Genomic DNA, 114,371 nt, shown 5'->3' with positions numbered 1-114,371 from the left:
CGCGCCGCGCGCGGCCCCTCGTCGAGAACGCACCCGTTCGTCGAGGACGCACGCGTTCGGCGACCGGCGGATGCGGTCTCGACAAACGTGTGCGGTTTCGTCGGGCGGCGGCGGCGGCGGCGGCGGCGGCGGCGGCGGGCGAGTGTCAAGCCCGGACGCACGGATGCCGTGGCGGATAGCGTCGAACAATGGCAACGCCCTCGATCGTCTGGTTCCGCGACGACCTCCGGCTCACCGACAACCCGGCGCTACGTGCGGCCCTCGACCGCGAGGAACCGATCGTGGCGCTCTACGTGTTCGACGAGGAGTCCGACGGGGTCCGCGAGATCGGCGGGGCCGCCCGCTGGTGGCTGCACGGGTCGCTGACCTCGCTCGGTGAGCGCCTGGCGGAACGCGGCTCCCAGCTCGTGCTGCGCCGCGGCCGCGCGGCGGAGGTGGTCCCCGCCGTCGTCGACGAGGTGGGCGCCGGCGCGGTGTTCTGGAACCGCCGCTACGGCGGCGTCGAGCGCGAGATCGACGCGGGCATCAAAGAAGCCCTGCGCGACGGCGGGGTCACCGTCGCGTCATTCGCCGCGAACCTCCTCTACGAGCCCTGGACGGTGCGCACGCAGGCCGACAAGCCCTACGGCGTCTACACGCCCTTCGCCCGCGCCGTGCAGAAGCTGCCGGCCCCGCGCCCGCCGATGGCCGAGGCGCGCAAGGTCCCTGGCTTCGACGGGCGCGTCGACGGGGACGACCTCGGCGACTGGTCGCTGCTGCCGACCACGCCCGACTGGGCCGGCGGCCTGCGCGAGACGTGGGAACCGGGCGAACCCGCGGCGAAGGCGCGACTGAAGGAGTTCCTCGAAGACGACCTCGGCGGGTACTCGCAGTACAGAGACGAATTCGCGGGCGGGGCGACGTCGAACCTCTCACCGCGACTGCGCTGGGGCGAGCTGAGCCCGTACCAGGTGTGGCACGACACCGTTCAGCACCGGGGATCGGGCGAACACGCGAAGAGCGCGAGCGGATTCCTCTCGGAGGTCGTGTGGCGGGAGTTCGCCTGGCACGTGACCTTCTACGCCCCGGACATCGCGACCAAGAACTGGCGTCGCGAGTACGACGCCTTCCCGTGGCCCCCGCTCGATCGGTCGCACCTCGAGGCCTGGCAGCAGGGTCGCACCGGGGTCGCCGTCGTCGACGCGGGCATGCGCCAGCTGTGGAGAACCGGGGTCATGCACAACCGCGTGCGCATGGTCACGGCGTCGTTCCTCATCAAGAACCTGCTGATCGACTGGCGTGAGGGCGAGCAGTGGTTCTGGGATTGCCTGGTCGACGCGGATGCCGCGAGCAACCCGTTCAACTGGCAGTGGGTCGCGGGGTCCGGCGCCGACGCCGCACCGTACTTCCGCGTGTTCAATCCCGACACGCAGCGCAAGAAGTTCGACAAGCACGACCAGTACGTGCGCGAGTGGGCGCCGGAGTATCTCGGCGAGAATCCGCCGGAGCCCATGGTCGACCTCGGCGAGACCCGGCGTCGCGCGCTCGACGCCTACGCCGAGACCCGGCACGGGCACTGACGCGGGCGGGCCGGCCGTCCCCGGGCGTCGGCACCGTCGCGATGCGCCGGGTGTCGGCATCCGGGCACGCGAAAGGGGCGCCACCTCTCGGTGACGCCCCTTCGAAAGCGATCGTCAGTTGACGCGGGTGTCGTCGACCTGCTCCTCGTCGTCTTCGCCCGGGATGAAGACGTCGACCACGGTCACGTTGATCTCGGCGACCTTCATGCCGACGAGCTCCGTGATGGCCTGCGAGACGGCGGCACGCACGTTCGACGCGACGCGCTGGAGCTGCTCGGGGTAGTCCACCTGGATCGAGATGTCGGCGGCGACCTCGGTCTCGCCCACCTCGACGCTCACGCCCTGCGCGTGGTCCTTGGCACCGACGGCCTGGCGGATGTTGCCGATGACGCGAGCCGCGCCACCGCCGAGGGCGTGGACGCCCGGAACCTCGGCCGCGGCGATACCGGCGACCTTGGCGACGACGGCGTCGACGATGACCGTGGAGCCGCCGTCCTTCTTGGCAGTGGTGGGGGTGGCGGTGGTGATGGTGTCAGCCATGAGCGCTTCCTTCCGTCGTCTCCGGGACCGTCTGTCCCGCGATGTCATAGAGGAGACGCAGCGGGCGACCGATTCGTCACGACTTTCTTCCTGAGAGAAAGCTGAGCACCGCTCACACGTCGAAGAAGCCGCCGAACGGGTCTTCGGAATCACCGGTGTCGCGGGGGTCGTACTGCACGGTCTCGACGGCGAACAGAACGCGCGTATGGGCCGTGCAGAGCACGCTCATCCGGCGGTTGCCCACCACGACGAAGCTCTCGAATCGCCCTCCGCTGTGGACGGCGCTCTCGATGCGTTGCTGCAGATCCGCCAGATCCTGCCCCTGTGCGAGGGAGAAGGTCGCGTCGTCGACGACGATCTGAGCGCGCACCATCGTGTGCGCGTCGGTGTCCTGCACGTCATCCGTCTGCGGGCCGTCGAGCGGCGTCCCCGCGGAGTGCGATTCGCTCATAGCGGGACGCTAGGCACGATGAACGGGATCACGGACGGGGGTTGCGGCTCTTCTCGAGACGGAATAGCGGGCGGCCCACGGAGGTTGTCGTCGAGGTGACCGACGCGATCCCCTCCCTCTCTGTTCTCGACCTCGTGCCCGTGCGGCACGGGCAGACCAGCGCGCAGGCGGTGAGCGCCGCCCTCGACCTCGTCGAGCGCGCCGACCGCCTCGGGTACACCCGCTACTGGTTCGCCGAGCACCACAACATGCCCGCCGTGGCCTCGACCACTCCGCCCGTGCTGATCGCGGCCGCCGCGGCGCGCACGTCGCGCATCCGTGTGGGCTCGGGGGGCGTCATGCTGCCGAACCACTCCCCCCTCATCGTCGCCGAGCAGTTCGCCACCCTCGAGGCCCTCGCCCCGGGACGCATCGACCTGGGCATCGGCCGCGCCCCCGGCAGCGACCCCGTCATCACGCAGTTGCTGAACCGATCGGGCACCACGAGCGACGTTTCGCGCTTCCCCGACCACGTGACCGACATCATCGCGCTCACCTCCCCCGAGGGCGCCACCGTGCGGTTCACCTCGGGCACCGAGTACCAGGTGAAGGCGACACCCGCGGCATCCGGGATGCCGCAGGTGTGGCTGCTGGGCTCCAGCGACTACTCCGCGCAGCTCGCCGCCAGCTTCGGCCTGCCCTACGTGTTCGCGAACCACTTCTCGGGCGAAGGGCTCGAGCACGCGCTGCGGTTGTACCGCGACCAGTTCCGACCCAACGACTCGGGCGAAGGCCCGCGCACGTTCGTCACCGCCAACGTCGTCGCCGCCCCCACCGCCGAAGAGGCCGAGGAGCGCGCGCTGCCGCAGCTGCGCATGATGGCGCGACTGCGCACCAACCGTCCGCTCGTGCCGCTCGAGACCGTGGAGCAGGCCAAGGCCGATCCCTTCGACGCGATGGCGGAGTCGATCATGGCGTCCACCCGGCAGAAGTGGTTCGTCGGCACCGGCCCCGAGGTGCAGGGGCAGCTGGCTGCCTTCGCCGCGCAGTACGGGGTCGACGAGATCATGGTCTCGCCCGTCGCCGGCGCCTACGACAGCGAGGCGCTCGACTCGGTCGAGGGTCGCGCGCAGACCCTGGAGCTGATCGCCGAGAAGGCGGCCGTCGCGGCCTGACCCGGGGCGGGCTCCGGCGCGGCGACACGTCGCGGCGGGGCGGCAGCGATCTCGGCGGGTGGCGTACCGCGGGCGTCAGGCCTCGGGCTCGCCGCTCAGCAGGCCGCGCAGCCAGTCGCGCGCCTCGACGAACACGTCGTCGCTGTAGCGCTGCGGGTACCGCACGATGGCGCGGTCGGCGCGCGCGTACGAGCCGAGGAAGATGACCTTCGGGCTGAAGCGGCGAAGGCCCAGCAGCGCGTCGGCCATGCGCTCGTCGAGCACGTGCCCGTCGGCGTCGATGACGAAGCGATAGCGGCCGAGGGCGTCGCCGATGGGACGGGATGCCAGAAGGCTCAGGTTGATGCCCCGGGTGGCGAACTGCTCGAGCAGCTCGAGCAGGGCGCCGGGGTGGTCTTCGGGGAGCTCGACGATGAGTGACGTCTTGTCGGCGCCCGTCGGCGGAGCCGGGGCGACGGTGCGACTGACGAGCACGAAGCGGGTCACCGCGTTGGGGTTGTCGCCGATGTTCTCGGCCAGCACCGCGAGATCGTGGTGGGCGACGATGCCGGGGGCGGCGATCGCCGTGTCGGCGCCGCTCGTGCCGTCGAGCACGCCGAGGGCGCTGGCGACGTTGCTCTCGGCGGGCAGGTGCGCGTGGGCGGGGACGTTGTCGCTGAGCCAGCCGAGGCACTGCCCGTACGCGACGGGGTGCGCGGCGATGAGCGAGACGTCGGCGAGGGTCGCGCCCGGGCGGCCCACGAGCACGAAGTTCACCGGCACGAGGTATTCGCCGACGATGCGCAGGCCCGGCACGGTGGCCAGGGCGTCCTGCGCGGTGGACACGCCCCCGTCGACGGAGTTCTCGATGGCGATCATCGCGGCATCCGAGCGTCCCTCGACGACGTCGGCGAGCGCCTCGCCGACATTACGCACCGGCCGCCAGATCTGGTCGCGCGCCTCGGGCACCTGGGCGAGGGCTGCTTCGGTGAAGGTTCCCGCGGGACCCAGGTAGCTGTAGGTACGGCGGGCGGGCGGGTGTTCCGTGTCGGGCAGCACCGGCTCAGCCTAGTCCTCCGCGATCGGCACGCCGCCGCCCGCCCGACGAGGTCGGCGGTCCGTTTAGAACGCCTGCTCGATCCACGCGTCTCCCGAGACCCTCTCGCCGAGGAAGGTGCCCGTCGGTTCGGCGGTGCCCTCGTAGATCGGCGCGCCGCTGGCCGAGAACTCCTGATCCTGGAGCCGCGTCGAGATCAGCATGTCGGCGTCGAACGACGGGATCTGCACCCGGAACTGCTGCGCGTAGCTGTTGCCCGTCGAGGGGCTCGTCCACAGCTCGCCGACCGGGGTCATCGTGCTGGCGACGTAGTAGATCTCACCGTCCGGTTCCTGGATCGTGGCGAACGCGTCGACCGACACCCCGATCTCGGGCTTGTACCCCTCGCCGATGATGCCGGCGGTCGACAGCGTGTACCCGTTGTCGAGCTGGATGTCCTGCAGCAGCCAGCGCACGCGGGTGTCCGACGAGTTGCCGCCGAAGAACCCGTACTCGTGGTCCATCCAGGTGGTGCCGGTCACCTCGAAGGTCTCGCCCCCGAAGGTGATGGTGCCGGTCGCCTTCAGCCGGGTGAACGAGAAGTAGTAGTTGTCCTTCTTCAAGCTCTGGCTCGTCGCGCTGGGCTCCACTCCCGTTCCGAAGACGAACATCGGTCGGCCCTGCTGCGAGAACGTGAGGTCGAACTCGACCTCGTCCAGCGTCTTGGCGTCCTGGAGGACGGCCGTGACCGAGATGTCGCGCGTCGGGTCGGCCTGGGGCGCCGTCATGACGACGGAATGACGCACGGCCACCGCGGTGGCTCCCGAACCACCGCCGCCGACGAGGGTCACGGTCGGAGTGGTCGTGTACCCCGACCCGGGCTTCAGCAGGATGATCTGGGTCACTCCGCCCTTGTCGTCGAGGATCGCGACGGCGGAGGCCCCGGTGCCGTCACCCTCGAAGTGGACGGAGGGCGCCTCGGTGTAGCCGGAGCCCGTGTTCGTGACGCTGAACCCGCCGACCAGCCATGACGGGTCGCCCAGTCGCGCGTACCACGGCTTCGACGGGTCGCCCTCGGCCCAGGAGTTGACGTCGAACACCCCGATCGGCGAGGGTCCGTAGACCTGCGTGCGCTCGTAGTGGCGGCCCCCCTCGACGTCGCTGAGCGAGATCTGCGACATCCCGAAGTGCTGGCCGGTGAAGGAGGCGGCGTTGATGTCGAAGCCGAACACGCGATCGCCCGCCCGAAGGGTGCCGATGTGCCACCACCACTCGGTCGGAGCCCCCGCGTGCCGGTACATGTCCTTCGGCAGGCTGAGGACGACGTTCTCTTCGGGGACGGGAGCGGGCTTCGTCGTGCCCTTCCACAGCGGGTTCTCGGGAACGGGGACCGACGGCGCGGTCACTCCGCTCGGTTTCCCCTTCACGATCGCCACGATCGCCGCCACGACAAGTCCGATCCCGACGAAGCGGGCCCCCCACGACATACGTCTCATGGTCGGAGTGTAGTGACGACGGGTGTCGAGTGGGGTGTCGGTCTGTGGCGGCGCGATTCGGCCGCCCCCTCACCGTCGAACGGGCCCGGCGGCGAGCGTCGTGCGCACGATCGGAAGCGGTGCACCGAGCAAGGGATTCCCGCAGAATTGCGTCACGGCGTGTGCGCATGTCGGACGCAGCGGGCAGACTGGGCGCATGAGCAGTCGCGCAGGGCAGCCCGCAGAGGCATCCGATCTCATCGACATCGACGAACTGATCGCGGCGTATTACGACCGCAAACCGGATGCCGCGGTGCCCGAGCAGCGCGTCGCCTTCGGCACCAGTGGTCACCGGGGCTCGTCGCTGAGCACCAGCTTCAACGAAGACCACATCCTCGCCACCACCCAGGCGATCGTCGACTACCGCGCGGCGCAGGGCATCACGGGGCCCCTGTTCCTCGGCCGCGACACCCACGGACTGTCGCTGCCCGCCGAGCGCAGCGCCATCGAGGTGCTCGTCGCCAACGGCGTCGACGTGCGCGTCGATTCCCGTGACGCGTGGGTGCCGACGCCCGCTCTCAGCCACGCGATCCTCGCCTACAACACGGGCCGCGCGGCCGACGACCCGGGCCGCGCCGACGGCATCGTCGTGACCCCGTCGCACAATCCTCCGCGCGACGGCGGCTTCAAGTACAACCCGCCGCACGGCGGCCCCGCCGACACCGACGCCACGGGCTGGATCGCCGACCGTGCGAACGAACTGATCGCCGCGGGCCTGTCGGGCGTGCAGCGCACCCGCCACGCCGACATCGACCTCGAGAACCTCGGCCAGTACGACTTCCGCGACGCGTACGTGCGGGATCTGGCATCCATCATCGACATCGACGCCATCAAGAGCGCGGGCGTCCGCATGGGCGCCGACCCGCTGGGCGGGGCGTCGGTGGAGTACTGGGCGCTCATCGCCGAGGTGTACGGCCTCGACCTCACCGTGGTGAACCCCGAGGTCGACCCGACCTGGAAGTTCATGACGCTCGACTGGGACGAGAAGATCCGCATGGATCCCTCGTCGCCCTCGGCCATGGCCTCGCTCGTCGCCGCCCGCGCCGACTACGACATCCTCACGGGCAACGACGCCGATGCCGACCGCCACGGCATCGTGACGCCCGACGCGGGGCTGATGAACCCCAACCACTACCTGGCCGTCGCGATCGACTACCTGTTCTCGCACCGTCCGGGCTGGCCCGCCGACGCCGCGATCGGCAAGACGCTCGTGTCGTCGATGATCATCGACAAGGTCGCCGCCTCGCTCGGCAAGACGCTGCTCGAGGTGCCCGTGGGCTTCAAGTGGTTCGTGCCGGGGCTGCTCGACGGCTCCGTCGCCTTCGGCGGCGAGGAGTCGGCCGGGGCGTCGTTCCTGCGCACGGACGGCACGGTCTGGACCACCGACAAAGACGGCATCCTGCTGTGCCTGCTCGCCGCCGAGATCCTCGCCGTCACCGGCAAGACGCCGTCGCAGCGGTACGCCGAGCTCGAGGCCGAGTTCGGCGCCTCGGCCTACCAGCGCGTCGATGCTCCCGCGACGCCCGCGCAGAAGTCGACGCTGTCGAAGCTGTCACCCGATGCCGTGAGCGCCACCGAGCTGGCCGGCGAGCCGATCGTCGCCAAGCTCTCGCACGCTCCGGGCAACGGCGCGGCGATCGGCGGCCTCAAGGTGCAGACCGAGTCGGCCTGGTTCGCCGCGCGCCCCTCGGGCACCGAAGACGTCTACAAGCTGTACGCGGAGTCGCTGCGCGGCGAAGACCACCTGCGCGAGGTGCAGGAAGAGGCCCGCGCGGTCGTGTCCGCCGCTCTCGGCCAGGCCTGACGCGCGAGGAAGCGGCGTCGCCCTTCGGGGCGGCGCCGCTTTGGCTTGCTGCTCGCGGGCCGGGGCGCGTCGCAGGCCGGGGCGCGTCGCGGGCCGGGGTTACGGCATCCATAAACGCCGTTCCTGCGCATAAACACGACGCCTGCGCGTTTATGCGCAGGAAGAGCGTTTATGCGCGGGAGGGCGAGGCCCGCGCGCCGGTGGCCGGGGCCCGCGCGCCGGAGGGCGGGGCGAGCAAAGGCGTCTGCCGCACGCGCGTGCCCGAGACGGGATGCCGCGGCCCCGGCGCTCCGCGGAGCGTCGGGGCCGGGGCGATCGGGGTCAGGACGCGAAGGTCGCCGCGTCGATGACGAAGCGGTAGCGCACGTCGCTCTTCAGCACGCGCTCGTAGGCCTCGTTGATCTGGTCGGCCGAGATGACCTCGACCTCGGGGGCGATGCCGTTCTCGGCGCAGAAGTCGAGCATCTCCTGGGTCTCGCGGATGCCACCGATCGACGAACCGGCGAACGAGCGACGGTTCGTGAACAGCGTGAAGACCTGGATGGGCAGCGGCTCCGGCGGGGCGCCGACGTTGACCATCGTGCCGTTGAGCGTGAGCAGCCCGAGGTACTTCTTCAGCTCGAGGGGGGCGCTGACGGTGTTGACGATGAGGTCGAAGGTGTTCTTCAGCGTCGTGAAGGTCTCTTCGTCCTTGGTCGCGTAGTAGTGGTCGGCGCCCATCTTGAGGCCGTCGTCCTTCTTGCTCAGCGTCTGCGAGAGCACGGTGACCTCGGCGCCCATGGCGTGGGCGATCTTGACGGCCATGTGACCGAGACCGCCGAGGCCGACGATGGCCACCTTCTTGCCGGGGCCGGCGTTCCAGTGGTTCAGCGGCGAGTAGGTCGTGATGCCGGCGCACAGCAGCGGGGCGGCCTTGTCGTAGGGGATCGACTCGGGGACGCGCAGCACGAAGTGCTCGTCGACGACGATCTTCTCGCTGTAGCCGCCCTGCGTGATCGAGCCGTCGACGTCCTTACCGGCGTAGGTGCCGATGTTGCCCTTCTCGCAGTACTGCTCCTCGCCGGCGAGGCAGTTGTCGCACTCGCGGCACGAGTTGACCATGCAGCCGACGCCGACGCGGTCGCCGACCTTGTGCGAGGTGACCTCGGAGCCGATCTCGGCGACCGTTCCGACGATCTCGTGGCCCACCGTCAGGGGGTAGGGCACGTCGCCCCACTCGCCGCGGATGGTGTGGATGTCGGAGTGGCAGATGCCGGCGTAGGCGATGTCGATCAGGACGTCCTTCGGGCCGACGTCACGGCGCTCGATGGTCGTGGGCTCGAGGGGCGAAGTCGCGGACGACGCCGCGTAGGCGTTGACGTGCATGGGTCTCCTCAGGAGGGGTCGATGCGGATGCATCCATCCTCCCCCGGGCACGCCGAGGTCGGCGCGGGCTTGCACGGATGTGCGCGAGGTGCCACGACTCACGCGCGGGGGTGGGGGCGGGGGCTAGGACGGGCGGGTGAGCAGGGTGGCGAGGCGCGGGAGCTGCGCGGGGTCTTCGAGCGCTGATCCGACCGCGGCGACGCGCACCCCGGCATCCAGGAACTCGGCCGCGTTGCCGGCGTCGAGTCCCCCGGTGGCCACGAACCGCACGTCGGGGAACGGCCCGCGGATGACGCGGAACCACGCCGGACCCAGCCACGAGGCGGGGAACGCCTTGAGCCAGCGAAGCCCCAGCGACACCGCGAGCTGCACCTCGCTGGGCGTCGCCACCCCCGGCAGGATCGGGATGCCATGAGCCCGCGCCGCGGCCACCACCGCCGGGTCGAGGCCCGGGGAGACGAGGTACGCCGCGCCCGCGGCCCGGGCGACGGGCACCTGCGCCGGGTCGACGATCGTGCCGGCGCACACGCGCAGCCCGCGCTCGGCCGCGGCGGCGCACACAGCCCGCAGCGCCTCTTCGTCGGCGGGGGTCTGCAGGGGCACCTCGACGGCGTCGATGCCGAGGTCCCACGCGGTGGCCGCCACCGCGAGCGACCGCTCGCGGCCCATGCCGCGCAGGATCGCCATGAGCGGGGCTCCGGCGAACCGGGCGTCGAAGAAGGCGGTGGTGTCGTCAGCGGAAAGCATGGTCGCTCCGATCGAGAGGGCGAAGGGTGGATGCCGGCAGGGCGGCCGTGTCGTGCAGGGAGTCGCCGAGAGTGCGCAGGGTCAGCGCCGCGCGTTCGTGCCCCGCGGCGAGCCGGTCGGCGACCCCGAGCCCGCGGGAGCGGGCGGCGAGGTACCCGCCGGCGAAGGCGTCTCCGGCCCCCACCGCGTCGAGCACCTCGATCCGCAGCGCCGGGACGAACGTGCGCGCCTCGCCGTGGAAGGCCGTGGCGCCGACGTCACCGTCTTTCACGACGAGTTCCGCGACGCCGTCGAGAAGCGCCCGCACGTCGCTGTCGCGCGGGGTCGCCCACAGCGTCTCGGCCTCGTCGCGGCCGACGAAGACGACGTCGGCGGCCGTTGCGAGGTCGGCGAGGACGGGGCCCGCGTCCGCCGCCGACCACAGCGCCGCGCGGTGGTTCACGTCGAAGCTCACCGTGACCCCGAGCGCACGCGCCCGCGCCATCGCCGCGACGAGGAACGCCCGGGCGGACGACGACAGGGCGGCGGTGATCCCCGAGACGTGCAGCACGTCGACCCCGGCGAGGGCCAGGTCGTCGGCGTCGTCCTCGGCGAGGGCCGAGGCCGCCGACCCGCGGCGGTAGTACCGCACGCCCCGGCCCGGGTCCTTCACGTACAGACCGGTGGGGCGGTCGGGGTCGCGGACGACCGACGCCGCATCGACGCCCCGGGCGGCGACCTGCCGCAGCACGCGATCGCCGAGGGCGTCGGCGCCGAGGCGACTGTGCCAGCGCGCCGTCATCCCGAGCGCGGCGGCGTGGGCGGCGACGTTCGATTCCGCCCCGCCCGCGTCGACGAGGAAGGCCGCGGCATCGACGACCCCTCCCCCGTCGGAGGGCGCGAGCATCGCCATCGTCTCGCCGACGGCGAGCAGCACCCCCGTCATCAGCGCAGGTCGGTGATGGGCGCGGCATCCATGTCGTCGAAGGCCTGGTTCTCGCCCGCCATCGCCCACACGAACGAGTACGCCGCCGTGCCGACCCCCGAGTGCAGCGACCAGCTCGGCGAGATGACGGCCTGGCGGTCGCCCACGATGAGGTGACGCGTCTCTTCGCGCTCGCCCATCAGGTGCACGACGCGGGCGTCGGCGGGCACGTCGAAGTAGAGGTAGCACTCGGTGCGCCGGTCGTGCGTGTGGGCCGGCATCGTGTTCCACATCGAGCCCGGGTGCAGCTGGGTCACGCCCATGACGATCTGGCAGCTCTGCACGCCGTTCTCGTGGATGTACTGGTTCAGCGTGCGGCGATTGCTCGTGACCTGGTCGCCGAGCTCGCGCACCGTTCCCTCACCGGGCGACACCAGCGCCGCGGGGTAGCTCGTGTGCGCGGGCGCCGAGAAGAGATAGAACTGCGCCCCGTCGGCGTCGGTGCCCGCGTCGGCGAACACGACGTCGCGGATGCCGCGTCCCAGGTACAGGCACGCGCCGGTGACGAGCTCGTACACCTCGCCGTCGGCGGTGACGGTGCCGGCCCCGCCGACGTTGACGATGCCCACCTCGCGGTGCTCGAGGAAGTACTCGCTGCGGATCTCGGGATAGCCGGTGAGGGGCAGCGGAGCGCCCGCCGGCACGGCACCGCCCAGCACGATGCGGTCGTGGTGCGTGTAGGTCAACCGCACCTCGCCGGCGACGAAGAGGTCGTCGATGAGGAAACGCTCGCGCAGGTCGGCGGTGTCCATGCCGGGGATCTGCGCGGGGTGGGTCGCGTAGCGCTGGGGGATGGAGGCGGTCATGCGATTCTCCTGGGGTTCGGGGTCGGGAAGGCGAGGGGCGGAGCGGGCGGTGTCAGCGCACGAGCCAGCCGCCGTCGACGGGGATCACCGTGCCGGTGACGTAGGCGGCGGCGTCGGAGGCGAGGAACACGAACGCGCCCTGCAGGTCGCCCGGGGTCCCCCAGCGTCCGGCGGGGATGCGCGCGAGGATCGAGGCCTCGCGGTCGGCGTCGGCGCGGATGGGGGCGGTGTTGTCGGTCGCCATGTATCCCGGGGCGATCGCGTTGACGGTGACCCCCGAGGCCGCCCACTCGTTGGCGAGGGCTTTGGTGAGTCCCGCGACGGCGTGCTTGGAGGCCGCGTAGCCGGGCACGAGGATGCCGCCCTGGAACGACAGCATCGAGGCGACGTTGACGATGCGCCCCCAGCCCTGCGCGATCATGCGACGGCCGGCGGCCTGCGAGAGGTGGAACACGGCGTCGAGGTTGACGGCGAGCACGTCGTCCCAGTCGGCGGCGCCGTGCTCGGCGGCGGGGGCGCGGCGGATGGTGCCGGCGTTGTTGACGAGGATGTCGACGCGGCCGAGGACGTCGGCCGCCTCGTCGATCGCCGCGGCGAGCTCGTCGCGGGTGGCCGAGACGAAGTCGCGGTGCACGGTGTGCACGCGCCGCCCGAGCCCGCGAGCGAGTTCGGCGGTGTGCTCGGCGTCGCCGCGGTCGATGAGCACGAGGTCGGCGCCCGCCTCGGCGAGAGCGAGGGCCGCACCCTGGCCGAGGCCGCGGCTCGAGCCGGTGACGACGGCGACGCGGCCGTCGAGGCGGAAGGTGTCGAGGATCATGCGGGTGCTCCCGAGGGTGAGGTGAAGACGGTGGTCAGCTCGCCGATCCCCGCGACGCGCACGGTCACGGCGTCGCCGGGGGCGAGCGGTCGGTGCGCGGCTTGCGCGGCGGCCAGCTTCTGCGGCGTGCCGGTCGAGACGACGTCGCCGGGCTCGAGGGTCAGCACCTGGCTGAGGTAGTGCACGACGAAGGCGACCGAGAAGATCGTCGTCGCCGTCGACTGCGACACGGTGACCCGGCCGTCGCGCACGACCTCGACGACGAGGTCCTGCGGATCGATCTCGTCGGCGGTGACCATCCAGGGCCCCAGCGGCGCGAACCCGTCGAAGCACTTGCCCAGCGCCCACTGGCTCTGTCGGCGCTGCCACGACCGGTCGGACACGTCGTTGAGCAGGGTGTAGCCCGCGACGTACGACAGGGCGTCGTCGAGCGATACCCCGTGCGCCCGTCGGCCGATGACGACGGCGATCTCCCCCTCGTAGTCGACGTCGTCGGCCACGGCGGGGATCACGACGGGATCGGCCGGACCGCCCAGCGTGTTCGCCGTCTTCACGAACACGTCCGGCGTGGCCGGGTCGTCGGCGGTGGGGTCGACCCCGTCGGGCACGTGCCCGCGGTAGTTGTACCCCAGGCACAGCAGCGAGCGCGGCACGACCGGCGCGCGCAGCGCCGAGGGGTCGAGCGGCGGCAGGGTCTCGGCATCCGCGGTGGCGACGAGATCCCGGATGCCGTCGAGCTCGGCGAACAGCTCGGGCAGCGGCCGGGGGCCGAGGTCGAGCAGGCGGTCGCCGGAGCTCGCCGACAGCACGGCGACCGAACGCTCACCGCCGTCGGCGGCGACCCGCGCGAGCCTCACCACACCGGCCGCCAGTCGGGACGGGCGGCGCGGGCGAGCGCCTCGAAGTAGAAGTAGTCGCCCCAGAGGGTGCCCTCGTCGACTCCGACGTTCTTGGGCAGGTCGTAGACGCTGTGCAGCAGCACCGTGTCGGCGTCGGCGGCCTCGGCCGGGGTGTAGCGGGCGATGAGCGAGGCCAGGATGCGGTCGGCCGCCGCGCGCCACCGTTCGGCGTTCGCGGGATCGGCGGCGGCGAGCTCGTACAGACCGCACACCGCGATCGCTCCCGCGGAGCTGTCGCGGGGGGCCTCGGCGCCGTCGTTGTAGACGAGGTCCCAGTAGGGCACGTCGTCGGCGGGGAGGTGCGAGAGGAAGTACTCTGCGCACGTGCGCGACGCGGCCAGCAGCGAGTCGTCGCCGGTCGCACGGTGGTTCAGCGCGAAGCCGTAGATGCCCCACGCCTGCCCGCGCGCCCAGCACGAGTCGTCGAACGCCCCCTGCTCGGTCGCCCCGCGCAGGGGCTCGCCCGTCGCGGCATCCCAGTAGAAGGTGTGGAAGGTCGAACCGTCGGGCCGCAGGATGTGTCGACGCAGCTCGGTGGTGTGCCGGGCGACGACCTCGCCGAAGCGGGGATCGTCGGTCTGCTCGCCCGCCCAGGTGAGCAGCGGCATGTTCATGAGGCTGTCGATGATCGTGCGTCCGCGCTGAGCGGGGTCGGCGAGGTTGCCCCACGCCTGGATCACGCCGGCCGACGGCAGGTACCGCGACATGAGGTGCTCGGCCGCCGAGAGCGCGGCGGCACGGGCGTCCCCCGCACGCTCGTCGTCGGCGAGCAGGCGCGTCGGGGCCACGCACGACAGCGTGTATAGGAACCCCAGGTCGTGCGTGTCGAGGTCTTCCTCGTCGCGGACGCGGCGGCCGAAGTCGGCGGCGTGCGCGAGGGCCGCGTCGCGGAAGTCGGCGTCGCCGGTGAGGTCGAAGGCGATCCACTGCATGCCCGGCCAGAAGCTGGTGGTCCACCCGCGGTTGGCGCCCTCGTCGAATCCGGGCACCGCCGGTCGCAGGTCGTACCGGTTGTCCCGGGTGGTGTCGTCGGGGTAGCGCGTGCCAAACGCGGCGATGTTGGCCCGGATCGTGGCCAGCACCTGCGCGATGGCGCGGTCGGTGTCCACCCGCGCGGTGGGAGGGGAGGTCGTCATTCGGGGAATCCTTCTGATCAGACGGCGACGGTGGCGTCGGCCGGAAGCACGGGGCGGAGGGCGAAGCGGGCGTTGGCCCAGACGAGGTACAGCGCGGGCGCGGCGGTGAGGCCGAGCGCCAGCGCGGGCGAGGTGGTGAACAGCACGGCCTGCCCCGCGAGCACGAGCAGGCTCACCGCGCTGAGGTACCAGCGGCGCACCGCCAGCACCGCGGCGGTCGAGAGCAGCACGCGCAGCGGCGTCCCGGGGGCCTCGACGAGGGCGGTCAGCGCCACCGGCGTCGTCGCGAGGGCGAGCAGCGCCACCGTCGCGCAGAGGGGGACGACCACGACGGCCCAGGATGCCGCCGACACGGCGCGCACGTCGACCACGACGATCGCGAGCACCACCGCGACGAGCGCGCCGATGACCAAGGCCTTCGGGGCGCTGGCGCGCCACCCCGCCCCGAAGGTGCGGATCACCCGTCCGTCGCCGAGGCCGTGCGCGCGGAAGGCCGTCAGAGCCCCGGCGAGGGCGGGCGCGGCGAGGGGAGCGGCGATCGCCAGCAGGGGCCACGACATCACCGGGTCGGTGGTGAGCAGCAGGAACACCAGGGGGGCGCAGCCGATCAGCAGCAGCAGATTGACCATGAGCCCGAGGTAGACCGTCGAGAAGATGTTCGCGTAGGTGTCGTGAGAGATGCGGCGCATGGCTCAGCCCTTCATTCCGCTGGTCGCGATGCCCTCGACGAAGTACTTCTGCCCGAAGAGGAACACGATCGCGATCGGCACGACCGACATCGTCAGACCCGCGAACAGCAGGGCGTAGTTGGCGTCGTACAGCGTGCTGACGAAGCTCTGCAGCCCGAGCTGGATGGTCCAGAGGTCGGGGCTGCGCAGGTAGATCAGCGGCCCGAGGTAGTCGTTCCACGTGCCGACGAAGGTCAGCATGGTGAGGCTGGCGATGGCGGGGACCGACAGGGGCACCATGATGCGCGCCCAGATGCCGTACTCGCTGAGGCCGTCGAGACGCGCAGCCTCGGAGAGGTCCTCGGGGATGGTGTCGTAGTACTGCTTCATGAGGAACACCCCGAAGGCGCCGAACGCCTGGATGAGGATGATCGCCCAGAGGGTGTTCGAGACCTTGGCGTTGGAGAGCAGGATGAACTGCGGGATCATGTACGACTGCCACGGCACGGCGATCGTGCCGATGTACACGAGGAACAGCACGTCGCGTCCGGGGAACCGCATGCGGGAGAAGCCGTAGGCGGCGAACGAGCCCGTCAGCACCTGCAGGAAGGTCACGACGACCGCCAGCACGAGGGTGTTGCGGATCCACGTCAGCATGCCGGACTGCGTCCAGATGTCGATGTAGTTGCTCCACACCCACGTCTCGGGGAACCACTTCACGGGAGCGCTGAACACGTCGTTGGGCGTCTTCAGCGAGCTCATGATCATCCAGAAGAACGGCATGAGCAGCGCTGCCGCGGCGAGGATCATCACGGCGTAGCCGACGATGCGCCCCACCCGGCGGACGGGTCGCGCGGAGCCGGCGACCGGTCGGCGACGCGGCGGCTTGGCGCCGGCCGTCACGAGCGTGCGGGTCGCGTCGGGAACGAGGAGGTCGGTCATCAGGCGTCCCGCTTCTTGTTGAGGAAGAACTGCACCAGGGTCACCACGATGCACAGCAGGAAGAGCACGATCGAGGCCGCCGAGGCGTACCCGAACTGGTTCTCCTGGAAGCCCTTCTGGTAGATGAACTGCGAGAGCACGAGCGTGGACTGCCCGGGCCCGCCCTGGGTCATCACGAGGATCAGGTCGAAGATCTTGAACGAGTTGATGGTGAGCATCACGGTGACGAAGAACGTCGTCGGCCGCAGGCACGGGAGCGTGACGTTCACGAAGCGCTGCCAGACGTTGGCACCGTCGACGCGGGCCGCCTCCTGCAGCTCGCGCGGGATGGTCTGCAGCCCCGCGAGGAAGAGGATCATGTAGTACCCCATGTCGCGCCAGGTGCTGATGATGACGACGGCGGGCATGGCCCACTCCGACGAGGTGAGCCATCCGGGCGGGTTCTGCAGCCCGAAGAAGCGCAGGATCTCGTTGATGGGGCCATACTCGGGGCTGAACAGCAGGTTCCACACCACGGCGATCGCGACGATCGAGGTGATGTAGGGGAAGAACGCCGCCGTGCGGAAGAACGCGACCCCGCGCAGCTTGTTGTTCAGCAGCAGCGCGAGTCCCAGCGCGACGATCATCGTCAGCGGGATGTGCAGCGCCGCGTAGTAGAGCGTGTTGAACAGGGCGATGCGGAAGCTGCCGTCGCCCAGGAGTCGCTCGAAATTGGCCAGGCCCACGAACGCCGACGAGCCGAAGACGTTCCAGTTCGTCATCGACATGTAGAACAGCGTCACGACGGGCACGAGCGTCAGGGCGGCGAAGCCGAGGAAGTTGGGGAGGATGAAGCTCCACCCGATGAGGGTGCTGCGAAGCGTCAGACGCGAGCGGCGTCGCTCGCCGTGACGCCCGGTCTTCGGCGCCCGCGGGCGCGTGTCGGCGATGGTCGCCATGGTGTCTCCAGATCTCGAGGGGATCTCAGGGGTGGCCGGCCCGGACGTGGGCGCCGGGCCGGCCACCGGTGGTCGCGTCAGCCGACGCCGACCTCGCTCTTGACGCGGTTCTCGGCGGTCGAGATGGCGTCGTCGATCGACGTCGAACCCGACATCACGGCGGTGTGCAGATCGAGCAGGATGTTCTGCACGGCCGCGGTCTTCGCCGAGGTGGGGTTCTCGGGCTTGGTGTCGTGCGACGACCATGCGAACGACGACAGCTCGTCGGCGGGAGCGCCCTTCACGGCGAAGTACGTCTGGGCGACGGTGTCACTGGTGAAGGCCGGCGTGATGCCGAGGCCCGCGAGCACCTGCGCGCCCTCTTCACCGGCGGCGAAGGCGAGGAACTTCTTCGCGGCGGCGAGCTTGGTGGCATCCGCCGCCTTGTTCACCGCGAACCCGGTCGGGTCGCCGAAGGTCACCGGCGTCTTCGAGGTGCCGGCCGTCGACGAGTCGAACTGCGGGATGGGCGCGAAGCCCCACGAGAAGGCGTCGGCCTCGCCCTTGGCCTGCTGGGCGATGAGCGTGGCCGCGTACCAGGTGCCCATGGGCATCATGGCCGCCTGCTGCTTGCCGAACTCGGCCTGGTAGGTGAGCTTGTTCGCGGTGACGGTGTTGTACTCCACCTGCGCGCCCGCCTGCTGCAGGGCGAGCGAACGCTCGTAGTAGGGCTCGAGGTAGCCGAACTCGCCGTCGAGGATGTTCACGTCGGGGCTCTGCGCGTTGGCGAAGCCCTGCACCGTCGACTGCCAGTTGTGCTGGTAGGTGCCGAGGGCGGCGGAGCCGGCGGCGCCGAGCTGGGTGGTCAGCTCTTCGGCGGCCTTCTCGTAGTCGTCCCAGGTCCACGACCCGTCGGGCTCGGCGACGCCGGCCTGCGTGAAGAGGTCCTTGTTGTAGAAGAGCACCCAGGAGTCCTGGCGGTACGGCACGGCCCAGGTGGAGCCGTCGACGTCGTAGGCGTCGGCGCCGCCGATGCCGTCGGGCAGCGTCACGTCGGAGACGTCGGCGAGCTGACCGCCGGCCTGGTACGTGATGAAGGTCTTGAGGTTCTTCTGCGTCACGATGTCGGGGCCGGTGCCCGCGGCCAGGTCGGCCGTCATGAGGGTGTCGTAGTTGGTGGAGTCGTACTCCTTGACCTCGATCGTGACGTCGGGGTTGTCTTCGTGGAACTTGTCGGCGAGGGCCTGGAACTCCGGCGTGGTGCTGAGGCTCCATCCCGACATCGACAGCGTGACGGGGCCACCCTCGGCGGCGGCGTCCGAGGATCCCCCACTGCAGGCGGTCAGCGACAGGGCGGCGACGATGCCCATCCCGGTCGCGACGACGATCTTGCGCTTCATACGTGCTGCTCCTTTGCGATTGCGTACGGGGCTCCGGTGCGGGCCCGTGAATGCCGGTGCGCCCATCGAGAGGCTCCGGAGTCTGTGAGAGGGGTGCGCGTGCACCGGCCGTCGGGCCAGGTGACGACGGCGACGGGCTCGTCGCCCTCGATCTCGAACGCGGCGTCGCGGGTGTCGGCCGTGGTGTCGCCGCTCAGCGAGACGAGGGCGACGAAGGGCAGGCCGATCTGCGCGTCCCACGTCAGCACCGGCACCACGGCGACCTCGCCGAGCGGGCTGGCGTGGCGGCGCACGATCACGCGCGAGGTGGCGTCGGGGGTGAGGGCCCGGATGCCGGACACCCGGCCGTGCGAACGCACCTCGGCGGCACCCGTGTCGGTGGAGTGCGCGGGGTCGGCGCCCGCGATCGGCCACCCGCCGACGCGCACCCGCAGGGTGTCGACGTCGATGCCGGGGGCGAGGTCGTCGACCGAGGCGATGCGCACCTCCCAGGCGCCGCGCACGAGCGAGCGCACCGTCACCCGGCCGACGTGGTTCACCGAGCCCGTGAGACCGGCACCGTGGCGGTGCGCGGTGGGAACGGCATCCACCGTGTGCACGTCCGACGTCGACGCCGCGACTCCCACCCCGTCGACCACGTGCGCCCCCAGGGGCACGAGCGCCGTGCGGTGGGTCGCGCGGCCCGACGCGTCGACCAGGGCGACGGCCTGTTCGAGCGGGTCGGTCCAGGCGAGCTCGTCGAGCAGCGGCGCGGTGGCCGTGGAGTAGCCGATGCGGGCGTACAGCGGAGAGTCGGCGCTGCGAGCCCCGGGGCGCGCCTTGTCGGTGCCGTGGTTGATCACGCGCACGATCCCGTCGGCCCGCGTTCCCGAGACGATCCAGCCGGCGGCGGCCACGGCCCGCAGGTCGTCGACCTCGACGACGGGGAGGGGCTCTTCGGGCGCCGCCCACACCGGGTGGTCGGCGGGCAGGGCGATGCCCATCAGACCCTTGACGGCCCAGTACGGCGAGCCGGGACCCGAGTACGACTGGGCGAGGGCGCGCCACTCGCCGTGCCATCCGAGGGTGAGCACGCCGTCGACGTCGGGGGCCCCGTGCGAGACGAAGTGGTCGACGATCGCGCCGGCCGCGTAACGCAGACGCCCCGCGCCGGTCGAGGGGACCTCGGCGATCACACCGGCCCAGAACGGGGCGGCGGCGGCGAAGCGGTAGATGAGGCTGCGTCCCTGCAGCAACGGCGAGCCGTCGGCGCCGACCAGGCGAACGGCGTCGACGAGGAAGCGGTCCAGGAGCGCCACGTCGGCCGCGGCGCGGTCGCCCGCGAGGGCGTCGGCGCCGGTCATGCGCGGCCACAGCACGGGGTACACGTGCAGCGCCCACCCCACGTAGTGGTCGTACGCGCGTTCTTCCCCGTCGGACATCCACCCGTCGGCGCGGGCGAACGAGTCGTGCCGGGCCAGGTCGGCGGCGATGTCGGACGCCGACCAGGGGCCGCCGACCGAGCGCAGGAAGGTCTCGACCACGATGCGGAACCACACCCAGTTGGTCTGCGGGTAGGTCTCGTCTCCGACGACGGGGGCGAGGTAGGCGATGACCCGCTCGCGGGTGCGCGCGTCGAGGGCGTCCCAGATCCAGTCGCGCGTGAGGTCGAGGGCGAGGGCGAGCGATGCCGCCTCGACCTTGGCCTGCGCGTGCTCGTCCATGCGCACCCAGCGGTCGGGGGCCTCGGGGTCGACGCCGGTGCGCACGCCGGCGGTGAAGAAGGCGATGAGGTCGTCGACGCCCTGGCCGCGCGCGCCGGCGATGCGGAACCCGGCGAGGAGGAAGACGCGGGCGAACCCCTCGAGGCCGTCGACGGCGGCGCCGTATCCGCCCTCTTCGCCGGGGAAGACGATGCGTCCGCGACCGGGGCTCGCGTGGCGCTGCGCGGCGGTGAGCAGCGCATCGGCGACGGCGAGCCAGTCGCTGCGCTGTCCGCCGGCGAGGCGGGGAAGGGCGGAAGTCGCCACGGGTTCTCCTTCGAAGACCGTCCGTTCACCGACACGGGAGTGGTGAACGTTGGCGAGCGTATCAATCAGAAAACAACACCACAACATCTTTTCTGAATCTTCATGATCGTTTATGATCGTTTGTAGCGGGACCATCCCGTTCGAAGGAGACCGATGCCGTTCCCCACCGCCACCTTCCGCGGGCCGCTCGCGACGCTCGTCGAGGGCATCACGCTCCGAGCGCCCGCCCAGGCCCTGCCCGTGCCCCCGGCATCCGACCGCGCCGTGTGGGACCCGCGGGCGGGATCGGCCGATCGCATCGGCATCGACGACCTCGTCGCCCGCGCCGGCGGCGAGCGCGCGACGCCCTGGCCGCAGCCCCGGGCGAGCGACGCGGCCCGGGTGCACCGAGACGGCGACCGCACCGCCTGGGAGGACGCGGCCTTCGAGAGGCAGCGTCGCCTCAGCCGCGCCGCGGTCGCCGCCGCCTCCACCCTCGACGAGACCTGGATCGACGAGGTCGTCGACGGCGTCGTGCTGCTGTGCGAGCAGAGCTCGTGGTGCTGGCCCGCCCACGACGACACCCGGAGCGTGCACGGCTCGGTGCTGGCCACCGTGACCGATCCCTTCGTCGACCTCGGCGCCGGTGAGGTGGTCGCGCAGCTCGCTTGGATCGACCACCTGCTCGGCGATCAGCTCGACGCCCGCGCCCCCGGGCTCCGCGCGCGCATCCGCCACGAAGCCCGCACGCGCGTGTTCGCGCCGTTCCAGCGACGCCGCGATTGGCATTGGATCGGCCTCGACGGCGACGTGCACAACTGGAACCCCTGGATCCACGGCAACGTCATCGTCGCAGCCCTGCGCCTGCTCGACCGGCCCGATGAGGCCGTCGAGCGCGACCGGATCGTCGCCCTGGCCGTCGAGGGTCTCGACCGCTACGTCGCCGTCCTCCCCGCCGACGGGGCCATCGACGAGGGGTACGCCTACTGGTGGAACGGGGCCGCGCGCGCCCTCGAGGCGCTCGACGTCCTCGCGCACGCCACCGACGGCGCGGTCGACACCACCGCGGTGACGGCCCTGCGCGAAACCGTCGCCTTCCCCCATCGCTCGCACCTCGGCGGCGACTGGTTCGTCAACCACGCCGACGGGCAGGCCCGACCCCCCGCCGACCAGCCGTGGCACGCGTTGCATCGCGCCGCTCGGCGCCACGGCGACACGGCGGCCGCAGACCTCGCCGCCTCGCACCGCCGTCCGGGCACCCCCGCCGCCACCGAGCGCGAGGGCCTGGGCCGGCTGCTGCGCGGGATGACCGATCCCGCCTGGGTGTCGGCATCCCCCGCCCCGCCCCCGCTCCCCCGCGACGTCTGGCTGCCCTCGACGCAGGTGTTCCTCGCCCGTGAGCGCGCCGGATCGAGCGACGGGTTGGCCCTGGTCGCGAAGGGCGGGCACAACGGCGAGCACCACAACCACAACGACGTGGGCGCCGTCGTCGTCGCCGTCGACGGGGTGCCCGTCCTGGTCGACGCCGGGCGCCCGACCTACACCGCCGCCACGTTCGGCCCCGACCGCTACGACATCTGGACGATGCAGAGCGCGTGGCACAACGTGCCCGTCGTGCGCGGCGTCGCCCAACCGGCGGGAGCGCATGCCGTCGCCCGCGACGCGCACGCGGAGGCGACCGACGACCTCGCCGTCTTCCACGTCGACCTCGCCGGCGCCTATCCCGAGGCGGGGCTCGCGTCGTGGCGGCGCCGCGCGGCGCTGGACCGCACCCGCGGACGCATCGAGATCGACGACGCCTGGCGCTTCGCCGACGACGCCCCCACCACCGACGACACGCGCGTGCATCTGCTCGTCGCGGGCGAGGTGACCCTCGAGCGCGGGGGCGCCCGCGTCGTCCCGATCGAGGGGGCTCGTGCGGTGCGTCTGCGCTGGCCGAGCGACATCGAGGCGACGGCGGAGGTGCGAGAGCTCGACGATCCGCTGCTCACCGAGGTGTGGGGCGAGCGGCTGACCCGCCTCGCCCTTCCCCTGGCGTCGCGCACCCACGTGCAGCTCACGGTAGAACTGGACACACCGACCGAGGATCTTCGATGACCGACACCACCCCGCACCAGCCGCTCGCCGCCGAGCGTCGCGCCCACATCCTGAGCGCCCTGCACAACGACGGTGCCGTGCGCATCTCGCAGCTCACCGACGACCTGGGCGTCGCCACGGTGACGCTGCGGCGCGACCTGGCCCAGCTCGAGAAAGAGGGGGTGCTGCGCCGGGTGCACGGCGGCGCGGTCGCCGGGGCGAACACCCCGGCACCCGCCACCCGGGCCGACGAGACGCAGACCGGATCGATCGCCGTGCTCGTTCCGTCGCTCGCCTACTACTGGCCGGGTGTCGTACGGGGCATGGAGACGGCCGGTCGGCGCCTGGGGTACAAGATGCTCCTGCGCGGCGCCTCGTACGAGCTGCAGGACGAGCGGCCCGTGCTGGAACGTCTCGTCGCCAACGGCGACGTGCGCGGACTCGTCGTCGCACCCAACACCGACACGGCGCACGCCGCCGACGTCATGAGCTGGCTCTCCGACTGCCCGGTGCCGAGCGTGCTGGTCGAACGCGATGCCGTTCCGGGAGCGGGCGGCATCCCGAGGGAGTCGGTGACGACCGACCACGCGCTCGGCGCCCTGCTCGCCGCCCGTCACCTCGCGACCCTCGGGCACCGCAAGGTGGGGCTGATCCTCTCGCGGCACTCGCCCACCTCGCGAAAGATCGCCGGCGGGTGGCAGACCGCCTGCGAGGAGCTCGCCCTCACCCCCGCCGACCACTTCGAGCAGACCCTGCCCGACCGCACGAGCCCCGACTTCTCCGACGTGGTCAACGCCACGCTGGACTCAGCCCTGGCCACCGGCGTGACGGCCCTGCTCGTGCACTCCGACCCCGAGGCGATGGCCTTCGTCGATCTGGCGCTGACGCGCGGCATCTCGGTGCCCGACGACCTGTCGATCATCGCGTACGACGACGAGGTCGCCCAGCTCTTCACCCCGGCGCTCACCGCCGTCAGTCCGCCGCGCGCGAGCGTCGGCGAGGCGGCGGTCGAGCTGCTGGCCCGGCGCATCGCCGAGCCCGATCGCCCCGTGCATCGCGTGCAGCTCAGCCCGCGCCTGAACGTGCGTGCCTCCACGGCGGCCCCGCGGTCATGACCGCGCCGTCGTCGTACGACTTCTCGCCGTGGACGTTCGACGGCGACGCCGCGCCCGAGGACCGGGATCGCCGGCGGGCGCACCTCGCGGCCCTGCGCGCGGCCCATCCCGACTGGCGGATCGGGGAGGACGTCTTCGTGTCGGAGCACGCCGGGGTCGACCCCGACGTCTTCTCGATCGGCGACCGCTCGTACGTCGCGCTCGGCGCCTACCTCACCGGCTCGGTCCGCATCGGCGCCGACTGCTCGATCAACCCGTACACGGTCGTGCGCGGTGACGTGCAGCTGGGCGACGCGGTCCGCGTGGGGGCGCACACGTCGATCATCGGCTTCAACCACTCGTTCGAACCGGGCACCGAGGTCTTCCGCCAGCCGCTGACCTCACGCGGCGTGCGGATCGGGTCGGACGTCTGGATCGGATCGCACGTGATCGTGCTCGACGGCGTGACGGTCGGCGACCACGCCGTGCTCGCGGCGGGGGCCGTGGTCACCAAAGACGTCGCCGCCGGAGCGATCGTCGGGGGCAACCCGGCCCGGGTGCTGCGCTGGCGAGTGGCTCCGACGGCGGTCGCCGATCCGCGCCGTGACGACCTCGCGCGCTTCGCGGACGTGGCGCGCGCCGAACTGTCGTCGGTGCTCGAGCGGGGAGCCGTCGACGGCGGGTTCCGCGATCGCCCCGACGCGCCCGCGTCGCTGCGGGCGACCTGCGACGCGATCGAGCTCTCGGCCCTGCTGCACGGCGGCCCGCCCGCGGGTGCCGACCGCGCCGACTGGATCGACGTGCTCGGGGCGCAGCAACGCGCCGACACCGGGCTGATGACCGACGCGGCGTCGCTGTGGGACGACCCCGACGCGGCGTACGGCGTGCTGAGCGCCGGCTACGCCCTCGACCTGCTGGGCGGTGGCTTCGCCCACCCCCTGGCCGACGTCGTCGCGGCCGACGCCGCCGGTCTCGTCGCGCGCCTCGATGCCCTGCCGTGGGGAGACGACCCCTGGCGCGCCGGTCATCACGTCGACGCGATCGGCACCGCGCTGCACTGGAGCCTGCGCCGGGCGGATGCCGTTCCCCCGGCGTTCGCCGAGACCCTGTTCGGGTGGCTGTCGCTACGCGCCGACGCCCGCACCGGAATGTGGGGCCGACCGGGCGCCGACGGCGACCTGCGCCTGCTGGTCAACGGCTTCTACCGCGCCGCGCGCGGCACCGTGGCGCAGTTCGGCGTCGACGTCGCCCACCCCGAAGCGGTCGTCGACACGGTGCTGCGTCACGCGCGCAACGACCGCTGGATGCGGCCCGAGCGCCGAGACGCGTGCACGGTGCTCGACATCGCCCATCCCCTGTGGCTCACGCGCTCGAGCGGATACCGCACCGACGAGGTGCGCACCCTGGCCGCCGACCTGCTGCGCCACGCGCTGAGCGGCTGGCGAGCGGGAGCCGGGATGGCCTTCCGCCTCGACGGCGACGATCCGGGAATGCAGGGCACCGAGATGTGGCTCGCCATCGTCTGGTACCTCGCCGACCTCCTGGAGTGCTCCGACGCCCTGGGCTACCGCCCGCGCGGCATCCACCGCCCCGAGCCCGCACCCCGCTGACCCGCGGGCCCGCGCTCCCGCGGGTTCGCGCTCCCGCGGGTTCGCGCTCCCGCGGGTTCGCGTGAGGTGCCGGAAATCGTCGCCCGGAACACTCCGGAAGCGACGATTCCCGGCGCCTCACGCGCCCGGGATCAGGCCCGGGACCGGCGGCGGGCCACCAGCACGCCCGCGCCGAGGGCGAGCAGCAGCAGCGCTGCGGCGGACAGGGCCGTCATCCCCGCGGTGTCCTGACCGGTGGATGCCAGATCCCCGCCGTCGGGGTTCTGCCCCTGACCCGCGTCGCCGCCGCCCGGCTGACCGGGAGCGCTCGGCTGACCCGGAGCGCTCGGCTGACCCGGAGCGCCGGGATTCCCGGGCGTCCCCGGCTCGCCCGGCGTCCCCGGCTCGCCCGGCGTCCCCGGCTCACCCGGCGTCCCCGGCTCACCGGGGGTGCCCGGCTCGGCCAGGGTCACGGTGACCGTGGTGGTGCGCACCGTGCCGTCGGGGGCGGTGACCCGCACGGTGCCGACGCCCGCGGCATCCCGGGGCTGCGTGATCTCGACGACCGCGTCCTCATCGATGGCGAGCGCGAACAGCGACGGCAGCGCGTCGCCCTCGACCGTCGAGGAGTACTCCGTGACCACGGGGTCGAAGCCGGGCACCGGCTCGTCGCCCACCGTCAGGCGCGCCAGGTCGGCGAGGCCGGCCGGCGCGGGGGCGTCGGCGAGGATCTCGACCTCCGACACGATCATGTGCTCGTTCTCGCGCGCCTCGAGCACGACCCGCACCTCATCGGCACGGGCACCCTCGACGGGCACCTCGACCCTCGGGGCACCGGCCTCGGGCACCGGCACGGCGACCGGCTCGCCCTCGACCCATGCGCCGCCGTCGATGCGGTGGTCGACGCGCACGGTGTCGGCCCAGCTCGGGCCACCGTCCCGATAGAACTGCACGGAGACTCCGCGCAGGGTCTCGTCGGCGGCGAGCGCGTAGCCGAGGGTGTCGCGGGGGTTCTTGGCATCCGATCGCCAGTTCGACCAGCCCTTGTCGGACGGGTCGCCGTTGATGGTGCGCTCGACCCCGTAGCCGGTCTCGGTGTACGTGGCCGAGGGCGTGCTGTCGGGTGCGACGTTGCGGTCGACGGCGGCCGTGACGATGACCGTCAGACGCGCGTCGAGCCCGTCGTCGGTCGCACCGGCGACGTCCATCGTGCCGGGCTCGGCGAAGGCGTCGTCGTCGAGGTCGCCCCAGGCCCATTCGACCGGAACCGGGTATCCCTCGCCCGAGGGGCGGATCTCGGCGAGCACGGTGTCGTCGGCCTGCGCCTGCACGGCGGCCGGGGCGCTGCCCGCGACGACCGTCACCGAGCGGGGGCGGGTGGCGGTGAACGCCCCCACCTCGACCTCGGCGCGGGCCTCGACGGTGGCGCCGAACACCTCGGTGGCCGTTCCGGGCACCGTCACGGTGCCGGCGGACCCGAAATCGAGCCCGTCGGTGTTCCAGGTGACGGCGGCCGTGCGCCCCACTCCCCCGGCGTAGCGGACCGTGACGGTCTCGGGCAGGACGGGAGCCGTGCCCACCGGGGTCGCCACCGAGACCGGGTCGCTCGCGACGGCGGTGGTGCTCACGAGACGCCAGGTCTGGTTGCCCGCGCCGTTCGAGGTCCACAGCCCCACGCCGGCGCCCGGCTCGCGGCTCTCGCCGCCCACGTCGAGCACGCGCTCGGCCGCGACATTGAGCACCGAGTACGTCGAGCCGTCGAGGGTCGAGCCCATCCACTGCGTCGCCGGGTCGGCCGCCGCGGTGGCGGGGTCGGTGTCGACGAGGGCGGTCGCCCCGTCGCGCGAACCGAGGAACAGCCCGTCGCCGTTCTCGAGGGTGAAGCGATGGCGGTTCGTCCCGGCGCCGTCGACGGTGCGCACGGTCCAGCCCTGCGCCCTCGCGGCCTCGGGGGTCGCGGCATCCTCGTCGATCGTGAGGGCCGACCCGCCCTGCAGGGCGAGTCCGCTCTGCACGCCGACGAGCTGCACGCGGTCCTGGTCGCGGAACGCCGGAGCGTCCGCGGCCACACCCGAGACGCCGTCGACCTCGAACGTGACGACCGACTTCGCCGGCACGGTGAGGGTCGCGATCCCGGATGCCGCGTCCACGGCCACGGCGTCGCCGGCGCGGAGCGCGTTGACGGTGGGCTCGTCAGCGGTCGACTGGGTCGTGACGATCGGGGTGACCGTCGCGCCCGCGGCGATCTCGCCGAAGCCGCGGAGGTCGAGTTCGACGACCTGCTCGGCATCGTCGGCGTTGACATGCACGATCGACGCGCCCTGTCCGTCGGCGTCGATGGCCGCGGTCGAGTTCGTGTCGTCGGTGGCCATGAGCCGGTCGCCGGGCTGGATGTAGTGCGTGAAGTTGCGCACGGTGTTGAACTTCTCGTTCGTGAGCACCTGGCAGCTGGGGTCGGCGTCACCGTCGGCGATGCGCCGCTCCGAGAGTCCCTGGGCGTTGCAGTCGAAGTCGATGAAGACGCTGCCCCAGTTGAGCTTCTCGACCTTCTCCATGTTGTACAGGTCCTCGACGGGCTGCCAGAACACCCACGCCTCAGGCTCGAGCTCGCGCAGGTCGCCCACGATGTGCGAGGCCATGCCGAGTCCGTTCTCGATGTCGTCGGTGACGAAGCCGCGGTCGGTGTCGGTCCAGTTGCCCTCGACCTCGCTCATCCACAGCGGCTTGTCGGAGGCCTTGGCGATGTCGCGGACGACGGGTCGCCCGCCCGTGCCGTAGGTGTGCACGTTCAGCTGGTCGACGGCATCCTTCGACGCCTCGGACCAGGTGTTCCAGTTCGTGGCGAAGATGCCCGGGTTGGTCTCGTCCATCGCCGAGATCACGGCATCCGTGGTGGTCGATCCGGCGGCGAGGCGCTCGGCGAGCGCGCCGATCATCTCGTCTTGACGCTCGGGGCCGATGTGCGCGCCCTCCTGGCGACCGCCCGTGGGCCAGGTCGCGCCCTCGGGGATCTGCGTCTGCCAGTAGTTCGTGTTCGGCTCGTTGAAGGGGTCGATGGTGTCGAAGCGGATGCCGTGGGCTCTCTCGAGCTCGTCGACGACGCTCACCATGTACCCGGCGAAGGCGTCCATGTCGGCGGGGGCGAGCTGCTCGCTCGTGGCGTCGTTGATCCCGCCCGAGACGAAGCCGCTGTCGGTGAGGAAGTACGGAGGCGAGTTGCTGAAGGCCTCCCAGTGGGTGACCTTGTCCTTCAGGGCGTCGAGCCACCAGCGCTGGGCCGAGTCGGCCGAGAAGTCGTAGTGGGTCGGGTCGTCGGAGTTCCACGCCTCGCGGTAGCGGTCGCGGTCGGCGTAGGTCGAGGTGATCTCGCCCTCGGCGTCGGTCGCGGGCAGCTCGGGGTTCCAGAAGCCGGGCACCGCACCACCCGGGCGCAGGTACGGCGGCACGTCGGAGGCGTTGCCGCCGCCGACGTTGTAGCGGGCGATGTTGAGGTTCAGCCCCTCGTCGCCGAAGACGGCGTCGAAGAGCTTCTGCCGCACGTCGGCGGGGTAGTTGCCGGTGGCGTTGGCGAACCACACCAGGCTGGTTCCCCACCCCTCGAAGGCCTCGGTGGCCGACGCGGGATTCGGGGTGATGCGCACGGCCGCGGGGTCGTCGGCCGCGCGCGCGGGGGGCGGCGCGGAGGCCGACCCGACGGTCAGGGCGCCGGCGACCAGGGCCGCGGCGCAGGTGAAGGACAGGACACGAGACGTCATCGTCGGTTCCGTTCCGGCCGCTCCGATGCGGCCTGTGGGGGGATGTTGACGTCAACATGTTGACGTCAACACCGAGCCTAGGCGAGCCCCGGCGACGAGCGCAACGACTTTCGACACCGAACGATCCTCATGTGAGTGATGAGGGGAGGCGCGACCGACGAGGACCTGGAGGGCTCGGGGTGCACCCGCGCCGCGATGCTCGTCCTACAGCGACTCGAGAGCGCCCCCATCCTGAGCACGTTCGCCAACGACGCGATCACGGAGAAAGTTGCTCGAGGAGAAGTCCGGCACAACGGCGGCGAGCCGTTCGAGCCAAGGGGAACCCGCGTGATGACGGACGGCTGAACCCGTTCTAAAGTGCCAAGGTGAGCTACCTCGTTGACGACGACCGAGACCGTGTCGACACGGACATGGTCTGGGGTGCGCTGCGCGAGGCTTACTGGGGGAAATGGCGCAGCCGAGAAGACGTCGCCACTCAGATTCGTGAGGCGTGGCGAGTGATCGGGGCCTACGACGCGCAAAGCGGCGAGCAGGTCGGCTCCGCTCGCGCCGTGTCCGACGGCCTCGGTTTTGCGTATCTTGCCGACGTCATCGTGCTGGAGGAGCATCGCGGAAACGGTCTGGGTAAGAGGATCGTCAAGGCCATGATCGACGACGGCCCCGGCGCTCATTTCCGCTGGACGCTTTTCACGAGCGACGCGCACGGCCTCTATGAGCAGTTCGGGTTCACCGACCCCGGGCCGACGGCCCTTGTTCGCCCAGCGGGAGAGCTCCCCATCCACGCCACCCAGGCGCGCGTGCACGACTGAGATCCCGACTGCCCTCACACCGCGGTCGCACGACGCCCTCAGGGGCCGTCGTGAGCGACGTCGCCCACCCCCACAGCTCGCTCGCCGGCTCGACGCGATAACGCGGCCCATCGTCGGTGAAACGCAGTTCGATCGTGTCGGCCGTCTCGTCACGAGCGTTCACCACGACACCGCTCTTCCCCCGTCCCCCGGCACGAGGAGGGCGCTCTCAGCCGCGGCGACCCGAGCTCGCGCGCACCACGAGCGACGTCGGCACGAGCGTGCGGGCGTGCTCTCCCCCGGTGCCCTCGATGTCGGCGATCAACGCGCTCATCGCCTCTTCACCGACGCGCTCGAAGCGCTGGCGCACGGTGGTGAGCGGAGGCCAGAAGTTGGCCGCCTCGGGCATGTCGTCGAAGCCGACGACACTGACGTCGCCCGGCACGTCGCGGCCGGCCTCGTGCAGGGCGCGGATCACGCCGAGCGCCATCTGATCGTTCGCGGCGAACACCGCCGTGACGGCGGTGTCGTGCGCGAGGGCGGCGCCGATGCGATGCCCCGAGTCGGCGGTCCAGTCACCGATCTGCACCGCGGGCACACGGCATCCGCGGTCCTCGAGGGCGGCGTGCCACGCGTGACGGCGACGCTCGGCGGCGAAGGACTCCGGCGGTCCCGAGACGTGCCAGACGGTCGCGTGACCGAGGTCGAGCAGGTGCTCGGTGGCCAGACGGGCGCCCTGCGCCTGGTCGTTGTCGACGACCGCGTACGGGTAGTCGGCGCTCGAGTCGACCACCACCACGGGCAGTCCGGTGGGCAGCGACAACTCGTTCTCGCCGAGGCGGTGGGTCTCGATCAGGATCACCACGCCGTCGACGGCGTGTTCGCGCAGACGCGAGAACGCCCCCGACACGTCGGACTGCGAGGCCGAGTGCACGGTGATGAGGGTGATGGAGTACCCGGATGCCGCGGCCATCGACGCGAGCGCATCGAGCGTGCGCGTGTTGCCGTAGGAGCTCAGCGAGAACATGATCACGCCGATGCTGCGGAACCGGCCCGATCGCAGCGCTCGCGCCGCACTGTTGGGGCGGTAGCCGAGCGACGCCATGGCGTCGAGGACGCGCTGACGCGTATCGGGATCGACGTTGGTGCGGCCGTTGGCCACGCGCGACACCGTCTGGCCCGACACCCCTGCGGCGGCGGCCACATCGGCCATCGACACCTCGCGCCGTCGCTCTCGCGCCGGTGTCGCGGTCGACGCCGTCGTCGTCTCGCTCATGCCTGCCCCCTCGGGATGTTGACGTTGACACCTTAGCGGGGGTCGAGTTATGTTTACGTCAACATTCCGGCCGCCCGGCTCGAATGCGCATCAAAGAAGAGGCACTGGACGATGACGACCACCGCGGCACCCCCGCCCGCGCTGCGCACCCCGCGGCGCAAACGGCGCACCCGAATCGACGACCGCGGCTGGCTGTTCGTCGCCCCCTTCGCCGTGGTGTTCGCGCTCGTGTTCCTCGCCCCCCTGGCGTACTCGATCTACCTCAGCCTGTTCCGCGACCAGCTGGTCGGCGGCAACGCGTTCGTCGGCTTCGAGAACTACGTCACCGCTTTCGGCGACGAGAAGTTCTGGGACGGCCTGGGCCGCGTCTCGATCTTCCTCGTCGTGCAGGTGCCGATCATGCTCGTGCTGGCCCTCGCGGCCGCCCTCGCGATCGACAGTGCGCGCCTGCACGCCGCCGGTTTCTACCGCATGGTGATCTTCCTGCCCTACGCGGTGCCCGCCGTCGTGGCCGTGCTCATGTGGGGATACATCTACGGCGACCAGTTCGGCCTGACCCGCAACCTGAACGACCTGCTCGGCGGGAACGTCGTCCAGCCGTTCCTCCCCGAGTGGATGCTGCTGTCGATCGGCAACATCGTGACCTGGCAGTTCGTGGGCTACAACATGCTCATCTTCTACTCGTCACTCAAGACCATTCCGGGCGAGCTGTACGAGGCGGCCTCGATCGACGGCGCGGGCGCCTGGCGCACGATCTTCTCGATCAAGATCCCGGCGGTCCGCGGTGCCGTGGTCATCGCCACGATCTTCTCGATCATCGGCAGCTTCCAGCTCTTCAACGAGCCGAACATCCTCAAGCCGCTGGCCCCGAACACGATCTCGACGTTCTTCACGCCGAACATGTACGCCTACAACCTCTCGTTCGCCGGCCAGCAGTACAACTACGCGGCCACGATCGCCATCATCATGGGCGTCATCACCGCCGTCATCGCCTACGTCGTGCAGCTGCGCGGCTCACGTCAGGAGGCGCGATGACCACCGCGACCGCACCCCGCACCGACACCGTCTCGGTGACCGCCCCGCGTGCCGGCGGCAGCCGCCGCCGCTTCGCCCGCACCTCGCCCACCCAGGGCAAGAAGTCGATCGTGCTGGGCATCGTCATGGGCCTGTACCTGCTGTACACGCTCGTGCCGCTGGCGTGGCTGGTCATCAACGCCACCAAGACCCAGCCCGACCTGTTCACCACCTTCGGGCTCGGTCCCGGGAACAGCTTCGCGCTCTTCGACAACATCGCGCAGACCCTCACCTACCGCGACGGCATCTTCCTGCGGTGGCTCGGCAACACGCTGCTGTACGTCGCGGTCGGTGCCGGCGGGGCGACGCTGCTGGCCACGCTCGCCGGCTACGGCCTGGCGAAGTACAACTTCCGGGGGCGCAAGGCCGTGTTCGCCGTCGTGCTCGGCGCGATCGCGGTGCCCGGCACGGCGCTGGCGGTGCCCACCTTCCTGCTGTTCAGCCAGCTGGGCATCACGAACACCCCGTGGGCGATCATCATCCCCTCGCTCATCAGCCCGTTCGGCCTGTACCTCATCTGGGTCTACGCGACCGACGCCATCCCCACCGAGCTGCTCGAGGCCGCCCGCATGGACGGCGCGGGCGAGTTCCGCACGTTCTTCACCATCTCGATCCGACTGCTCACCCCCGGCATCGTCACGGTGCTGCTGTTCGCGGTGGTGGCGACGTGGAACAACTACTTCCTGCCCCTGATCATGCTGAGCGACCCGCAGTGGTACCCGCTCACCGTCGGCCTGAACCAGTGGAACGCGCAGGCCACCGGCGTCGGCGCGCAGCCCATCTACAACCTCGTGATCACCGGAGCGCTGCTGTCGATCATCCCGATCGTGGCCGCCTTCCTGCTGCTGCAGCGCTTCTGGCAGTCGGGCCTGAGCGCCGGCAGCGTCAAGCAATGACCCCCTGACTCCCCCTGAACGCGCGCGCCCCTCTCGGGGCACCGCGTCTGCACCCGCACCACATCCACAACAACGAAGTAGAGGAATCCGATGACATTCATGCGTTCTGGCACCGCCCGGCGGGCCGTCTTCGCCGTCGCCGCCACCGCCCTGACGGTGGGCGCGCTCACCGCCTGCTCGGGTGGCAACGCCGGCGGCGGCGCCGCCGCCGGCACCGCCGACGACATCGAGAAGGCCCTCGAGGCCGGCGGCGAGCTCACGTACTGGTCGTGGACCCCCTCGGCCGAGGCGCAGGTCGCCGCCTTCGAGGCCAAGTACCCCAACGTGAAGGTGAACTACGTCAACGCGGGCACCAACACCGAGGAGTACACCAAGCTCCAGAACGCGATCAAGGCCGGCTCGGGCGCCCCCGACGTCGTGCAGATCGAGTACTACGCCTTCCCCCAGTTCGCGCTCTCGGACTCGCTCGTCGACCTGTCGTCGTACGGCTTCGCCGACCTGAAGGACGACTACAGCACCGGCACCTGGGGCTCCGTCGACTTCGACGGCAAGATCTACGGCCTCCCGCAGGACTCGGGCCCTATGGCCCTGTTCTACAACAAAGAGGTCTTCGATCAGTTCGGCATCGCCGTGCCCACCACCTGGGACGAGTACTACGCCGCAGCGCAGAAGCTGAACGCCGCCGACCCCACCAAGTTCATCACCGCCGACACCGGCGACTCGGGCTTCACCACGAGCATGATCTGGCAGGCCGGGGGCACTCCCTTCACGACCTCGGGCGACGCCGGCACCGACGTCGCGATCGACCTGCAGGACGACGGCTCGAAGAAGTTCGCCGACAACTGGAACCGCCTCATCGAGGGCGGCCTCATCTCGGACACCCCCAGCTGGAGCGACGAGTGGTTCAAGGGCCTCGGTGACGGCTCGATCGCCTCGCTCGTGATCGGCGCCTGGATGCCGGGTGTGCTGGAGTCCTCGGTCGCCGACGGCGCGGGCAAGTGGGCCGTGGCCCCGATCCCGACCTACGACGGCACGGCCGTGACGTCGGAGAACGGCGGCGGTGGCCAGGCCGTCACCAAGCAGAGCAAGAACCCCGCTCTGGCAGCCGGCTTCCTCAAGTGGCTGAACAACGACGAGGAGAGCCTGCAGATCTTCGCCGAGTCGGGCGGATTCCCCTCGACCACCGCGCAGCTGAGCGACCCCGCCTTCGTCGACAAGGAGTCGGAGTACTTCGGTGGGCAGCAGATCAACCAGGTGCTCACGCAGGCCTCGAGCGAGGTGCGCGAGGGCTGGAGCTACCTGCCGTTCCAGGTGTACGCCAACAGCATCTACGGCGACACCGTGGGCCAGGCCTACGCCAACAAGAGCGACCTGAACGCCGGCCTCACCGCCTGGCAGGACCAGCTCGTGCAGTACGGCAACGACCAGGGCTTCTCGGTCAACAAGTAAGCAGTTCCCGGGGGCGGGTCGCATCGTTCGCATGCGGCCCGCCCCACCCGTTCCCCCGCCTGGAGAACCCATGAGCACCCCCACCCGCATCGTCGTGGACCGCACCTCTGTCGGAGCCGTCGTCCCCCGCCGCCTGTTCGGCTCGTTCGTCGAGCACATGGGCCGCTGCGTGTACGACGGCATCCACTCCCCCGAGCATCCGACCGCCGACGCCGACGGCTTCCGCGCCGACGTGCTCGAGCTGGTGCGCGAGCTCGGCGCCACCGTCGTGCGCTACCCCGGCGGCAACTTCGTGTCGGGCTACCGGTGGGAAGACGGCGTCGGCCCCCGCGCCGACCGACCGGTGCGGCTGGATGCCGCGTGGCACAGCACCGAGACCAACCAGGTCGGTCTGCACGAATTCGCCACCTGGGCCGACGCGGCCGGTGTCGAGCTGATGGAGGCGGTAAATCTGGGCACGCGCGGGGTGGCCGACGCCGCCGACCTGCTCGAATACGCCAACCACCCCGCCGGCACCGCGCTCAGCGAACGACGCCGCGCGAACGGCCGCGACGAGCCCTTCGGCATCCGCCTGTGGTGCCTGGGCAACGAGATGGACGGCCCCTGGCAGATCGGCCACAAGACCGCCGACGAGTACGGCCGCCTCGCCGCCGAGACCGCCCGCATGATGCGCTTCCTCGACCCCACCGTCGAGCTGGTGGCCGCCGGCAGCTCGAACCACGAGATGCCCACGTTCGGCGCCTGGGAGCGCGGCGTGCTCACCCACACCGCCGGTCTCATCGACCACATCTCGGTGCACGCGTACTACGAGGAAGACCCGGCCGACCCGGCGAGCTTCCTCGCCAGCTCCGCCGCTCTCGACCGTTACATCGGCGACGTCGCCGACATCATCGACGAGGTCGGCGCCACGACCCCCGACGGGGGCACCGTCGGCATCAGCGTCGACGAATGGAACGTGTGGAACCAGACGCGGTGGAACGAGGTCGACAAGCCGCGCGTGTTCACCGGCGACTGGCCGATCGCCCCCCGCCTGATCGAAGACGACTACACCGTGACCGATGCCGTCGTCGTGGGCTCGCTGCTGATCACCCTCATCCGCCGGTCGGAGCGGGTGTCGATGGCCAACCTCGCCCAGCTCGTCAACGTCATCGGCCCGATCCGCACCGAGCCCGACGGCGGAGCGGTCTGGCGCCAGAGCACGTTCCACCCCTTCAAGCTCACCGCCGAAGCGGCATCGGGCCGAGTCGTGGTCCCCCTCGTCGAGGGCGCCACGATCGACACCGCCCGCCACGGCACCGTCGACGCCGTCGACGCGGTCGCCACGATCGACGGCGACCACGTGTCGGTGTTCCTCGCCCACCGCGACCTCGACACCCCCACCGAGGTCGCGCTCGATCTGGGCACCGTCGCCGACGTCGAGGCGGTCGTCGTCACGATCCCCGCGGGCGGCGACCGCCACACCACTAACTCCGCCGACGCCGAACCCGTCGCCCCCGCCGAGCTCCCCGTGAGCGTCGGCGACGACGGCATCCTGCGCCTGACCCTCCCCGCCCTGGCCTGGGCGCGCATCCGCGCGCGGCTGGTCGACTGACACCCGAAAGACACCGTGACGACCTTCACCATCGGCGAGACCGACTTCCTGCTCGACGGGCGACCGCACCAGGTCATCTCGGGGACGCTGCACTATTTCCGCATCCACCCCGAGCACTGGGCGGATCGCATCCGCACGGCCAAGGCCATGGGCCTCAACACCATCGAGACCTACGTGGCGTGGAACGCCCACGAGCCCGTGCAGGGGGAATGGGATGCCACCGGGGCCAACGACCTCGGACGCTTCCTCGACCTCATCGCCGACGCGGGCCTGCACGCCATCGTGCGCCCCGGGCCCTACATCTGCGCCGAGTGGCACAACGGCGGGCTGCCGGTGTGGCTCACCTCGACGCCGGGGATCGGCATCCGTCGCTCCGAACCGCAGTTCGTCGCGGCGGTGACGGAGTACCTGCGCCGCGTGTACGAGATCGTCGCTCCCCGCCAGATCGACCGCGGCGGCAACGTGGTGCTCGTGCAGATCGAGAACGAGTATGGCGCGTACGGCTCCGACAAGGAGTACCTGCGCGAGCTCGTGCGGGTGACGAAGGACGCCGGCATCACCGTGCCGCTGACCACCGTCGACCAGCCGATGCCCTGGATGCTCGAGGCCGGGAGCCTGCCCGAGCTGCACCTCACCGGCTCGTTCGGCTCGCGCTCCGAGGAGCGTCTGACGACGCTGCGCGAACACCAGCCCACCGGCCCGCTCATGTGCAGCGAGTTCTGGGACGGGTGGTTCGACTGGTGGGGCAGCATCCACCACACCACCGACCCCGCGGCATCCGCCCACGACCTCGACGTGCTGCTGGCGGCGGGCGCCTCGGTGAACATCTACATGGTGCACGGCGGGACGAACTTCGGCACCACGAACGGCGCGAACGACAAGGGCCGCTTCGATCCCATCGTCACCTCATACGACTACGACGCGCCCATCGACGAGTCGGGCCACCCGACGGCGAAGTTCCATGCCTTCCGCGAGGTCATCGCCCGGTACGCCCCCGTCGAGGGCGAGGTGCCCGCCGAGCGTGCGGCGGCCCCCGCGCTCGAGGTCGCCCTGACCGGCGAGGGCGAGTGGATGCCGGAGGCCGGCGAGGCCGCGATCACCGACGCCCCCGCCAGCTTCGAGCAGCTCGGCCACCTCGGCGCACTCGTGCGCTACGACGTCGACCTGCCCGCGTTCGATGACGCAGCGGGGGTCCTCGTCTTCGGCGAGGTGCGCGACCTCGCGTGGGTCGAGGTCGACGGCGTGCCGGTCGGGCGACTGTCGCGGTCGTTGCACGAGCGTGCCCTCACGATCCCCGCGGGCGCGCACCTCACGGTGCTCGTCGAAGACCAGGGACGCGTGAACTACGCCGATCGTCTCGGCGAGGCCAAGGGGCTCATCGGCGACGTGACCATCGACGGGCAGCCGCTCACCGGGTGGACCTCGACCCCGATCGAGGTGACGGCCATCGCGGCCGCCCGCTCGGGCTCGGACTCGGGCGTCGTGGGCCGCTCGGCCCTGCGCGGGTCCTTCTCGCTCGACGCTCCGGCCGACCTCTTCCTCGACACCGCGGCCTGGGGAAAGGGCTACGCCTTCGTCAACGGGTTCTTCCTCGGCCGGTACTGGCGCACCGTCCCGCAGAACACGATGTACGTGCCCGCCCCCGTCACCCGGGCCGGCGCGAACGAGATCGTCGTGCTCGAGCTCGAGCAGGTGCTCGAGCCCGTGGCACGGTTCGTGACGGCACCGTCGCTCGGGCCGCTCGAGGAGTAGGTCGCGCGGCCGACGTCCGCGCGACGCGACGGACCGGTCGACACGACAGGTCCACTTCCCCGCGCTCCCGGTGAAGTACGGTCAGAGAAGGCCTCTCTCGTCGAGCGGAAGTGGGGAAACGACGGTGCCGCTGTTCGAGATGGAAGTCAGCCCGCGGGGGCGGTTCCGCGTCTTCCTCCGGGCTCAGCTCCCCTTCACGCTCGGGGTGGCGTTCCTCGTCGGCGTCGCCGGTCTCGCGGTCCCGTCGATCGCCACCACCGGGGTCGTCGTCGCCGGCCTCGCCGTCACCCTCGTCGCGACCCTGGCGGCGCTCGTCGTGCCGTGGGAGCGCCTCCCCCTGGCGTGGATGATGGCGGTCGCGGGTCTCGACCTGCTCGCCGTCGCCCTGCTGCGCGCCGAGTTGCTCGCGCTCTTTCCCAGCGTCACGATCCTCGCGATCTTCCCCGTGCTGTGGCTCGCCTACGGCTTCCCCTGGTACGGCATGGCGGTCGCCGTATTCGGGGCCGGGTTCATCACCTCGTTCCGCTTCGCCTACGTGGGCGCGTGGCCCGCGAACGCCGTCGAATGGGTCACCGTCGTCACCCTGCCGACCTTCATCGTCGGCGTCGCGGTCATCGTGTTCGTGGCCGCGCGGCACCTCCGCCGCAACTCCCGGCGCCTCGCCGATTCGTATCGCGCACAGGCCGCCGCCCTCGAGGAGGCACGGGATGCCGAGACCGTCGCCAGCGCCATCGTCGACACCGTCAGCGCGGGGGTGGCGTTCTACGGACCGACCGATCAGCTCGAGGTCGCCAATACCCGCGCGCACCGCTTCGCCGAGCTGGGCGGGTTCGACCTCGACACCCGCCCGTTCGCGGGACCCCACGTGCTCGCCGCCGATCGCGCGACGCCGATCCCCCCTCGGGCGCAGGTCCTCCCCCGCGCCCTGTCGGGCGAGGCCGTCGTCGACGAGCTGCAGTGGTGGGGAGCGGCCGGGTCGCAGGCCGCCGTGCTCGTCTCGTCAAGCCGACTGCGGCGACCCGACGGGCGCATCCTCGGAACGGTCGTCGTGATTCACGACGTCACCGAGCTCGCCGAGGCGATCGAGGTGCGCGAGGAGTTCCTGCACACCGTCTCGCACGAGCTGCGCACCCCGCTCACGAGCATCACCGGGTTCCTCGACCTCATCGATGAGGCGATCGACCCCGAGCATGTCACCCTGCGCCGCTACGTCGACGTCGCGACGCGGCGCACCGCCGACCTGACGCAGCGGGTGGGCGAGCTGTTCGCCGCGGGCGAGAGCGAGAAGACCCTGCGTCCCGCCTCCGTCGACCTGGTCGATGTTGTGGCCGCGGCGGTGCGCGGTGTCACCTCGCTCGCCGAGACGCACGCGCACACGATCGAGACGACCTCGACGGGCCCCTCGCTCGCCCATGCCGACCGCGCCCAGCTCGTGGTCGCGATTCGCGAGCTGCTCACGAACGCCGTGAAGTTCGGCATCCCTTCCCGCCCCATCACCGTCGCCCACGGGGTCTGCGAGGGACGGGTGCGTATCGCCGTGACCAACACCGGGCCCGGCATCGGGCGCGCCGAGCAGCGCCGTGCGTTCGACCGCTTCTACCGCACCCCGCTCGCACGCTCGCGCGAGATCCAGGGCTTCGGGCTCGGTCTCACGAACGTGCGGTCCATCGCCCTCGCCCACGGCGGCACGGTGCACATCGACAGCGTGCCCGGCGAGTTCACCACCGTCACCCTCGACCTGCCCGCGACGGCCCCGGCCGCCTGAGCGCCCCCGCCCGGCGGGCGGGCCGGCGCGGCAGGCGCGGCAGGCGCGGCAGGCAGGCGGGGCGGGCGGGGCGGGCGGGCGGGGCGGGTTTGGGGCGCATTCCGTGCACCGGGGCGCACGGCGACCGCCCCGCTGCACCGATCGCGCCCCACACGCGGCCCGGCACCGGCTACAGCGCGGCAGGCGCGGCGCGCGGGCGGGGCGCCGCGGGCGGGGCGGGCGCGGGCGGGGCGGGCAGGCGCAGCGGGCAGTCGCGGCGGGTTCAGCAGGTTTGGGGCGCATTCCGTGCACCGGGGCGCACGGTGACCGCCCCGCCGCACCGATCGCGCCCCACACGCGACCCGGCCCCGGCCGCTGCCCGGCAGCCGGGGCGCGACGGGCGCGACGGTCTCAGCCCGCGACGCTGCTCTCGCGCACCACCAGCGAGGTCGGCACCGACTCCGCCACCGGCTCGCCGCCCTCGATCGCCGCGATCAGCGCGACGACGACACGCACGCCGAGGGCGTCGAAGTCCTGGCGCACGGTGCTCAACGGGGGCCGGTATTCGCTGGCATCCACGATGTCGTCGAAACCGATCACGGCGACGTCGTCGGGCACGCGCCGTCCCGCCTCGGCGAAGGCCCGCAGCGCCCCGAGGGCCATCTGGTCGTTCGCGACGAAGACGGCGGAGGCCTCGACGAGCGCGCGCGCGGCGCGGTGGCCCGAGGCCGAGGTCCAATCGCCGCGGACCGGTTCGGGCACGGTGGCGCCGACCTCGACGAGGGCCGCGCGCCACCCGCGCTCGCGCTCGGCGGCAGCGAAGGAGCGCACCGGACCGGCCAGGTGGTGCACGGTGTCGTGGCCGAGCGACAGCAGGTGCTCTGTTGCGGCGCGCGCCCCGGCGGCGTGGTCGGTCTGCACGATCGAGAAGCGCGGGTCGGGCGGGGAGTCGACGACGACGAGGTGCAGGTCGGCCGGGGGCTCGACGTCGCGCGCCAACTCGGTCGCCTCGTTCAGCACGACGGCGCCGTCGACGCCCTGCGAGCGCAGCCGGGCGAAGGCGTCGCGGATGCCGCGTTCTTTGACCGTCACGACGGCGAGGGCGTAGTCGCGGGCCGCGGCCGCCTCGGAGATCGCCTGCAGCATGCGGGAGTTGCCGACCGAGGCGAGGGTCGACACGACGAGGCCGATGGTCGAGGTCTGGCCGGTGCGCAGGGCGCGGGCGGCGCGGTGCATGCGGTAGCCGAGATCGGCCATGGCCTTCTCGACGCGGGCGCGGGTGGCCGGATCGACCCGGGGGCTGCCGTTGGCCACGCGCGACACCGTCTGCGCCGAGACCCCGGCCCGGACGGCCACGTCGGCCATGGATACGCGCATGATTCTCCCTCGATGTTGACGATAGCATGGCCGCGTTGTAGCGTGTTATCGTGAACATGCACACCCCCTCCGCGGTGCCTCTCGGCGCCGGAGTCGTCAAGCGCCCGACGCTGCTCGCCGACGGCCGCGAGCTCATCTACTTCGACGATCCCGGCACCACGCTCGGCGCCGAGCGCTCGGTCGACGCCCGCACGCTCGACCCGCGGCCGACCACCGCCACCATGCGCCAGGACGTGCTGACCGGCGACTGGATCACCGTGGCATCCAACCGCCAGAACCGCGCGTTCCTGCCCCCCGCGCACCTCGACCCGCTGTCGCCGCAGACGCCGACGAACCCATCGGAGATCCCGTCGCTCTACGACGTCGCGGTGTTCGAGAACAAGTCCCCGTCGTTCGGTCCCGCGCTCGACGTCGCGCTCGGCGACGTTCCCGCCGCCGTCGACCCGCCGCGCGGCGACGACGACCTCGAGCACCTCGGACTCGGTCGCACCCGCACCTCGGTCGGTCGCTGCGAGGTCGTCTGCTTCAGCCCCGCGCACGAGGGCTCGTTCGGTTCGCTCTCGCGCACCCGCGCCCGCACCGTGATCGAAGCGTGGGCCGACCGCACGGCGGCGTTGTCGGCTCTGCCCGGCATCCGCCAGGTGTTCCCGTTCGAGAACCGGGGGCAGGAGATCGGGGTCACCCTCGCCCACCCGCACGGGCAGATCTACGCCTACCCGTACGTCACCCCGCGCACGCACCGCCTGCTCGACACGATCTCGCGGAGCTCGAACGATCTGTTCCAGCGCATCCTCGAGTTCGAGTCGGCCGGCGACCGCGTCGTGCTGCGGGGCGAGCACTGGACGGCGTTCGTGCCCTTCGCCGCGCGCTGGCCCGTCGAGGTGCACGTGCTGCCGCACCGCCACGTCGCCGACCTGGCCGAGACTACCGACGCCGAGCGCGACGAGCTCGCCCCGTTCTACCTGCGGCTGCTGCGCGGCATCGATGCGCTGTACGACACCCCCACGCCCTACATCGCCGCGTGGCACCAGGCCCCGGTCGGGCGCGGACGCGAAGCCGTACGCCTCAACCTGCAGATCACCTCGCCCCGCCGCGCCGCCGACAAGCTGAAGTACCTCGCCGGATCCGAGGCCGCCATGGGCGCCTGGATCGGCGACGTGACCCCCGAGTCGCAGGCCGAGCGTCTGCGCGCCGCCCTCGACACCGTTCCGGAGGTGACGGCATGACCGCCGTCGACGACGCCCGCATCCTTCTCGCCACGCTGACCGATCGCCCCCTAGCGGGAGTGTGGTCGGCCCCCGGTCGCGCCAACCTCATCGGCGAGCACACCGACTACAACGAGGGCTTCGTCTTCCCCTTCGCGATCGCCCAGCGCACCGCCGCCGCCGTGGCCCTGCGCGACGACGACCTGATCCGCGTGCGTTCGACCTTCTCCGACGACACCGTGGAGGTGTCGCTCGCCGACCTCGACGCGCGCATCGCCGCCGGCGGCCTCGACTGGGCGGGCTACCCGCTGGGCGTCGCGTGGGCGCTGCGGCGGGCGGCCCCGGATGCCGTGACCCGCGGCGTCGACCTCGCCCTGGCGTCGGAGGTCCCCGTCGGAGCCGGACTGTCGTCGTCGGCCGCGATCGAGGGAGCCGTGGCCTCCGCCCTCGACGACGTGTGGGGCGCCGGGCTCGACAAGGTCGCCCTCGCCCGGGTCGGCCGCGTGGCCGAGAACGACGCGGTCGGCGCCCCGACGGGGATCATGGACCAGATGGCCTCGATGCTGGGCGTCGCGGACGCGGCGACCTTCCTCGACTGCCGCACGCTCGAGACCCGCCCCGTGGCGCTCGGGTTCGCCGAGGCGGGGTTGTCGATCCTCGTCGTCGACACGCTGGTCGAGCACGCGCACTCCTCGGGCGGCTATCGCGAACGCCGCGCCTCGTGCGAGAAGGGCGCCGCGGCCTTCGGCGTGCCGGCACTGCGCGACCTCACCGTCGACGACCTGCCCCGCGCCGCAGAGATCCTGGATGACGTGACCTTCCGCCGCGTGCGGCACATCGTCACCGAGAACCAGCGCGTGCTCGACACCGTCGCCGCCCTCGACGCCGACGGTCCCTCCGCCATCGGCGACCTGCTCACCGCCTCGCACGTCTCGATGCGCGACGACTTCGAGATCTCGGTCCCCGAGCTCGACCTGGCCGTCGAGACGGCGCTGGCCTCGGGCGCCCTGGGCGCCCGCATGACCGGCGGAGGCTTCGGCGGAGCGGCGATCGCGCTGATCTCCACCGACCTCCTCCCGGCGGCGACCGAGGCCGTGCGCGCCGCGTTCGCGGCATCCGGGTTCCGCGCTCCGAACATCTTCACGGTGACCCCGTCGGAGGGCGCGCGCCGCGACGCGTGACGACCCTGCCGCGGGTGGTGGCAGGGGCCTGTACGCACCCCGGGCCGCGGGCGTACCCTGCCGACAACCGGGAGGGACCATGAACGACGACGACGTGCGCGCCTGGCTGGCCGACAGCGACCCGAGCCTGCGATGGAAGGTCGAGCGCGATCTGCTGGACGCACCCGAGGAGCGATGGCGGGCCACCCGCGCCCGCGTCGCCCACGAGGGGTTCGGCGCACGCCTGCTCGCCGCCCAGGGCGACGACGGGCTCTGGGCCGGTGGCGCGCACTTCCCGGCGGACTTCACCGGGCAGGAGCCGCAGCCGTGGACGGCCACGTCGTGGTCGCTCATGAGCCTGCGCGAATGGGGCGTGGATGCCACGGCCCTGCGCCCCGACACCGCCGGCCTCCTGGAGCGCAACGCCCGCTGGGAGTACGAGGGCCGTCCTTTCTGGCACGGCGAGGTCGATGCGTGCATCAACGCGTTCACGCTCGCGAGCGGAGCGTGGCTGGGAGCCGACGTCGACGGCATCCGGGCCTGGTTCGTCGCCCACCGGCTGCCCGACGGCGGGTGGAACTGCGAGTGGGTCGAGGGGTCGACCCGGTCGTCGTTCCACTCGACGATCAACTCCGTCATCGGCATCCTCGACGACGAGTGGCGCACCGGCGGAACGCCCGAGCTGCACGCCGCGCGCAAGGCGGCCGAGGAGTACCTGCTCGAACGGCGTCTGCTCCACCGCCTGTCCACCGGCGAGCGGCACGTCTGGGCGCATCACCTGGGCTATCCCTTCCGTTTCCGCTACAGCGCGCTGCGCGCGCTCGACCACTTCCGCGCCGCGGCGCTGCACGACGGCGACGAGCCCGACCCCCGTCTCGCCGATGCGATCGACCGGGTGCGGGCCTCGCGCGACCCCGACGGCACCTGGCATCAGGCGTATCCGCCCGAGGGCCGGGAGTGGTTCCCCGTCGACGTGCCCGCCGGCGAGCCGTCACGGTGGCTGACGTTCTTCGCGCTGCGCGTGCTGCGGTGGTGGGACGGGGCTTCGGGCACCTCGCGTGCGGGGGACGGGCGCGACGCGGCAGGATGAGGGGATGGATGCCGCTCCCCTCGCCGTGACCTCGAGAGGGGCGGTGCGCGGGTTCCGACGCGGGCCCACCGCCGTGTTCCTCGGCATCCCGTTCGCCCAGGCGCCCGTCGGGGACCTGCGCTTCGCCGCGCCGACCCCGGTCGAGCCCTGGGAAGGCGAACGCGACGCGACGGCGTACGGCCCCACCACCCAGCGCGGCGACGCGGGCATCACCCTCATCCCCGAGCCGAGCGTGCCCGGAGACGCGACGCTGAACGTCAACGTCTTCGCTCCGGTCGACGCGACCCCGGATGCCGCCCTCCCCGTGCTCGTGTGGATCCACGGCGGGGGCTACACCTCGGGGTCTCCCGCCAGCCGCTGGTACGACGGCGACGCGTTCGCGCGCGACGGGGTCGTCACGGTCGTGATCTCGTACCGCATCGGATTCGACGGATACGGACTCATCGACGGCGCTCCCGCGAACCGGGGCCTGCGCGATCAGATCGCCGCCCTCGAATGGGTGCGCGACGAGATCCGCGCGTTCGGGGGCGACCCCTCCCGCGTGACCGTGGCGGGGCAGTCGGCGGGCGGCGGGTCGGTGCTCGCGCTGATGACGAGCCCCGCGGCATCCGGACTCTTCCACGCCGCCCTGGCCCTCTCGCCCGCCATCGGCGCGGTGCACGCCGACCAGGCGCGACGCTTCGCCGACCGCGTCGCCGCGCTCGGCGGCGTCACGGCCGATCGGCGGGGGTTCGCGTCGCTGCCGGAAGAACGGCTCGTCGTCCTGCAGAAAGCGGCCGGCACCCCGGAGCGCGGGCATGTTCTGGCCTCGATCACCGCGCTGCTCGACGACGGGCTGCCGATCGGCCCGGTGATCGACGGCGACCTGGTGCCGCGGCATCCGCTCGACGCCCTCGCCGACGGGGTGGCCGCCGACGTGCCGCTCCTCATCGGATCGACCGACGACGAGTTCACCATGCTGACCGCGAGGTTCCGTCAAGTGCTGCGCCTCGTCCCGGTGCCGTTCGCCCTGGCCGTCCTGGGGCTCGGCCGTTCGAGACGTCGGGCGTATCTCGCGCGCGCACGGCGGCGCGGGGCCGCGGCGGTGCTCGGCGGCTACGCGTCGGATCGGGTGATCCGCGCGACGGTGCTCCGCGTCGCGCGAGCGCGGAGCAGTGCGGCCACGTGGGTGTACCGCTTCGCCTGGCGGTCGCCGTCGCCGAAGCTCGGGGTCGCCTGCCACTGCCTCGACGTCCCATTCTGGTTCGACCACCTCGACGCCGACGGGGTCACGACCATCGCCGGGATCGCACCGCCCTCCGACCTGGCCGCCCAGCTGCACGGTGCCGCGATCGCGTTGGTGCGCGACGGCGATCCCGGGTGGCCGGCCTGGGATGCCGCGTCCCGACGCGCACGCGTGTTCGACGCTCCGGCAGCCGTCCCACCCGTCGAGCTCGACGCCTACGCCGAGGTGACTCCGCTGGTCTGACGTTCCGCTCGCCCGCAGGTGCGGGGTCGCGACGCGTCGCCCTGGGCGATGCGGGGCCGCGCTCGACCCGCCCGGGGCCGGCCGCCGGCTCAGAGGTGCGGGATGACCGCGCGCTCGAACAGCGAGATGCCCGAGGTGTCGTACGCCGCCTCGGGGAAGTAGTGGATCGCGTAGCCGAGGCCGTGGGCGGCGCGTTCGCGCAACCGCTCGACGATCTGCTCGGGCGTGCCGAAGCCGTCGGAGGAGCGGTAGTCGGCCTCGATGGCATCGGCCCGCTCGTCTCCCACGTGCGGGCGCAGCCGCGCGACGACCGCCGCGAGACGGTCGTTCGCCTCGGCCTCGGTCGCGGCGACGATCGTGTTGAAGTTGGTCGAGCGGGTGATCTCGCCGGCATCGCGACCGAGCGCCTCGCAGTGCCCGCGCAGGACCTCGGACTTGTGGTCGAACTCGTCGAGCGAGCCGCCGAAATTCGTGTACGAGGCGTACTTCGCCGCGATCTTGAGCGTGACCTTCTCGCCACCGCCGGCGATCCACAGCGGAATGCCGCCCGGCTGCAGCGGACGCGGCTGCACGATCGCACCGTCGACCTCGTAGTACTTGCCCGACAGGGTGGCTTCACCGGTGGTCCACGCCTGGTGCATGATCTCGACGCCCTCGCGCAGGCGCCCGAGACGCTCGGCGATGGGCGGGAAGCCGTAGCCGTAGGCGCGCCACTCGTGCTCGTACCAGCCGCCGCCGATGCCCATCTCGGCGCGACCTCCCGAGATGATGTCGACGGTGGCGGCGACCTTGGCGAGGTACGCGGGATTGCGGTAGCCCATGCACGTGCACATCTGACCGAGGCGCACGCGGTCGGTCGCCGCGGCGAAGGCGGCCATGAGCGTCCAGGCCTCGTGCGTCGCCTCGGCGCTCGGCACCGGGGTGGTGTGGAAGTGGTCGTAGACCCACAGCGACGCCCAGGGCCCGTCGTCGGCGCTCTGCGCGAGCGAGTTCATCACCCGCCAGTGCTCGGCGGGGTCGATGCCCACCAGATCGAAGCGCCAGCCCTGCGGAACGAAGATGCCGAATTCCATGCGCTCACCCTAGGCGCGGCCGCCGACATCGCGCACCCCCCGGCCGGGTCCCGCCGCACCCCGATGCGAGGCGCCGCGGTGCCGCGGGCCGGAGCCCGCGGACCCGAGGCTCAGAGCCCGACCCGGCGCTGCTGCCAGGGGAGGCCGCCCATCATGCTCAGCACGGCGACGATCGCGATCCCCAGGGCCGCGGCGGCCCCCAGCAACGGCGCGACCACGGGCGGCAGGCCACCCCGTGCGGGCGGCACGAGACCGGCGGCCTGCGGCTGGGTGGTCACCGGGGCGTTCATCGCGAGGAACGAAGCCGCGGACGCGGCGGCGGGGATGCTCGCCGGTGCGCGGCGCAGCGGGTTCTCGGGCGCCGCCCCGGCGACCCCTCCGGCGCCCCCGCTCGAGGGGGGAGCCGCGACGGGCGCGGTGGCGTCGTAGCTCACCGTGACCGGCGACGCCGGCTTCGCGGCATCCCGGACTCCCCCGGTGGTGAGCCAGTACCCCTGCTGCCCCGTCTGCCGGTGGAAGTCGACGAACGACTGCGGGAACGATCCCCAGTAGGCCTCGTTGATCCCGGAGCGAGCCACCTGGCCGGCTCCGACGCTCACCACTCCCCGGAACTCGGGCGTGACCGAGAAGCCCCGGTCGGCGCCCACGTCGGCGGAGCGGATGTCGGCGAGCACCACCTCTTGCTCGGCGATCGGATTCCACACCGTGACATCGTCCATCGACGTGCCGTACCCGCTCGTCGTCGCGACCAACCGGCCCGCGCCCGAGGCGTCGAGCGTGAGCCGGGGGTCGGTCACACTCCAGTACGTCATGCCGCCGTAGAAGGCCACGGTGAACGACCCCGACCACCGGATGTCGAGCGCTCCGTCGCGGCGCTGTCCGGTCCCGCCCTCGATGACGATCTGATTGCCCGTCGTGCTCGAGGTCGACGACACCGTCACGGCGGCTCCCGTCGGGTCGAGGCACTTCGTCTCCCACGACGCGGTGGTGAACCCGCCGTCGGCGGTGGGCTTCTCGACGCGCACCGCCCCCTCCTGCGCGCGGTAGAGCCCGTCATCGCGCGTCCACACCCGGGATCCCCCCGCGTCGCCCGCGCGTCCGGCGCTGAGGAAGTTGCATCCGCCCGCGAAGGCTCCCCCGCCCGACTCGGCGTTCAGCCCCCACCGCAGTTGCGCGTTCGAGATCGCGCCGTCGCCCCCGCCCGATCCCGTCGGCCCCGGCACCGTGACGATCACGTCGCCCGGGCCCGCGGCCGCCGCCGACAGGGGGACGCCCGCCACGAGGGCCACCGCGACGGCGATCCCCGCCCGCAGCATCGTCATCGACCTCATCGGGGTGCTCCCGCCGAGAGAGGCAGGGGTTCGGTCGGCGACGCCGCGGGCGCACCCGAGCCCGCGGGCGGGGCCGACGCCCCCGTGGGCGCGACCCGAGCCGCGCGGCGGGCCCGACGGCGCGCGCGAGCGCGCACGAGGGCCGTGATGACGCTCGTGACCACCAGCGCCATCGACAGCACGATGCACGCCAGCAGCACCACGATCGCCCAGGTCGGAACGACCGGCGTCGTCTCGGCGACGGTCGCGCTCGTTCCCCCCGTCACGCTCACCTCCGCCTCGGCGACACCGCCGGAGCCCGCCCCGCGCAGCGTGATCAGGTGGGTCCCGTCGCGGATGTCGCGGGGAACCGGGAGGGCGGCGGCCACCTCGCCCTGCGTTCCGGCGGTCAACGGCCCCACGGCCGTGAGCCCGCCGTCGAGGGCGGCGACGATCTGCTCGCCGGGGGTGAACCCCTGCCCCGTGAAGACGATCGAGGAGCCGGCGACGACGCTCCCCGCCTCGACGCCGACGCGCACCGCTCCCGCCGCCACCGGCGCCGACCCGGCCGGCGCCGATTCCGCGGGGGTCGACCCGGCGGGGGCCGCCGCCTGGAAGGACAGCGGGGTGAAGGTCTCGTTGTTGGCGTTCTTCACGCCGTGCGCTCCGATGGTGATGATGCCGCACGTCACGCGCCGGCAGTCCACCTCGCTGACCCGCCCCTCGCGATCCTGACTCTCGAACACCGCCCCCGGGATGACCATGCCGATGGACCACGACCCGTCGGCGCCGAGCGTGCCGTTGGCGGAGCTCTCGGTCTGGCTGCCGGGGAAGGCGAGGAACCGCTGATACCCGTTGTTCTCGGCGGACTCCGCGTCGGGGACGTATCGGTAGTCCTCGCCGACGACACCGCCCGCGCTCGGTCGCCACGACCCGCCGCCGGCGTCGTCGACCCAGCCGAAGAGCACGTAGATGCCGCCGAAGCCGTTCGGGATCGACTGGAAGCCCGACCCCGACACCGTCACCTCGGTGGCGTAGTCCGCATCGACCGAGGCCGAGCCGGAGGGGCCGGTGACCGACACGGATCCGGCGGCCCACGCGGGGGCGTCGGTGACGGCGACGACGCTCGCCGCCACGACCAACGCGGTCGCGACGGCGACGAGGGAGCGGGTGAGGTTCTTCATGCGATGCGTTCTCCGGGCTCGGGGGGAGGGGCGAGGGAGGGGGCGACGACGACCAGCAGCGTGCCGCGAGGTCCGTCGATGACGTCGATCGGATGCCGATACACCCGCGTGAGCAGGGCCGGATCGAGCACCTCGCGCGGCGGCCCGGCGGCGACGACGCGACCGTCGTCGAGCAGGGCGATGCGATCGGCGTAGGCGGCGGCGAGTCCCAGATCGTGCAGCACCACGACGGCGGCGCCCCCGGCATCCACCCGCTCGCGTGTGCGCGCGAGCACCCGGTGCTGATGGCGGATGTCGAGGCTCGCGGTGGGCTCGTCGAGCAGCGCGATCGCGCACTCCTGGGCGAAGGAGCGGGCGAAGGCCGTGCGGGCGCGCTCGCCGCCCGAGAGCGCGGTGACGGGTCGTTCGGCGAACGCCTCGACCTCGCCGGCGGCCATCGCCTCGGCCACCGCGGCGTCATCCCGCGCCGCCTCGGGATGCCGACGCCAGGGCGCCCGCCCCATCCGCACCACGTCGTGGACGGCGAAGGGGAACGACACCTCGTTGCTCTGCGTGAGCACCGACCGTCGCCGCGCGCGCTCGGCGACCGGCCAGGCGTCGAGCGTCGCTCCGTCGAGCTCGACGGAGCCGTCCACCGGCGCCCGGTCTCCCGCCAGCACCGAGAGCAGCGTCGATTTGCCCGCGCCGTTCGGTCCGACCAGCGCGAGCAGCTCGCCCGCCGAGAGATCGAGGTCGACGCCGTCGAGGACCCGGCGTCCGCCCACCTCGACCGACACTCCGCGTGCGCGCAGCACCGGCGTCATCCCCATCCTCCCGATCGGCGACGCGCGCGCCGCAGCAGCCAGAAGAAGAAGGGGCCGCCGATGAGGGCGGTGAGCATGCCGATCGGCAGCTCGGACCCCGGTACGGCGGTGCGCGCGACGAGGTCGCCCGCCACGAGCAGGACCGACCCGCCGAGCGCGCTGGCGGGGAGCAGCAGCCGGTGCCCGGGGCCGAGCACCATGCGCATGAGGTGCGGCACGACGAGGCCGACGAAGCCGATGATCCCGCAGAAGGCGACGGCCGCGCACGTGAGCAGCGCGATCACGACGATGGCGACGACGCGCAGCCGCTCGACGCGCACGCCGAGATGCTCGGCCTGCCGCTCGCCGAGGGCGAGCAGATCGAGGCTGCCCGCCAGGAACAGGCACGCGGTGATCCCCACCGCGGCGATCGGCGCCACGATCGCCAGGTCGTCCCAGCGGGTGCCGTTCAGCGACCCGAGCTGCCAGAACACGATCTGCTCCCGCTGCTGCGTCGACCCGAGGTAGGTGAACAGGGCGATCGCGGCTCCCCCGACGGCGTTGACGGCGATGCCGGTGAGCACGAGCGTGACGACCTCGGTGCGCCCGTCTGCGCGGGCGGAGGCGTACACGATGACGATCGCGATCAGTCCGCCCGCGAAGGCGAGCACCGGAAGGGTGAGCGGTCCGAGGAACGTCAGCCCGAAGACGATGGATGCCGAGGCCCCCACCGCCGCTCCCGACGAGATGCCGATGACCCCGGGCTCCGCCAGGGGGTTTCGGAAGACGCCCTGCATGACCACACCGGCGGCGGCGAGCGTGGCCCCGACGAGCACCGCCATGATCAGGCGGGGCATGCGGATGAGCCACAGCGTCGCCTCGCCGTTGACGTGCGCGATCGCCGCCCCCGGGGCCACCGCGAGCGCATCCAGCCCGAGCGCGCGCACACCGTCGTTCCAGGCACGTGCGAAGGCGCCCAGCACCTGGTCGGGTGGGATCGAGAGCTGACCGCTGCCGGCCGAGACGACGACGAGGACCACCAGCGCCGCGGACAGCGCGCCGAAGACCGCGGGGATCCGCAGGCGGGACCGCGCCGCGGGCGCGGCGACCCGCACCCGCTGGCGCGGGACGACGCCCGCGCTCACCCCGCGGCCTCCGGCGCGTACACGGCCACGGCGAGCGCGTCGAGCACGTCGGCGGCGGCGGGGCCGAAGCTCAGCACGGTGGTGTCGGACATGTCGACGATGCGGCGGTGGCGCCCGGCGTCGGTCTGCGCGACGGCGGGCAGATGCTCGACGAGCCCGTCGACGCCGTCGACCGACTCGAGGCCCTTCGTCATCATGATGAGCAGGTCGGGATTGGCGTCGACGAGCGCCTCGTCGGTGATGGGCCGCATCCCCGTCCACCCGATCTCGCCGGCGACGTCGATGCCGCCGAGCGCCTCGATCAGGCTGTCGGCGCCGGACTCCTCGCCGAAGAGGTAGTAGACGCCCGACTGCCCGCGCACGTAGAGGAACATCATGCGGAGCTTGCGGGCGGGGTCGGCCGGTGCCACCGCCGCGATCTGGGCGATCTTGGCCTCGACGTCGGCGGTGCTGCGGGCGGCGAGGGCCGCCGCGCGCTCGGGGACGCCCAGCGCGGTTCCCACCTGCGCGATGAGCGAGCCGATCGAGTCGAGCGAGCGGTGGGAGTCCACGACCACGACGGGGATGCCGGCATCCCTCATCTGCAGGATCGTGTCCCACGGCCCGAGGCTCGAGTCGGTGAGGATGACGGTGGGGGCGGCGTCGAGAATCGCCTCGGCGTTGAGGTCGTGCCCGTTCTCGGTGACCACGGGCAGGTGCGCCGCCTCGGGGAAGGCGCTGGACACGTCGCGCGCGATGACGTGGTCGCCGAGACCGAGTTCGAACACGATGCGCGAGAGCGAGCCGTAGATGTCGAGCGTGAGGATGCGCGTGGCGTCGGTGACGGTGACGGCGGTGCCCTGCGCGTCGGTGACCGTCGCCGGCAGCGTCTGCGCACCGTCGGCGACGGGGTCGATGGGGGCGGAGGCGGCGACCGCGGTCGACGGGCCCTCCCACGCGAGCGGGTCGCCGAGCGGCGTCACCTCGGCCAGCGGCGGCGTCGCGGCGACCTCGCCGCCGTGCGCCGATCCGGCGGCGTCGCATGCCGTCACGGCGAGGGTGACCACCATCGCCAGGGCGAGCGTGGCGAGGGCGCGGGTCGTTCGACGAGTCATGAAAAGACCTCCAAGTAAGGTGAGCCTATCCTTAACATTGCCCCGCCGCCCGCCCTCTGCTTAGGTAAGGCTAACCTGTCCTCTCGCACCCACCCTCGGGTGCATCGACGCACGCCGTCGGGCCGCACCGGGGACAGAGAAGGGAATGACCGTGGACTCCTCCACGCGCAGGCACCGGTTCGCACGCCTCTCGGCAGCGACCCTCGCCACCACCGCACTCGCCCTGGGGGGCGCTCTCGTCGCGGCCCCCGCGCACGCCGCCGAGACGAGCATCGACGACGCCGTGTTCCGCTGGGGCATCAACGCCGAGTCGAACGCCGCCGCCTTCGCCCCCGGCACGGTGAACCTGCTCTCGGCCGGGATCGTGACGGCCACCTCGGCCGCTGACCGCGTGACCTCGTCGAACTGGAAGCAGAGCGACGGCAACACGTCGATCCTGAAGCGTCAGTCCGACGGAAGCTACGCCGCCGCCACCTTCGCGGGACTGCGGACGGATGCCGCCGGCACGACCATCACGACCGGCAACGGCCTGAACTCCGGACACGTCGCCGAGATCACCGGCGGAACCGGCACGGTCGACGTCGACGCCAACACGGCGGTCATCCAGTGGACCGGCTCGTTCACGTCGGCCTACTACTCGGGCATGACCCGTTCGTGGATCACCGACCCGAAGCTCACCGTCGCCTCCGACGGCACCGGCACCGTCACCGCCACGCTCGGCGGCTACGGCACCTCGATGGACGACCCCGACAAGTTCGAGACCCTGACCCCGGCGACGAACGTGGTCGTGGCCACCCTCACCGGTGTCGACGTGACCCCCACCGGCTTCACCGTCACCCCCGACTACCTCGGCCGCACGATCACCGTGCCCGAGGGCTCGGTCGCCCAGGTCACCGGTGGTGCGAACGCCGGTGCGTTCCCGCAGTCGTTCGTCGACTTCCAGGGCAAGACCGGCCAGGGACCGTACTGGTACTCCTCGGGAGGCGCCGCCGACGCGCGCAAGCCCGCCAGCGCCCTGTCGGTCGCCTACACCGCGGCCCCGGTCGCCGCGACCCCCACGGTCACCGTGTCGAAGACCTCCGGCCTCGCGCAGGGCGAGACCGTCACCGTCAGCGGGAGCGGGTTCCTGCCCTCGGGCACCGCCACCAACGGCACGCGCCCGCCGCTCGCCGGGCAGTTCAGCGGCACGTACGTCGTCTTCGGCAAGTTCGCCGACACGTGGAAGCCCTCGGCCGGAGCCGCCTCGTCGGCGCGCTCGGTGATCGCCCAGAAGTGGGCCGTGCCCGCCGCGAGCATGGCGACCATCGGCGGCGTGAACGGCGGCGCCGTCGAGCTGAACGCCGACGGCACCTTCTCGGTCGACCTGGCGCTCACGACCACCGAGGCGCAGAACCTCGCCGCGGGCACGTTCGGCATCTACACCTATGCCGGCAGCGGCGCCGTGTACGCGCCCTTCGAGACCGCCACCCCCGTCACCTTCGCCTCGTCGTCCGACGTCATCGTCGAGGTTCCGGCGTGGGTCGAGAGCCCCACCGGTTCCTTCGGCTGGGCGTTCGAGGGCACCTCGCCCGCCAACCTCGGCACCGCCGTGCAGGACGGCGCGAACTTCGTGGCATCCGGATCGCTCACCAACCTCGTCGTGACCGACACGCGCGCCGGGGGCTCCTCGCCCTACACCTGGAGCATCTCGGGCCAGGTCGGCGACTTCGCGTCGTCGTCGGGCGGGTCGTTCTCGGGCGGACTGCTGGGGTGGAAGCCCAAGGTGGTCTCCGCGGGCAGCAGCGTCGCCGGTGGCGCCGAGGTGACCTCGACGCGACTGGGCGGCACGGGCCTGGGCGCCTCGCGCGTGCTGGCCTCGTCGACCTCGGCCGTCAGCGCGACCGTGGGCGCCGACCTCTCGCTGGTCATCCCGGGCACCACCCCCGCGGGCGACTACACCAGCAAGCTCACCATCACCGCCCTGCAGTAAGACACTCCCCGGGGGTCCCGGCTTCGGCCGGGGCCCCCTTTCCCATCGACCCGGAAGACACCGTGACCGCCTCGCCCTCCCTTCGCGTCCTCGCCCTCGCCGGCACCCTCGTCCTCGGACTGTCGACCCTGCCGCTCCCCGCCGCGGCGGCCGACGGCGGTGTGGCGTGGAGCGTGCAGACCGCCGACAACGCCAACGGCACCGGACGCGCCAACTTCTCGTACGACGTCGAGCCCGGCGCGGTCGTGACCGACACCATGGTCGTCGTCAACACCGGCACCGAGCCGCTGCCCCTGGCCGTCTACGCGGCCGACGCGTTCACCGCGCCGAGCGGCGAGATCGACGTGCTCGTCGACGGGGCGCCCTCGCTCGGCGCCGGCACGTGGGTCGCCGTGCCCCCGACGGCCCTGCAGCTCGCACCGGGCGAGTCCGCCGACGTCGCGTTCACGATCAGCGTGCCCGCCGACGCACGCCCCGGCGACCACGCCGCCGGGATCGTCACGTCGCTGACGAGCCAGGACGCATCGAGCACGTTGTCGGTGGACCGCCGCCTCGGCACCCGCATCAACCTGCGCGTCGCCGGGGAGCTCACCCCCGCCGCGGCGGTGACGGGCGTGACCGCGAGCTACGAGGGCTCGTGGAACCCCTTCGATTCGGGCCGCCTGATCGTGCGGTACTCGCTCGAGAACACCGGGAACACCCGACTGACGGGCCTCGAGACGGTCACCACCTCGGGCCTGGCCGGGGTGCTGTCGACGACGACCCCGCCGACGCAGGTGACCGAGATCATCCCCGCCTCCACGATCGACATGGAGCGCGAGATGCCGGCCTTTTCGCTCGGCTGGATCACCGGCACGCTGACGATCGCCCCCGCGGGCGTCGGGCTCGGGGCCGGAGCCGTGAGCGAGGTGGTCACCGACTTCGCGATCCCGGCCGTGCCGTGGAGCCTGTACGGCCTGATCGCCCTCGTCGCGGGTGCGGCCGTCGCGATCGCCCTGGTCGTGCGACGGTCGATGCGCCGCCGCGACGCGGGTCGCCCCGCCGCGGACGCTCAGGCGGTCTGAGCGGCCTTGGCCCGCGCCAGGTCGACGAACAGCTCGGTGTTGAAGCGGTAGGCGACGAGCACCTCGGCGATGACGCGCTCCTTCTCGTCGTCGTCCCAGGGGGCGGCGTCGAGCTGCTCGCGGTAGACGCTCTTGAAGGCCTCCGGGTCGGCGATGTCGCCGAAGAGGTAGAACCCGATCCCGTTGGTGTCGAACCCGAAGCGACGCTGCATGAGACGACCGATGAACTGGCCCCCCGACAGGTCGCCGAGGTAGCGCGTGTAGTGGTGCGCGACGAAGCCGCCGGGCCAGGTCGCCGCGACCCGGCGGATGCGCGAGACGTAGGCCTGGGTGGTGGGCAGCGGCGTGATGCTCTCGCGCCAGTCGGCCCCGAGCAGGAACGCGAGGTCGGCCTCGAGGGCGGGGAGGCGCGTGAGCTTGTCGCTGAGGAACACGGATGCCACAGGGTCGCGGCGCATGCGATCGGTGGCCTCCTCGAGCGCCTCGTAGATGAACCAGTGCTGCACGACGAGGGCGACGTAGTCCTCCCGCGTGCCGGCACCGCTCATCAGGTCGTTCATGAACCCGGCGTGCTCACTCGTGGAGTGGGCGCTGCGCGAGCGCTCACGAAGAGCCGTGGAGAAGGAGACGAGGTCGCTCATGGGGCCATCATACGCAGGAAGTTAGGTTCACCTAACCTCCATTTTCCGATCAGTGGGGGCGTGGCGTCAGACCCAGTCGCGCGCAGGCCGCGTCGTACAGGGCCACCACCTCGCGGCGCACCTCCCGGCGCTCGGTGATCGACCCCGCCGGCCACGGAATCCGCACCGACGACGTCGCCCCCTCGTCGGAGGTGACGTCCCAGTCGCCGCCGTCGCCGTCGAATCCGGTCATGACCGCGGCCGACACCACCGGGTGCGGTCCGAACGCGCGGACGATCAACACGTTGTCGTCGAGGTGGTCGGCGTTCATGTGCGCGAGGACGGCGCGACGGGTGTCGGGGTCAAATTCGTGCGTCATTAGGCAAGCCTAACTTGGCACCCTCCCGCACGCAGAAGGTCGCGTCGTCCCCGCCCCCGGCGGGTCGACATTCCACGACTGCAGGTCTCGCTCCCAGACATCGGGGCGCAAAACGTGCGCCGGGGCGGTCACCAAACGCCCCAGTGCACGAAACACGCCCCGCTTCCCCAGCACACCCCACCACGAACGACAACCGAAGCGCGGTGCGGCCGGGGTGCCGCGACGCCGGGGCGCGGCGCGACCGGGGCGCGAAGTGTGCACCGGGGCGGTCGCGGAACGACCCAACGCACAGAATGCGCCCCGCTGCAGCTTGAACACCGTTCTCCGCCCAGCGAGCTCCGCCGAGCAGCCGCTCAGGACGATCAGGGCGAGAACGCTCCCCACGGGCGGCGCTGTCGGCGCCCTCGCGCCTCAGCCGCGCACGGAGGCGTGGGGCAGACGCTTTCGCATCACGGCCACCGCGTCGGCGTTGTCGTCGATGAGCACCGCGTCGCGCATGAGAGGCGCGGCGACGGCGCCGAGGGTGCCGCTGCCGGCGAACATGTCGAGCACGCGGTCGCCGGGGCGGCTCGACGCCTGCACCATGCGGCGCAGGACCCCCTCGGGCTTCTGCGTCGGGTAGCCGGTCTTCTCGCGTCCCGTCGTCGGCACGATCGTGTGCCACCAGACGTCGGTGGGCATCTTGCCGCGGGCGGCCTTCTCGGCCGTCACCAGCCCGGGGGCCATGTACGGCTCGCGGTCGACGGCGTCGGAGTCGAAGAAGTACCGCTGCGGGTTCTTCACGTAGACCAGGATCGTCTCGTGCTTCGTGGGCCAGCGGCGCTTGGTCTTCGCCCCGTAGTCGTAGGCCCAGATCAACTCGTTGAGGAACTTGTCGCGCCCGAACAGCGCGTCGCACATGACCTTGGCGTAGTGCACCTCGCGGTAGTCGAGGTGCAGGTACAGCGTGCCGTCGTCGGCCAGCAGGCGCCAGGCCTCCACCAACCGGGGTTCGAGGAAGCCCCAGTAGTCGTCGAACCGGTCGTCGTAGGTGCGCAGGTCACCGCGCAACCGCGCGTACTCGCGCCCGTGGAAGCCGCGCTGCACCACGGGGGGCGGCGGCGGCTCCTCTTCGGGGAACACGAGCATGTTCGGGTCGTCGACCGATGCCGCCGCCTCGGGCTTCTCGGCATCCGGGGTCTCGTCGACCGGGGCCTTGCGCGTCGCCGACTCGACCGCTTTGGAGCGCGTGCGCCCGGTGTTGAAGGGCGGGTCGAGGTAGACCAGGGCGAAGGAGCCGTCGGGGTAGCCCGGGGTGACGGCCAGGTTGTCGGCGTGGTGGATCTCGACGCCGCCCGGCTCGGGGGCGTCGGTGGGGATCGGGGCGCTCACGGGACGCGCTGCAGCCACGCGTCGGTGGCGAACTTGGACTGCACGAGCGCCTCGGCCTCGGCGTACTCCTCGTCGGTGATGTGACCGGGGGTCGCGCCGTAGAGGGTCGTGAACGTCTGGATGAAACGCTCGATGACCTCGTCGCGCAGCAGGCCCGTCTGGCTGCGCAGCGGATCGACGCGCTTGGCGGCCGAGACCGTGCCCTTGTCGCTGAGCTTCTCGCGGCCGATGCGCAGCACCTCGGTGAGCACCTGGCCGTCCATGTCGTAGCTCAGGGTCGCGTGGTGCAGCACCCCGCCGTTGGCGAGGCGCTTCTGCGCGGCCCCGCCGATCTTGCCGTGGGGGCCGGCGATGTCGTTGAGCGGCTGGTACACCGCGTCGATGCCCAGGGAGCGCAGCGCCTGCAGCACCCAGTCGTCGAGGAACGCGTACGAGTCGGCGAAGGTCATGCCCGCGACGAGGGAGGCCGGCACGTACAGCGAGTACGTCACGATCGAGTTCGCGGCCATCAGCATGGCGCCGCCGCCCGAGATGCGACGCACGACGTCGAAGCCGTGCTTCTCGGCGCCGGCGGGATCGACCTCGTTGCGCAGCGACTGGAACGAGCCGATGACGACGGCGCTCTCGTTCCACTCCCACAGGCGCAGCGTGGGCTTGCGCAGGCCCGCGCCCACCCGGGTGGTGAGCACCTCGTCGAGGGCGAGGTTCATGCGCGGCGAGACGGGGGCGTCGTGCACGACCTCCCACTCGAAGTCGGCCCAGCCGGGGGCGGTGACGAGGGCGCGGCGGATGGCCGTGGCGACCGACTCGGGGGTGAAGCCGAGCAGCTGCGCCCCCTCGGGCAGCGCGGCGCGAATGGCCGCCGCGATCGTGGGGACGTCGGACTCCACCGGCAGACCGGTGACGGCCGCGTCGATGTCGTCGAGGGCATCGTCGGGCTCGAGGAAGAAGTCGCCCGCGAGGTGAAAGCCGTGGATGCGGCCCTCGCGCTCCTCGAGGTCGACGACGACCAGCTTCCCGCCGGGGACCTTGTACTCGCCGTGCATGCTCTCAGCCTACGGCGACGGCGGCGCGACGAGCACGGGGCCGTCCATCGCCCGGGGCTCCCGCTCGGCGAGCGCACGGCGGTGTCGGCGCTCGATGGCCTGACCCGCGTACGACGCGGCGATCACCAGCGCGGCGCCCGCGAGGCCGGGGAACCCCACCGCCTCTCCCCCGATCGCCACCCCCACCGCCAGCGCCCACACCGGCTCGGTGCCCATGAGGATGCTCGCGCGCGTCGCCGAGGTGCGGCGCACGGCCCACAGCTGCACGACGAAGGCGAACACCGAGCACATCAGGCCGAGGAACAGCACGTGGGCCCATCCGGATGCCGTGAGCCGTCCGACCGCCGGCGGCAGGTCGGCGCCGGCCACCGCCGACGAGGTCGCGGCGCACACGACGAGTTGCACGAACACCACGGCGAGGGAGCTGTCGGAGCGTCCGCGGGTGAGGCGCGCGCTGGCGGTGACGTGCACCGCCCGCACGACGGCGGCCGCGATCACGAGGGCGTCGCCGATCGTCGGGGCGCGCAGGCCTCCCCCCGATACGAGCAGCGCCACCCCCACCACCGCGGCCACCGCCGCGACGAAGTACGACCGCGGCAGCCACGATCTCGCCGCGAGGCTCTCGAGCACGGGGGTGAAGACGAGGGCCAGGCTGATGAGCACGCCCGCGTTGGTCGCCGAGGTGAGGTGCACGCCCGCGGTCTCGAGGCCGATGACCGCCGCCTGCGAGCAGCCGAGCAGGGCGGCGACGGCGAGGCCCCGACCCCGCGGCATCCGCTCGCGCCGCACGAGGCAGATCGCCCCCAGCGCCACCGCGGCCACGACGAAGCGCAGCGCCACGGCGGGGGCGACGCCCACCTCGTCGGTGAGCGCTTTGGCCGAGAGGAAGCTGGCCCCCCACACCGCCGCCACGGCGAGCAGCAACACGTCGACGACGATCTCGGCGGGGCGGCGGGTCATGTCTCCAGCGTCGTCGTGCCCACTCGGAAGAACAACGGGCAGTGTCTTCACCGTCGCGTAAGTTGTGACTTATGGATGCTGCTCACCTCCGCCTGCTGCGCGAACTCCGCGATCGGGGCAGCGTGGCCGCGGTCGCCGCCGCCCTGCACATCTCGGCCTCGGCGGTGTCGCAGCAGCTCGCGACCCTGCAGGCCCACGCCCCGGTGCCGCTGACGGTGCGCCGGGGGCGCGTGCTCACCCTCACCCCCGCGGGCGAGGCCCTCGCCGCCGCGGGCACCCGGGTCGATGAGGCGCTCACGGCCGCGCGCGAGGCGGTCGGAGCGTTCCTCGACGCCGCGGATCGCCCGGTGCGGGTCTCGGCCTTCCACAGTGCGGGGCTGGCCCTGTTCGGTCCGCTGCTGCGCGAGCTCGACGGCACCCCGCCCCTGCAGCTCGCCGACGCCGACGTCGCGCACCGCGACTTCCCGGGCCTCACCGCCGACCACGACCTCGTCATCGCGCACCGCCTCGCCCACGATGCGCCCTGGCCGCGCGACCGCGTCATCGCCACGGCGCTGCTCGCCGAGCCCCTCGACATCGCACTGCCCGAGGCGCATCCCCTCGCCGCGCGCGATCGCCTGCGAGCGATCGACCTGGTCGAGGAGACGTGGGTGTCGGTGCACCCGGGGTTCCCGCTCGCCGGGGTGCTCGACCACCTCGCGGCGCACGTCGGTCGGCCGCTGCGCATCGCCCATCGCATCAACGAGTTCTCGGTGACGGCCGAGGTGGTGCGCACGGGCGCGGCGATCGCCGTGCTCCCCCGCACGACAGCGCTCCCCCTCGCCGTCGACGGACTCGTGCTGCGCCCCCTCGCCGACCTCGAGCTCGTGCGACACGTCGACGTCCTCGCCCGCCCGGACGCCCTGGCGTACGCCGCGGTGCGGCACGTGCTGCGTGCACTGCGCACGGTGGCGGAACGGGCGACGGCCGCCGCGGGCTGAGGCGCCGCGCGACGGTGGAAGCCCCTCGACGAGTTCGGCGGCACCCGTCGTCCGCTGTCGGACCCGCCTCAGGCGGGAAGGAACGCGGCGGTGAACGACTCGGGCGAGAGCGCGTGCTCGATGGCCAGCATGCTCGCCCCCCGCACACCGGCGTGCTCGGCGGCGACCGACTGCACGATCGAGAGGTACTCCGTCGCCAGCGGCGTCGAACGCGAGTAGACCACTTCGCGCACCCCCGCGATGAGGTGCTCGCCCACGCGCGCCATCGACCCGCCGACGGCGATGACCGACGGGTTCATCAGGCTGACGCAGGTCGTGAGCACCTCGCCGATGTCGCGGCCGGCTTGGCGCACCGCCTGGATCGCGTCGATGTTGCCGCGCTTGACGAGGTCGACCACGTCGGAGCCCGTGTGCGCCTCGATGCCCTGTGCGCGCAGAGCGCGGGCGATGGCGGGACCGGATGCCAGGGCCTCGAGGCATCCGCGATTGCCGCACTGGCACGGGATGTCGGCGCCGCGCGCGACCTGCACGTGCCCGATGTCGCCGGCGATGCCCTGCGCGCCGCGCTGCAGGCGGCCGTCGGAGATGATGCCGGTGCCGATACCGGTCGCGATCTTGACGAACATGAGGTGGTCGACCCCCGGCCAGGCGAGCCCGCGCTCGCCGAGCGCCATGATGTTCACGTCGTTGTCGACGAGCACGGGAACCGGCATGTGCTCGAAGATCCACGCGGGGATGTCGAAGTGGTCCCATCCGGGCATGATCGGCGGGTTCACCGGCTGACCGGTCGAGTGCTCGACGGGCCCGGGAACGCCGATGCCCATCGCGGCCACGTCGTCGACGGTGCGTTCCACCGAGGCGAGCAGTTCGCGCGCTCCGTCGACGAGCCACGTCAGCACGGGCTCGGGCCCGAGGGCGATGTCGAGCGACGCGCTCGTCTCGGCGAGCACGGTGCCGGCGAGATCGACGATCGCGACGGTCGCGTGCGAGGCGCCGAGGTCGGCGGCGACGACGACCTTGGCGGCCGGGTTGATCGCGAACTGCGACGGCGGGCGCCCGCCGGTCGACACGGCATCGGCCACGGGGGTGATCAGTCCCATGCGCATGAGCTCGTCGACGCGGACGGCGACGGTGGATCGCGCGAGACCCGTGGTCTTCGCCAACTCGGCCCGGGTGCGCGGGATCCCATCACGCAGCAACTGGAAGAGCTGACCGGCACCGTTGGCCGTCTGCACCGCATCTGTGCTCATCCGCTTCACGCCCTCAGTACACCATCACTTGCTATCGACACGATCCGCGAGCCGACGGCGACTGCACGGAAAGCGCAGTCACCGTCGGCAGGAGTCGCGCCTCAGCCCCGGCCCGGCGGGCGGGAGAAGCGCTGCTGCAGAAGGACCGCGACGACGATGATGACACCTTTCGCGACGGCCTGGACCGACGACGACAGGTTGTTCTGGATGAACACGTTGGTCAGCGTCGCGAAGATCAGCACCCCGAACACCGTGCCGGTGATCGTTCCACGACCGCCCACGAGCAGGGTGCCGCCGACCACGACCGCCGCGATGACGTCGAGTTCGAGCAGCTGCCCGTTGGTCGAGCTGCCCGCGGTCGTCCGGCCCAGGAACATGACGCCGGCGATGCCCGACGCGAGCCCGACGAGCACGTAGAGCCACATGACGTGACGCCGCACGTCGATGCCGGCCAGTCGCGCGGCCTCGCGGTTGCCGCCGATGGCGACGGTGCGACGCCCGAACGTCGTGCGGTTGAGCAGCACCCACCCGAGCACGGCGACGATCGCGAAGATCCAGATGAGCATGTTCACCCCGAGGATGTCGGCGTTCATGAAGGTGATGAACCCGCGGTCCTGCACCACGAGGGTGCGCCGCTCGGCGAGGATCTCGGCCAACCCGCGGGCGCCGACGAGCATGGCCAGGGTGGCCATGAAGGCGACCACGTTCCCGTAGGCGATGACGATGCCGTTGATGAGGCCCGCCACCGCGCCCACCGCGAGCGCGAAGAGCACGAAGACGATCCAGTGCATCGAGTCGGCGAGGTCCTGCACGACGGCGAGGGTGCCGACCACCGAGGCCAGCCCGGTCACCGAGCCGACCGAGAGGTCGATGCCCCCGGCGATGATCACGAGGGTCATCGCCACCGCGATCACCCCGGTGATCGAGGCCTGACGCAGGATCACGAAGACGTTGTCGACGGTGAGGAACGTGCCCGGCGCGGTGATCGCTCCGACGACGAACATCACCAGCAGCGCGATGACGAGTCCGATGTTGCGCCCGGCGGAACCGGACAGGACGCGCCGCCAGGCCGGGGTCGAGGTGGCCGACGGGGAGAGTCCCGCTTCGGCGGGGACCGTGCGTGCACGGGTCGGGGTGGTCGGCTCGCTCACGCGGCGGATCCTTTCATGACGAGGTCGAGCACGCCGTGCTCGTCGATCTGGTGGGAGGGGAGGGTGTCGAGGATCCGACCGTCGGCGACGACGAGCACGGTGTCGGCGAGGCCGAGCACCTCCTCGATCTCGCTCGAGACGATGACGACCGCGTTGCCGGCGGCGGCGAGATCGCGGATGAGGGTGTAGATCTCGGCGCGGGCACCGACGTCGACACCGCGCGTGGGCTCGTCGAGCAGCAGCACGGTCGTGCCGTGCACGAGCCACCGCGCGAGCAGGATCTTCTGCTGGTTGCCGCCCGACAGGGTGCGGGCGGGGCGATCGGGGTCGGCGGGACGCAGTTCGAAGGCGTCGATCTGCTCGCGTGCCACGCGGCGGGCGGAGCGGTCGTCGAGGAAGCCGCCCTTCGCGAACCGCTTCATCGACGCGAGCGCGATGTTGACGAAGATCGGCTCGTCGAGCACGAGCCCCTGGCTCTTGCGCTCCTCGGGGGACAGGCCCATGCCCGCACCGACCGCGGCGCGCACCGATCCACGGGGCAGTACCGCGTCGCGCACGGCCACGCGTCCGGCCGAGGACTTGCGCGCCCCGTAGACCGTCTCGAGGATCTCGGAGCGCCCCGAGCCCACGAGGCCGGCGAGGCCCACGACCTCGCCCGCGCGCACCGAGAACGACACGTCGGAGAAGACCCCGGCCAGAGCGAGCCCCTGGACGTCCAGCACGACGGGGGCGTCGGGTTCGATCGGCGCCCGCTCCGGGAAGACGTTGGCGATGTCGCGGCCCGTCATCAGGCGGATGAGTTCGGCGGTGGGGGTGTCGGCGGCCGCGAGACCCACGGCCGTCGTGCGTCCGTCCTTCAGGACCGTGATGCGGTCGCCGATCTCGCGGATCTCCTCGAGCCGGTGCGTGATGTAGACCACGGCGATGCCCTCCGCGGTGAGCTCGCGCACGACCGCGAACAGGTTCTTCACCTCTTCGGTGTCGAGGACGGCCGAGGGCTCGTCCATGATGATGAGCCGGATGTCGTGCGACAGCGCCCGCGCCATGCTCACGATCTGCTTGTTCGCGGCGCTGAGACTTCCCACCTCGGTGTGCGGCGACAGGTTCGCGTGCCCCAGGCGCCTCAGCAGTTCTGTGGTGCGCCGGGCGGCCTCGGAGCGATGGGTGAAACCGCCGCGCGAGAGCTCGTGCCCGAGGAAGACGTTCTCGGCGATGGTGAGCCCGTCGACGACGTCGAGTTCCTGGTACATCGTGGCGATGCCCAACTCGATGGCCGCGTCGGGGTCGGCGATCTCGACGGTCTCGCCTCGCCACACGAGTTCTCCCCCGTCGGGACGGTGCACGCCGGCGAGCGTCTTGATCAGCGTCGACTTGCCGGCGCCGTTCTGCCCCAGCACGCAGTGCACCTCGCCGGGGACGATGTCGAGATCGACGCCGCGCAGGGCCTGGACGCCCCCGAACGACTTGGTCACGCCCCGGGCGACGAGTAATGACTGTTCATGGTCAACTTTGATCACGCGGCGAACATAACACGGTCACGCGCCGGACGCGAGAGGCGTTCCATCCGCGCCGACGGCAGCGCATCCGCCGGGGTGATGAACCGTATGGCCCCGATATTGCGGCGCTTGGCCCTCGCATTTCGCTTTTGACGAGTCTCGAACAAAAGTTGACTATTGGAAGAACCATTCTGCTAGCGTGAGCCCCGTCAAAGTGGACTCCTCCTCGGATCGGGGCCGCATTGGCACCTGCCGCATCACATTCAAGGAGGAAAGACATGCGCTCACAGCTGACTTCGCGCTCCCGCCTCATCCTGACGGGAACCGCCTTCGTCGCGGCCATCGGGCTGCTGGCCGGCTGCACCGGTTCGAGCGGCGACAACCAGAACGTCGTCGACCAGGGCACCACCACCGAAGAGAACGCCGCCAGCGGCGACACCGTCACCATCGGCTTCTCGGGCCCCGCCGCCGACCACGGCTGGCTCGGCGCCATCAACTCCGGTGCGCTCGCCGCCGCCGAGAGCTTCCCCGACGTCGACCTGCAGGTCGCCGAGGGCACCAACGACGTGAACGCGCAGATCGCCGCGGTCGAGACCTTCATCAACAACAAGGTGGATGCCATCGTGCTGCTGCCGAGCGACGGAGCCGCCCTCACCGAGGTCGCCACCCGCGCGATGGAGGCCGGCATCCCTGTCGTCAACGTCGACCGGGAGTTCTCGAGCCCCTTCGCCGCCCGCTCGACCGTGCTCGGCGACAACTACGGCATGGGCGTCAGCGCCGGCACCTACATCTGCGAGCAGCTGAGCGGCCAGAGCGACGCCGTCGTCGCCGAGATCGCCGGCATCGACTCGCTGCCGCTCACGCAGGACCGCTCGGCCGGGTTCAAGGACGCCCTGGCGGACTGCGGTCTCGACGTCGGCCCGCGCGTCGCGGCCGACTTCACGGTGGCCGGTGGCGAGGCCTCGACCTCGCAGCTGCTGTCGGCCAACCCGAAGATCGACGCCATCTGGAACCACGACGACGACCAGGGCATCGGCGTCCTCGCCGCCATCACGGCGGCCGGTCGCGACGAGTTCTTCATGGTCGGCGGCGCGGGAAGCCGCAACGCCATGGAGGCCATCCAGGCCGGGGACACCCCGCTGCAGGCGACGGTGATCTACCCCTCGACCCAGGCGGCCGACGGCATCGCCCTGGCCCGCCTGATCGCGCAGGGCAAGACCGCCGGCGACCTGATCACGCCGAGCGTCCCCAACCGCATCGTGCTCGACGCACCGGTGGTGACGAAGGACAACGTGGACTCGTACATCGACCTGTCGTTCGAGTCCTGATCGATCGAACCACCACGGGGGCGTCTGCGACCGACGCGGGCGCCCCCTCCCCTTCCCCCATCGAAAGGCCGCGATCATGACCTCGCCCCTCCGCATCGCCATGATCGGCGCCGGATTCATGGGTGCCGCGCACTCCCAAGGGTGGCGCGTGGCCCCCCGCTTCTTCGACCTCCCCCTCGCCCCCGAGATGAGCGTGCTCGTCGGTCGCGACGCCGCACGCACCCGGGATGCCGCCGACACCTGGGGCTGGAACGAGAGCTCCACCGACTGGCGCGAGATCGTCGAACGCCCCGACATCGACATCGTCGACATCGTCACCCCGGGCGATTCCCACGCCGAGATCGCCCTCGCCGCCCTGGCTGCCGGAAAGCACGTCCTGTGCGAGAAGCCCCTCGCCAACACCGTCGACGAAGCCCGCCGCATGGCCGCGGCCGCCGACGACGCCGCCACCCGCGGCATCCGTTCGATGGTGGGGTTCACCTACCGACGCCTGCCGGCCACCACCTTCGCGCGCGACCTCGTCGCCGCGGGTCGCTTGGGCGCGATCCGCCAGGTGCGGGCCGAGTACCTGCAGGACTGGCTCAGCGACGCCGACGCGCCGCTCACCTGGCGCCTGCAGAAGGACCGGGCCGGCTCCGGCTCCCTGGGCGACATCGGCGCCCATGCCGTCGACCTCACCGAGTACATCACCGGTCAGCACCTCACCCGCGTGGCGGGAGTCCTCGAGACGATCGTCTCTGAGCGCCCGGTGCTCGCCGCGTCGTCAGGACTGTCGGGCACCGCGGGCGCGGACCGCGGACCTGTCACCGTCGACGACCTCGCCCTGTTCACCGGGCGTCTCGAGAACGGCGCCCTCGCCTCGTTCGAGGCGTCGCGCTTCCGCCTCGGCCGCAAGAACGCCCTGCGCGTCGAGATCTCGGGCAGCGACGGCGCGCTCTCGTTCGACCTCGAGAGCCCCAACGAGCTGCAGTTCTACGACGCCACCCTGCCGGCCTCCGAACAGGGCTTCCGCCGCATCCTCGTCACCGAACCCGAGCACCCCTATATGGGGGCGTGGTGGCCGACCGGTCACATGCTCGGGTACGAGCACGGGTTCACGCACCAGGCGAAGGACTTCGTCGAAGCCGTCGCCGCCGGCCGCGATCCCCGCCCCTCCTTCGCCGACGGCCTGCACGTGCAGCGGGTGCTCGACGCCGTCGCGCAGAGCTCCGGCGCCGACGGCGTCTGGACCGGCGTGGACCGGGCGAGCGCCCCCGCCTCCGACAGCCGCGCGTTCGCGGCATCCTGAATCGACGAGAGGACTGACGCGATGACGCGACCGATCACGCTCTTCACCGGCCAGTGGGCCGATCTGCCCTTCGAGGAGGTGGCCCGCCTCGCCGGCGAGTGGGGGTACGACGGCCTCGAGATCGCCTGCTGGGGCGATCACCTCGACCCGTGGCGCTGGGACGACGAAGAGTACGTCCAGGGCAAGCTCGACGTGCTCGAGCGCAACGGCCTGAAGGTGTGGACGATCTCGAACCACCTCAAGGGCCAGGTCGTGTGCGACGACCCCATCGACCAGCGCCACCGCGACATCGTGTCGGACCGCGTCTGGGGCGACGGCGACCCCGAGGGCGTGCGTCAGCGCGCCGCCGAGGAGCTGAAGAACACCGCGCGCCTGGCATCCAAGCTGGGGGTGAAGACCGTCACCGGCTTCACCGGGTCGAGCATCTGGAAGTACGTCGCGATGTTCCCGCCGGCCACCGAGGAGATGGTCGAGGCCGGGTACCGGGACTTCGCCGACCGGTGGAACCCCATCCTCGACGTGTTCGACGAGGTGGGCGTGCGCTTCGCCCACGAGGTGCACCCGTCCGAGATCGCCTACGACTACTGGACGACGAAGCGGGCGCTCGAGGCCATCGGCCACCGCGAGGCATTCGGGCTGAACTGGGACCCCTCGCACATGGTGTGGCAGGACATCGACCCGGTGGCGTTCCTGTGGGACTTCCAGGACAAGATCATCCACGTGCACTGCAAGGACACGAAGAAGCGTCTGACCAACGGCCGGAACGGCCGGCTGTCGTCGCACCTGCCGTGGGCCGATCCGCGGCGCGGGTGGGACTTCATCTCGACCGGTCACGGCGACGTGCCGTGGGAAGACGCGTTCCGCATGCTGAACGCGATCGGCTACGACGGACCACTGTCGGTCGAGTGGGAGGACGCCGGCATGGACCGGCTCGTCGGCGCACCCGAAGCGCTCGGATTCGTGCGACGACTGTCGTCGTACGAACCGTCGGGTGAGGCATTCGACGCGGCGTTCAGCCGGCGCTGAGACCCGAGGGGGCATTCGGGAGCAGGGGGGCGTGGGGCCGGGCGCGGGGGGCGTCCGGCCCCACCGTCGTTCCCGGGCCCCTTCCCGCCGCGCGAGATCACGCACCGTCGTCGAGACACCACGACACGACGGGTGATCTCGCCGACGCCGTGTGATCTCGGCATCCGATCACGCACGCCAGGTCAGGCGCGAGCGGGGAGGCGCGCGTCGAGCCAGGCGAGCAGATCGGCGCGCACGTGCGCCTGATCGATCTCGGCGAAGATCTCGTGGCGCGCGCCCGGGTAGACCAGCGTCGTGATGTCGGTGAGTCCCGATCGATCGCGGTAGGCGTCGGCCAGCAGGTGCACGCTCCGCGGGCCGCCGACGGTGTCGTCTCGACCCACCAGGAGCAGCAGCGCAAGGTCGACGCCGAGATCCCGACGCGGGCGGCCGAACAGCTTCGCGGCCTCGATCGGGCCGAAGAGCGCGAGCAGGGGCTTCGAGGTGGTCAGCGGGTCGGCGACGAAGTCGCGCCCCACCTGCTCGTCGCTCGAGAGCCACTCCATGCCCGACCCGCGCTGATGCTTCCATGGAGCGTTGAGGTCGCCGGCGTTCAGCGCCCCCGGCCACCGCAGGGCCGAGCCGCTCAGCACGACCGCGTCGTAGGCATCCGGATGCCGATCCACCAGCATCTGCGCAAGGAACGACCCCCACGAATGCCCGAGCAGCACCAGGGGCAGGTCGGGGTTCTCTTCGCGGATGCGCTGGCTCAGCGTCCACACCGCGTCGCGGGCGGCGCCGAGACCGCCGGGCCCCAGCCGGCCGAGCTTGCGGTGATCGCCGTCCCACTGGCGCAGTCCGGTGCGCCCGTGCCCGCGGTGGTCGTCGGCGTAGACGGTGTACCCGTCGGCGACGAGGGCCTCGATCAGGGCGCCGTACCGACCGGCGTGCTCTCCGACGCCGTGCAGCAGCTGCACGATCGCCCGCGGCGTCTCGGCGACGTGCACGTCGTAGACGATCGTGATCCCGTACGCGTCGACGAACTCCGGCATGGGGTGAGTCTAGGGGCGGGGTGAGGGTGATCGGCCGGCCGAGTCCGCCCGCCATCGGTGGGCCGGAGCACGCTCCCGGCGGGCCGGGTGACGCGACCGCCATACCGTTAGCAAGACTAATGAGCTAGACTAACGATCACGAACATGAATGACAGCGTCGACGAATCCCCCCTTCACGACCTGACTTCTGCCCGCGGCGCTGAGCCCTCGCACGATCTCAGCGCCGCGGCATCGCAACTGCGCATGGCGACGTTCCGGCTCGCCCGGCGCCTGCGGGCACAGCGGGCCGTCGACACCATGAGCGACGGGCAGTTCGCCGTGCTCGCCGCCCTCACCGTGCACGGCGCGCACACCCTCGGCCAACTCGCCGACCGCGAGCGCGTCACCGCCCCGTCGATGAATCGAACGGTGTCCCTGCTCGAAGAGGCCGGGTACGTGACCCGCACCCCCGACGAGGTCGACCGACGCAAGGTCACGATCGACCTCACCGACGACGGACGCACCGTCGTCGACGAGACCGTACGCCGCCGAGACGCCTGGCTCGAAGAAGCCCTGGCGGGGCTCTCGCCCGACGACCGTCGCACGCTGGCCCAGGCCGCGGAGATCATGAGAAAGGTGGCCGAGAGATGAGCACGTCGATGTTCCGGTCCCTGTCGATCTTCAACTACCGCGTCTGGTTCTTCGGCGCCCTCGTCTCCAACGTCGGCGCGTGGATGCAGGCGACGGCGCAGAACTGGGTCGTGCTCACGCAGCTGACCGACAACGACGCCGCCGCGATGGGCGTCACCATGGCGCTCCAGTTCGCCCCGCCCCTGCTGCTGGTGGGTGTGACCGGCTGGGTGGCTGACCGGTTCGACCGCCGCAAGCTCATCATGTGCACGCAGGCGTCGCTGCTGCTGCTCGCCCTCGCGCTGGGGACACTGCTGCTCACGGGCCTGATGACCCTGCCGATGATGTACGGCTTCGCCCTGGCGCTCGGCGTCGTCACCGCGTTCGACAACCCCGCGCGCCAGGCGTTCGTGTCCGACCTCGTCGCGCAGGAGAACGCCTCGAACGCGGTGGCCCTCAACGCCGCGTCGTTCAACACCGCACGCCTCATCGGCCCCGCGGTGGCCGGCGTGATGATCGTCGTCGTCGGCACGGGATGGGTGTTCCTCGTCAACGCGGTGACGTTCCTCGCGATGATCGCCGCGCTGCTGCTCATGCGCCCGCACGAGCTCGTGGTGCACCACCGCCGTGGCGGACCCGCGCGTCTGGCCGACGGCTTCCGCTACGTCGCGCGCCGCCCCGACCTGATCGTCACGTTCGTCATGGTCTTCCTGCTCGGTGCGTTCGGCATGAACTTCCCGATCTTCGCCTCGACCATGGCGCTGGAGTTCGGTCGCGGGGCCGACGGCTTCGGGTTGCTGAGCTCGTTCGTGGCCATCGGCTCCCTCGCCGGAGCGCTGCTGGCCGCCCGCCGCGACCGCGCGCGGATGCGCGTGGTGATCCTGGGCGCCGGCGGCTTCGCCGTGGCATCCACCCTCTCGGTCTTCGCCCCCAGCTACGGCGCGTACGCCGCCACGCTCGTGTTCACCGGCTTCGCCGTCGTGACCACCCTGACCACGGCCAACGGCTACGTGCAGACGACCACCGATCCGGCGCTGCGCGGACGCGTGCTGGCGCTGTACATGGCGATCCTGCTCGGCGGCACGCCGGTGGGCGCCCCGATCGTCGGTGCGATCGCGAGCGAGTACGGCCCGCGCGTGGCCATCGCCCTGGCCGCCGCCGTTGCGCTGATCGCGTGCGGCATCGGCGTCGTCTGGACGCTCGCCTCGGGGCGCGTGCACCGGCACGAAACCAAGCGCTTCCGCCTCACGCTGGACGAGACGCAGCCCCTGCACACCATCACGCCCGAGCCCGAGGACTTCAGCGACGAGGTGGCCGGCACGACGCCGCTGCCGCTTCCGCCGGCGGATCGCACGCCGCGCCTGACGTCGCGCCCGCGCCACGGCGGCTGAGTCACGGCGGCTGGGTTACGGCGGCTGGGTTACGGCGGCTGGGTTACGGCGGCCGAGTCATGCCGCGGGGTGACAACACCGGAGCCACGGCACCGGGCGGCACCCGGCGCGATGGGTCGTGCGCAAGAAACGGGCTAGATAGCTAGAAAAGCTAGCGATATACTCGTCGCATGGACACCGTCGGGAACCGCACCGGGCGCCGCTGGGCGGGGCTCGTCTTCATCAGCATCGCCGTCTCGCTGATCATCGTCGACTCGACGATCGTCAACGTCGCGGTGCCCTCGATCGTCGAGGACCTGGGGATCTCGTCGACCGAGGTGCAGTGGGTGCAAGAGGCCTACACCCTCGTGTTCGCCTCGCTCCTGCTCGTGTTCGGCAGCCTCGCCGACCGGTTCGGGCGACGCCGACTGATGCTCGTCGGCGTCGTCGTCTTCGCCGCGGCCTCGATCGCCGCCTCGTTCGCCCCCACGGGCGAGCTGCTCATCGCCGCGCGCCTCGTGCAGGGGATCGGCGGGGCGATGATCCTGCCCACCACCCTGTCGCTCATCAACGCCACCTTCCGCGGGCGGGAGCGCGGCATCGCCTTCGCCGTGTGGGGCTCGACCATCGGGGGAATGGCGGCCGTCGGCCCCCTGCTCGGCGGCTGGCTGACCACCGCGTTCTCGTGGCGGTGGGCGTTCGGCATCAACATCCCGCTCGGGGTGATCATCGTCATCGGCGTGCTGCTCACCGTCGCCGAATCGCGCAGCGATCGCGCCGAGCGCATCGACGGCGTCGGTGCCCTGCTGTCGGTGCTGACCATGGCTCCCCTGGTCTTCGGCCTGATCGAGGGGCGCACCTACGGCTGGTGGACGGTCGACGCCGTTCCGCAGGTCGGCGGGTGGACCTGGCCGTTCGCCCTGTCGCCCGTTCCCCTCGCCTTCGCCCTCGCGCTCGTCGCCCTCGCCGCCTTCATCGCCTGGGGCCTGCACCGACAGCGGCAGGGACGATCCACGCTGCTCGCGTTCGCCCTCTTCCGCATCTCGTCGTTCCGCAACGGCAACATCGCCGCCGCCGTGGTCTCGCTGGGCGAGTTCGGCATCATCCTGGCGCTCCCGCTCTGGCTGCAGTTCGTCGTCGGCTTCGACGCCCTGCAGACCGGCCTGCTGCTGCTGTCGCTGGCCGTGGGCTCGTTCGTCGCGAGCGGTGTCGCCGGAGCGCTCAGCGGCCGGGTCGCCCCGGTCTGGGTCGTGCGCGCCGGTCTGCTGGCCGAGATCGTCGGCGTCGCCGGCGTCGCCCTCACGATCGGTCCGGATGCCACGTGGGGACCGCTCATCCCGCTGCTGTTCGTCTACGGACTCGGGGTCGGCCTGGCCACCGCCCAGCTCACCGGGGTCGTCCTCGCCGAGGTCCCGCCCGCAGCCAGCGGACAGGCGTCGGGCACGCAGTCGACCTCGCGGCAGTTGGGTGCCGCTCTGGGCGTCGCGATCCTCGGCACGGTGCTGTTCTCGACGACGGCCGGGGTGCTCGCCTCGTCGCTCGATCAGCGGGGACTCCCCGCCGATCAGCGCGATCAGATCGTGGCGCAGGTGGTCGACAGCGCGGGCGCCGCGATCGCCGGTCTCGCCCAGTCGCCCCAGACCCAGGGCGCCGCCGCCGACGCGCGCGCCGCCTTCAGCGACGGCACCCGGGCGGCCGCGTTCACCGCCGCGGGCTTCCTCACCCTGGGCCTTGCGTCGACGCTCGCGCTCGGTGCCGGCGGCTCTCGTCGGCGTCCCAACGAGACTCGGGTCCACGAAGCAGGGAAAACCGACACGGCCTGAGACCACCCGGGCGGGATCGCTGGCCCGGTTCCGGTCACGGCGGCCCGTTCGTTTCCGGGCGGCCGGTCTGCCGCCGAGCGCCCCCGGCCGCCCGTCGGCGGCCGGGGTGCGACTCAGAGGGTGCGGGCGAACGGGTCGAAGTCGCGCGGCACCGCCGGCACGGGCCCGCTCAGCGAGCTCCGCACCGGCACGAAGCCCGCTCCCGCCACCGACTCCTCGGCCGAGAGCAGCACGTCGAGCACGTGGTGTCCGAGCTCGCCGGTCGCCACGTGGGGGCGCTCTTCGGCGATAGCCCGCACCATGTCGAGCACCCCGAGCCCGCGCCCGACGACGACGCCCTCCTGCGGCACCGCGATCCGCGGTTGCTCCGGCCTGTCGTCGTCGAGCAGCACCCCGAGCGGTTCGATGCGGGCGATCTCGCCCTCGAAGTGGTTCGGGTCGGGCAGCACCAGCGTGCCCTCGGTGCCGTGGATCTCGAGCACGCCCGCGCGCTCGAGCGCCGAGTCGAAGCTGAACTGCCCCTGCGCCTGCTGACCGCCCTCGAACGCGGCGATGAGCTGCACGGTGGTGGCGACCTCGACGTCGAACACGTCGCCGGCGGCGGGCCCGGTGTGGATGCGGCGCTGCCGCCGCGGGCGCGTGCCTACCGCGGCCACCCGGTCGACCGGTCCCAGCAGGCTGACCAGCGCGCTGACGTAGTACGGCCCCATGTCGAGCAGCGGTCCCGCGCCGCGCGCGAAGAGGAACTGCGGCCCCGGATGCCAGAGGTCGGGCCCCTGCGTCTGGAACGACGCCTGAGCGAACAGGGGTTCTCCGATCGCCCCCTCGAGGATGGCGCGCTTGGCCGACTGGAACCCCGGGCCCAGGAGGGTGTCGGGGGCGGAGCCGATGCGCAGCCCCGCAGCCTCGGCATCGCGGAGCAGCTGCGCGGTGCTCTCGCGGTCGAGCCCCAGCGGCTTCTCGGTCCACACGTGCTTGCCCGCGGCGATCGCGGCGGACGAGACCTCGACGTGAACGGCCGGGACGGTGAGGTTCACGACGAGCTGCACGTCGGGGTGGGCGAGCACGTCGTCGGCCGTGCCCCACGCGGGCACGCCGTACTGCTCGGCGCGCGACCGCGCGCGCTCCGGGTCCAGGTCGGCGACGATGAGCACCTCGACGTCGGGGAACGCCGTGAGGTTGCTCAGGTAGGTGTCGCTGATGACGCCGGCTCCGATGATGCCGACCCCCACGGGCCCGCTCATGCCGCGAGGCCGTTCTCGAGCAGGAACGCGTGGCTGGCGGCGATGTCGTCGAACACGTCGCCGGGCGACTGGTCGTACTCGATGACGGCCCACCGCACGGCATCCGTCGCCCGCATCGCCTCGACGAGCGGAACCTCGCCCTCGCCCGGACGGCGCTGGTCGAGGTGACGGGTGACGGCACGGTCGACGTCGGGGGCGAAGGGGTTCTCGGCCGGGACGAAGCCGTCCTTGACGTGCACGGCGAGCAGACGCGAACCGAGACGCTGCACGAGGGCGGGCACGTCCTGGCCGCCGGTGAGCGCCCAGAACAGGTCGAGCTCCACGGCGACGCGCTCGTCGGTGTGGGCCACGACGTACTCGAGCGCGCTCGCGCCGTCGATGTCGATGAGGAACTCCTGCGCGTGGTTGTGGTACCCCACGGTGAGTCCGTAGCCGGCCGCCAGATCGGCGACGGCGTTGAGACGATCGGCGATCTCGGCGACGCCGTCGACGGTCGCCCAGCGCGCGGGCTCGACGAAGGGGTCGATCACGGTGCTCAGCCCCAGGGTCGCCGCCGCCGCCAGCACGGCCTCGGGCTCGGGCGTGGGGATGGAACCGTGGGGAGTCCACAGCTCGGTCGACAGCAGGGGCGCGTGCCCGGTCGGGGCGGTGAGCCCGCTGGCATCCAGAGCCGCGCGGATCTCGGCGGGGCGGCTCACGAAGTCGAAGGCCTCGACGTGGCGCAGGCCGATCGCGGCGAGGCGATCGAGCGAGCGAGCCGGATCGGCACGGAATTCGTCGACCAGCGTGTAGAGCTGGACGGAAGAGGTGGGGAGCGACATCGGGCCTTCCTTGTTCGTCGTCGAACGGCGCGGGTGTCCGGCGCCGGTGGGAACGCTACCATTAAACCATCCAGTGGTCACTTTTCAGCGGTCTACACTGACGGGATGCGGCGCGAAGACGAGACCCCCGACGTCGGCGACCCGGTCGACCCGGCGGGCGACGGCGCCGCCCACGCCGCCGACGATCGCCTCGGCCGCTCCGGCGCGTACTCGAAGGGTGTCGCACGGCGGCAGGAGATCCTCGACCGCGCCATCGGCGTCTTCGCCGAACGCGGCGCCGAGGGGGCGTCGCTGCGCAGCATCGCGCGCGCCCTGGGCGTCTCGCACGCGGCCCTGCTGCACTACTTCGACTCGCGCGAGCAACTGCTCGTCGCCGTGTACGACCACGCCAACCGCCAGACTCCCCCGGCACCCGACGCCACCGCGCTGTCATCGCTGACCGACGCCGCCGCCCACAACACCTCGGTGCCCGGCCTCGTCGAGCTGTACACCACGCTCGTCGCCGCCTCGCTGAAGGACGACAGCGCGACGGCCCGCGCCTACTTCACCGAGCGCTTCGCGCGCCTGCGCGGGGAGCTCGCCGCGCGCCTCCGCAGCGAACAGGCCGAGGGACTCGTGCGCGCCGACCTCGACCCCGACCAGGTCGCCGCCCTGCTCATCGCCGCCTCCGACGGCCTGCAGGTGCAGTGGCTGCTCGAGCCGTCGATGCCCCTGGCCGACGTGCTCGGGGCGCTGGGCGGCCTGTTGGCGCCCGCCCGCTGACCCGGGCCCACGGGTCGCACCCGCGGATCACACCCGCGCGTCGCTCCCCTGACCGGCGACGGGCACCAGGCGCGTGAGCTGCGTGACGTGGCGCGGCTCGAGCTCGTCGAGCGACGAGACGCCGAGCAGCGTCATCGTGCGCTCGATCTCGCTGCGCAGGATCTCGATCGTGCGATCGACGCCCTGGCGCCCCCCGGCCATGAGGCCGTACAGGTACGCGCGCCCGATGAGCGTGAACTTCGCGCCCAGGGCGATGGATGCCACGATGTCGGCGCCGTTCATGATGCCGGTGTCGACCATGACCGTGGCGTCCTTGCCCACCTCGCGCACCACCTGCGGCAGCAGGCGGAAGGGGATGGGCGCGCGGTCGAGCTGGCGTCCACCGTGGTTCGACAGCACGATGCCGTCGACGCCCAGGTCGACCAGGCGGGCGGCGTCGGTGACGTTCTGCACGCCCTTGACCACGAGCTTGCCCGGCCACATGGCGCGAATGATGTCGAGGTCGTCGTAGCTGATGGTCGGGTCCATGGCCGCGTTCAGCAGCTCGCCGACGGTGCCGCCGGTGGTGCTGAGCGAGGCGAACTCGAGCTTGGGCGTGGTGAGGAAGTCGACCCACCACCACGGCCGCGGAATGGCGTTGACGATCGTGCCCACCGTCAGCTGCGGGGGGATCGAGAACCCGTTGCGCTTGTCGCGCAGGCGGGCGCCGGCGATCGGGGTGTCGACGGTGAACTGCAGCGTGTCGAAGCCCGCCGCCGCGGCCCGCTCGACGAGGCCGTACGAGATGGCGCGGTCCTTCATCACGTACAGCTGGAACCAGTTGCGCCCGACGGGGTTGGCCGCTTTGACACCCTCGATCGAGGTCGTGCCGAGCGTCGACAGGGTGAAGGGGATGCCGGCCGCCGCCGCCGCGGACGCACCGGCCGTCTCGCCCTCGGTCTGCATGAGACGCGTGAAGCCGGTGGGGGCGATGCCGAACGGCAGAGCGGACGGGCCGCCGAGGATCTGGCACGAGGTGTCGACGTGCGCGGCCGGGCGCAGGATGTCGGGGTGGAACTCCACGTCTTCGAAGGCGCGGCGCGCGCGGTCGAGCGAGAGCTCGCCCTCGGCCGCCCCGTCGGTGTAGTCGAAGGCCGCCTTGGGCGTGCGCCGCTTCGCGATCGAGCGCAGGTCGTCGATCGTCAGCGCCGCGTCGAGACGCCGTTTGCGCGCATCGAGCTCGGGCTTCTTGAACTGCATGAGCTCGAGGAGCTCGCCGACCTTCGGCAGCTGTCGCTGAACCATGGGAATGCTCTCCTTCGTGTGGTCTGACCACATACTAGGGCCAACCGGACGTCGCCGGGAGGGGGGTCAGGAACGCGGATCGAAACGCCGCGGCGGGAACGCCTCGGCCACCCGCGCACGCAGGTCTTCGAGCGAGGCGCCACGGCCGAAGACACCGAGCGCGCGGGCCTGCACGAGCACGTTGCCGAGGGCGGTCGCCTCGACCGGCCCCGCCAGCACGACGCGTCCCGAGCGGTCGGCCGTGGCCTGGCAGAGCAGGGCGTTCATGGCCCCGCCCCCGACCAGGTGCACGACGTCGATGCGCCGATCGGCGAGCTCTCCCGCGGTGCGCAGGGCCGCCGCGAAGGCCTCGGCGATGCTCTCGACGATCGCCCGCGCGAAGGCCGGACGCCCGTCGATACCCGGGACCTCGTCCCCGAGCAGAGCCGCGATACGCGTCGGCATGTCGCCGGGGGCGGCCAACGACGGGTCGTTCGCGTCGAACAGGTGCGGGGGCTCCGGCGCCGCCGACGCGGCCTCCAGCAGCGACGGCAGATCGACGGGGGCACCGTCGGCCTCCGACCACGCGCGCACCGTCTCGCTCAGCAGCCAGAGTCCGGTGACGTTGTGCAGGAACCGCACGCGCCCGTCGACCCCGCCCTCGTTGGTGAAGTTCGCCGCGCGGGCGGCATCCGTCACGATCGGGGCGTCGAGCTCCAGGCCCACCAGGCCCCACGTGCCGCACGAGATGTAGGCCGCGTTCGGGCTCGACAGCGGCACCGCCACGATGGCCGAGGCCGTGTCGTGCGACCCGACGGCGATCACGGGCCGCGCGCCCAGGGCGTCGGAGGTCGTGCCGATCGTGTCGCCCGGATCGACGAGCGGCGGCAGCACGCGCACCGGGATGCCGAGAGCCTCGGCGAGCGCGGTGTCCCACTCCCCCGTGTGCACGTCGAGCAGTCCCGTGGTCGAGGCGTTCGTGCGCTCGGCGACGGCGTGCCCGGTCAGCCGGTGGGCGAGCAGGTCGGGGACGAGCAGGCTCGTCTCGGCCTCGGCGAGACGCGCGTCGGCGGCGTACTGGTACACGGTGTTGAAGGGCAGGAACTGCAGGCCGGCGCGGCGGTACAGCTCGTCGAACGGCACCGTGGCGTGCACGAGGTCGACGCCGCGCGCCGTGCGCTCGTCGCGGTAGTGGAACGGCTCGGCGAGCAGTTCGCCGTCGCGCAGCAGCCCGTAGTCGACCGCCCACGAATCGATGCCGATGCTCTCGATCGCGGGTTCGCGGCGCAGCGCCTCGGCGAGTCCCGCGCGCACGTGCTCCCAGAGCGCGTCGATGTCCCAGTGCCAGCCGTCGGCGCGTTGCACCGGGCCGTTGGCGAAGCGGGCGACCTGCTCGAGTGCGAGAGTGCCCTCGCCGACGCGGCCGATCATCACGCGGCCGCTGGTGGCGCCGAGGTCGACGGCCGCGACCGCGCGGGGGCGACTCATCGCAGGAACGCCGCGGCGACGCCGGAGTCGACCGGGACGTGCAGTCCGGTCGTGCGCGTGAGCTCGGGACCGGTGAGCACGTACACCGCGTCGGCGACGTTCTCGGGGACGACCTCGCGCTTGAGGATCGTGCGGTTGGCGTAGAACTGCCCGAGGTCCTTCTCGTCGACGCCGTAGGTCGCGGCGCGGTTGGCGCCCCAGCCCGCGGCGAAGATGCCGGAGCCGCGCACGACGCCGTCGGGGTTGATGCCGTTGACGCGCACGCCGTATTCGCCGAGCTCGACCGCGAGCAGGCGCACCTGGTGCGCCTGGTCGGCCTTCGTGGCCGAGTAGGCGATGTTGTTGGGGCCGGCGAACACGGAGTTCTTCGACGAGATGTAGATGACGTCGCCGCCCATCCCCTGCGCGATCAGGGCTCTCGCCGCCGCCTTCGACACGAGGAACGAGCCCTTCGCCATGACGTCGTGCTGCAGGTCCCAGTCCTTCTCGGTGGTCTCCAGCAGCGGCTTCGACAGCGACAGCCCGGCGTTGTTGACGACGAGGTCGACACCGCCGAAGGCGAGGACGGTGGCGTCGATCGCGGCCTGCACGCCCGCGGCATCCGCCACGTTCGCCGCTACGCCGATGGCGACGTCGCTCGATCCGAGTTCCGCGGCGACCGCTCGTGCCTTCTCGAGGTCGAGGTCGGCGACGACGACGCACGCGCCCTCGGCCGCCAGACGGGTCGCGATGGCCTTGCCGATCCCGGATGCCGCACCCGTGACGAACGCGACGCGACCCTGGTGGGTCTTGGGCTTCGGTGCGCGCAGCAGCTTGGCCTCTTCCAGCGCCCAGTACTCGATGCGGAACTTCTCGGCATCCGAGATCGGCGCGTACGTCGAGAGGGCCTCGGCCCCGCGCATGACGTTGATGGCGTTGACGTAGAACTCGCCCGCCACCCGCGCGGTCTGCTTGTTCGCACCGTACGAGAACATGCCCACGCCCGGCACGAGCACGATGAGCGGGTCGGCGCCGCGGATCGCGGGGCTGTCGGCGTCGGCGTGAGCGTCGTAGTACGCCTGGTAGTCGGCGCGATAGGCGGCGTGCAGCTCGCGCAGACGCGCGATCGAGTCCTCGACGGAGGCGTCGGCGGGCACGTCGAGGATCAGCGGCTTGACCTTGGTGCGCAGGAAGTGGTCGGGGCAGCTCGTGCCGAGCGCGGCCAGGGCGGGAGCCTTCTCGGATGCCAGGAACTCGAGCACGACGTCGGCATCGGTGAAGTGGCCGACCATCGGCTTGTCGGTCGAGGCCAGACCACGGATGGTCGGAGCCAGGGCTGCCGCCTTCGCGCGCCGTTCGGCCTCGGGGAGCGCCGAGAAGCCGTCACGCACGCCGCCGAACGGCTCGGCGACCCCGTGCTGGTCGATGTAGGCCTGGGCGGTGTCGATGATCCAGAGGCTGTTGCGCTCGGCCTCCTCCGACGTGTCGCCCCAGGCCGTGATGCCGTGCCCGCCGAGGATCGTGCCGATCGCCTGCGGGTTCTTCGCCTTGATGGCCGCGATGTCGAGTCCGAGCTGGAAGCCCGGGCGACGCCACGGCACCCACACGACCGCGTCGCCGAAGATCCGCGTGGTCAGTTCCTCGCCGTCGGCGGCGGTGGCGATCGCGATGCCGGCGTCGGGGTGCAGGTGGTCGACGTGCGCGGCATCCACGAGTCCGTGCATGGCGGTGTCGATCGAGGGCGCGGCCCCGCCCTTGCCGTGCAGGCAGTAGTCGAAGGCGGCGACCATCTCGTCTTCGCGCTCGACGCCGGGGTACACCTCGACGAGCGCACGCATGCGGTCGAGCCGCAGCACGGCCAGCCCCTTCTCGGTCAGGGTGCCGAGGTCGCCCCCCGAGCCCTTGACCCACAGCAGCTCCACCGGCTCACCCGTGACGGGGTCGATGTCGGTGCCCTTGGCGGAGGTGTTGCCGCCGGCGTAGTTGGTGACCTTCGGGTCGGAGCCGAGGCGGTTGCTGCGGGCGACGAGGTCGGCGGCGGTGGAGCGGGTCATGACGGTCCTCACGGGATTCGAAGGGGTGGACGGCGGCACGACGGGCCGCGCGAGAAGAAGCGCCGGGGCGATGCGGGCGTCGCCCCCGCGGGGCGGGTCAGGCGCCCCAGCCGGCCTGGGTGCCGCCCGCGCGCTCGTCGGCGAGGCGGGCGAGGTGGCCCGAGGCGGCGAAGGCCGCCATGGGGTCGGCGGGGAGGCCGCGCGATTCCCGCCACTCGGCGAGCGCCGGGCGCACGTCGGTGTAGAACGCGTCCATGAGCACGGCGTTGGCGCCGAGCACGTCGTTCGCCTGCTGCGCGGCGGCCAGAGCGTCACGGTCGACGAGCAGCGCGCGCGCCGTCATCTCCTGCACGTTGAGCACCGAGCGGATCTGGCCGGGGATCTTGTCCTCGATGTTGTGGCACTGATCGAGCATGAACGCCACGTCGGGGTTGTTCAGGCCCCCGCCGCGGACGACCTCGGTGAGGATGCGGAACAGCTGGAACGGGTCGGCCGATCCGACGATGAGGTCGTCGTCGGCGTAGAAGCGCGAGTTGAAGTCGAACGAGCCGAGCTTTCCGAGGCGCAGCAGCTGCATGACGATGAACTCGATGTTGGTGCCGGGCGCGTGATGCCCGGTGTCGAGGCAGACCATCGCCTTGTCTCCGAGCGACGCCACCTGCGCGTACGACGTTCCCCAGTCGGGGACGTCGGTGTGGTAGAACGACGGCTCGAAGAACTTGTACTCCAGCACCAGGCGCTGGTCGTCGCCGAGGCGGGCGTAAATCTGCTGCAGCGAGTCCTGCAGGCGGTCCTGGCGACCGCGCATGTCGTTCTGCCCGGGGTAGTTGGAGCCCTCGGCGAGCCAGATCTTCAGATCGCGCGAGCCCGTGGCATCCATCACGTCGATGCACGCGAGGTGGTGGTCGATGGCCTTCCGACGGATGGCGTCGTCGTGGTGCGTGAGGGCGCCGAACTTGTAGTCCTCGTCCTGGAAGGTGTTCGAGTTGATCGTGCCGAGGCGCACGCCCAGGTCGTCGGCGTGGCGGCGCAGCGCCCCGAAGTCGTCGACCAGGTCCCACGGGATGTGCAGGGCCACGCTCGGCGCGAGGGCGGTGAGGCGGTGGACCTCGGCGGCATCGGCGATCTTCTCGAACGCGTCGCGCGGGGTGCCCGGCGTCGGGAACACGCGGAAGCGGGTGCCGGAGTTGCCGAACGCCCAGGAGGGCAGCTCGATCGCCTGCTGTTCGAGGGCGGAGAGGATCTCGGGGCCGAGAGTGGTCATGACGGGTTCCTTCCCGCGTATGCGAGCTGGTCGGCGAGGTGGAAGACCTCGGTGAGGGCGGTGGCGGCCTGGTCGGGACGACCCTCGAGGCCGAGGAAGAACGGGGCCATCTCGGCCTCCCACGCGGCCGCGATCGGCGAGGCGGCCAGGTACGCCTGGGCGGCCGCGTCGTCGTCGGTCTCGTAGTAGCCGATGAGCCGCCCGTGCTCGCCGAGGAACAGCGAGTAGTTGCGTCGCCCGGCCGCGGCGATCTCGTCGAGCATCTCGGTCGGCACGGGCGTGTGCCGTGCGACGTACTCGTCGATCAGCTCGGGCCGGACGCGGAGTTCGAAGCAGACGCGCGTGGTCTGTGCGGACATGGGGCGGGTTCTCTTCCTCGAGAATGAATCGTTTCATCGCACGATAGCACAGCGGGTGTGCGCGTGCGATATCGTCGTCGGATCATGGCGGTCAAGATCACGGACGTCGCGGCGCGCGCGGGGGTCTCGGTGGGCACCGTGTCGAACGTCCTCAACGGTCGGGCCACGGTGTCGGCCGCCGCCGCCGAGCGCGTGCGCGCGGCCATCGACGCCCTCGGGTACGTGCGCAACGACGCCGCCCGCCAGCTACGCGCCGGTCGCAGCCGCAGCATCGCGCTCATCGTGCTCGACGCCGGCAACCCCTTCTTCGCCGCCGTCGCCCGCGGCGCCGAAGCCCGCGCCGCCGACGACGGCTACGTCGTGCTGCTCGGCTCCAGCGGCGCCGACCCCGACCACGAGCGTCTCTACCTCGACCAGTTCCGAGAGCAACGGGTGGCCGGGGTGCTGCTCACCCCCGCCGACGCCGACGGCGACGTCGTCGAACGCCTGGCGGCCGCCGGCATCCCCGTCGTGCTCGTCGACGAGCAGATGCACGGCTCCGACGTCTGCGCCGTCTCGGTCGACGACGTCGAGGGCGGCCACCTGGCCGTCGCGCATCTGCTCGCACGGGGACGCCGCCGGATCGCCTTCGTCGCCGGTCCCCTGACCACGCGCCAGGTCGCCGATCGCCTCGCCGGAGCCCGCCGCGCGGTCGCCGAGGTCGACGGCGCCGAGCTCGAGGTGATCGAGGCCGATGCCATGACCGTGCTCGCCGGCCGCGCCGCGGGTGAGCGCGTGCGCGAGCGCGCCGACCGCCCTGACGCCGTCTTCGCCGCCAACGACCTGCTCGCCGTCGGCGTGCTGCAGGCCCTCACGATGCTCGGCGACATCCGCGTGCCCGACGACATCGCTCTCGTCGGCTACGACGACATCGACTTCGCCGCCGCCACCGTCGTGCCGCTCACCTCGGTGCGTCAGCCCGCCGAGGCGCTGGGTTCCACGGCCGTCGACCTGCTGCTGCGTCAGCTCGACGGCGAGCTCGACCCCGCCGAGCGCCAGGTGAGGTTCCGTCCCGAGCTGATCGTGCGGGCGTCGAGCGGTTAGTCGCCGGATGCTGCGGCCTTCTCGACCGCCGGGCCGTCGCCGCCTCGACGCGTGCCCGCCCCTTCGCGGTGCCGCGGGCGAGGGAATCGCCGGTGAGGGGTGTACTGACGGGGCGTCCCTGTCGGCCAGGTTCGGGCGTAGCGTCGACCGCATGGACGACAGGGCCGACGGGCGCGGGGTCCGCGTCGCCGTACCGGAGTCGAGCAGTTCCGGGCGGATGCGGCTGAGCGCCGCCTGTCCGTCGACGACCGACGCCGAGTCCCGGGGTGGACTCGCACACGATGCCGCCGCGGCGGCGCGGGAGGAGTGACAGCATGCACACACGGACTCTGGGACAGGGCCTCGAGGTCTCGGCGGTCGGGCTCGGCTGCATGGGGATGTCGCAGTCGTACGGCCCGAACCCCGGCGACCGCGACGAGATGATCGCGGTGCTCCGGTCGGCTCTCGATGCGGGCGTCACCTTCTTCGACACGGCGGAGGTCTACGGCCCCTACGACAACGAAGAGCTGGTCGGCGAGGCACTGGAGCCGATCCGCGATCAGGTCGTCATCGCCACCAAGTTCGGGTGGGACATCCGCGAGGGGGCGATGGCCGGGCTCGACAGCCGCCCCGAGCAGATCCGACGGGTGGCGGACGCCTCGCTCACCCGCCTGCGCACCGACGTGATCGACCTCTTCTACCAGCACCGCGTCGACCCCGACGTCCCGATCGAAGACGTCGCGGGAACGGTCGGAGAACTCGTCGCCGCCGGCAAGGTCCGCCATTTCGGCTTGTCCGAAGCCTCGGCGGCCACCGTCCGCGCCGCCCACGAGACGTTCCCGGTGACGGCGCTGCAGAGCGAGTACTCGCTGTGGACGCGAGACCCCGAGGCCGAGATCCTCCCCACCCTCGCCGAGCTCGGCATCGGGTTCGTGCCCTTCAGCCCGCTGGGCAAGGGCTTCCTCACGGGCACCGTCGACACCTCGACGACGTTCAGCGACGGCGACATCCGTACGCGCGTCCCCCGCTTCGAGGCCGACAACCTCGCCGCGAACCAGGCGCTCGTCGCGCACGTGCGCGAGCTCGCCGCGCGGAAGGAGTGCACGCCCGGGCAGATCGCCCTCGCGTGGCTGCTCGCCCAGGGGGCGCACATCGCCCCCATCCCCGGAACGCGGCGCACCGAGCGGATCCACGAGAATGCCCGCTCGAGCGAGATCGCCCTCTCGGCGGACGACAGGGCCGACCTCGACGGCCTGGCCCGTCGCATCGGCGTGCACGGCGACCGCTACAACGCGCAGCACATGGGATTCGTGGGCCGCTGAGCGCCAGAGGCGGGCTCGTGCCCGCCGATCCCCGGTGCGACGGGCGCCGCGCTCGTCTCCCCCGGTGCCACGCGCGCCACGCCGCGAACGACCGAGGCCCCGACCGCCACGAGGGCGGCCGGGGCCGGTGCGGGGCTTCGGATCAGAAGTCGAAGTCCGCGATGTTCGCCGAATCGAACACGTACGGGTCGCCCAGCAGCACCGTCGCGTCGGCGCCGACGGTGAACTCGCCGAGCTTGCCGGCTTCGAACGTGTCGCCCTCGGCGCCGGTGATCTGCCCGTCGATCAGCGCCTTCGTCGCGAACGCCGAGAGGTAGCCGAGGTCGGCGGGGTTCCACAGCGCGAACGCGGTGATGGTGCCGTCCTGCACGTACTCGCGCAGCTGGTTGGGAGTGCCGAGGCCGGTGAGCGCGACCTTGCCCTTGTACTCCGAGGTCGACAGGTACCGGCCGGCCGCGGCGATGCCCACGGTGGTCGGCGAGACGATGCCCTTGAGGTTCGGGTAGGTCTGGAGCAGCGCTGCGGTGCGGTCGAACGAGGTCTGGTCGTCGTCGTCGCCGTAGACGACGTCGACGAGCTCGATGTTCGGGTGGTTGGCGGCGAGGTCGGTCTTCATCAGCTCGATCCAGGCGTTCTGGTTCGTGGCGTTCGCGGCCGCCGACAGCACGGCCACCTGACCGGAGTCACCGATCTGCTCGGCGATCAGGTCGACCTGCACCTTGGCGATGCCCTCGGCCGTGGCCTGGTTGATGAAGAGGTCGCGGCACTCGGCGTCGGTGTCGGAGTCGAAGGTGACGACCTTCACGCCGGCGCTGCGGGCCTCGTCGAGCGCATCGCAGATCGCCGAGGGGTCGTTGGCCGAGATGACCAGGCCCCCCACGCCCTGCTGGGCCGCGGTCTGGATGTACTGCACCTGCGAGGTCGGGGTCGCCTCGCTGGGGCCGACCTGTTCGAAGGTGCCGCCGAACTCGCCGATGGCTTCTTCGCCGCCCTTGTTCGAGGTCTCGAAGTACGGGTTGCCGAGGTTCTTCGGCAAGAAGGTGATGGCCAGGTTTCCGCCATCCCCTCCGCCGGTGGATCCTCCGCCGCTGCCGCCGGAGCAGCCGGTGGCGACGAGGGTGACCGCCAGGGCGAGGGCGGCGGCAGCGGTGCCGACGCGGGTCTTGCGAGTGAATGCGAACATCGTTGTTTCCTTCCGTTGTGCAGATGTGTGGCGCGGGTGGTGTGCGGGTCAGGCGGTCGACGCCGGAGCGGTCGAGCGTGACCCCTTCCTCTTGCCGAGCGCGGTTGCGCGTCGAGATTGCAGCCAGGCGAGAAAACTGGCGGACACCACCGAGAGCACGAGGAGGGCTCCGGTGATGACGTTGATGATGTCGCTGGTGACTCCGGCCAGGCGCAGGGCGCTGCCCAGGGTGCCGATGAGCAGCACGCCCGCGATCACGCCGTGCAGGGCTCCGCGACCGCCGAAGATCGACACGCCGCCCAGCAGCACCGCCGCGATGATCTGCAGCTCCATTCCCATGGCGTTCTCGCCGCGGGCGTTGCTGTAGAGCAGGGTGAAGTACACCCCGGCGAAGCCCGACACCGCGCCGCTCAGCACGAACAGCAGGAACTTGGTGCGGGCGACGTCGATGCCCGAGAACTGCGCCGCTTCCTTGTTCAGGCCGATCGCGTACAGCGAGCGGCCGAACGGGGTGAGGTGCAGCAGCACCGCGAACACGATGGCGAGCACCGCGAAGGGCACCATGATCAGCGGCAGCGGCGTGCCCGGGATGTTGGCTTTGGCGAGGTCGGTCCACGTCTCGGGGAACTCGGTGACGGCCTCGGTGCCCAAGAGCCCCACCGCGATGCCGCGGAACAGGGCCAGGGTTCCGATCGTCACCGCGAGCGAGGGGAGCCCCACGACGGTGACGAGGAAGCCGTTGATCGCCCCGGCGACGAGGCCCACCACGATCGCGGCGAGGGCGGCGATCTCGAACGGCCAACCGGCCTGGGTGAGCACCCCCACCGTGACGCTCGAGAGTCCGACGATGCTCGCGACCGACAGGTCGATCTCTTCGGTGATGATGATGAGCGTCATCGGCAGGGCGATGAGCAGGATCGGGGCGATGTCGCGCAGCAGATACGTGACCGTCAGTGGGCTGTCGAAGTTGCGCACGGTCGCGATCGACACGACGATGACCAGCAGCAGGATGCCGATGATGGCAGCCTCGCGGGTGAGCAGGGCCCGACGCCAGAACGGGCGGGCGTGCGCGCGGTAGGTGCGCGCGCGGTCGTCGACGGTGGTGGAGGTCATCGACCCGTCTCCCTCTGTGCGGTGAGCGTGCGGGACTGGCGGACCGCGAGCACACGGTCGAGCACGATGGCGCCGAGGATGAGCGCACCCACGACGGCCCGCTGCCAGAAGTCGTCGATGCCGAGGATCGGCAGCGCGCGGTTGATCGTGAGCAGCAGGTAGGCGCCGATCGCGGCGCCCCAGACCGTTCCCACGCCGCCCGAGATGGCGACGCCGCCGATCACGGCCGCGCCGATGGCCTGCAGTTCCCAGCCGAAGCCGGCGTTCGAGGCGACGGTGCCGTAGCGCGCGGCGTACAGCACCCCCGCGAGTCCCGCCAGGGCACCGCTCGTGACGAAGGCGCCGATGATGCGGCGGTTGACCTTGAGTCCGTAGAGGTGGGCGGCCGCCGGGTCGGACCCGAGGGCGTAGAGCTCGCGACCGCTGCGCAGGTTGCGCAGGTACCAGGCGGCGGCGATCAGCACGATCACGGCGAGGATCGTCAGCAGCGGGATGCCGAGGATCTGCCCGGTCCCGAGTCCCCGGAAGTCCGCGGGCAGGTCGCCGGCGTTGACGCGGTTGCTTCCCGCCCAGGCGACGTTGAGGCCGCGGTAGATGTACATCGTGCCGAGCGTGATGACCAGGGCGGGGACCTTGGCGTAGGCGACCAGCGCCCCGTTGACGAATCCGAGGATGCCGCCGACCACGATGCCCGCGAGGAACACCACGACGAGCGGGAGTCCCGGCACGTCGATGAAGAGCCGGCCGGTGAGGTACGCGGTGATGCCGACGACGGAGCCGACCGAGAGGTCGACGTTGCGCGTGATGATGACGATCGCCTGGCCGACGGCCACGAGCAGCAGCAGCGAGGGGGTCAGCAGCAGGTCGCGGAAGCCGTCGGGAGAGAAGAGGAAGGTGGGGTTGTTCACCGTCGCGACGACGACGATCAGCACGAGCGCGAGCACGATGCCGCTCTCGCGCGCCGTGGCGACGTGCGAGACGAGTCGTGCCGCGGGGCTCGTGCCCGGGCGGACGGGGGTGGCGGTGCTCACGAGGTGGCCTCCACATCGGCGGTCGCGGCGAACATGATGGTTTCGGGGGTGGCATCCGCTCGCGAGAACTCGCCCGTCAGACGCCCCTCGCGCATGACGAGCACGCGGTCGGCCATTCCGAGGACCTCGGGTAGCTCGCTGGAGATCATGAGGATCGCGAGCCCCTGCTGGGCGAGTTCGGAGAGCAACCTGTGCACCTCCGACTTGGTGCCCACGTCGATGCCGCGGGTCGGCTCGTCGACGATGAGCACGCGCGGCTGGGTGGCGAGCCACTTGCCGATGACGACCTTCTGCTGGTTGCCTCCGCTGAGCGTTCCCGCGGTGGCATCCAGAGCGGCGGTCTTCACCTCGAGCCGGCTCGCCCACTCGCGGGCGGCGCGATTCTCGTCGGTGGTGCGCAGCAGACCCCATCGCGAGAGCTTCGTCCGGATCGCGAGGGTGATGTTGCGCGAGACCCCCTCGTCGAGCACGAGGCCCTGCTTGCGGCGATCCTCGGGGACGAGGGCGAGGCCTCGCGCGGTGGCGAGGCGGACGCTTCCCTTCGGCAGCACTGCACCGCTCAGCCGCACGGTGCCCGATTCGTAGGTGTCGACGCCGAAGATCGCACGGGCGACCTCGCTGCGGCCCGCACCGACGAGTCCCGCGAGACCGACGATCTCACCGGCGCGCAGCGAGAACGACACGTCGCGGAACACTCCGCGGCGCGTCAGCCCCTCGACCTCGAGCACGACCTCGCCCGGGGTGGACGGCAGCTTGGGGAACAGCTCGGTGACGTCGCGTCCCACCATCTGGCGCACGAGGTCGTCGACCGTGGTGTCGGCCAACGACGTCGTGTGCACGTACGCGCCGTCGCGCATGACGGTGACGGTGTCGCAGAGGGCGAACACCTCGTCGAAGCGGTGCGAGATGAACAGCAGCGCGCGCCCCTCGTCGCGGAGGCTGCGGGCGACCGCGAACAGTCGCTCGACCTCGACGCCGCTGAGGGCGGCGGTGGGCTCGTCCATGATCAGCACGCGGGCGTCGAGCGAGATGGCCTTGGCGATCTCGATGATCTGCTGGTCGGCGATCGAGAGCCCCTCGGTCACCCGGTCGGGATCGAGCGAGACACCGAGACGCGCGAAGATGCGGGTCGCCTCGTCGCGCATCTTCCCCCGGTCGATGCGCCCCAGACGCCCGGTGGGCTGGCGTCCCATGAAGATGTTCTCGGTGACCGACAGGTCGGGGAAGAGCGTGGGCTCCTGGTAGATCACGGCGATGCCGGCGGCCTTGGACTGCGCCGTGCTGGCGAAGTCGACGCTCTCGCCGTCGAGCAGGAAGTCGCCGTCGTCGCGGCGGTACAGCCCCGCGATGATCTTCACGAGCGTGGACTTGCCCGCGCCGTTCTCACCGATCAGGGCGTGGATCGATCCGCGGTCGAGCGTGAGGCTCCCCGACCGCAGAGCAACCACGGGGCCGAACGATTTCATCACGCGCCGGAGCTCGAGGGCGTGGTGGGGCGTGGCGGGTGTCGCGTCCATCGCGTCAGCCATGCGGCCTCCTCATCGAGGGTGGAGCCGGTTGCCCGGCACAATCTGAATCGTTTCAGATTGGATGCCAGTCACTGTAGGGTGAGCCCGACGACGCGGTCAAGTCGGGATCGCGCCGAGACCGGATCGTGACGTGAGGAGGCGCCGTGTCGATCAGCATCCGCGACGTCGCCACCCTCGCCGGCGTCTCGGTGGGCACCGTCTCGAACGTGCTCAACAGACCCGACGCCGTCTCGGCCGCCTCGATCCAGCGGGTGAACCACGCCATCGAAGAGCTCGGGTACGTGCGCAACGACGCCGCCCGGCAACTGCGCGCGGGCGTCAGCACCACCGTCGGCTTCGTCGCCCTCGACGGGCGCAATCCCTTCTTCGCCGACGTCGTCGGCGGCGCCGAGAACGAGGCCACCGCGCGCGGCCTGGCGCTCCTGCACGGCAACAGCGACGAAGACGCCGCGCGCGAGACGCTGTACATCGACCTCTTCGAACAGCAGATGGTGCGGGGGTTGCTCATCGCCCCGTTCGGCGACGTCACCGCCCGACTCACCCGGCTGCGCTCGCGCGGCATCCCCTCGGTGCTCATCGACCGATTCTCGGGTGACGCGCGCTTCTCGTCGGTCTCGGTCGACAGCGTCGCCGGGGGCCGACTCGCGGCCGAGCACCTGCTCGCGACCGGGCGTCGCCACCTCGCGTTCGTCGGCGGATCCTTCGACATCCGGCAGGTGACCGACCGCCTGGCCGGCGCCCGCAGCGCCGTCGAGAACAGCGTGCATCGCGCGAGTCTCGAAGTCGTTCCCACGCACGCGCTCACCGTCGACGAGGGCGTCGCCGCCGGTCGACGCCTGCTCGCCCGCGACAGACCGGACCGACCCGATGCGGTGTTCGCCGCGAACGACCTGCTCGCCCTGGGACTCCTGCAGGGACTCGTCGTCGACGGCCGCATGCTCGTCCCCGACGAGATCGCCGTGGTGGGGTTCGACGACATCCCGTTCGCCGCCGCCGCGGCGGTGCCCCTCACCTCGGTCCGTCAGCCCAGCGCCCTCATCGGCGGCACCGCGATGCGCATCCTGCTCGACGAGGCCGACGACCCCGACCGCCCGACGCGGCAGACGGTGTTCGCGCCCGAGCTGGTGACGCGGGCGTCGACGGGGGTGCCGTAACGGGGGCGTCGGCGCGCCGCCCGAGCACGACGAAACGCCGCTCCCGCGCGCACCGTCGGACGGCCCGCGCGGGAGCGGCGTACAGACGTCAGTGCGCCGGCATCGCCTCGGCGTCGTCGACCTGGGCCGGCGTCCGCACGAACGCCGCCAGCACGATGACCGCCAGCGACAGGCACGCCGCGACGAAGAACGCGGTGTGGATGCCGGATGCCGTGGCATCCACGGCCGATGCGCCCCGGTCGGCCACGGCCGACGCCGCACCCACGGTCATGAGCGTGACGAACACCGCGGTGCCCGCCGCGCCGGCGAGCTGCTGCACGGTCGACACGATCGCGGAGCCGTGCGGGTAGAGCCGGCGCGGGAGCGATCCGAGCGCCGCGGTCATGAGCGGCGTGAACATGAACGCCAGGCCCAGGCTCAGCAGGCAGTGCACGGCGATGACGAAGCCGATGGGGGTCGAGGTCGAGAGGGTCGCGAAGCCCCAGAGCGCGACGCTGGCCACGATCGCGCCCGGCAGCACGAGCGGGCGCGCGCCGAACCGGTCGAACAGGTTGCCGACGAGCGGGGCCATGAGCCCCATCAGCAGACCGCCCGGCAGCAGCATGAGGCCGGTGGGCAGGGTCCCGAGGCCCAGCACGTTCTGCAGGTACAGCGGCAGCAGGATGAGCACGCCGAACAGCGTCGTCATCGCCACGACCACCAGCACCACGGCGACGCTGAAGGTCGAGTGCCGGAAGACGCCGAGGTTCAGCAGCACACGGTCGGTCGCGCCGAGGCGCAGCTGACGCACGATGAACGCCACGAGCGCGACGGCGCCCAGGACCAACGGCATCCAGACGGGGACGATCTCGTGACCGCTCGCCGCTTCGCCGATGCTCGACAGGCCGAAGATGATGCCGCCGAAAGCCAGGGCCGACAGCACGACCGAGAGCACGTCGAGGGTCACGCGGCGCGTGTCGGTGAGGTTCTGCACCCACCGGGCGCCGAGGGTGATCGCGACCAGCGCGATCGGGATCATGACGATGAACATCGCCCGCCACGGGAAGACCGACAGGATCAGACCCGAGACGGTGGGACCGACGGCCGGGGCCACCGAGATCACGATCGAGATGAGTCCCATCATGCGTCCGCGACGGTGGGCGGGAACGACGTTCAGAACGGTGGTGAACAGCAGCGGGATCATGATCGCGGTTCCCGACGCCTGGACGACGCGGCCCAGCAGCAGCACGCCGAAACCGGGGGCGATCGCGGCGATCACGGTGCCGAGGGTGAACAGCCCCATCGCGGTGAAGAACAGGGTGCGAAGCGGGAAGCGCTGGATGAGGAACCCGGTCGTGGGGATGACGACGGCCATCGTCAGCAGGAAGGCCGTGGTCAGCCACTGCGCGGAGGCGGCGGTGATGTCGAGCTCGCGCATGAGCTCGGGAAGGGCGACGCCCATGATCGTCTCGTTCAGGATGACGACGAAGGCGGCGACGACGAGCAGCGCGATGACGGCGCCGGGGCGCACGGCGGGCTTGACGCCGGCGCCGGGCGGGGCGGTGGGGACGGTTCCGGTGGAGACCATGGAGGACCAATCTGAGCAGGAAGAGACAACTTGGCAGCTACTGCCAATAAGACATCGACTACTGTATCGGACATGAGCCCCCTGTCAGCCCCCGCGGGTGGAGGTCTGCGCGACCGACGCCGCCGCGAGACGGCGGTCGAGATCTGCGCGGCCGCCCTCGACCTGTTCGAGCAGAAGGGCGTCACCGGCACCACGGTCGACGAGATCGCCGCGCGCGCGGGCGTCTCGCCCCGCACGTTCTTCCGCCTGGCCGGCACGAAAGAAGACGCCGTCTTCATCGACGACGGCCGCTTCGCCGAGGCGCTCGCCGGCGTCGGCGCGCCGGGCGACGACATCGCCGCACTCACGACCGCGCTGCGTGCCGTCTTCGCGCGCGAGCTGCGCGGTCTGGATGCCGATCCTCAGGCGCGCGAGAGGTTCCTCCGCGTGCGCCGACTCATCGGCCACGAGCCCGCGCTGCTGGGTGCGGCCGTGCGCCGCGAGGCCACGTCATCCGACCGCTTCATCCCCGAGATCGCCGAGCGCCTCGAACGCCCCGACCTCGACGTGCGCGCCGCGCTCGGTCTCGCCGGCCTCGAGATGCGCACGACCCTCGACGAGTGGGCACGCCGCCACGACCGCGGCCAGGCGAGCAGCCTGGTCGACCTGCACCGCGAGGTGCAGCAGCAGATGGGCCGAGCCGCCGGCGCCTGACCGCTCAGGTCTCGCGCGTGGGCGCCTCGGCTCCCCCGGCGGCGGATTCCAACGCCGCCTCGACGACAGCAACGGCCACGTCCGGCGTGACCCGCACGAGGCACTGATGGTCCGGACCCAGCTCGGCTATGGCCGCCAGCGCATGGGAGACGACATGATCTCGGGCCACCTGCTCTGCGGCGACGCCGAAGAGCCGTTGAACCGCGCGCCGCTCTTCCTCGTCGAGGACACCGACGGTCGGTCCACGATCACCGAACGTCGGGCGCGCCTCATTCATACTTCTCTCGCAGGCGTTCGAGTGCGGCACGAGCAGCGTTGCCCGGGCGAGCAGAGCGCGCGAGGACATCCGCGTAATCGGGGACCTCGACCCGAGCGATCAGAGTGTCGACTGCCCCATCGATCTCTTTCTCGAGGCCATCAGCGGGACGCCGCGAAAGCAGATCGAAAAGCGTCTGCGCCGGCGTCGTGACGAGCCCACGCCCAAGGCTCGTGCGCTCCAAGACGAGATCGAGCAGATCGAAATGCCGAGGGACGAAGAGGACGGTTCCTCCGTGATCCGGTTCCAAGGCCGAGTGCTTCCCCCGGTCGACCGCGACGGTTGCTACACCGATCGCTCGGGGAAGGACACCCCAGTAACGGGCCGCGCTTATTCCCATGAGGGCGGCCGACCGGCCACCCACCCGTGCCGCAGCGATAGCCAAGGCGGTGGACTCGAGCGACGGTCGCCAAGAACGCCCGTCTTCCCCATCGGGGGGAGCGGTATAGACACCATGAGACAGTCGCACCAGCGCGCCACGGTCCGTCAACCTCTCGACGGTTCGCCACGTGTTCCGAACGAGCGGAGGGAGGTCTTTCAGGCGGGCTGTACGCAACGGTGACGCAGCGATCGACCGTGCGATGTCGACGTCGGCGCCCATGAACCCTCCTATACCCCTGGAACTATACGCTGCGCGTATATTTCCGGGGAACCTGCGTCAGGTCTCGCGCGTGATCGTGACCTTCACCTTGAGGTTGCTCTTGCCGGGGCCGGCGTACACGCCGCGCAGCGGCGGCACGTCGTTGTAGTCGCGGCCGCGACCGACGAGCACGTGACGGTCGCCGATCTCGATGTTGTTGGTGGGGTCGAAGCCCTGCCAGTCGCCGGCGAACCACTCCACCCACGCGTGCGACTCCCCTGTCACGGCCTCGCCGACCTCGGCGGACGGCTTCGGGTGCAGGTAGCCCGAGACGTACCGGGCCGGGATGCCGACTTCGCGCAGCGCCCCGATCGCGATGTGGGCGATGTCCTGGCAGACGCCCTTGCGGGCCTCCCACGCGTCGACCGCGGTGGAGTGCACTCCCGTGACGCCCTGCATGTAGTCGATCGCGTCACCCACGGCCTCGACGATGGCGTGCGCGGCCGGACCCGGGCGGTCGTGCTGCGCGGCGATGGCACGGGCGAGCTCGGCCACCTCGGCGTGCGGGGTCGTGCGGCGGGTCTGCGTCAGCTGCTCGACCGTGGTGATCGAGCGCGCCGACTCGGACGCCAACTGCTCCCACGTGATGTCGGCGTGCTCGATCGGGCGCGGCCGCACCTCGACGAGCGAGCGCGCCGTGATCGTGAGCGCCTGGTGCGGCGACAGCACGTCGAACGCCGCGACGCGCGTGCCGAAGTAGTCGACGTACTGGTTCACCGAGGTCGAGGGCTCGATGTCGAGCGACGAACTCAGCACGAACTGACTGTCGGTGGAGTGCGGCAGCATGCGCGCCTCGTTGTACGAGGCCGAGACGTCGCCCGGGTAGGCGAAGCCGGTCTGGTGTTCGATGCGGAGGCGTTTCACGAGATCTCTCCGATCCAGCTGGGCTCGGCCTGCGTCGGGAAGAACCGCGAGCGGATGGCCTCCGACGCCTCGCGCGAGACCGTCTGCACGCGCTGCATGTGTTCGGGCAACTCCGCGAGGATGTCGCTGACCGGGCGGTACTCGAGGTCGTTGCGGATCTGCCCGAGGGCACGCAGCACCGTGTTGGAGTGGCCGACGCGGTCGGCGCGGGGGTCGATCGCGCTCATGCAGTCCTCTGCCCGCTGGATCGAGTAGATGATCGACCGCGGGAACAGACGGTCGAGCAGCAGGAACTCGGCGGCGTTGCGCGCACTGGGCATGCCGCGGTAGGTGCGCAGGTACGCCTCGTACGCCCCGCAGGAGCGCAGGATCGTCGTCCACGACGGACCCGACACCTCGGTGAGCGAGCGGGTGGCCAGCAGGCGAGCCGTCATGTCGGTGCGCTCGATGCTGCGCCCGAGGGTGAAGAACTGCCACGCCTCGTCGCGGTTCGTCGAGGAGTCGACGATGCCGATCGCGAGGGCGGCGCGCTCGCGCACCCACTGGAAGAACTCGTGCACCTTGTCGGTCTGCAGGCGGCGGGGCATGCGGGAGTTCGTGGTGTTGAGGATCTCCCACAGCTCCGTCGACACGATCTCGCGGGCCCGACGGGCGTTCTCGCGCGCCGCGGTGATCGAGTAGGCGATGCTCGACGGGTTCATGCGGTCGACGGCCAGACGCGCGAGCACGTCGTCACGACGCACGGTGTCGAGCTCTTCGGGCCAGGCCGACCCCATCACGCTGAGCAGCGACCGGCAGGCGGTGTCCTCGTCGATCCACGGATCCTCGAGCAGCAGTTGCAGGTGCACGTCGAGGATGCGCGCGGTCCCGTCGCTGCGCTCGATGTAGCGCCCGATCCAGAACAGGCTCTCGGCGATCCGACTCAGCATTCCGGCACCTCTCGCGCTTGCTGCTGCTGCTCGGCCTGGGGGCCGTGCTGCACACCGGCGTCCTGTTGCTGCTGCTCCTGCTGATCGCGGCCCGGGCGTTGGTCGCGGGGCGAGGTGGCGGGGGCGGGCTGGCCGTCGTAGATGATCGGGATCGACTCGGTGACCGCGGCCTGATCGGCCACGAGACCCGACACGCCCTGACCCTGGCCGTACTCGACGTGCGAGGGGGCCGCTCCGCCGACGATCCACGTGTCCTTCGACCCGCCGCCCTGGCTGGAGTTGACCACGAGCTGTCCCTCGGGAAGGGCGACGCGGGTCAGGCCGCCGGGCAGTACCCAGATGTCGTCGCCGTCGTTGACCGCGAAGGGACGCAGGTCGGCGTGCCGCGGGCGCATGCCGTCTTCGACCAGCGTGGGAATGGTCGACAGCATGACCACCGGCTGAGCGATCCACCCGCGCGGGTCGGCGAGCAGGCGCTTGCGCAACGTGTCGAGTTCGGCCGGCGAGGCGTCGGGGCCTACGACCAGGCCCTTGCCGCCCGAGCCGTCGACGGGCTTCACGACCAGTTCGGGCAGACGATCGAGCACCTCTTCGAGGGCGCCCGGGTCTTCGAGCCGCCACGTGTCGACGTTCTTGAGGATGGGCTCCTCGGCCAGGTAGTACCGGATGAGCTCGGGCACGTAGGTGTAGAGCAGCTTGTCGTCGGCGACGCCGTTGCCGACGGCGTTGGCGATCGTGACGTTGCCCAACCGCGCGGCGAGCATGATCCCGGGGGCGCCGAGCATGGAGTCGGCGCGGAACTGCAGCGGGTCGAGGAACTCGTCGTCGACGCGGCGGTAGATCACGTCGACGCGCTGGGGGCCGCGGGTGGTGCGCATGAAGACCTTGCCGCCGATGCACAGCAGGTCGCGCCCCTCGACCAGCTCCACGCCCATGAGGCGCGCGAGCAGCGTGTGCTCGAAGTAGGCGGAGTTGTAGACGCCCGGGGTGAGCACGACGATGTTCGGGTCGTCGATTCCGGGCGGGGCCGACGCGCGCAGCGCCGACAGCAGCTTGTTCGGGTAGTCGCCGACCGGGCGCACCCGCATCGAGACGAACAGCTCGGGCAGGGTCTGCGCCATCACGCGGCGGTTCGAGATGACGTACGAGACCCCCGAGGGAACGCGCACGTTGTCTTCGAGAACCCGCATCTCGCCGTGCTCGTCGCGGATCAGATCGATGCCCGACACCTGGATGCGCACGCCGTTGGCACTGCGGATGCCGGCGGCCTGGCGATAGAAGTACTGCGACGACGCGATGAGACCGGCGGGGAGGATGCCGTCGCGCACGCAGTGCTGGTTGCCGTACGCGTCGTCGAGGAAGGCCTCCAGCGCGCGGACGCGCTGTTTGACGCCGGCCTCGATGCGCGACCACTCGTCGTACGCGATGACCCGGGGCACGGCATCCAGGGGGAAGGGCCGTTCCTCACCCGCGAAGTCGAACGTGACGCCCTGCGCCAGATACGAACTCGCGAGGGACTCGGTGCGACCGCGCAGTTCTTGCTGCGTCATCTTCGCGAGCGTCTGGTACAGCTCCCGGTAAGCCTCGCGCGAGGGCACGGCGTCTCCGGGACCAGCCGGACCGCCGAACATCTCGTCGTACGCCGGAACGCCGGATGCGGTTTTGCGCGGCGCCAGCGTGGAGCCGTAACCGTCGAACAGGTCACCCATGCGATGACTCTACTCAGCGCCGTGTTGCCGACACGTTTCCTCCGCCGGTGACACGTGCGCGGACACGGGCGATCGATAGAGTGACGCCAACGTCCGCCGCCACGATAAGGGTGCCTCCATGCGCGTGCTCGTCACCAGTTCCCGCAACACGTTCGCTCTCGACCTGATCCGCAAGCTCGGCAGCGTCGGGCATACCGTCTTCGCCAGCGACACCTACGACGGGGCCGTGGGAAACCACTCGCGCTTCCTCGCCGGGCACCTCGCGACGCCCTCTCCGCGCTTCGAGACCGATGCGTTCATCGCCGCGGTCTCCGACTACGTCGAAAAGCACAGCATCGACCTGATCATCCCCACGTTCGAGGAGGTGTTCTACCTCGCCGCGCGCGTGGCCGACCTGCCCTCGAGCGTGCGCCTGTTCGCCGGGGACTTCGCCGACCTGGCCCGCCTGCACGACAAGGCCAGCTTCCAGCGCCTGGCCCAGGATGCCGGGGTGCCCATCCCCGAGACGGTCGTCGTCACCTCGCCCGACGAGCTGCGCGCCGCCATCGACAGCTTCCCCCGCTTCTTCGCCCGCGCGGCCTTCTCGCGCGGCGGCGTGGGCCTGCTGACCAACACGGGTCCGCTCGCGGGCAAGATCCCCGTCGAGGAGTGCGTGCCCACCCCCGAGCAGCCGTGGCTCGTGCAGCCCTTCGTCGACGGGCCCATGGTCTGCACGTACAGCGTCGTCGTCGACGGCAAGGTGCTCGCCCACACCACGTACAAGGCGGCCGAGCAGTGGGCCCACTCCACGGCCATCGCGTTCATCGCCGTCGACAGCACCGACACCCTGCGCTACACGCAGCAGCTCGTCGACGCGCTCGACCCCGGCTTCTCGGGCCAGATCTCGTTCGACTTCGTCGACCACGGCAGCGAGGCCGCGCCCGACTACAAGATCATCGAGTGCAACCCGCGTCCCACCAACGGCGTGATCCTGCTCGAGGCCGCCGACGTGTCGAAGGCGATCGAGGGCCGGCTCGACGAGCCCGTCGTCGCCATCGCCGGCACCGAGCGGCAGATCACCCTCGCGGTTCTCGCCGACGCCTTCACCGAGCCGCTGTCGCACCTGTCGAAGACGCTGCACGACCTGCTGCACGTGCGCGACGTGGGCGCCGGCTGGTGGGACGGCGCGGCGATGCTGTGGAGCCCCGCGACCATCGTGCACGGCGCGAAGATCTCGCACGGCGACCGTAAAGAGATCCTCGCCGCCCTCGGCGACGACATCGTGTGGAACGGCGAACCGATCGAGGGCATGTCCGACGCCGACGCCTCGGCCCTCGAGGCCGTGCACGCCGGCCGCGCCTGACGCGCGCGAGTCGCCGAGATTCGTCGCTTCCGGCATCCGCCGGGCGACGAACCTCGGGCGACTCGCGCCACGGGTGCGGGTCAGGAGCCGGGGCGCAGGACGACCTTGATGCAGCCGTCTTCCTTCTTCTGGAACGTCTCGTACAGGCCGGGGGCGTCTTCGAGCGGCGCGTGGTGCGTGACGAGGTCCATCACGCCGAGCGGGTCGGCGGAGTCCTCGACCAGGGGCAGCAGATCGTCGATCCACCGCTTGACGTTGCACTGGCCCATGCGGAAGCTGATCTGCTTGTCGAACATCGTCTTCATCGGCAGCACGTCGGCCTCACCGGCGTACACGCCGCTGAGCGAGACGGTGCCGCCGCGACGCACGAGGTCGATCGAGGCGTAGACCGCGGCGAGACGATCGAGACCCGCCTTGTCCATGAGCGTGCGCGCCAGGGGGTCCGGCAGCAGGCCGATGGCGCTCTGCGCCAGCTTGATGCCGCCGTTGCCATGGGCCTCCATGCCCACGGCATCCACGACACCGTCGACCCCGCGGCCCTCGGTGAGGTCGACGAGCTCGTCGACCACCGTGTCGGTGAGGTCGTAGGTGAGCACGCCGTGGCGCTCGGCCATGGCGCGGCGGTCGGCCTCGGGCTCGATCGCGAGCACGCGGTAGCCGAGGTGCACGCCGATGCGGGCGGCGAACTGTCCGACGGGGCCGAGACCCATCACCGCGAGCGTGCCCCCCTCGGGGACATCGGCGTACTTCACGCCCTGCCAGGCGGTGGGCACGATGTCGCTGAGGAAGAGGTAGCGGTCGTCGGGCAGGTCGTCGCCGACGCGGATGTGGTTGTAGTCGGCGAGCGGCACGCGCAGGTACTCGGCCTGTCCGCCCGGCACCTGGCCGTAGAGCTTGGTGTAGCCGAAGAGGGCGGCGCCGCTGCCGTACTCGCGCACCTGCGTGGTCTCGCACTGCGACTGCAGGCCGCGGCGGCACATGAAGCAGTGCCCGCACGAGATGTTGAACGGCACGACGATGCGGTCGCCGACGGCGAGGTTCGTCACGGCCGAGCCCACCTCGACCACGACGCCCATCGGCTCGTGTCCGAGGACGTCACCCTTGTCGATGAACGGTCCGAAGAGCTCGTACAGGTGCAGGTCGGAGCCGCAGATCGCCGTCGAGGTGATCTTCACGATCGCGTCGGTGGGTTCGAGGATCTGCGGGTCGGGGACCTCCTCGACGCTCACGCTGCGCTTGCCCTGCCAGGTCAGTGCCTTCATCGTTGTGCCTTCCGTCGATTCCGGGGGACGCCCAGTCTGCGGCCTCGTGTCTCGCGCGACCGAGGTGGTTGACGAACCCCGGCGGATGGGTCACGCGCCGGGTGCCGCCAGCGGTGGAGCGTCGACCCACGCGTGCACCCGCCGCAGGAACGCGGCGTATCCCGCGGGCGTGCGCCCGGTGAAGCGACCCGAGGTCTCGACCTCGTGGGCGTCGCTCACCCGCACGACCGCACCCACGGCCCGCGCCGCCTGCACGAACGCCACGTCTTCGTGCTCGACGAGATCCCGGATGCCGCCCGCCGCGGCGTACACGCTCGCCCGCACCCCGAGATTGGCCCCGTGGACGTTGCCCGCGGGCTCGCCCCGGCGATGGGTCGAGCGCCAGTACGCCGCGTGTCGGGCGCTGAGGTCGGCGAAGTCGGGGCGCACCGTTCCCAGCACCAGATCGGCGCCGTCGCGCATCAGATCGAGCTGGTGGGTGATCCATTCGCGCGGCACGACGGTGTCGGCATCGGTCATCGCGATCCAGGTGTCTTCGGCGCGCACGTCGACGGAGGCCACCGCGTGCGCCGCGCCCACCCGGCGCGCGGTGCCGACGCTGCGTGCGTCGATCGCGATCGTGTCGACCGCCCATCGCCGCACCTGCAGGGCGGTGGTGTCGCGGCACGCGTCGAGCACCACGACGACCCTCGCGACCAGGTCGGTCTCGCGATCCCGCGCGTGCGCCACCGCCCGGGCCACCGACGCGAGGCAGCGTCCGATCAGCGCCTCCTCGTCGTGCGCGGGGACGACCACCGTCACCGCTCTCACGGCACGAGTCCCGCCTCGGTCGCCACCGACGACGCCCCCGGGCGTCCGAACACCTCGAGCACGAAGTCCTCCTCCTCGTGCCGCACGAGACGGACGAGGTCGGACCGGACGGCGAGCGCGTCGTGCACGCTGTCTCCGCTGCGCGGGTACTCGGCGACCGGATGCCGCCAATGGCAGGCGACGAGGTGGCCGTCGGCGGTCAGCGACGCGACGCTCGCCGTGAGCCCGCGGTCGAGGTCGCCGGCACCCCAGTAGTACGCCACCTCCGACAGCACGACGAGGTCGAACCGACCCTCGGGCCATTCGGCGGGGAGCTTCGCCCGACCCAGTTCGACGTCGTCGCGCGGACCGAGCCGTTCTCGCGCCCGGTCGAGGGCGGCCGGGGCGAGGTCGACCGCGAGGACGTGGTCGCACCGGGCGGCGAGCGCGGCCGTCAGCGCGCCCGTGGAGCAGCCGGCCTCGAACGCCGAGCGGTACCGGCGGCGCGGCAGCGCGGCGAGCAGCACGGAGCGCTTTCGCTCCTCGTACCAGCGCGAGTCGAAGCCCCACGGGTCGTCGTGCCGGGCGTACATGTCGTCGAAGTATTCCTGGCCGACGGTGCTCGCGGTGGGGTCCGCGTCGAGCGTTCCCGCGTCCGGGGCGACGAACACCTCCACCTCTCGCGCGAAGTGCGCGCGCATGCGGTCGTGCACCATCGGCTCATCGCCGGGAGCGGCCGACAGCGGGAGCAGCTGACTGGCGTGAGCGTCGACGGCGCGGGTCTTGGCATCCTGAGCCGCGGCGTCGAGGTCCAGACGCTCCGCGCGCGGCCAGGGCACATCTCCCGGGTCACCCCAGTGCCAGAGCCAGATCGGAAAAGCGCGCGAGCGCACGCCCCGGGCAGCCGAGACCTGCTCGACGATCTCTCCGACGACGCGGTGGTCGCGGTGCCCGTCGCCGCGCCACGGGGACAGCACCAGCACGCGCTCATCGCCCGCGCGGTCGAGGGCGTCGTGCAGCGCGGCGGCGATGACCTCCCGGTGTTCGTCGGTGCCGCCGTCGGGAAGACCGAGGAAGAGCGGGTCGGTCGAGAGACCGACGATGTCCGACGCCTCGATCAGCTCCCGGCGGCGCCGCAGCGCGAGGGTGGCCGGGGTGTGCGTGGGCGATTCGGGATGGGAGCCCTCTCCGTCGGTCACGACGACGAGGTCGATCGCGATGCCGCGGGCGGCGGCCGTGGCGAGCAGGCCGGCGGCACCGAGGCTCTCGTCGTCGGGGTGCGCGGCCATCACGATCACCCGGTCCACGTCGAGGTCGAGCGGGGCGAGGCTGCGCTCGGCGAGGGCCGCGGTCCAGACGCTCTCGGCGGTGCCGGGGTCGCGGTGGTCGAAGCTCACCATCGCCCGCCCTCCGTCGCCGCGTCGCCGCCGATCCGGGCGAGGTCGCGTTCGGCGTGGTGCTGACGCACGTAGACCTGCAGGTCGGCGACGCGCCGCGCGTGGCTCTCGTCGGCGACGAGCGGCGACGGGCCCAGCGCGTGCGCGGCCTCGGTGAGGGTCACCTCGACCGCGTCGGCGACCACGGCTCGCGCGCGGGCGGCCCGCAGACCCTCGGATGCCGAACCCCCCGCGCCGAAGACCGTCGCCGTCTCCGCCAGCACGGCGCGCGCCGCCCACAGGGCCACGTCGGCCCGGCCGAGGTGCGCGCGGGCGAGCTGATCGGCACGCTCGCCGCGGGCGGCCGCGGCGAGCGCCGTGCGCAGCGGCATCGCCCCACCCCACCAGCAGGCGGCGACCCCGACGCCGCCGTGCGCGAAGCCGGGGCGACGCAGGTACCACCCGGGCTCGCCCACCGGCACGGCGACCGCGGCGTCGACGTCGATCGGGGCGCTGACCACCCGGTCGAGCCCGCGCGCGTGCCAGGGTCCCGGTCGCGCGGCCACGGCCGGGTCGCGCAGGTCGAGGGCGAACAGCTGGCGACGTTCGTCGTCGACCCAGGCCGTGACGAGCGCGTGGTCGAGGTCGGCGGCGAGCGAGCACCAGGGCTTGGTCCCGTGCAGCGTCCAGGTACCGGCGTCCTGCCGCGCCTCGAGCCGGACCCCCGGCCCCTCGGCGGCGAACACGCCCCACGAGCCGCTCGCGTCGAGATCGACGGCGATGCCGGCCGCGGCCGCTTCGTCGAGGATGCCGAGTGCATCGAGGTGCGGCTCCAGCACGCGCGCCGCGGCGATGTCGCGCGCGGCGACCGAGGCGAGAAGCTCCCACGACGCGGCGAGCGACCGCGGCCGCGGCACGGCGACGACCCAGGCGAGCGTTGCGGCGAGATCGGTGCCGAGGTCGTCCACGGCATCCGCGCCCCGCAGCGCGGAGCGCACGTCGTCGAGGTCGGTGGAGTCCTCGGGAACCAGCAGGGGGAAGGGGGGATGGTCGCCGTCGTCGGTCACCCTGACAGCATTCGCCCGGGAGCGACATTCGGGCAGATCCTTGACACCGCGGCTCGTCCCGGGCAGTGCACGGGGCGCCGCGGATCAGCGCTTCAGCACCCGCCGTCGCACCAGCGCATCGAAGCGGGCCAGGCCCACGAGCATCCCGGGGAACGACGCCGACAGCCCCTTTCGCGGCAGGCGATCCAGGGCCGCCTCGTCTCGGGGAAGGCGGTCCTGCTGCCCGCGCACCAGCCGACGCGTCGCGTTGAGCAGCGCCAGGGGGTGGGTGTCGAGGGCGCTGTGCCCGTTGTGGATGCGCACGAGCACGGCATCCGGAGCCGACGCGACCACGCGCTCGGCGATGGGCGCCGGGGTGCGCAGGTCGCGGTCGCCCGAGAGCACCACGAGGGGCCAGTCGAAGGTGCGCACCGCCTCGACCAGGTCGTAGGGCTCCCCCGCGAAGGCCGGGTAGCGGTGCGCGAGGGGCAGGTAGGTCAGAGCCGGGTCGAGCGGGTGCCCGTCGGGGGTGCCGGCGTAGTGCAGCTCCCGGAAGGCGATGGTGCCCACGAGGTCGAAGTCGTAGATGCCGGGGATCCGCGCGATCGAGCGACCGCGCGTGGCGTAGGCGCCCAGCGCCCGCCAGGCGAACCCCGGTTCGTGGCGCACGAGCGGGTGCACGAGATCGGTGCCGCCGAGTTCGTACGCCGCGCGCACGATGTCGAGCACGACCCGCTCGTCGACGCCGTCGGCCACGAGGCGTTTCACACCGCGGGCCATGTCGTCGTCGGCATCCCAGAACAGCTCTCGCAGGCGCGCGCGCTCGAGGCCGATGTCGTGTGTCGACTGCAGGGCCGAGTCGAGCAGCATCGAGGCCACGCGCTGCGGATGCCGCGCCCCGAACGCCATCGCCAGATAACTGCCGTACGAGGAGCCGACGATCGCGGCCCGGTCGATGCCCTCGGCGTCGAGGACCGCGGCGAGATCGTCGAGCACGGCGGTCACGCGCATCGCCTCGGGCGGAAGGGGGCGCCCGTCGAGATCGCTGCGCGAGCGGCCGATTCCGCGGTGCTCGACCATGATCAGATCGAGCCCGCCGCGGGCGGCCCAGCGCCGCAGCCCCGCGTACGGCAGCACCGACGCGAGGCCCGGTCCCCCCGGGATGACGACGACGGGCGTGGCACCGCGCGGACCGGAGCGGACGTAGGTCAGGTCGAACGCCGGCGCCTCGTCGGTGGCGGGGCGCCGGAGGGATCGCACACTCTCGCGCATGCCTGCACGCTACCCGCGCTCGCGACGGTGCGTGCCAGGCGGGACCGCGGGGCCGAGGCGGATGCCGGTTGGCTGTGAGTTCGGGCGACGACGGCGCCGCGGTCGTCCACGCTCCTTAGGCTCCGTTCGTGACCCCCACGCGCTCTCGAGCCCAGGATGTCCCGGCCGCCGTCGCCGGGATCTCGGCCGCCGTCCTCGGTGCCGGGCTCGGCGAGCTCGCTGCCGCCGTCATCGCCCCCGCGGCGAGCCCGTTCGCGGTGATCGGCGGCGGAATGATCGACATCGCACCCGCGTGGGCGAAAGACCTGGCCATCAGCCTGTTCGGCACGGGCGACAAGCTGGCGCTGCTCGTCGGCATCGCGGTGCTGCTGCTCGTGGTCGCCGGCGCCGCGGGGGTCGTGGAGCACCGCAAGGCGCCCTGGGGCCGGGTCGTGTTCGGGGCGCTGGGCGTCGTGGGCGCGATCGTGGCGATGACGCGCGCCGACGCGGGGATGCTCTCGCCGGTGCCGTCGCTCGTCGCCGGCGCGGCGGCCGCGGTGGTCGCCGCCCTGCTCGTCGCCCGCCTGCGCCGGCCCGCGGTGGCCGCCGCTCCGGCGACCGGGGAGGCCCCCGCCGCCTCGCCTGCGGAAGGCCCCACCCGCCGGGGCGTCCTCGCCCTCTCGGGCGTCGCCGTCCTGGCCGGCGCCCTCGCCGCCCTCGGCTCCGTCGCCCTGAGCGGCGGCGCACGGGCCGTGACCGCCGTGCGCAGCGCGCTGCGCCTTCCGACACCCGTGACCACCACCGCGGTGCCCGCCGCCGCGGAACTCGGTATCGACGGGCTCGCTCCCGTCCTCACGCCCTCGGCCGACTTCTACCGCATCGACACCGCGCTCGTCGTCCCCCAGGTCGATCCCGCGACCTGGTCGCTGCGCGTCCACGGTCTCGTCGAGCAAGAGGTCGTGCTGCGGTGGGACGACCTGGTCGCGCTCCCCCAGAAAGAGACCGTCGCCACCCTCGTCTGCGTGTCGAACGGAGTGGGCGGCTCGCTCATCGGCACGGCACGGTGGCTGGGTGTCCCGCTTCGCGACATCCTCGCGCGGGCTCGGCCCACCGCCGAGGCCGACATGGTGCTCTCGCGCTCCATCGACGGGTTCACGGCATCCTCTCCGATCGAAGCGCTGACCGACGAGCGCGACGCTCTGCTGGCCATCGGCATGAACGGCGAACCGTTGCCCATCGAGCACGGTTTCCCGGTGCGCATGGTGGTGCCCGGCCTGTACGGCTACGTGTCGGCGACGAAGTGGGTCACCGAGCTCGAGGTCACGCGATACGCCGACGACGAGGGGTACTGGACCTCGCGCGGCTGGTCGGCGCGCGGCCCGGTGAAGCTCGCGTCGCGCATCGACGTGCCGCGGGCCGGGGCGCGCGTCCCGGTGGGCGACACCGTCATCGCCGGTGTCGCCTGGCAGACGCACGTCGGCGTCGCGGGCGTCGAGGTGCAGATCGACGACGGCGCCTGGCAGCCGGCGACGCTGGCCACGGCCATCTCGTCCGACACCTGGGTGCAGTGGAGCCTGCCGTGGAACGCCACCGGCGGCGATCACACCGTGCGGTGCCGCGCCATCTCGGCCGAAGGGCAGACGCAGACCCCGAACGTCGCCGCCCCCGCCCCCGACGGCGCGACCGGCTGGGACGAGCTCACGGTCTCGGTCACCTGACCCCCTCTCGACCGCGTGAGTCGCCAGGATCTGTCGCTCCCGGGTGGGCCCGGGCGACGAATCCCGGCGACTCGCGCGTGTTACGAGAGAACGTGCCGGAGCTGTTCGACCGCCCAGTCGAGCTCGGTCGCGCGGATCGTCAGCGGCGGAGCGATGCGGATCGTCTGCCCGTGCGTGTCCTTCACGAGCACACCGCGGGCGAGCAGCTTCTCGGCGATCTCGCGCCCGGTGCCCGCGGCGGGATCGATGTCGACGCCTGCCCAGAGGCCCGCGATGCGGACGGCCGTCACGCCGTGGCCGACGAGCGTGTCGAGGCGACCGGCGAGGTGCTCGCCGAGCGCCGCCGCGCGCGTCTGGAACTCACCGGATGCCAGGATCTCGACGACACGCAGTCCCACGGCCGCGGCCAGCGGGTTGCCGCCGAACGTCGATCCGTGCTCGCCGGCGCGGATGACACCGAGCACGTCCTCGTTCGCGACGACCGCCGACAGGGGCAGGATGCCGCCGCCGAGCGCCTTGCCGAGCAGGTAGACGTCGGGTACGACGCCCTCGCGGTCGCACGCGAAGGTCGTCCCCACCCGGCCGAGACCCGACTGGATCTCGTCGGCGATGAAGAGCACATCGTTCGCGGTGCAGATCTCGCGCACCCGTCGCAGGAACCCCTCGGGCGGGATGACGACGCCGGCCTCGCCCTGGATGGGCTCGAGGAGCACCGCGGCCGTGTTCTCGTCGATCGCCGCCGCGATGGCCTCGGCGTCGCCGTACGGCACGTGCACGAAGCCCGGCGCGTACGGACCGAAGTCGTCGTGCGCCGTGGGGTCGTCGCTGAAGCCGACGATCGTGGTCGTGCGGCCGTGGAAGTTGCCGTTCGCGACGATGATCGTCGCGGCATCCGCAGCGATGCCCTTGGTGCGATAGCCCCAGGCGCGCGCGACCTTGATGCCGGTCTCGACGGCCTCGGCCCCGGTGTTCATCGGCAGCACGAGGTCTTTGCCGCAGAGCTGCGCGAGCGCCGTGGCGAAGGGACCCAGACGGTCGTTGTGGTACGCGCGGCTGGTCAGGGTGAGGCGTTCGAGCTGCTCGCGCGCCGCCGCGAGGATCGCGGGGTGACCGTGGCCGAAATTGAGAGCCGAGTAGGCCGAGAGCAGGTCGAGGTAGCGCTTGCCCTCGACGTCGGTGACCCACACGCCCTCGGCGCGCGAGACGACGACGGGGAGCGGGTGGTAGTTGTGCGCGAGGTGCGCGCCCTCTTCGGCGATCAGATGCGCGCCGAGGTCGTCGACGGCGGTGCTCATCGGGATCCGCCTCGCAGCTCCAGCGTGCAGCACTTGATGCCGCCACCGCCGAGCAGCAGCTCGGAGAGATCGACCTTCACGGGCGTGTAGCCGCGCTCCCGCAGCTGGGCCTCGAAGCCCACGGCGCGGGGCGAGATGATGACGTTCTTGCCGTCGCTGGCCGAGTTGAGGCCGAACACCGAGCCGTCGGCATCCGAGACCCGGATCGCGTCGGGGTAGCGCTCGCGCAGGATCGCCTGGCTCTTCTCGTCGAAGGCGTTCGGCAGGTAGGCGATGTTGGCCTTCTCGGCGCCCCCCGGTCCTTCCACGGGGTCGAGCACCGCGATCGCGGTGTCGAGGTGGTAGAACCGCGGGTCGGTGAGCGTCAGCGACACGACCTCGCGCGAGAAGACCTCGCCCACCTCGCGGTGGCTGTCGCCGGTCGAGCGGAAGCCCGTGCCGGCGAGGATGGTGTCGCCCACGAGCAGGAAGTCGCCCTCGCCCTCGTTGACCTCGACGGGCTCGGCGACCTCGAAGCCGGACGCTGCGAACCAGTCGATGAAGGCGGGCGCCTCGGCGGCGCGCTCGCGGAAGCGGAACTTGGGGCCGTAGGCGACGCCGTCGATGACGAAGCCGCCGTTGGCGGTGTAGACCATGTCGGGCAGTCCCTCGACGGGGTCGATCAGCTCGATCTCGTGCCCGAGCGACACGTAGGTGTCGTACAGCGCCTGCCACTGCGTCAGGGCCAGGTTCGTGTCGGTGGGCCGCGAGGGCTCCATCCACGGGTTGATGCTGTAGCTCACCGTGAAGTGCTCGGGCCGGCACATCAGATAGCGACGGCGCTGCTGCACGCGCTCGGTTCCGGCCGCGGAGGCGGCGGTCGAGTCGGTGGCGGCGGTGGGGGTAGCGGACATCTCTGCTCCTCGGAGAAAAGGTGCGGCGGACGCTGTCCTGGGGCCTGGTGGCCCTTCAACTCGACGACGCCGGGGCGCCGTGCGGGGAAAGGTCGATCCGAGCACGCCGCGGCCATTCTCGCACGCGGGCGCGCAAGGGCGCGAGCGGCGCTGCGCGGGGGCGTGGCCACACGCTCCGCGATGTGCAGAACCTCCGCGGCATCCGACGCCGGACGACGGAGGTTGCGCGCATCGCGGAGGATGCGCCCCCGCGAACACCCCGGATGCCGCCTACACGGCGCCGCGTACACCCTCGGCGCGAAGCCGGTCGACGTCGGCCGCACTGTGCAGGCCCGCGTCGGACCCGAGGCCCGTCGCCACGAGGCTGCCGCACGCCAGCCCGCGCTCGGCAGCCTCGACGACGTCGGCGCCGTCGACCAGCCCCCAGATGAATCCCGCGCTGAACGCATCGCCGCAGCCCGTCGTGTCGACCACGTCGACCGCGTATGCCGCGAGACGCATATCGCGCCGCTCACGCGTGCTGATGCTGACCCCCGCGGCCCCGCGCGTGATCACGACGGTGGTGACACCGGCATCCAGGTAGAACGCGATCGCCTCGTCGAGCGTCGCCGCTCCCGCGAACGACAGCGCGTCCTCTTCGCTGGGGAAGAGGTAGTCGACGAACGGCAGACACGGCAGCACGGCGTCACGATCGGCGGGAGCGCCGGTGGGGATGAAGTCCATCGTCGTCACGACACCGGCCGCACGCGCACGGCGGAGCAGATCGACGCTCGGCGCCCCATCGATGCCGGGCAGCAGGCACGTGCCGCCCAGGTGCAGCACGGCGACCTCGTCGAGGTCGACGGCCGCCAGGTCATCGGCGCGGATCGCGGCGTTCGACCCGATGACGTGCAGCGCCGGTCGGCTGCCGTCGCGGCGGATCGGCAGCATCGTCGCCGAGGTGGGGTGCGCGGACCGCACCGCCAGGGCGTCGACGTCGACACCCTCGGCGGCCATCGTCGAACGCAGGAACACACCCAGCGCGTCGTCGCCGACCGCTCCCACCGTGGCCACGGGCACGCCCAGGCGCGCGAGGTCGACGGCGGTCGCGGCGGCGGTGCCCGCCACGGTGAGGCGGATCTCGTCGAGCAGGGCGAGTCCCTGACCGGCAGGGATGGCGTCGACGTAGCGACCGAGCACGTCGGCGACGTGGAGGCCCACGGTCAGGACGCGACGGCCGCCGAGCGCACGGGTGGACTGCGACATGGGTCTCCTCGGTGTCGGGAACGGCCGAAGCCTACTGACGCGGTCACCGGTGACGACTTCATTTCACCGTGTGACGCCCGAGTCGAACGTTGTCTCGCCCCCTCCCTACGCTTCGAGAGTCCGCTCCCCGGCGGCACCCCACACAGCATCAGCGGCGACGCGCACCCCGACGCGAGCGCCCTCCGGCCCACAGGAGCCCCACCGTGAGAAAGTCCCTCCTCGCCCTTCCGGCGCTCGTCGTCGCGGCGGGCATCGCCCTCAGCGGCTGTTCGACCGTCTCGTCCGACGGCGCGGCCCCCAACGGCGAGGGCGTCGACGCCAGCCAGCCGCTCGCGGGCAAGACCATCGGCATCGCGGTCGTCGGAACGCAGCACTTCTGGGACCGCGAGGCCTTCCAGGGCGCGGTCGACGAGGTCACCAAGCTCGGCGGCACGCCGCTGACCACCGACGGCAACCGCGACAACACCCTGCACGCGCAGAACCACGACATCTTCCTCGCGCAGAACGTCGACGCGGTCATCACGATCCTCGGTGACGCCTCGGTCGACCCGAAGCTGCAGCAGCTGCACGACGCCGGCATCCCCGTCTTCGGGGTGGACCACGCCTCGGAGTACGCCGTCAACAACGCGCAGTCCGACAACCAGGTCGGCGGCGAGGCCCTCGGCAAGATCACCGGCGACGCCCTCGGCGGTCAGGGCAACGTCGCCGTGTTCAACGCGTTCGGCCAGAGCCTGTCGTTCTGCGGCGAGCGCTACGACGCGTGGAAGAACGAGCTCTCGACGGACTACCCCGGCGTCAAGCTCATCGAGCCCGAGCTCGCCGAGCAGTTCGCCAACGCGCCCGACGACGCGCGTCAGCAGACGCTCGCGCTGCTCGAGAAGTACCCGGTCGGAACGATCCAGGGCATCCACGTGGCGTGCTGGGACCAGCCCGCCATCGGCGTGGTGCAGGCCATCGAGGACTCCGGCCGCACCGACGTGAAGGTCACGGCCTTCGACGCCGGCCCCGACACCCTCGAGATCATGAGCGAGCCGAACAGCCCGTTCGTCGGCAACATCGCACAGCTTCCGCGCAAGATCGCCACGATCTCGGCCGACAACGTCGGCAAGTACTTCCTGGGCGAGACGGTCGACAAGGTCAGCTACGTCGACACGATCCCCGTCGCCGGTCCCGACGAGGCGAAGAAGGTCTCGAAGGAGCTGGGCTACACCCAGTGATCGAAAGCTCCTCCCCCCTCGTGACGCCGGTGCTCCGCATGACCGGCGTCACGAAGGCGTTCGCGGGCGTCCCGGCTCTCCGGGGCGCCTCGATCGACGTGCGCCCGGGCGAGGTGCACGGCCTCGTCGGCGAGAACGGCGCGGGCAAGTCCACGCTCATCAAGATCCTCGCGGGGCTGTACGAGCGCGACGGCGGCACCGTCGTCATCGACGGCACCGAGACCGAGCGGCTCACCCCCTCCGATGCGCACGCCGCCGGCATCCGGTTCGTGCACCAGGAGCTGCAGCTCGTGCCCGACATGACGGTGGCCGAGAACGTGTGGCTCGGCAACGAGCGGAGCGCGGGCGGGGTGCTGCGCGGCCGCGCGATGCGGGCGCGGGTGACCGAGGTGCTGCACGACGTGCTCGGCATCGACCTCTCTCCCACCCGGCTCGTGCGCGACCTCGGGCCCGCCGAACGCAAGCTCGTGCAGGTGGCCCGCGCGCTCGTCGACGACAACGCGCGCGTCATCGTCTTCGACGAGCCGACCGCCCCTCTCGCGAGCGCCGAGGCCGAGCAGCTGCTCGGCATCATCGGACGCCTGCGCGAACGCGGCATCTCGAGCCTGTACATCTCGCACTACCTCGGCGAGGTCACGCGCATCTGCGACCGCGTGACCGTGCTGCGCGGCGGCCTCGACGTGGGGCGCCTCGAGGCGGTCGGCCCCGACAGCGGCCGCGAGATGATCCGCCTCATGATCGGGCGCGAGATCGACGACCTCTACCCCGCCCGCCGTCCGCCGGTGACCGCGCCGGCCGTACTGAGCGCCCGCGGCCTCGGTGTCGGCACCGTGGTGCGCGGCGTCGACCTCGACGCGCGCCCGGGCGAGATCGTCGGGGTGACGGGGCTTCTCGGCTCCGGCGCCTCGGAGCTCGGCGAGGCGCTCGTGGGCCTTCACCGCCACACCGGCGAGCTGCGCCTCGGCGAGCGCCGCTTCCGCCCGTCGAGCCCGGCCGCCGCCCTCGAGGCCGGCGTCGTGCTCGTGCCCCGCGACCGCCGTCACGACGGTGTCGTGCTCGACTTCTCGGTGCAGCAGAACCTCACGCTCTCCACGCTCTCGACCGATGCCCGCGCGGGGCTCCTCGACGCCCCCGCCGCCCGCGCGCGCGCCGACGAGCTGTCGGAGCGCCTCGACATCCGCCCCCGCGACACGACCGCCCAGACGCGGCTGCTCAGCGGCGGCAACCAGCAGAAGGTCGTGCTGGGCCGCAGCCTCGCCGCCGGCGCGCGCGTCATCGTGCTCGACGAGCCCACCGTCGGCGTCGACATCGGCGCCAAGCAGGAGATCTACCGCCTGTTGGCCGAGCTCGCGGCATCCGGGACCGCGGTGGTGGTCGTCTCGACCGACCCCGCCGAGGTGCTCGGACTCGCCGACCGCATCGTGGTGCTCGAGCGCGGACGCGTCGCCCACGAGGTGTCGACCGACGGTCTCACCCTCGAACACCTCAGCGCCCTCGTCACCGGCAGCGGTGACGCACGATCGGAAGGGGATGCCGCGTGAGCGCCCTCGCCGTCGAGCGCCCCGCGCTCGCTCCCCGCATCCGCAGCCTGCTGGCCCGGCGCGGCCCCCTGCTCGTCGTCCTCGCGATGACGGTGTACCTCGCCGTGACGGCGAAGGGCTTCCTCGGCCTCGCCAACGTCACCGCGAGCCTCACCCAGGCGGCCCCGGTCGCGCTGGTCGCGATGGGGCTCGCGATCGTCGTCATCGGCGGCGGCGACGACGTCGTGGTGGGCGGCATCGACCTGTCGATCCCCGCCACCGCGGCGCTGGCGACCGCGATCGTCAGCGATCAGCTGACCTCGTACGGCACACCGTTCGCGGTCGCCTTCGCCCTCGGCATCCTGGTCACGAGCCTGTTCGGCGTGCTGAACGCGATCCTCGTCGGCTGGGTGGGACTGTCGTCGATCCTGGCGACGCTGGCCGTGTACGTCGCGGTCGTGGGCATCACGCGCGTGGTCAGCGGCAACCGCCGCATCGACGTCACCGACCCGCTCGTCGTCGCCGTGCGCGATACGCGGATCGCCGGCATCCCCCTCGCCGCCGTGCTCATGCTGATCGTGGCCGCGGTGCTCGTGTTCGTGCTGGCCCGCACGCCGTACGGCCTGCGCCTGCAGGCGGTCGGCGGCAACCGGGATGCCGCGACCTTCGCCGGCATCCCCGCTCAGCGCTACATCATGTCGACGTTCGTCATCGCGGGCGTCGTGGCGGGGCTCAGCTCGCTGCTGCTCGTCGCGCGCGGCTCGGGCAGCAGCCCGGGGATCGACGAGCGCCTCATGGTCGACATGGTGCTGGCGACCTTCCTGGGCGCCGCCTTCACCCGCCGCGGCACGGTCACCGTGTTCGGCTCGGTGCTGGGTGCCCTGTTCGTGGCGCTGCTGTCGAACGGTCTGATCCTCTCGCGGGTCGCCAACGCGTGGGTCGACGGGTTCAAGGGCGTGCTGATCCTGCTCGTCGTGGCCGCGGCCGCGGCGCGCAAGAACGAGGAGTCCCGCGCATGAGCACGACCGCCCCCCGCGCCCGGTGGTCGGGCGTCGCCGGCTCGGCCGCCGCGACCGTCACCCGCTACGGCTTCGTCGCCGCGTTCGCGGTGCTCATCGTGTTCTTCTCGTTCGCGAGCGACGCGTTCCTGCGCCCGAGCAACCTGCTCAACGTGCTCGACGGCGTCGCGATCCTGCTGCTGGTCGCCCTGGCCCTCACCGTCGTGGTGTCGTCGGGCGGAATCGACCTGTCGGCCGCGGTCGCCGTGGACTTCGGCGCGTGGTTCGCGATCGTGTCGATGATGTCGTTCGGGATGCCGTGGCCCGTGGCCGTGCTGCTCGGACTCCTCGGCGGCGCGCTCATCGGCGCGCTCAACGCCTTCCTCATCGTGGGGCTCGGGGTCACCCCCTTCCTCGCCACCCTCGGCACCTTCTTCATCGGCCGCAGCGCCCAGCAGATCGGCACCAACGGCGGGGCGAGCGTCAGCTTCCGCGCCGCCCCCGAGGGCTTCACCTTCCTCGGCTCGGGCGACGTGCTGGGCATCGGCATCCCGGTCATCATCGCCGCCGTCGCGGCGGTGGGTGTCGGCGTCCTGCTGCACCGCACCCCCGCGGGCGTGCGCATCCAGGCGA

Annotated in this window: 96 protein-coding genes (1 of these 96 cut by a window edge); 37 read left to right on the top strand and 59 right to left on the bottom strand. The window is 71.7% G+C overall.

Translation table 11 applies throughout. The features are described from left to right. The first annotated feature begins 188 nt into the window (after positions 1 to 188). On the top strand, positions 189 to 1,559 hold the full coding sequence (locus ASG45_RS03940) for a cryptochrome/photolyase family protein (RefSeq protein ID WP_055832942.1): 1,371 nt from the start codon (positions 189 to 191) through the stop codon (positions 1,557 to 1,559). Positions 1,560 to 1,673: 114 nt separating this feature from the next. On the opposite strand, the gene ASG45_RS03935 is transcribed toward ASG45_RS03940, so the two are convergent. Further along, on the bottom strand, positions 1,674 to 2,099 hold the full coding sequence (locus tag ASG45_RS03935) for an Asp23/Gls24 family envelope stress response protein (protein WP_055832939.1): 426 nt from the start codon (positions 2,097 to 2,099) through the stop codon (positions 1,674 to 1,676). A gap of 112 nt (positions 2,100 to 2,211) precedes the next feature. Then, on the bottom strand, positions 2,212 to 2,550 hold the full coding sequence (locus ASG45_RS03930) for a hypothetical protein (RefSeq protein WP_235560627.1): 339 nt from the start codon (positions 2,548 to 2,550) through the stop codon (positions 2,212 to 2,214). A 95-nt stretch (positions 2,551 to 2,645) separates the two neighbouring features. Here ASG45_RS03930 and ASG45_RS03925 point away from each other — a divergent pair, with 95 nt between their 5' ends. Further along, positions 2,646 to 3,704: an LLM class flavin-dependent oxidoreductase gene (locus ASG45_RS03925; RefSeq protein WP_055832937.1), complete on the top strand. Its 1,059-nt coding sequence runs from the start codon at positions 2,646 to 2,648 to the stop codon at positions 3,702 to 3,704. A 75-nt stretch (positions 3,705 to 3,779) separates the two neighbouring features. Here the strand turns inward: ASG45_RS03925 and pheA are convergent, their stop codons facing one another. Both pheA and ASG45_RS03915 read right to left on the bottom strand, forming a co-directional pair. Beyond that, entirely contained in the window at positions 3,780 to 4,742 is a 963-nt protein-coding gene (pheA, locus tag ASG45_RS03920; RefSeq protein ID WP_055832935.1) for a prephenate dehydratase, read from the bottom strand. A gap of 63 nt (positions 4,743 to 4,805) precedes the next feature. After that, a complete protein-coding gene (locus ASG45_RS03915; RefSeq protein WP_082516438.1) occupies positions 4,806 to 6,215 on the bottom strand; it encodes a lipocalin-like domain-containing protein in 1,410 nt (469 codons plus the stop codon). 196 nt (positions 6,216 to 6,411) lie between these two features. Here ASG45_RS03915 and pgm point away from each other — a divergent pair, with 196 nt between their 5' ends. Continuing rightward, complete coding sequence (gene pgm / locus ASG45_RS03910; RefSeq protein WP_055832931.1) at positions 6,412 to 8,058, top strand: phosphoglucomutase (alpha-D-glucose-1,6-bisphosphate-dependent); 1,647 nt, start codon at positions 6,412 to 6,414, stop codon at positions 8,056 to 8,058. 321 nt (positions 8,059 to 8,379) lie between these two features. Here the strand turns inward: pgm and ASG45_RS03905 are convergent, their stop codons facing one another. From ASG45_RS03905 to ASG45_RS03850, 12 genes are all read right to left on the bottom strand, one after another. Beyond that, the gene (locus tag ASG45_RS03905) at positions 8,380 to 9,423 is read right to left on the bottom strand and encodes an NAD(P)-dependent alcohol dehydrogenase (protein ID WP_055832929.1); all 1,044 of its coding nucleotides are present in this window, start codon (positions 9,421 to 9,423) and stop codon (positions 8,380 to 8,382) included. A 123-nt stretch (positions 9,424 to 9,546) separates the two neighbouring features. Beyond that, positions 9,547 to 10,170, bottom strand: coding sequence for a bifunctional 4-hydroxy-2-oxoglutarate aldolase/2-dehydro-3-deoxy-phosphogluconate aldolase (locus ASG45_RS03900; protein ID WP_055832927.1), 624 nt, complete (start codon positions 10,168 to 10,170; stop codon positions 9,547 to 9,549). Next, entirely contained in the window at positions 10,157 to 11,095 is a 939-nt protein-coding gene (locus ASG45_RS03895; RefSeq protein ID WP_055832925.1) for a sugar kinase, read from the bottom strand. Before ASG45_RS03895 ends, ASG45_RS03900 begins: the two co-directional genes overlap by 14 nt. Further along, positions 11,095 to 11,940: a 5-dehydro-4-deoxy-D-glucuronate isomerase gene (gene kduI, locus ASG45_RS03890; protein ID WP_055832924.1), complete on the bottom strand. Its 846-nt coding sequence runs from the start codon at positions 11,938 to 11,940 to the stop codon at positions 11,095 to 11,097. Before kduI ends, ASG45_RS03895 begins: the two co-directional genes overlap by 1 nt. Before the next feature lie 52 nt (positions 11,941 to 11,992). Further along, on the bottom strand, positions 11,993 to 12,757 hold the full coding sequence (kduD, locus tag ASG45_RS03885; RefSeq protein ID WP_055832921.1) for a 2-dehydro-3-deoxy-D-gluconate 5-dehydrogenase KduD: 765 nt from the start codon (positions 12,755 to 12,757) through the stop codon (positions 11,993 to 11,995). Beyond that, a complete protein-coding gene (locus ASG45_RS03880) occupies positions 12,754 to 13,617 on the bottom strand; it encodes a fumarylacetoacetate hydrolase family protein (RefSeq protein WP_055832920.1) in 864 nt (287 codons plus the stop codon). The genes kduD and ASG45_RS03880 overlap by 4 nt, the downstream gene beginning before the upstream one ends. Then, a complete protein-coding gene (locus ASG45_RS03875) occupies positions 13,611 to 14,792 on the bottom strand; it encodes a glycoside hydrolase family 88 protein (protein WP_055832917.1) in 1,182 nt (393 codons plus the stop codon). Before ASG45_RS03875 ends, ASG45_RS03880 begins: the two co-directional genes overlap by 7 nt. A 17-nt stretch (positions 14,793 to 14,809) precedes the next feature. Then, positions 14,810 to 15,481, bottom strand: a complete 672-nt coding sequence (locus tag ASG45_RS03870; protein ID WP_055832916.1) for a hypothetical protein — start codon at positions 15,479 to 15,481, stop codon at positions 14,810 to 14,812. A 3-nt stretch (positions 15,482 to 15,484) separates the two neighbouring features. Next, entirely contained in the window at positions 15,485 to 16,402 is a 918-nt protein-coding gene (locus ASG45_RS03865; RefSeq protein ID WP_055832913.1) for a carbohydrate ABC transporter permease, read from the bottom strand. After that, the gene (locus ASG45_RS03860) at positions 16,402 to 17,340 is read right to left on the bottom strand and encodes a carbohydrate ABC transporter permease (RefSeq protein WP_055832911.1); all 939 of its coding nucleotides are present in this window, start codon (positions 17,338 to 17,340) and stop codon (positions 16,402 to 16,404) included. Before ASG45_RS03860 ends, ASG45_RS03865 begins: the two co-directional genes overlap by 1 nt. A gap of 77 nt (positions 17,341 to 17,417) precedes the next feature. Beyond that, complete coding sequence (locus ASG45_RS03855) at positions 17,418 to 18,719, bottom strand: ABC transporter substrate-binding protein (protein ID WP_055832910.1); 1,302 nt, start codon at positions 18,717 to 18,719, stop codon at positions 17,418 to 17,420. Further along, positions 18,716 to 20,728 (bottom strand): DUF2264 domain-containing protein, encoded by a 2,013-nt coding sequence (locus tag ASG45_RS03850; protein ID WP_055832909.1) that lies wholly within the window; start codon positions 20,726 to 20,728, stop codon positions 18,716 to 18,718. Before ASG45_RS03850 ends, ASG45_RS03855 begins: the two co-directional genes overlap by 4 nt. Before the next feature lie 153 nt (positions 20,729 to 20,881). Between ASG45_RS03850 and ASG45_RS03845 the strand changes: the two genes are divergently transcribed. From ASG45_RS03845 to ASG45_RS16745, 3 genes are read left to right on the top strand one after another with little or no spacing between them, the layout of a single operon-like run. Further along, on the top strand, positions 20,882 to 22,804 hold the full coding sequence (locus ASG45_RS03845) for a heparinase II/III domain-containing protein (RefSeq protein WP_055832908.1): 1,923 nt from the start codon (positions 20,882 to 20,884) through the stop codon (positions 22,802 to 22,804). Further along, a complete protein-coding gene (locus ASG45_RS03840; protein WP_055832907.1) occupies positions 22,801 to 23,898 on the top strand; it encodes a substrate-binding domain-containing protein in 1,098 nt (365 codons plus the stop codon). The genes ASG45_RS03845 and ASG45_RS03840 overlap by 4 nt, the downstream gene beginning before the upstream one ends. After that, a complete protein-coding gene (locus tag ASG45_RS16745; RefSeq protein ID WP_055832906.1) occupies positions 23,895 to 25,487 on the top strand; it encodes an acyltransferase in 1,593 nt (530 codons plus the stop codon). Before ASG45_RS03840 ends, ASG45_RS16745 begins: the two co-directional genes overlap by 4 nt. A 131-nt stretch (positions 25,488 to 25,618) precedes the next feature. Here the strand turns inward: ASG45_RS16745 and ASG45_RS15820 are convergent, their stop codons facing one another. Beyond that, positions 25,619 to 29,221: a glycoside hydrolase gene (locus ASG45_RS15820; protein ID WP_082516436.1), complete on the bottom strand. Its 3,603-nt coding sequence runs from the start codon at positions 29,219 to 29,221 to the stop codon at positions 25,619 to 25,621. A gap of 365 nt (positions 29,222 to 29,586) precedes the next feature. Between ASG45_RS15820 and ASG45_RS03820 the strand changes: the two genes are divergently transcribed. Beyond that, complete coding sequence (locus ASG45_RS03820) at positions 29,587 to 30,030, top strand: GNAT family N-acetyltransferase (RefSeq protein ID WP_235561558.1); 444 nt, start codon at positions 29,587 to 29,589, stop codon at positions 30,028 to 30,030. A gap of 208 nt (positions 30,031 to 30,238) precedes the next feature. Here ASG45_RS03820 and ASG45_RS03815 read toward each other — a convergent pair whose 3' ends face one another. After that, positions 30,239 to 31,285: a LacI family DNA-binding transcriptional regulator gene (locus ASG45_RS03815; RefSeq protein ID WP_055832904.1), complete on the bottom strand. Its 1,047-nt coding sequence runs from the start codon at positions 31,283 to 31,285 to the stop codon at positions 30,239 to 30,241. A gap of 111 nt (positions 31,286 to 31,396) precedes the next feature. On the opposite strand from ASG45_RS03815, the gene ASG45_RS03810 reads away from it, so the two are divergent. From ASG45_RS03810 to ASG45_RS03785, 6 genes are all read left to right on the top strand, one after another. Beyond that, complete coding sequence (locus ASG45_RS03810) at positions 31,397 to 32,320, top strand: carbohydrate ABC transporter permease (RefSeq protein WP_055832903.1); 924 nt, start codon at positions 31,397 to 31,399, stop codon at positions 32,318 to 32,320. After that, positions 32,317 to 33,255 carry a carbohydrate ABC transporter permease gene (locus tag ASG45_RS03805; protein WP_055832902.1) on the top strand — a complete coding sequence of 313 codons (939 nt, stop codon included), beginning with the start codon at positions 32,317 to 32,319 and terminating at the stop codon, positions 33,253 to 33,255. The genes ASG45_RS03810 and ASG45_RS03805 overlap by 4 nt, the downstream gene beginning before the upstream one ends. Before the next feature lie 90 nt (positions 33,256 to 33,345). Beyond that, positions 33,346 to 34,704 carry an ABC transporter substrate-binding protein gene (locus ASG45_RS03800; protein ID WP_191925466.1) on the top strand — a complete coding sequence of 453 codons (1,359 nt, stop codon included), beginning with the start codon at positions 33,346 to 33,348 and terminating at the stop codon, positions 34,702 to 34,704. A 70-nt stretch (positions 34,705 to 34,774) separates the two neighbouring features. After that, positions 34,775 to 36,295, top strand: coding sequence for an alpha-N-arabinofuranosidase (locus ASG45_RS03795; RefSeq protein ID WP_055832901.1), 1,521 nt, complete (start codon positions 34,775 to 34,777; stop codon positions 36,293 to 36,295). Between the two features lie 15 nt (positions 36,296 to 36,310). Further along, positions 36,311 to 38,047 (top strand): glycoside hydrolase family 35 protein, encoded by a 1,737-nt coding sequence (locus ASG45_RS03790; protein WP_055832900.1) that lies wholly within the window; start codon positions 36,311 to 36,313, stop codon positions 38,045 to 38,047. 124 nt (positions 38,048 to 38,171) lie between these two features. Beyond that, a complete protein-coding gene (locus ASG45_RS03785) occupies positions 38,172 to 39,812 on the top strand; it encodes a sensor histidine kinase (protein WP_055832899.1) in 1,641 nt (546 codons plus the stop codon). A 390-nt stretch (positions 39,813 to 40,202) separates the two neighbouring features. Here ASG45_RS03785 and ASG45_RS03780 read toward each other — a convergent pair whose 3' ends face one another. Then, positions 40,203 to 41,168 (bottom strand): LacI family DNA-binding transcriptional regulator, encoded by a 966-nt coding sequence (locus tag ASG45_RS03780; protein WP_156459351.1) that lies wholly within the window; start codon positions 41,166 to 41,168, stop codon positions 40,203 to 40,205. A gap of 56 nt (positions 41,169 to 41,224) precedes the next feature. On the opposite strand from ASG45_RS03780, the gene galT reads away from it, so the two are divergent. The 4 genes from galT (at position 41,225) to ASG45_RS03760 (ending at position 46,091) form a co-directional block, all read left to right on the top strand. Then, positions 41,225 to 42,394 carry a galactose-1-phosphate uridylyltransferase gene (galT, locus tag ASG45_RS03775; RefSeq protein ID WP_055833271.1) on the top strand — a complete coding sequence of 390 codons (1,170 nt, stop codon included), beginning with the start codon at positions 41,225 to 41,227 and terminating at the stop codon, positions 42,392 to 42,394. Beyond that, complete coding sequence (gene galK / locus ASG45_RS03770) at positions 42,391 to 43,554, top strand: galactokinase (RefSeq protein ID WP_055832897.1); 1,164 nt, start codon at positions 42,391 to 42,393, stop codon at positions 43,552 to 43,554. The genes galT and galK overlap by 4 nt, the downstream gene beginning before the upstream one ends. A 79-nt stretch (positions 43,555 to 43,633) precedes the next feature. After that, entirely contained in the window at positions 43,634 to 44,623 is a 990-nt protein-coding gene (locus ASG45_RS03765; RefSeq protein ID WP_055832896.1) for a hypothetical protein, read from the top strand. Positions 44,624 to 44,627: 4 nt separating this feature from the next. Continuing rightward, the gene (locus ASG45_RS03760) at positions 44,628 to 46,091 is read left to right on the top strand and encodes a carboxylesterase/lipase family protein (protein WP_055832895.1); all 1,464 of its coding nucleotides are present in this window, start codon (positions 44,628 to 44,630) and stop codon (positions 46,089 to 46,091) included. Positions 46,092 to 46,180: 89 nt separating this feature from the next. On the opposite strand, the gene ASG45_RS03755 is transcribed toward ASG45_RS03760, so the two are convergent. From ASG45_RS03755 to ASG45_RS03730, 6 genes are all read right to left on the bottom strand, one after another. Next, entirely contained in the window at positions 46,181 to 47,164 is a 984-nt protein-coding gene (locus tag ASG45_RS03755) for an LLM class F420-dependent oxidoreductase (RefSeq protein WP_055832894.1), read from the bottom strand. A 110-nt stretch (positions 47,165 to 47,274) separates the two neighbouring features. After that, on the bottom strand, positions 47,275 to 48,486 hold the full coding sequence (locus ASG45_RS03750) for a hypothetical protein (RefSeq protein WP_055832893.1): 1,212 nt from the start codon (positions 48,484 to 48,486) through the stop codon (positions 47,275 to 47,277). Positions 48,487 to 48,491: 5 nt separating this feature from the next. Continuing rightward, positions 48,492 to 49,658 carry a hypothetical protein gene (locus ASG45_RS03745; RefSeq protein ID WP_055832892.1) on the bottom strand — a complete coding sequence of 389 codons (1,167 nt, stop codon included), beginning with the start codon at positions 49,656 to 49,658 and terminating at the stop codon, positions 48,492 to 48,494. Further along, entirely contained in the window at positions 49,655 to 50,461 is an 807-nt protein-coding gene (locus ASG45_RS03740) for a heme ABC transporter ATP-binding protein (protein WP_055832891.1), read from the bottom strand. The genes ASG45_RS03745 and ASG45_RS03740 overlap by 4 nt, the downstream gene beginning before the upstream one ends. Continuing rightward, positions 50,458 to 51,585: a FecCD family ABC transporter permease gene (locus ASG45_RS03735; RefSeq protein WP_442922814.1), complete on the bottom strand. Its 1,128-nt coding sequence runs from the start codon at positions 51,583 to 51,585 to the stop codon at positions 50,458 to 50,460. Before ASG45_RS03735 ends, ASG45_RS03740 begins: the two co-directional genes overlap by 4 nt. Continuing rightward, complete coding sequence (locus ASG45_RS03730; protein WP_055832890.1) at positions 51,582 to 52,679, bottom strand: heme/hemin ABC transporter substrate-binding protein; 1,098 nt, start codon at positions 52,677 to 52,679, stop codon at positions 51,582 to 51,584. The genes ASG45_RS03735 and ASG45_RS03730 overlap by 4 nt, the downstream gene beginning before the upstream one ends. A gap of 151 nt (positions 52,680 to 52,830) precedes the next feature. On the opposite strand from ASG45_RS03730, the gene ASG45_RS03725 reads away from it, so the two are divergent. Further along, complete coding sequence (locus ASG45_RS03725; protein ID WP_235561557.1) at positions 52,831 to 54,648, top strand: hypothetical protein; 1,818 nt, start codon at positions 52,831 to 52,833, stop codon at positions 54,646 to 54,648. Positions 54,649 to 54,710: 62 nt separating this feature from the next. Beyond that, a complete protein-coding gene (locus tag ASG45_RS03720) occupies positions 54,711 to 55,712 on the top strand; it encodes a WxL protein peptidoglycan domain-containing protein (protein ID WP_055832888.1) in 1,002 nt (333 codons plus the stop codon). Here ASG45_RS03720 and ASG45_RS03715 read toward each other — a convergent pair. From ASG45_RS03715 to ASG45_RS03695, 5 genes are all read right to left on the bottom strand, one after another. Next, entirely contained in the window at positions 55,700 to 56,353 is a 654-nt protein-coding gene (locus tag ASG45_RS03715) for a biliverdin-producing heme oxygenase (RefSeq protein ID WP_055832887.1), read from the bottom strand. The two genes, ASG45_RS03720 and ASG45_RS03715, sit on opposite strands and share 13 nt — an antisense overlap. A gap of 49 nt (positions 56,354 to 56,402) precedes the next feature. Further along, complete coding sequence (locus ASG45_RS03710; protein ID WP_055832886.1) at positions 56,403 to 56,711, bottom strand: DUF2470 domain-containing protein; 309 nt, start codon at positions 56,709 to 56,711, stop codon at positions 56,403 to 56,405. Between the two features lie 411 nt (positions 56,712 to 57,122). Then, entirely contained in the window at positions 57,123 to 58,082 is a 960-nt protein-coding gene (locus ASG45_RS03705; RefSeq protein WP_055832885.1) for a DNA-methyltransferase, read from the bottom strand. Beyond that, positions 58,079 to 59,128, bottom strand: a complete 1,050-nt coding sequence (locus tag ASG45_RS03700) for a lipoate--protein ligase family protein (protein ID WP_055832884.1) — start codon at positions 59,126 to 59,128, stop codon at positions 58,079 to 58,081. Before ASG45_RS03700 ends, ASG45_RS03705 begins: the two co-directional genes overlap by 4 nt. A gap of 9 nt (positions 59,129 to 59,137) precedes the next feature. Then, the gene (locus ASG45_RS03695) at positions 59,138 to 60,088 is read right to left on the bottom strand and encodes a DMT family transporter (RefSeq protein WP_055832883.1); all 951 of its coding nucleotides are present in this window, start codon (positions 60,086 to 60,088) and stop codon (positions 59,138 to 59,140) included. A gap of 71 nt (positions 60,089 to 60,159) precedes the next feature. Between ASG45_RS03695 and ASG45_RS03690 the strand changes: the two genes are divergently transcribed. Further along, entirely contained in the window at positions 60,160 to 61,068 is a 909-nt protein-coding gene (locus tag ASG45_RS03690; protein ID WP_055832882.1) for a LysR family transcriptional regulator, read from the top strand. A 68-nt stretch (positions 61,069 to 61,136) separates the two neighbouring features. Here the strand turns inward: ASG45_RS03690 and ASG45_RS03685 are convergent, their stop codons facing one another. The 3 genes from ASG45_RS03685 to ASG45_RS03675 all read right to left on the bottom strand — a co-directional run bounded on the left by ASG45_RS03685 (position 61,137) and on the right by ASG45_RS03675 (position 64,941). Then, on the bottom strand, positions 61,137 to 62,318 hold the full coding sequence (locus ASG45_RS03685; RefSeq protein WP_055832881.1) for an ROK family transcriptional regulator: 1,182 nt from the start codon (positions 62,316 to 62,318) through the stop codon (positions 61,137 to 61,139). A 101-nt stretch (positions 62,319 to 62,419) separates the two neighbouring features. Further along, positions 62,420 to 63,469, bottom strand: coding sequence for an ABC transporter permease (locus ASG45_RS03680; RefSeq protein ID WP_055832880.1), 1,050 nt, complete (start codon positions 63,467 to 63,469; stop codon positions 62,420 to 62,422). Then, entirely contained in the window at positions 63,466 to 64,941 is a 1,476-nt protein-coding gene (locus ASG45_RS03675; RefSeq protein WP_055832879.1) for a sugar ABC transporter ATP-binding protein, read from the bottom strand. The genes ASG45_RS03680 and ASG45_RS03675 overlap by 4 nt, the downstream gene beginning before the upstream one ends. Positions 64,942 to 65,243: 302 nt before the next feature. Between ASG45_RS03675 and ASG45_RS03670 the strand changes: the two genes are divergently transcribed. From ASG45_RS03670 to ASG45_RS03660, 3 genes are all read left to right on the top strand, one after another. Then, positions 65,244 to 66,293, top strand: a complete 1,050-nt coding sequence (locus tag ASG45_RS03670; RefSeq protein WP_055832878.1) for a substrate-binding domain-containing protein — start codon at positions 65,244 to 65,246, stop codon at positions 66,291 to 66,293. 76 nt (positions 66,294 to 66,369) lie between these two features. Beyond that, the gene (locus ASG45_RS03665; RefSeq protein ID WP_235561556.1) at positions 66,370 to 67,581 is read left to right on the top strand and encodes a Gfo/Idh/MocA family protein; all 1,212 of its coding nucleotides are present in this window, start codon (positions 66,370 to 66,372) and stop codon (positions 67,579 to 67,581) included. Positions 67,582 to 67,602: 21 nt separating this feature from the next. Next, positions 67,603 to 68,607, top strand: a complete 1,005-nt coding sequence (locus ASG45_RS03660; protein ID WP_055832877.1) for a sugar phosphate isomerase/epimerase family protein — start codon at positions 67,603 to 67,605, stop codon at positions 68,605 to 68,607. Positions 68,608 to 68,789: 182 nt separating this feature from the next. Here ASG45_RS03660 and ASG45_RS03655 read toward each other — a convergent pair whose 3' ends face one another. Beyond that, positions 68,790 to 69,638, bottom strand: coding sequence for an alpha/beta fold hydrolase (locus ASG45_RS03655; RefSeq protein WP_055832876.1), 849 nt, complete (start codon positions 69,636 to 69,638; stop codon positions 68,790 to 68,792). 144 nt (positions 69,639 to 69,782) lie between these two features. Here ASG45_RS03655 and ASG45_RS03650 point away from each other — a divergent pair, with 144 nt between their 5' ends. From ASG45_RS03650 to ASG45_RS03640, 3 genes are all read left to right on the top strand, one after another. Beyond that, positions 69,783 to 70,268, top strand: coding sequence for a MarR family winged helix-turn-helix transcriptional regulator (locus ASG45_RS03650; protein ID WP_055832875.1), 486 nt, complete (start codon positions 69,783 to 69,785; stop codon positions 70,266 to 70,268). After that, positions 70,265 to 71,638 (top strand): MFS transporter, encoded by a 1,374-nt coding sequence (locus tag ASG45_RS03645; protein ID WP_055832874.1) that lies wholly within the window; start codon positions 70,265 to 70,267, stop codon positions 71,636 to 71,638. Before ASG45_RS03650 ends, ASG45_RS03645 begins: the two co-directional genes overlap by 4 nt. Before the next feature lie 170 nt (positions 71,639 to 71,808). Beyond that, positions 71,809 to 73,440 (top strand): DHA2 family efflux MFS transporter permease subunit, encoded by a 1,632-nt coding sequence (locus ASG45_RS03640; RefSeq protein WP_055832873.1) that lies wholly within the window; start codon positions 71,809 to 71,811, stop codon positions 73,438 to 73,440. Positions 73,441 to 73,553: 113 nt separating this feature from the next. Here the strand turns inward: ASG45_RS03640 and ASG45_RS03635 are convergent, their stop codons facing one another. Together ASG45_RS03635 and ASG45_RS03630 are read right to left on the bottom strand one after the other, a co-directional pair. Further along, entirely contained in the window at positions 73,554 to 74,684 is a 1,131-nt protein-coding gene (locus tag ASG45_RS03635; RefSeq protein WP_055832872.1) for a Gfo/Idh/MocA family protein, read from the bottom strand. Beyond that, positions 74,681 to 75,505, bottom strand: coding sequence for a sugar phosphate isomerase/epimerase family protein (locus tag ASG45_RS03630; RefSeq protein WP_055832871.1), 825 nt, complete (start codon positions 75,503 to 75,505; stop codon positions 74,681 to 74,683). The genes ASG45_RS03635 and ASG45_RS03630 overlap by 4 nt, the downstream gene beginning before the upstream one ends. Positions 75,506 to 75,610: 105 nt before the next feature. Between ASG45_RS03630 and ASG45_RS03625 the strand changes: the two genes are divergently transcribed. Beyond that, positions 75,611 to 76,267, top strand: coding sequence for a TetR/AcrR family transcriptional regulator (locus ASG45_RS03625; RefSeq protein ID WP_055832870.1), 657 nt, complete (start codon positions 75,611 to 75,613; stop codon positions 76,265 to 76,267). A gap of 27 nt (positions 76,268 to 76,294) precedes the next feature. Here ASG45_RS03625 and ASG45_RS03620 read toward each other — a convergent pair whose 3' ends face one another. From ASG45_RS03620 to ASG45_RS03600, 5 genes are all read right to left on the bottom strand, one after another. Beyond that, on the bottom strand, positions 76,295 to 77,551 hold the full coding sequence (locus tag ASG45_RS03620) for an alpha-hydroxy acid oxidase (protein WP_055832869.1): 1,257 nt from the start codon (positions 77,549 to 77,551) through the stop codon (positions 76,295 to 76,297). A gap of 66 nt (positions 77,552 to 77,617) precedes the next feature. Further along, positions 77,618 to 79,018 (bottom strand): rhamnulokinase, encoded by a 1,401-nt coding sequence (locus ASG45_RS03615; RefSeq protein WP_055832868.1) that lies wholly within the window; start codon positions 79,016 to 79,018, stop codon positions 77,618 to 77,620. Then, a complete protein-coding gene (locus tag ASG45_RS03610) occupies positions 79,015 to 81,051 on the bottom strand; it encodes a bifunctional rhamnulose-1-phosphate aldolase/short-chain dehydrogenase (protein WP_055832867.1) in 2,037 nt (678 codons plus the stop codon). Before ASG45_RS03610 ends, ASG45_RS03615 begins: the two co-directional genes overlap by 4 nt. Before the next feature lie 97 nt (positions 81,052 to 81,148). Then, the gene (gene rhaI, locus ASG45_RS03605; protein WP_055832866.1) at positions 81,149 to 82,315 is read right to left on the bottom strand and encodes an L-rhamnose isomerase; all 1,167 of its coding nucleotides are present in this window, start codon (positions 82,313 to 82,315) and stop codon (positions 81,149 to 81,151) included. Continuing rightward, on the bottom strand, positions 82,312 to 82,674 hold the full coding sequence (locus ASG45_RS03600) for an L-rhamnose mutarotase (protein ID WP_055832865.1): 363 nt from the start codon (positions 82,672 to 82,674) through the stop codon (positions 82,312 to 82,314). The genes rhaI and ASG45_RS03600 overlap by 4 nt, the downstream gene beginning before the upstream one ends. A gap of 84 nt (positions 82,675 to 82,758) precedes the next feature. On the opposite strand from ASG45_RS03600, the gene ASG45_RS03595 reads away from it, so the two are divergent. Both ASG45_RS03595 and ASG45_RS03590 read left to right on the top strand, forming a co-directional pair. Next, the gene (locus ASG45_RS03595) at positions 82,759 to 83,757 is read left to right on the top strand and encodes a LacI family DNA-binding transcriptional regulator (RefSeq protein ID WP_055832864.1); all 999 of its coding nucleotides are present in this window, start codon (positions 82,759 to 82,761) and stop codon (positions 83,755 to 83,757) included. Positions 83,758 to 84,071: 314 nt separating this feature from the next. After that, complete coding sequence (locus ASG45_RS03590) at positions 84,072 to 85,058, top strand: aldo/keto reductase (protein ID WP_055832863.1); 987 nt, start codon at positions 84,072 to 84,074, stop codon at positions 85,056 to 85,058. 142 nt (positions 85,059 to 85,200) lie between these two features. Here the strand turns inward: ASG45_RS03590 and rhaS are convergent, their stop codons facing one another. From rhaS to ASG45_RS03570, 4 genes are read right to left on the bottom strand one after another with little or no spacing between them, the layout of a single operon-like run. After that, entirely contained in the window at positions 85,201 to 86,241 is a 1,041-nt protein-coding gene (gene rhaS / locus ASG45_RS03585; protein ID WP_055832862.1) for a rhamnose ABC transporter substrate-binding protein, read from the bottom strand. A 48-nt stretch (positions 86,242 to 86,289) separates the two neighbouring features. Further along, on the bottom strand, positions 86,290 to 87,354 hold the full coding sequence (locus ASG45_RS03580) for an ABC transporter permease (RefSeq protein WP_055832861.1): 1,065 nt from the start codon (positions 87,352 to 87,354) through the stop codon (positions 86,290 to 86,292). Further along, positions 87,351 to 88,385, bottom strand: a complete 1,035-nt coding sequence (locus tag ASG45_RS03575; RefSeq protein WP_055832860.1) for an ABC transporter permease — start codon at positions 88,383 to 88,385, stop codon at positions 87,351 to 87,353. The genes ASG45_RS03580 and ASG45_RS03575 overlap by 4 nt, the downstream gene beginning before the upstream one ends. Continuing rightward, positions 88,382 to 89,914, bottom strand: a complete 1,533-nt coding sequence (locus ASG45_RS03570; RefSeq protein ID WP_156459349.1) for a sugar ABC transporter ATP-binding protein — start codon at positions 89,912 to 89,914, stop codon at positions 88,382 to 88,384. Before ASG45_RS03570 ends, ASG45_RS03575 begins: the two co-directional genes overlap by 4 nt. A 143-nt stretch (positions 89,915 to 90,057) precedes the next feature. Here ASG45_RS03570 and ASG45_RS03565 point away from each other — a divergent pair, with 143 nt between their 5' ends. Continuing rightward, complete coding sequence (locus ASG45_RS03565; protein WP_055832859.1) at positions 90,058 to 91,068, top strand: LacI family DNA-binding transcriptional regulator; 1,011 nt, start codon at positions 90,058 to 90,060, stop codon at positions 91,066 to 91,068. A gap of 88 nt (positions 91,069 to 91,156) precedes the next feature. Here ASG45_RS03565 and ASG45_RS03560 read toward each other — a convergent pair whose 3' ends face one another. Next, the gene (locus tag ASG45_RS03560; protein WP_055832858.1) at positions 91,157 to 92,635 is read right to left on the bottom strand and encodes an MDR family MFS transporter; all 1,479 of its coding nucleotides are present in this window, start codon (positions 92,633 to 92,635) and stop codon (positions 91,157 to 91,159) included. 72 nt (positions 92,636 to 92,707) lie between these two features. On the opposite strand from ASG45_RS03560, the gene ASG45_RS03555 reads away from it, so the two are divergent. Further along, positions 92,708 to 93,328 (top strand): TetR/AcrR family transcriptional regulator, encoded by a 621-nt coding sequence (locus ASG45_RS03555; RefSeq protein WP_055832857.1) that lies wholly within the window; start codon positions 92,708 to 92,710, stop codon positions 93,326 to 93,328. Between the two features lie 4 nt (positions 93,329 to 93,332). Here the strand turns inward: ASG45_RS03555 and ASG45_RS03550 are convergent, their stop codons facing one another. From ASG45_RS03550 to ASG45_RS03535, 5 genes are read right to left on the bottom strand one after another with little or no spacing between them, the layout of a single operon-like run. Then, positions 93,333 to 93,605: a hypothetical protein gene (locus ASG45_RS03550; protein ID WP_156459348.1), complete on the bottom strand. Its 273-nt coding sequence runs from the start codon at positions 93,603 to 93,605 to the stop codon at positions 93,333 to 93,335. Beyond that, the gene (locus ASG45_RS16090) at positions 93,598 to 94,245 is read right to left on the bottom strand and encodes a hypothetical protein (protein WP_156459347.1); all 648 of its coding nucleotides are present in this window, start codon (positions 94,243 to 94,245) and stop codon (positions 93,598 to 93,600) included. The genes ASG45_RS03550 and ASG45_RS16090 overlap by 8 nt, the downstream gene beginning before the upstream one ends. Before the next feature lie 57 nt (positions 94,246 to 94,302). Further along, the gene (locus ASG45_RS03545) at positions 94,303 to 95,148 is read right to left on the bottom strand and encodes a transglutaminase family protein (RefSeq protein ID WP_055832855.1); all 846 of its coding nucleotides are present in this window, start codon (positions 95,146 to 95,148) and stop codon (positions 94,303 to 94,305) included. Beyond that, positions 95,145 to 96,077, bottom strand: a complete 933-nt coding sequence (locus tag ASG45_RS03540; protein WP_055832854.1) for an alpha-E domain-containing protein — start codon at positions 96,075 to 96,077, stop codon at positions 95,145 to 95,147. Before ASG45_RS03540 ends, ASG45_RS03545 begins: the two co-directional genes overlap by 4 nt. Next, positions 96,071 to 97,786 (bottom strand): circularly permuted type 2 ATP-grasp protein, encoded by a 1,716-nt coding sequence (locus ASG45_RS03535; protein WP_055832853.1) that lies wholly within the window; start codon positions 97,784 to 97,786, stop codon positions 96,071 to 96,073. The genes ASG45_RS03540 and ASG45_RS03535 overlap by 7 nt, the downstream gene beginning before the upstream one ends. A 118-nt stretch (positions 97,787 to 97,904) precedes the next feature. Between ASG45_RS03535 and ASG45_RS03530 the strand changes: the two genes are divergently transcribed. Then, positions 97,905 to 99,128, top strand: coding sequence for a carbamoyl phosphate synthase large subunit (locus tag ASG45_RS03530; RefSeq protein WP_055832852.1), 1,224 nt, complete (start codon positions 97,905 to 97,907; stop codon positions 99,126 to 99,128). Positions 99,129 to 99,208: 80 nt separating this feature from the next. Here the strand turns inward: ASG45_RS03530 and ASG45_RS03525 are convergent, their stop codons facing one another. The 5 genes from ASG45_RS03525 to ASG45_RS03505 all read right to left on the bottom strand — a co-directional run bounded on the left by ASG45_RS03525 (position 99,209) and on the right by ASG45_RS03505 (position 104,873). Continuing rightward, complete coding sequence (locus ASG45_RS03525; RefSeq protein WP_055832851.1) at positions 99,209 to 100,390, bottom strand: zinc-dependent alcohol dehydrogenase; 1,182 nt, start codon at positions 100,388 to 100,390, stop codon at positions 99,209 to 99,211. Positions 100,391 to 100,480: 90 nt separating this feature from the next. Then, entirely contained in the window at positions 100,481 to 101,200 is a 720-nt protein-coding gene (locus tag ASG45_RS03520) for a glycosyltransferase (protein WP_055832850.1), read from the bottom strand. Continuing rightward, the gene (locus ASG45_RS03515; protein ID WP_082516435.1) at positions 101,197 to 102,579 is read right to left on the bottom strand and encodes a bifunctional PIG-L family deacetylase/class I SAM-dependent methyltransferase; all 1,383 of its coding nucleotides are present in this window, start codon (positions 102,577 to 102,579) and stop codon (positions 101,197 to 101,199) included. Before ASG45_RS03515 ends, ASG45_RS03520 begins: the two co-directional genes overlap by 4 nt. Then, positions 102,573 to 103,622, bottom strand: a complete 1,050-nt coding sequence (locus ASG45_RS03510; protein ID WP_235561555.1) for an acyl-CoA dehydrogenase — start codon at positions 103,620 to 103,622, stop codon at positions 102,573 to 102,575. The genes ASG45_RS03515 and ASG45_RS03510 overlap by 7 nt, the downstream gene beginning before the upstream one ends. Positions 103,623 to 103,706: 84 nt before the next feature. Continuing rightward, positions 103,707 to 104,873, bottom strand: a complete 1,167-nt coding sequence (locus tag ASG45_RS03505) for an alpha/beta fold hydrolase (RefSeq protein WP_055832849.1) — start codon at positions 104,871 to 104,873, stop codon at positions 103,707 to 103,709. Between the two features lie 128 nt (positions 104,874 to 105,001). Between ASG45_RS03505 and ASG45_RS03500 the strand changes: the two genes are divergently transcribed. Next, positions 105,002 to 106,570, top strand: coding sequence for a molybdopterin-dependent oxidoreductase (locus ASG45_RS03500; protein ID WP_055832848.1), 1,569 nt, complete (start codon positions 105,002 to 105,004; stop codon positions 106,568 to 106,570). An 80-nt stretch (positions 106,571 to 106,650) separates the two neighbouring features. Here ASG45_RS03500 and rocD read toward each other — a convergent pair whose 3' ends face one another. The 3 genes from rocD to ASG45_RS03485 form a co-directional block, all read right to left on the bottom strand. After that, entirely contained in the window at positions 106,651 to 107,865 is a 1,215-nt protein-coding gene (gene rocD / locus ASG45_RS03495) for an ornithine--oxo-acid transaminase (RefSeq protein ID WP_055832847.1), read from the bottom strand. After that, entirely contained in the window at positions 107,862 to 108,758 is an 897-nt protein-coding gene (gene ddaH / locus ASG45_RS03490; RefSeq protein WP_200943382.1) for a dimethylargininase, read from the bottom strand. The genes rocD and ddaH overlap by 4 nt, the downstream gene beginning before the upstream one ends. A gap of 270 nt (positions 108,759 to 109,028) precedes the next feature. Beyond that, positions 109,029 to 110,003, bottom strand: a complete 975-nt coding sequence (locus ASG45_RS03485; protein ID WP_055832846.1) for a carbohydrate kinase family protein — start codon at positions 110,001 to 110,003, stop codon at positions 109,029 to 109,031. A 203-nt stretch (positions 110,004 to 110,206) separates the two neighbouring features. Between ASG45_RS03485 and ASG45_RS03480 the strand changes: the two genes are divergently transcribed. The 4 genes in view from ASG45_RS03480 to ASG45_RS03465 are tightly spaced (at most 38 nt apart) and all read left to right on the top strand, a layout consistent with a single transcriptional unit that may run on beyond the window. Continuing rightward, complete coding sequence (locus ASG45_RS03480) at positions 110,207 to 111,220, top strand: sugar ABC transporter substrate-binding protein (RefSeq protein ID WP_198424671.1); 1,014 nt, start codon at positions 110,207 to 110,209, stop codon at positions 111,218 to 111,220. A gap of 38 nt (positions 111,221 to 111,258) precedes the next feature. Next, positions 111,259 to 112,761 carry a sugar ABC transporter ATP-binding protein gene (locus ASG45_RS03475; protein ID WP_055833247.1) on the top strand — a complete coding sequence of 501 codons (1,503 nt, stop codon included), beginning with the start codon at positions 111,259 to 111,261 and terminating at the stop codon, positions 112,759 to 112,761. After that, positions 112,758 to 113,759, top strand: a complete 1,002-nt coding sequence (locus tag ASG45_RS03470) for an ABC transporter permease (RefSeq protein ID WP_055832845.1) — start codon at positions 112,758 to 112,760, stop codon at positions 113,757 to 113,759. Before ASG45_RS03475 ends, ASG45_RS03470 begins: the two co-directional genes overlap by 4 nt. After that, a protein-coding gene (locus ASG45_RS03465) for an ABC transporter permease (protein ID WP_082516434.1) crosses the window boundary here: on the top strand, positions 113,756 to 114,371 show its 5' portion. Its footprint extends 497 nt past the window's final position; only the first 616 of its 1,113 coding nucleotides appear in the window; its start codon is at positions 113,756 to 113,758; the stop codon falls past the right edge of the window. Before ASG45_RS03470 ends, ASG45_RS03465 begins: the two co-directional genes overlap by 4 nt.

This window comes from Microbacterium sp. Leaf436 (assembly GCF_001424715.1).
Lineage (GTDB): Bacteria > Actinomycetota > Actinomycetes > Actinomycetales > Microbacteriaceae > Microbacterium.
Note: the sequence above shows the minus strand (reverse complement) of the source record. Positions and strands in the feature narration are given on the sequence as shown.

What these genes read in the sequence shown, in the direction of transcription:
- ASG45_RS03845 (WP_055832908.1), top strand. Translation starts at nt 20,882, where the DNA reads ATGCCGTTCCCCACCGCCACCTTCCGCGGGCCGCTCGCGACGCTCGTC.
- ASG45_RS03795 (WP_055832901.1), top strand. Translation starts at nt 34,775, where the DNA reads ATGAGCACCCCCACCCGCATCGTCGTGGACCGCACCTCTGTCGGAGCC.
- ASG45_RS03645 (WP_055832874.1), top strand. Translation starts at nt 70,265, where the DNA reads ATGAGCACGTCGATGTTCCGGTCCCTGTCGATCTTCAACTACCGCGTC.
- ASG45_RS03670 (WP_055832878.1), top strand. Translation starts at nt 65,244, where the DNA reads ATGCGCTCACAGCTGACTTCGCGCTCCCGCCTCATCCTGACGGGAACC.
- ASG45_RS03895 (WP_055832925.1), bottom strand. Translation starts at nt 11,095, where the DNA reads ATGACGGGGGTGCTGCTCGCCGTCGGCGAGACGATGGCGATGCTCGCG.
- ASG45_RS03615 (WP_055832868.1), bottom strand. Translation starts at nt 79,018, where the DNA reads ATGAGTCGCCCCCGCGCGGTCGCGGCCGTCGACCTCGGCGCCACCAGC.
- ASG45_RS03685 (WP_055832881.1), bottom strand. Translation starts at nt 62,318, where the DNA reads ATGAGCACAGATGCGGTGCAGACGGCCAACGGTGCCGGTCAGCTCTTC.
- ASG45_RS03560 (WP_055832858.1), bottom strand. Translation starts at nt 92,635, where the DNA reads ATGGTCTCCACCGGAACCGTCCCCACCGCCCCGCCCGGCGCCGGCGTC.
- ASG45_RS03695 (WP_055832883.1), bottom strand. Translation starts at nt 60,088, where the DNA reads ATGACCCGCCGCCCCGCCGAGATCGTCGTCGACGTGTTGCTGCTCGCC.
- ASG45_RS03800 (WP_191925466.1), top strand. Translation starts at nt 33,346, where the DNA reads ATGACATTCATGCGTTCTGGCACCGCCCGGCGGGCCGTCTTCGCCGTC.
- ASG45_RS03930 (WP_235560627.1), bottom strand. Translation starts at nt 2,550, where the DNA reads ATGAGCGAATCGCACTCCGCGGGGACGCCGCTCGACGGCCCGCAGACG.
- ASG45_RS03555 (WP_055832857.1), top strand. Translation starts at nt 92,708, where the DNA reads ATGAGCCCCCTGTCAGCCCCCGCGGGTGGAGGTCTGCGCGACCGACGC.
- ASG45_RS03540 (WP_055832854.1), bottom strand. Translation starts at nt 96,077, where the DNA reads ATGCTGAGTCGGATCGCCGAGAGCCTGTTCTGGATCGGGCGCTACATC.
- ASG45_RS03915 (WP_082516438.1), bottom strand. Translation starts at nt 6,215, where the DNA reads ATGAGACGTATGTCGTGGGGGGCCCGCTTCGTCGGGATCGGACTTGTC.
- ASG45_RS16090 (WP_156459347.1), bottom strand. Translation starts at nt 94,245, where the DNA reads ATGGGCGCCGACGTCGACATCGCACGGTCGATCGCTGCGTCACCGTTG.
- ASG45_RS03900 (WP_055832927.1), bottom strand. Translation starts at nt 10,170, where the DNA reads ATGCTTTCCGCTGACGACACCACCGCCTTCTTCGACGCCCGGTTCGCC.
- ASG45_RS03690 (WP_055832882.1), top strand. Translation starts at nt 60,160, where the DNA reads ATGGATGCTGCTCACCTCCGCCTGCTGCGCGAACTCCGCGATCGGGGC.
- ASG45_RS03515 (WP_082516435.1), bottom strand. Translation starts at nt 102,579, where the DNA reads ATGGTGAGCTTCGACCACCGCGACCCCGGCACCGCCGAGAGCGTCTGG.
- ASG45_RS03620 (WP_055832869.1), bottom strand. Translation starts at nt 77,551, where the DNA reads ATGGTTCAGCGACAGCTGCCGAAGGTCGGCGAGCTCCTCGAGCTCATG.
- ASG45_RS03875 (WP_055832917.1), bottom strand. Translation starts at nt 14,792, where the DNA reads ATGACGACCTCCCCTCCCACCGCGCGGGTGGACACCGACCGCGCCATC.
- ASG45_RS03935 (WP_055832939.1), bottom strand. Translation starts at nt 2,099, where the DNA reads ATGGCTGACACCATCACCACCGCCACCCCCACCACTGCCAAGAAGGAC.
- ASG45_RS03525 (WP_055832851.1), bottom strand. Translation starts at nt 100,390, where the DNA reads ATGAAGGCACTGACCTGGCAGGGCAAGCGCAGCGTGAGCGTCGAGGAG.
- kduI (WP_055832924.1), bottom strand. Translation starts at nt 11,940, where the DNA reads ATGACCGCCTCCATCCCCCAGCGCTACGCGACCCACCCCGCGCAGATC.
- ASG45_RS03760 (WP_055832895.1), top strand. Translation starts at nt 44,628, where the DNA reads ATGGATGCCGCTCCCCTCGCCGTGACCTCGAGAGGGGCGGTGCGCGGG.
- ASG45_RS16745 (WP_055832906.1), top strand. Translation starts at nt 23,895, where the DNA reads ATGACCGCGCCGTCGTCGTACGACTTCTCGCCGTGGACGTTCGACGGC.
- ASG45_RS03550 (WP_156459348.1), bottom strand. Translation starts at nt 93,605, where the DNA reads ATGAATGAGGCGCGCCCGACGTTCGGTGATCGTGGACCGACCGTCGGT.
- ASG45_RS03870 (WP_055832916.1), bottom strand. Translation starts at nt 15,481, where the DNA reads ATGCGCCGCATCTCTCACGACACCTACGCGAACATCTTCTCGACGGTC.
- ASG45_RS03755 (WP_055832894.1), bottom strand. Translation starts at nt 47,164, where the DNA reads ATGGAATTCGGCATCTTCGTTCCGCAGGGCTGGCGCTTCGATCTGGTG.
- ASG45_RS03505 (WP_055832849.1), bottom strand. Translation starts at nt 104,873, where the DNA reads ATGCGCGAGAGTGTGCGATCCCTCCGGCGCCCCGCCACCGACGAGGCG.
- kduD (WP_055832921.1), bottom strand. Translation starts at nt 12,757, where the DNA reads ATGATCCTCGACACCTTCCGCCTCGACGGCCGCGTCGCCGTCGTCACC.
- ASG45_RS03635 (WP_055832872.1), bottom strand. Translation starts at nt 74,684, where the DNA reads ATGAGCGGGCCCGTGGGGGTCGGCATCATCGGAGCCGGCGTCATCAGC.
- rhaS (WP_055832862.1), bottom strand. Translation starts at nt 86,241, where the DNA reads ATGTTCGCATTCACTCGCAAGACCCGCGTCGGCACCGCTGCCGCCGCC.
- galT (WP_055833271.1), top strand. Translation starts at nt 41,225, where the DNA reads ATGCACACCCCCTCCGCGGTGCCTCTCGGCGCCGGAGTCGTCAAGCGC.
- ASG45_RS03865 (WP_055832913.1), bottom strand. Translation starts at nt 16,402, where the DNA reads ATGACCGACCTCCTCGTTCCCGACGCGACCCGCACGCTCGTGACGGCC.
- ASG45_RS03485 (WP_055832846.1), bottom strand. Translation starts at nt 110,003, where the DNA reads ATGTCGCAGTCCACCCGTGCGCTCGGCGGCCGTCGCGTCCTGACCGTG.
- ASG45_RS15820 (WP_082516436.1), bottom strand. Translation starts at nt 29,221, where the DNA reads ATGACGTCTCGTGTCCTGTCCTTCACCTGCGCCGCGGCCCTGGTCGCC.
- ASG45_RS03630 (WP_055832871.1), bottom strand. Translation starts at nt 75,505, where the DNA reads ATGTCGCTCCCCACCTCTTCCGTCCAGCTCTACACGCTGGTCGACGAA.
- rhaI (WP_055832866.1), bottom strand. Translation starts at nt 82,315, where the DNA reads ATGACCACTCTCGGCCCCGAGATCCTCTCCGCCCTCGAACAGCAGGCG.
- ddaH (WP_200943382.1), bottom strand. Translation starts at nt 108,758, where the DNA reads ATGTCCGCTACCCCCACCGCCGCCACCGACTCGACCGCCGCCTCCGCG.
- ASG45_RS03475 (WP_055833247.1), top strand. Translation starts at nt 111,259, where the DNA reads ATGACCGGCGTCACGAAGGCGTTCGCGGGCGTCCCGGCTCTCCGGGGC.
- ASG45_RS03860 (WP_055832911.1), bottom strand. Translation starts at nt 17,340, where the DNA reads ATGGCGACCATCGCCGACACGCGCCCGCGGGCGCCGAAGACCGGGCGT.
- ASG45_RS03805 (WP_055832902.1), top strand. Translation starts at nt 32,317, where the DNA reads ATGACCACCGCGACCGCACCCCGCACCGACACCGTCTCGGTGACCGCC.
- ASG45_RS03750 (WP_055832893.1), bottom strand. Translation starts at nt 48,486, where the DNA reads ATGACGATGCTGCGGGCGGGGATCGCCGTCGCGGTGGCCCTCGTGGCG.
- ASG45_RS03610 (WP_055832867.1), bottom strand. Translation starts at nt 81,051, where the DNA reads ATGACCCGCTCCACCGCCGCCGACCTCGTCGCCCGCAGCAACCGCCTC.
- ASG45_RS03905 (WP_055832929.1), bottom strand. Translation starts at nt 9,423, where the DNA reads ATGCACGTCAACGCCTACGCGGCGTCGTCCGCGACTTCGCCCCTCGAG.
- ASG45_RS03600 (WP_055832865.1), bottom strand. Translation starts at nt 82,674, where the DNA reads ATGTCCGCACAGACCACGCGCGTCTGCTTCGAACTCCGCGTCCGGCCC.
- ASG45_RS03530 (WP_055832852.1), top strand. Translation starts at nt 97,905, where the DNA reads ATGCGCGTGCTCGTCACCAGTTCCCGCAACACGTTCGCTCTCGACCTG.
- ASG45_RS03765 (WP_055832896.1), top strand. Translation starts at nt 43,634, where the DNA reads ATGAACGACGACGACGTGCGCGCCTGGCTGGCCGACAGCGACCCGAGC.
- ASG45_RS03700 (WP_055832884.1), bottom strand. Translation starts at nt 59,128, where the DNA reads ATGCACGGCGAGTACAAGGTCCCCGGCGGGAAGCTGGTCGTCGTCGAC.
- ASG45_RS03710 (WP_055832886.1), bottom strand. Translation starts at nt 56,711, where the DNA reads ATGACGCACGAATTTGACCCCGACACCCGTCGCGCCGTCCTCGCGCAC.
- ASG45_RS03570 (WP_156459349.1), bottom strand. Translation starts at nt 89,914, where the DNA reads ATGGCTGACGCGATGGACGCGACACCCGCCACGCCCCACCACGCCCTC.
- ASG45_RS03660 (WP_055832877.1), top strand. Translation starts at nt 67,603, where the DNA reads ATGACGCGACCGATCACGCTCTTCACCGGCCAGTGGGCCGATCTGCCC.
- ASG45_RS03940 (WP_055832942.1), top strand. Translation starts at nt 189, where the DNA reads ATGGCAACGCCCTCGATCGTCTGGTTCCGCGACGACCTCCGGCTCACC.
- galK (WP_055832897.1), top strand. Translation starts at nt 42,391, where the DNA reads ATGACCGCCGTCGACGACGCCCGCATCCTTCTCGCCACGCTGACCGAT.
- ASG45_RS03840 (WP_055832907.1), top strand. Translation starts at nt 22,801, where the DNA reads ATGACCGACACCACCCCGCACCAGCCGCTCGCCGCCGAGCGTCGCGCC.
- ASG45_RS03580 (WP_055832861.1), bottom strand. Translation starts at nt 87,354, where the DNA reads ATGACCTCCACCACCGTCGACGACCGCGCGCGCACCTACCGCGCGCAC.
- ASG45_RS03595 (WP_055832864.1), top strand. Translation starts at nt 82,759, where the DNA reads ATGGCGGTCAAGATCACGGACGTCGCGGCGCGCGCGGGGGTCTCGGTG.
- ASG45_RS03810 (WP_055832903.1), top strand. Translation starts at nt 31,397, where the DNA reads ATGACGACCACCGCGGCACCCCCGCCCGCGCTGCGCACCCCGCGGCGC.
- ASG45_RS03625 (WP_055832870.1), top strand. Translation starts at nt 75,611, where the DNA reads ATGCGGCGCGAAGACGAGACCCCCGACGTCGGCGACCCGGTCGACCCG.
- ASG45_RS03745 (WP_055832892.1), bottom strand. Translation starts at nt 49,658, where the DNA reads ATGAAGAACCTCACCCGCTCCCTCGTCGCCGTCGCGACCGCGTTGGTC.
- ASG45_RS03780 (WP_156459351.1), bottom strand. Translation starts at nt 41,168, where the DNA reads ATGCGCGTATCCATGGCCGACGTGGCCGTCCGGGCCGGGGTCTCGGCG.
- ASG45_RS03640 (WP_055832873.1), top strand. Translation starts at nt 71,809, where the DNA reads ATGGACACCGTCGGGAACCGCACCGGGCGCCGCTGGGCGGGGCTCGTC.
- pgm (WP_055832931.1), top strand. Translation starts at nt 6,412, where the DNA reads ATGAGCAGTCGCGCAGGGCAGCCCGCAGAGGCATCCGATCTCATCGAC.
- ASG45_RS03730 (WP_055832890.1), bottom strand. Translation starts at nt 52,679, where the DNA reads ATGACTCGTCGAACGACCCGCGCCCTCGCCACGCTCGCCCTGGCGATG.
- ASG45_RS03740 (WP_055832891.1), bottom strand. Translation starts at nt 50,461, where the DNA reads ATGACGCCGGTGCTGCGCGCACGCGGAGTGTCGGTCGAGGTGGGCGGA.
- ASG45_RS03590 (WP_055832863.1), top strand. Translation starts at nt 84,072, where the DNA reads ATGCACACACGGACTCTGGGACAGGGCCTCGAGGTCTCGGCGGTCGGG.
- ASG45_RS03535 (WP_055832853.1), bottom strand. Translation starts at nt 97,786, where the DNA reads ATGGGTGACCTGTTCGACGGTTACGGCTCCACGCTGGCGCCGCGCAAA.
- ASG45_RS03715 (WP_055832887.1), bottom strand. Translation starts at nt 56,353, where the DNA reads ATGAGCGACCTCGTCTCCTTCTCCACGGCTCTTCGTGAGCGCTCGCGC.
- ASG45_RS03665 (WP_235561556.1), top strand. Translation starts at nt 66,370, where the DNA reads ATGACCTCGCCCCTCCGCATCGCCATGATCGGCGCCGGATTCATGGGT.
- ASG45_RS03655 (WP_055832876.1), bottom strand. Translation starts at nt 69,638, where the DNA reads ATGCCGGAGTTCGTCGACGCGTACGGGATCACGATCGTCTACGACGTG.
- rocD (WP_055832847.1), bottom strand. Translation starts at nt 107,865, where the DNA reads ATGAGCACCGCCGTCGACGACCTCGGCGCGCATCTGATCGCCGAAGAG.
- ASG45_RS03855 (WP_055832910.1), bottom strand. Translation starts at nt 18,719, where the DNA reads ATGAAGCGCAAGATCGTCGTCGCGACCGGGATGGGCATCGTCGCCGCC.
- ASG45_RS03815 (WP_055832904.1), bottom strand. Translation starts at nt 31,285, where the DNA reads ATGAGCGAGACGACGACGGCGTCGACCGCGACACCGGCGCGAGAGCGA.
- ASG45_RS03650 (WP_055832875.1), top strand. Translation starts at nt 69,783, where the DNA reads ATGAATGACAGCGTCGACGAATCCCCCCTTCACGACCTGACTTCTGCC.